The organism is Devosia salina, from assembly GCF_019504385.1.
Taxonomy (GTDB): Bacteria; Pseudomonadota; Alphaproteobacteria; order Rhizobiales; family Devosiaceae; genus Devosia; species Devosia salina.
The window spans coordinates 404426-515565 of record NZ_CP080590.1 but is presented as its reverse complement, the minus strand read 5'-3'; the positions used below and the strand labels follow the sequence as shown (position 1 = coordinate 515565).

At 64.3% G+C, this 111140-nt stretch carries 114 protein-coding genes, 2 tRNA genes, 1 other RNA gene and 3 pseudogenes (2 of these 120 running past the window's edge); 53 read left to right on the top strand and 67 right to left on the bottom strand.

Annotation, left to right across the window (positions count from 1 at the left end):
* Positions 1–169, top strand: the 3' end of a protein-coding gene (locus K1X15_RS02520) for an ABC transporter permease (RefSeq protein ID WP_220305930.1). 680 nt of this gene lie to the left of the window's left edge; 169 of the gene's 849 nt are visible here — the last part of the coding sequence; the start codon falls outside the window, past its left edge; the stop codon is at positions 167–169.
* The gene (locus K1X15_RS02515; protein ID WP_220305929.1) at positions 156–1715 is read left to right on the top strand and encodes a dipeptide ABC transporter ATP-binding protein; all 1560 of its coding nucleotides are present in this window, start codon (positions 156–158) and stop codon (positions 1713–1715) included. Before K1X15_RS02520 ends, K1X15_RS02515 begins: the two co-directional genes overlap by 14 nt.
* Here the strand turns inward: K1X15_RS02515 and K1X15_RS02510 are convergent, their stop codons facing one another.
* The 6 genes from K1X15_RS02510 to K1X15_RS02485 all read right to left on the bottom strand — a co-directional run bounded on the left by K1X15_RS02510 (position 1716) and on the right by K1X15_RS02485 (position 8060).
* Entirely contained in the window at positions 1716–3029 is a 1314-nt protein-coding gene (locus K1X15_RS02510) for a GH1 family beta-glucosidase (protein WP_220305928.1), read from the bottom strand.
* Between the two features lie 124 nt (positions 3030–3153).
* Positions 3154–4212, bottom strand: a complete 1059-nt coding sequence (locus K1X15_RS02505) for an Mrp/NBP35 family ATP-binding protein (RefSeq protein WP_220305927.1) — start codon at positions 4210–4212, stop codon at positions 3154–3156.
* Between the two features lie 113 nt (positions 4213–4325).
* Positions 4326–4979, bottom strand: a complete 654-nt coding sequence (gene fsa / locus K1X15_RS02500) for a fructose-6-phosphate aldolase (RefSeq protein WP_220305926.1) — start codon at positions 4977–4979, stop codon at positions 4326–4328.
* A gap of 80 nt (positions 4980–5059) precedes the next feature.
* Entirely contained in the window at positions 5060–6244 is a 1185-nt protein-coding gene (locus K1X15_RS02495) for an amino acid aminotransferase (RefSeq protein WP_220305925.1), read from the bottom strand.
* A 134-nt stretch (positions 6245–6378) separates the two neighbouring features.
* Positions 6379–7302 (bottom strand): electron transfer flavoprotein subunit alpha/FixB family protein, encoded by a 924-nt coding sequence (locus K1X15_RS02490; protein WP_220305924.1) that lies wholly within the window; start codon positions 7300–7302, stop codon positions 6379–6381.
* Positions 7302–8060 carry an electron transfer flavoprotein subunit beta/FixA family protein gene (locus K1X15_RS02485; protein ID WP_220305923.1) on the bottom strand — a complete coding sequence of 253 codons (759 nt, stop codon included), beginning with the start codon at positions 8058–8060 and terminating at the stop codon, positions 7302–7304. Before K1X15_RS02485 ends, K1X15_RS02490 begins: the two co-directional genes overlap by 1 nt.
* A gap of 296 nt (positions 8061–8356) precedes the next feature.
* On the opposite strand from K1X15_RS02485, the gene K1X15_RS02480 reads away from it, so the two are divergent.
* From K1X15_RS02480 to K1X15_RS02470, 3 genes are all read left to right on the top strand, one after another.
* Positions 8357–9523 carry a M20 aminoacylase family protein gene (locus K1X15_RS02480; RefSeq protein ID WP_220305922.1) on the top strand — a complete coding sequence of 389 codons (1167 nt, stop codon included), beginning with the start codon at positions 8357–8359 and terminating at the stop codon, positions 9521–9523.
* Positions 9524–9658: 135 nt separating this feature from the next.
* Positions 9659–10738 carry an AbrB family transcriptional regulator gene (locus K1X15_RS02475; protein ID WP_220305921.1) on the top strand — a complete coding sequence of 360 codons (1080 nt, stop codon included), beginning with the start codon at positions 9659–9661 and terminating at the stop codon, positions 10736–10738.
* Positions 10739–10760: 22 nt separating this feature from the next.
* Entirely contained in the window at positions 10761–11066 is a 306-nt protein-coding gene (locus tag K1X15_RS02470; RefSeq protein WP_220305920.1) for a hypothetical protein, read from the top strand.
* A gap of 6 nt (positions 11067–11072) precedes the next feature.
* Here the strand turns inward: K1X15_RS02470 and K1X15_RS02465 are convergent, their stop codons facing one another.
* Entirely contained in the window at positions 11073–12707 is a 1635-nt protein-coding gene (locus tag K1X15_RS02465) for an alpha-glucosidase family protein (RefSeq protein ID WP_220305919.1), read from the bottom strand.
* 113 nt (positions 12708–12820) lie between these two features.
* Here K1X15_RS02465 and K1X15_RS02460 point away from each other — a divergent pair, with 113 nt between their 5' ends.
* Entirely contained in the window at positions 12821–13285 is a 465-nt protein-coding gene (locus K1X15_RS02460; protein ID WP_220305918.1) for a GNAT family N-acetyltransferase, read from the top strand.
* A gap of 47 nt (positions 13286–13332) precedes the next feature.
* Entirely contained in the window at positions 13333–13671 is a 339-nt protein-coding gene (locus K1X15_RS02455) for a cupin domain-containing protein (RefSeq protein WP_220305917.1), read from the top strand.
* A 108-nt stretch (positions 13672–13779) separates the two neighbouring features.
* Here K1X15_RS02455 and K1X15_RS02450 read toward each other — a convergent pair whose 3' ends face one another.
* A complete protein-coding gene (locus K1X15_RS02450) occupies positions 13780–14709 on the bottom strand; it encodes a 2-hydroxyacid dehydrogenase (RefSeq protein ID WP_220305916.1) in 930 nt (309 codons plus the stop codon).
* 300 nt (positions 14710–15009) lie between these two features.
* On the opposite strand from K1X15_RS02450, the gene K1X15_RS02445 reads away from it, so the two are divergent.
* The 3 genes from K1X15_RS02445 to K1X15_RS02435 all read left to right on the top strand — a co-directional run bounded on the left by K1X15_RS02445 (position 15010) and on the right by K1X15_RS02435 (position 18438).
* Positions 15010–16434, top strand: a complete 1425-nt coding sequence (locus K1X15_RS02445) for a circularly permuted type 2 ATP-grasp protein (RefSeq protein ID WP_220305915.1) — start codon at positions 15010–15012, stop codon at positions 16432–16434.
* A 241-nt stretch (positions 16435–16675) separates the two neighbouring features.
* Entirely contained in the window at positions 16676–17626 is a 951-nt protein-coding gene (locus K1X15_RS02440; protein ID WP_240549632.1) for an alpha-E domain-containing protein, read from the top strand.
* Between the two features lie 5 nt (positions 17627–17631).
* Positions 17632–18438, top strand: a complete 807-nt coding sequence (locus K1X15_RS02435; RefSeq protein WP_220305914.1) for a transglutaminase family protein — start codon at positions 17632–17634, stop codon at positions 18436–18438.
* A 61-nt stretch (positions 18439–18499) separates the two neighbouring features.
* On the opposite strand, the gene K1X15_RS02430 is transcribed toward K1X15_RS02435, so the two are convergent.
* Positions 18500–19435, bottom strand: a complete 936-nt coding sequence (locus tag K1X15_RS02430; RefSeq protein ID WP_220305913.1) for an AEC family transporter — start codon at positions 19433–19435, stop codon at positions 18500–18502.
* 162 nt (positions 19436–19597) lie between these two features.
* On the opposite strand from K1X15_RS02430, the gene glpD reads away from it, so the two are divergent.
* From glpD to K1X15_RS02415, 3 genes are all read left to right on the top strand, one after another.
* Entirely contained in the window at positions 19598–21085 is a 1488-nt protein-coding gene (gene glpD / locus K1X15_RS02425; protein WP_220305912.1) for a glycerol-3-phosphate dehydrogenase, read from the top strand.
* 156 nt (positions 21086–21241) lie between these two features.
* Positions 21242–22732, top strand: a complete 1491-nt coding sequence (gene glpK / locus K1X15_RS02420) for a glycerol kinase GlpK (protein ID WP_220305911.1) — start codon at positions 21242–21244, stop codon at positions 22730–22732.
* A gap of 59 nt (positions 22733–22791) precedes the next feature.
* Positions 22792–23097, top strand: coding sequence for an alkylphosphonate utilization protein (locus tag K1X15_RS02415; protein WP_220305910.1), 306 nt, complete (start codon positions 22792–22794; stop codon positions 23095–23097).
* 6 nt (positions 23098–23103) lie between these two features.
* Here K1X15_RS02415 and K1X15_RS02410 read toward each other — a convergent pair whose 3' ends face one another.
* Positions 23104–23934: a DUF1499 domain-containing protein gene (locus K1X15_RS02410; RefSeq protein WP_220305909.1), complete on the bottom strand. Its 831-nt coding sequence runs from the start codon at positions 23932–23934 to the stop codon at positions 23104–23106.
* Positions 23935–24011: 77 nt separating this feature from the next.
* On the bottom strand, positions 24012–24641 hold the full coding sequence (pdxH, locus tag K1X15_RS02405) for a pyridoxamine 5'-phosphate oxidase (RefSeq protein WP_220305908.1): 630 nt from the start codon (positions 24639–24641) through the stop codon (positions 24012–24014).
* 112 nt (positions 24642–24753) lie between these two features.
* Here pdxH and K1X15_RS02400 point away from each other — a divergent pair, with 112 nt between their 5' ends.
* On the top strand, positions 24754–25704 hold the full coding sequence (locus tag K1X15_RS02400) for a DnaJ C-terminal domain-containing protein (protein ID WP_220305907.1): 951 nt from the start codon (positions 24754–24756) through the stop codon (positions 25702–25704).
* Positions 25705–25741: 37 nt separating this feature from the next.
* On the opposite strand, the gene K1X15_RS02395 is transcribed toward K1X15_RS02400, so the two are convergent.
* Positions 25742–26680, bottom strand: a complete 939-nt coding sequence (locus K1X15_RS02395) for an L-threonylcarbamoyladenylate synthase (RefSeq protein ID WP_220305906.1) — start codon at positions 26678–26680, stop codon at positions 25742–25744.
* Between the two features lie 63 nt (positions 26681–26743).
* Between K1X15_RS02395 and K1X15_RS02390 the strand changes: the two genes are divergently transcribed.
* The 4 genes from K1X15_RS02390 (at position 26744) to K1X15_RS02375 (ending at position 29415) form a co-directional block, all read left to right on the top strand.
* Positions 26744–27670, top strand: coding sequence for a histone deacetylase family protein (locus K1X15_RS02390; RefSeq protein WP_220305905.1), 927 nt, complete (start codon positions 26744–26746; stop codon positions 27668–27670).
* 31 nt (positions 27671–27701) lie between these two features.
* The gene (locus K1X15_RS02385; protein WP_220305904.1) at positions 27702–27953 is read left to right on the top strand and encodes an exodeoxyribonuclease VII small subunit; all 252 of its coding nucleotides are present in this window, start codon (positions 27702–27704) and stop codon (positions 27951–27953) included.
* 131 nt (positions 27954–28084) lie between these two features.
* Positions 28085–28684 (top strand): SCO family protein, encoded by a 600-nt coding sequence (locus tag K1X15_RS02380; protein WP_220305903.1) that lies wholly within the window; start codon positions 28085–28087, stop codon positions 28682–28684.
* The gene (locus K1X15_RS02375) at positions 28681–29415 is read left to right on the top strand and encodes a TlyA family RNA methyltransferase (protein WP_220305902.1); all 735 of its coding nucleotides are present in this window, start codon (positions 28681–28683) and stop codon (positions 29413–29415) included. The genes K1X15_RS02380 and K1X15_RS02375 overlap by 4 nt, the downstream gene beginning before the upstream one ends.
* A gap of 123 nt (positions 29416–29538) precedes the next feature.
* On the opposite strand, the gene K1X15_RS02370 is transcribed toward K1X15_RS02375, so the two are convergent.
* From K1X15_RS02370 to uxaC, 4 genes are all read right to left on the bottom strand, one after another.
* Positions 29539–30060, bottom strand: a complete 522-nt coding sequence (locus K1X15_RS02370; protein ID WP_220305901.1) for a CAP domain-containing protein — start codon at positions 30058–30060, stop codon at positions 29539–29541.
* A gap of 5 nt (positions 30061–30065) precedes the next feature.
* On the bottom strand, positions 30066–30917 hold the full coding sequence (locus K1X15_RS02365) for an aminoglycoside phosphotransferase family protein (protein ID WP_220305900.1): 852 nt from the start codon (positions 30915–30917) through the stop codon (positions 30066–30068).
* A gap of 80 nt (positions 30918–30997) precedes the next feature.
* The gene (locus K1X15_RS02360) at positions 30998–31495 is read right to left on the bottom strand and encodes a hypothetical protein (protein WP_220305899.1); all 498 of its coding nucleotides are present in this window, start codon (positions 31493–31495) and stop codon (positions 30998–31000) included.
* 64 nt (positions 31496–31559) lie between these two features.
* A complete protein-coding gene (uxaC, locus tag K1X15_RS02355) occupies positions 31560–32978 on the bottom strand; it encodes a glucuronate isomerase (protein WP_220305898.1) in 1419 nt (472 codons plus the stop codon).
* Positions 32979–33198: 220 nt separating this feature from the next.
* On the opposite strand from uxaC, the gene K1X15_RS02350 reads away from it, so the two are divergent.
* Entirely contained in the window at positions 33199–33363 is a 165-nt protein-coding gene (locus tag K1X15_RS02350; protein ID WP_220305897.1) for a hypothetical protein, read from the top strand.
* 198 nt (positions 33364–33561) lie between these two features.
* On the opposite strand, the gene K1X15_RS02345 is transcribed toward K1X15_RS02350, so the two are convergent.
* The 9 genes and pseudogenes from K1X15_RS02345 to K1X15_RS02310 all read right to left on the bottom strand — a co-directional run bounded on the left by K1X15_RS02345 (position 33562) and on the right by K1X15_RS02310 (position 40078).
* Positions 33562–35373 (bottom strand): bifunctional diguanylate cyclase/phosphodiesterase, encoded by a 1812-nt coding sequence (locus K1X15_RS02345; RefSeq protein WP_220305896.1) that lies wholly within the window; start codon positions 35371–35373, stop codon positions 33562–33564.
* Between the two features lie 227 nt (positions 35374–35600).
* Positions 35601–35676 (bottom strand) — tRNA-Phe (locus K1X15_RS02340).
* Positions 35677–36054: 378 nt separating this feature from the next.
* Positions 36055–36234 (bottom strand): DNA gyrase inhibitor YacG, encoded by a 180-nt coding sequence (gene yacG, locus K1X15_RS02335; protein ID WP_220305895.1) that lies wholly within the window; start codon positions 36232–36234, stop codon positions 36055–36057.
* Positions 36234–36872: a Maf-like protein gene (locus K1X15_RS02330; RefSeq protein ID WP_220305894.1), complete on the bottom strand. Its 639-nt coding sequence runs from the start codon at positions 36870–36872 to the stop codon at positions 36234–36236. Before K1X15_RS02330 ends, yacG begins: the two co-directional genes overlap by 1 nt.
* A gap of 15 nt (positions 36873–36887) precedes the next feature.
* Positions 36888–37106: a translation initiation factor IF-1 gene (infA, locus tag K1X15_RS02325; RefSeq protein WP_046103343.1), complete on the bottom strand. Its 219-nt coding sequence runs from the start codon at positions 37104–37106 to the stop codon at positions 36888–36890.
* 152 nt (positions 37107–37258) lie between these two features.
* Complete coding sequence (locus tag K1X15_RS21195) at positions 37259–37660, bottom strand: arsenate reductase/protein-tyrosine-phosphatase family protein (RefSeq protein ID WP_276315321.1); 402 nt, start codon at positions 37658–37660, stop codon at positions 37259–37261.
* 66 nt (positions 37661–37726) lie between these two features.
* Positions 37727–38200 (bottom strand): annotated as a pseudogene (locus K1X15_RS21190) (UPF0262 family protein); the annotation flags it as partial.
* A gap of 8 nt (positions 38201–38208) precedes the next feature.
* On the bottom strand, positions 38209–39501 hold the full coding sequence (gene hisD, locus K1X15_RS02315; protein ID WP_220305892.1) for a histidinol dehydrogenase: 1293 nt from the start codon (positions 39499–39501) through the stop codon (positions 38209–38211).
* A gap of 145 nt (positions 39502–39646) precedes the next feature.
* On the bottom strand, positions 39647–40078 hold the full coding sequence (locus K1X15_RS02310; protein WP_220305891.1) for a DUF2948 family protein: 432 nt from the start codon (positions 40076–40078) through the stop codon (positions 39647–39649).
* Between the two features lie 147 nt (positions 40079–40225).
* Between K1X15_RS02310 and K1X15_RS02305 the strand changes: the two genes are divergently transcribed.
* Genes K1X15_RS02305 through K1X15_RS02290 form a run of 4 tightly spaced genes read left to right on the top strand, consistent with a single transcriptional unit; the run spans position 40226 to position 43870 of the window.
* A complete protein-coding gene (locus K1X15_RS02305) occupies positions 40226–40867 on the top strand; it encodes a TetR/AcrR family transcriptional regulator (protein ID WP_220305890.1) in 642 nt (213 codons plus the stop codon).
* Positions 40864–41802 (top strand): HlyD family secretion protein, encoded by a 939-nt coding sequence (locus K1X15_RS02300; RefSeq protein WP_220305889.1) that lies wholly within the window; start codon positions 40864–40866, stop codon positions 41800–41802. Before K1X15_RS02305 ends, K1X15_RS02300 begins: the two co-directional genes overlap by 4 nt.
* Positions 41799–42737, top strand: coding sequence for an ABC transporter ATP-binding protein (locus K1X15_RS02295; protein WP_220305888.1), 939 nt, complete (start codon positions 41799–41801; stop codon positions 42735–42737). The genes K1X15_RS02300 and K1X15_RS02295 overlap by 4 nt, the downstream gene beginning before the upstream one ends.
* A complete protein-coding gene (locus tag K1X15_RS02290) occupies positions 42734–43870 on the top strand; it encodes an ABC transporter permease (protein WP_220305887.1) in 1137 nt (378 codons plus the stop codon). Before K1X15_RS02295 ends, K1X15_RS02290 begins: the two co-directional genes overlap by 4 nt.
* A 217-nt stretch (positions 43871–44087) precedes the next feature.
* Here K1X15_RS02290 and murA read toward each other — a convergent pair whose 3' ends face one another.
* Complete coding sequence (gene murA, locus K1X15_RS02285; protein WP_220305886.1) at positions 44088–45380, bottom strand: UDP-N-acetylglucosamine 1-carboxyvinyltransferase; 1293 nt, start codon at positions 45378–45380, stop codon at positions 44088–44090.
* A 471-nt stretch (positions 45381–45851) separates the two neighbouring features.
* Between murA and K1X15_RS02280 the strand changes: the two genes are divergently transcribed.
* Together K1X15_RS02280 and K1X15_RS02275 are read left to right on the top strand one after the other, a co-directional pair.
* A tRNA-Thr gene (locus K1X15_RS02280) sits at positions 45852–45926 on the top strand.
* 107 nt (positions 45927–46033) lie between these two features.
* Positions 46034–46954 (top strand): SMP-30/gluconolactonase/LRE family protein, encoded by a 921-nt coding sequence (locus K1X15_RS02275; RefSeq protein ID WP_220305885.1) that lies wholly within the window; start codon positions 46034–46036, stop codon positions 46952–46954.
* Here the strand turns inward: K1X15_RS02275 and K1X15_RS02270 are convergent.
* The 6 genes from K1X15_RS02270 to K1X15_RS02245 all read right to left on the bottom strand — a co-directional run bounded on the left by K1X15_RS02270 (position 46926) and on the right by K1X15_RS02245 (position 51663).
* Positions 46926–47432: a DoxX family protein gene (locus K1X15_RS02270; RefSeq protein WP_220305884.1), complete on the bottom strand. Its 507-nt coding sequence runs from the start codon at positions 47430–47432 to the stop codon at positions 46926–46928. The two genes, K1X15_RS02275 and K1X15_RS02270, sit on opposite strands and share 29 nt — an antisense overlap.
* Positions 47429–48187 (bottom strand): HvfC/BufC N-terminal domain-containing protein, encoded by a 759-nt coding sequence (locus tag K1X15_RS02265; RefSeq protein WP_220305883.1) that lies wholly within the window; start codon positions 48185–48187, stop codon positions 47429–47431. Before K1X15_RS02265 ends, K1X15_RS02270 begins: the two co-directional genes overlap by 4 nt.
* A complete protein-coding gene (bufB, locus tag K1X15_RS02260; RefSeq protein WP_220305882.1) occupies positions 48184–49041 on the bottom strand; it encodes an MNIO family bufferin maturase in 858 nt (285 codons plus the stop codon). Before bufB ends, K1X15_RS02265 begins: the two co-directional genes overlap by 4 nt.
* A 56-nt stretch (positions 49042–49097) precedes the next feature.
* Positions 49098–49406: a BufA1 family periplasmic bufferin-type metallophore gene (locus K1X15_RS02255; RefSeq protein ID WP_220305881.1), complete on the bottom strand. Its 309-nt coding sequence runs from the start codon at positions 49404–49406 to the stop codon at positions 49098–49100.
* Between the two features lie 181 nt (positions 49407–49587).
* Positions 49588–49977 carry a PRC-barrel domain-containing protein gene (locus K1X15_RS02250; RefSeq protein WP_220305880.1) on the bottom strand — a complete coding sequence of 130 codons (390 nt, stop codon included), beginning with the start codon at positions 49975–49977 and terminating at the stop codon, positions 49588–49590.
* Between the two features lie 75 nt (positions 49978–50052).
* A complete protein-coding gene (locus K1X15_RS02245) occupies positions 50053–51663 on the bottom strand; it encodes an EAL domain-containing protein (RefSeq protein ID WP_220305879.1) in 1611 nt (536 codons plus the stop codon).
* Between the two features lie 158 nt (positions 51664–51821).
* Here K1X15_RS02245 and K1X15_RS02240 point away from each other — a divergent pair, with 158 nt between their 5' ends.
* Both K1X15_RS02240 and K1X15_RS02235 read left to right on the top strand, forming a co-directional pair.
* The gene (locus K1X15_RS02240; RefSeq protein ID WP_220305878.1) at positions 51822–52079 is read left to right on the top strand and encodes a hypothetical protein; all 258 of its coding nucleotides are present in this window, start codon (positions 51822–51824) and stop codon (positions 52077–52079) included.
* On the top strand, positions 52079–52372 hold the full coding sequence (locus K1X15_RS02235) for a hypothetical protein (RefSeq protein WP_220305877.1): 294 nt from the start codon (positions 52079–52081) through the stop codon (positions 52370–52372). Before K1X15_RS02240 ends, K1X15_RS02235 begins: the two co-directional genes overlap by 1 nt.
* A gap of 60 nt (positions 52373–52432) precedes the next feature.
* Here the strand turns inward: K1X15_RS02235 and K1X15_RS02230 are convergent, their stop codons facing one another.
* Positions 52433–53098, bottom strand: coding sequence for a YiaD family glycine zipper/OmpA-like lipoprotein (locus K1X15_RS02230; protein WP_220305876.1), 666 nt, complete (start codon positions 53096–53098; stop codon positions 52433–52435).
* A gap of 220 nt (positions 53099–53318) precedes the next feature.
* Between K1X15_RS02230 and K1X15_RS02225 the strand changes: the two genes are divergently transcribed.
* Positions 53319–54008 (top strand): methyl-accepting chemotaxis protein, encoded by a 690-nt coding sequence (locus K1X15_RS02225; RefSeq protein WP_220305875.1) that lies wholly within the window; start codon positions 53319–53321, stop codon positions 54006–54008.
* Here the strand turns inward: K1X15_RS02225 and K1X15_RS02220 are convergent, their stop codons facing one another.
* The gene (locus tag K1X15_RS02220; protein ID WP_220305874.1) at positions 54009–54782 is read right to left on the bottom strand and encodes an SDR family NAD(P)-dependent oxidoreductase; all 774 of its coding nucleotides are present in this window, start codon (positions 54780–54782) and stop codon (positions 54009–54011) included.
* A gap of 132 nt (positions 54783–54914) precedes the next feature.
* Positions 54915–56240: a hypothetical protein gene (locus K1X15_RS02215; RefSeq protein ID WP_220305873.1), complete on the bottom strand. Its 1326-nt coding sequence runs from the start codon at positions 56238–56240 to the stop codon at positions 54915–54917.
* A 347-nt stretch (positions 56241–56587) separates the two neighbouring features.
* Between K1X15_RS02215 and hemA the strand changes: the two genes are divergently transcribed.
* From hemA to K1X15_RS02195, 4 genes are all read left to right on the top strand, one after another.
* The gene (hemA, locus tag K1X15_RS02210) at positions 56588–57868 is read left to right on the top strand and encodes a 5-aminolevulinate synthase (protein WP_220305872.1); all 1281 of its coding nucleotides are present in this window, start codon (positions 56588–56590) and stop codon (positions 57866–57868) included.
* 169 nt (positions 57869–58037) lie between these two features.
* On the top strand, positions 58038–58523 hold the full coding sequence (locus K1X15_RS02205) for a flavodoxin family protein (protein ID WP_220305871.1): 486 nt from the start codon (positions 58038–58040) through the stop codon (positions 58521–58523).
* Positions 58520–58834: a DUF4342 domain-containing protein gene (locus K1X15_RS02200; RefSeq protein WP_220305870.1), complete on the top strand. Its 315-nt coding sequence runs from the start codon at positions 58520–58522 to the stop codon at positions 58832–58834. Before K1X15_RS02205 ends, K1X15_RS02200 begins: the two co-directional genes overlap by 4 nt.
* Before the next feature lie 13 nt (positions 58835–58847).
* Positions 58848–59651, top strand: a complete 804-nt coding sequence (locus tag K1X15_RS02195; protein WP_220305869.1) for a DUF6544 family protein — start codon at positions 58848–58850, stop codon at positions 59649–59651.
* Between the two features lie 374 nt (positions 59652–60025).
* Here K1X15_RS02195 and K1X15_RS02190 read toward each other — a convergent pair whose 3' ends face one another.
* Both K1X15_RS02190 and mscL read right to left on the bottom strand, forming a co-directional pair.
* Positions 60026–60661 carry a response regulator transcription factor gene (locus K1X15_RS02190; protein WP_220305868.1) on the bottom strand — a complete coding sequence of 212 codons (636 nt, stop codon included), beginning with the start codon at positions 60659–60661 and terminating at the stop codon, positions 60026–60028.
* Between the two features lie 282 nt (positions 60662–60943).
* Positions 60944–61387 carry a large conductance mechanosensitive channel protein MscL gene (gene mscL, locus K1X15_RS02185; protein WP_220305867.1) on the bottom strand — a complete coding sequence of 148 codons (444 nt, stop codon included), beginning with the start codon at positions 61385–61387 and terminating at the stop codon, positions 60944–60946.
* A gap of 174 nt (positions 61388–61561) precedes the next feature.
* On the opposite strand from mscL, the gene K1X15_RS02180 reads away from it, so the two are divergent.
* Together K1X15_RS02180 and K1X15_RS02175 are read left to right on the top strand one after the other, a co-directional pair.
* Entirely contained in the window at positions 61562–63178 is a 1617-nt protein-coding gene (locus tag K1X15_RS02180) for an ATP-binding response regulator (protein ID WP_220305866.1), read from the top strand.
* Positions 63179–63261: 83 nt separating this feature from the next.
* A complete protein-coding gene (locus K1X15_RS02175) occupies positions 63262–64188 on the top strand; it encodes a pirin family protein (RefSeq protein ID WP_220305865.1) in 927 nt (308 codons plus the stop codon).
* Here the strand turns inward: K1X15_RS02175 and K1X15_RS02170 are convergent.
* Positions 64185–65024 (bottom strand): LOG family protein, encoded by an 840-nt coding sequence (locus K1X15_RS02170; RefSeq protein WP_220307399.1) that lies wholly within the window; start codon positions 65022–65024, stop codon positions 64185–64187. The two genes, K1X15_RS02175 and K1X15_RS02170, sit on opposite strands and share 4 nt — an antisense overlap.
* A gap of 113 nt (positions 65025–65137) precedes the next feature.
* On the opposite strand from K1X15_RS02170, the gene K1X15_RS02165 reads away from it, so the two are divergent.
* From K1X15_RS02165 to recR, 6 genes and pseudogenes are all read left to right on the top strand, one after another.
* Positions 65138–66019, top strand: a complete 882-nt coding sequence (locus K1X15_RS02165) for a DUF817 domain-containing protein (RefSeq protein WP_220305864.1) — start codon at positions 65138–65140, stop codon at positions 66017–66019.
* A gap of 98 nt (positions 66020–66117) precedes the next feature.
* Positions 66118–67743 carry an EAL domain-containing protein gene (locus K1X15_RS02160; RefSeq protein WP_220305863.1) on the top strand — a complete coding sequence of 542 codons (1626 nt, stop codon included), beginning with the start codon at positions 66118–66120 and terminating at the stop codon, positions 67741–67743.
* A 17-nt stretch (positions 67744–67760) separates the two neighbouring features.
* An RNA gene (gene ffs, locus K1X15_RS02155) (signal recognition particle sRNA small type) lies at positions 67761–67856 on the top strand.
* Between the two features lie 129 nt (positions 67857–67985).
* Positions 67986–69743 (top strand): annotated as a pseudogene (locus K1X15_RS02150) (DNA polymerase III subunit gamma/tau); the annotation flags it as partial.
* Positions 69740–70063 carry a YbaB/EbfC family nucleoid-associated protein gene (locus K1X15_RS02145; RefSeq protein WP_220305861.1) on the top strand — a complete coding sequence of 108 codons (324 nt, stop codon included), beginning with the start codon at positions 69740–69742 and terminating at the stop codon, positions 70061–70063. The pseudogene K1X15_RS02150 and the gene K1X15_RS02145, both read left to right, overlap by 4 nt.
* 12 nt (positions 70064–70075) lie before the next feature.
* The gene (gene recR, locus K1X15_RS02140; RefSeq protein WP_220305860.1) at positions 70076–70672 is read left to right on the top strand and encodes a recombination mediator RecR; all 597 of its coding nucleotides are present in this window, start codon (positions 70076–70078) and stop codon (positions 70670–70672) included.
* A gap of 256 nt (positions 70673–70928) precedes the next feature.
* Here recR and K1X15_RS02135 read toward each other — a convergent pair whose 3' ends face one another.
* Both K1X15_RS02135 and K1X15_RS02130 read right to left on the bottom strand, forming a co-directional pair.
* Positions 70929–71405 (bottom strand): hypothetical protein, encoded by a 477-nt coding sequence (locus K1X15_RS02135; protein ID WP_220305859.1) that lies wholly within the window; start codon positions 71403–71405, stop codon positions 70929–70931.
* Positions 71406–71479: 74 nt separating this feature from the next.
* Positions 71480–72907 carry a DNA recombination protein RmuC gene (locus tag K1X15_RS02130; protein ID WP_220305858.1) on the bottom strand — a complete coding sequence of 476 codons (1428 nt, stop codon included), beginning with the start codon at positions 72905–72907 and terminating at the stop codon, positions 71480–71482.
* A 133-nt stretch (positions 72908–73040) separates the two neighbouring features.
* Between K1X15_RS02130 and def the strand changes: the two genes are divergently transcribed.
* The 3 genes from def to truA are packed head-to-tail and all read left to right on the top strand — an operon-like array spanning position 73041 to position 75259.
* Entirely contained in the window at positions 73041–73556 is a 516-nt protein-coding gene (gene def / locus K1X15_RS02125; protein WP_220305857.1) for a peptide deformylase, read from the top strand.
* Positions 73557–73595: 39 nt separating this feature from the next.
* Complete coding sequence (gene fmt / locus K1X15_RS02120; RefSeq protein ID WP_220305856.1) at positions 73596–74519, top strand: methionyl-tRNA formyltransferase; 924 nt, start codon at positions 73596–73598, stop codon at positions 74517–74519.
* The gene (truA, locus tag K1X15_RS02115; RefSeq protein WP_220305855.1) at positions 74519–75259 is read left to right on the top strand and encodes a tRNA pseudouridine(38-40) synthase TruA; all 741 of its coding nucleotides are present in this window, start codon (positions 74519–74521) and stop codon (positions 75257–75259) included. Before fmt ends, truA begins: the two co-directional genes overlap by 1 nt.
* On the opposite strand, the gene K1X15_RS02110 is transcribed toward truA, so the two are convergent.
* From K1X15_RS02110 to K1X15_RS02085, 6 genes are all read right to left on the bottom strand, one after another.
* Complete coding sequence (locus K1X15_RS02110; RefSeq protein ID WP_220305854.1) at positions 75256–75825, bottom strand: hypothetical protein; 570 nt, start codon at positions 75823–75825, stop codon at positions 75256–75258. The two genes, truA and K1X15_RS02110, sit on opposite strands and share 4 nt — an antisense overlap.
* 12 nt (positions 75826–75837) lie before the next feature.
* On the bottom strand, positions 75838–76377 hold the full coding sequence (locus K1X15_RS02105) for a hypothetical protein (RefSeq protein ID WP_220305853.1): 540 nt from the start codon (positions 76375–76377) through the stop codon (positions 75838–75840).
* Complete coding sequence (gene dapE / locus K1X15_RS02100) at positions 76374–77525, bottom strand: succinyl-diaminopimelate desuccinylase (protein ID WP_240549631.1); 1152 nt, start codon at positions 77523–77525, stop codon at positions 76374–76376. Before dapE ends, K1X15_RS02105 begins: the two co-directional genes overlap by 4 nt.
* A 15-nt stretch (positions 77526–77540) precedes the next feature.
* Positions 77541–78017 (bottom strand): DUF805 domain-containing protein, encoded by a 477-nt coding sequence (locus K1X15_RS02095; protein WP_220305852.1) that lies wholly within the window; start codon positions 78015–78017, stop codon positions 77541–77543.
* A 90-nt stretch (positions 78018–78107) separates the two neighbouring features.
* Positions 78108–78950, bottom strand: a complete 843-nt coding sequence (gene dapD, locus K1X15_RS02090) for a 2,3,4,5-tetrahydropyridine-2,6-dicarboxylate N-succinyltransferase (protein ID WP_220305851.1) — start codon at positions 78948–78950, stop codon at positions 78108–78110.
* 103 nt (positions 78951–79053) lie between these two features.
* Positions 79054–79875, bottom strand: coding sequence for a prephenate dehydratase (locus tag K1X15_RS02085; RefSeq protein ID WP_220305850.1), 822 nt, complete (start codon positions 79873–79875; stop codon positions 79054–79056).
* A 314-nt stretch (positions 79876–80189) separates the two neighbouring features.
* On the opposite strand from K1X15_RS02085, the gene K1X15_RS02080 reads away from it, so the two are divergent.
* The 3 genes from K1X15_RS02080 (at position 80190) to K1X15_RS02070 (ending at position 82770) form a co-directional block, all read left to right on the top strand.
* Entirely contained in the window at positions 80190–80978 is a 789-nt protein-coding gene (locus tag K1X15_RS02080; RefSeq protein ID WP_220305849.1) for a c-type cytochrome, read from the top strand.
* A 72-nt stretch (positions 80979–81050) separates the two neighbouring features.
* On the top strand, positions 81051–81989 hold the full coding sequence (locus K1X15_RS02075) for a 2-hydroxyacid dehydrogenase (protein WP_220305848.1): 939 nt from the start codon (positions 81051–81053) through the stop codon (positions 81987–81989).
* A gap of 100 nt (positions 81990–82089) precedes the next feature.
* Positions 82090–82770, top strand: a complete 681-nt coding sequence (locus K1X15_RS02070) for a YqaA family protein (protein ID WP_220305847.1) — start codon at positions 82090–82092, stop codon at positions 82768–82770.
* 31 nt (positions 82771–82801) lie between these two features.
* On the opposite strand, the gene K1X15_RS02065 is transcribed toward K1X15_RS02070, so the two are convergent.
* Both K1X15_RS02065 and K1X15_RS02060 read right to left on the bottom strand, forming a co-directional pair.
* The gene (locus tag K1X15_RS02065) at positions 82802–83728 is read right to left on the bottom strand and encodes a bifunctional helix-turn-helix transcriptional regulator/GNAT family N-acetyltransferase (RefSeq protein WP_220305846.1); all 927 of its coding nucleotides are present in this window, start codon (positions 83726–83728) and stop codon (positions 82802–82804) included.
* A 63-nt stretch (positions 83729–83791) separates the two neighbouring features.
* On the bottom strand, positions 83792–85141 hold the full coding sequence (locus K1X15_RS02060) for a leucyl aminopeptidase family protein (RefSeq protein WP_220305845.1): 1350 nt from the start codon (positions 85139–85141) through the stop codon (positions 83792–83794).
* 150 nt (positions 85142–85291) lie between these two features.
* On the opposite strand from K1X15_RS02060, the gene K1X15_RS02055 reads away from it, so the two are divergent.
* Positions 85292–86062 carry a tetratricopeptide repeat protein gene (locus tag K1X15_RS02055; protein ID WP_220305844.1) on the top strand — a complete coding sequence of 257 codons (771 nt, stop codon included), beginning with the start codon at positions 85292–85294 and terminating at the stop codon, positions 86060–86062.
* 800 nt (positions 86063–86862) lie between these two features.
* Here the strand turns inward: K1X15_RS02055 and K1X15_RS02050 are convergent.
* Positions 86863–87462: a cation efflux transmembrane domain-containing protein gene (locus K1X15_RS02050; protein WP_240549630.1), complete on the bottom strand. Its 600-nt coding sequence runs from the start codon at positions 87460–87462 to the stop codon at positions 86863–86865.
* A 61-nt stretch (positions 87463–87523) separates the two neighbouring features.
* On the opposite strand from K1X15_RS02050, the gene K1X15_RS02045 reads away from it, so the two are divergent.
* Positions 87524–87802, top strand: a complete 279-nt coding sequence (locus tag K1X15_RS02045; RefSeq protein ID WP_220305843.1) for a metal/formaldehyde-sensitive transcriptional repressor — start codon at positions 87524–87526, stop codon at positions 87800–87802.
* Positions 87799–88797 (top strand): CDF family Co(II)/Ni(II) efflux transporter DmeF, encoded by a 999-nt coding sequence (gene dmeF, locus K1X15_RS02040; RefSeq protein ID WP_220305842.1) that lies wholly within the window; start codon positions 87799–87801, stop codon positions 88795–88797. The genes K1X15_RS02045 and dmeF overlap by 4 nt, the downstream gene beginning before the upstream one ends.
* A 176-nt stretch (positions 88798–88973) precedes the next feature.
* On the opposite strand, the gene K1X15_RS02035 is transcribed toward dmeF, so the two are convergent.
* The 8 genes from K1X15_RS02035 to K1X15_RS02000 all read right to left on the bottom strand — a co-directional run bounded on the left by K1X15_RS02035 (position 88974) and on the right by K1X15_RS02000 (position 97257).
* Complete coding sequence (locus K1X15_RS02035) at positions 88974–89987, bottom strand: type II secretion system F family protein (protein WP_220305841.1); 1014 nt, start codon at positions 89985–89987, stop codon at positions 88974–88976.
* Between the two features lie 22 nt (positions 89988–90009).
* On the bottom strand, positions 90010–90987 hold the full coding sequence (locus tag K1X15_RS02030) for a type II secretion system F family protein (protein ID WP_220305840.1): 978 nt from the start codon (positions 90985–90987) through the stop codon (positions 90010–90012).
* 2 nt (positions 90988–90989) lie between these two features.
* Positions 90990–92483 (bottom strand): TadA family conjugal transfer-associated ATPase, encoded by a 1494-nt coding sequence (locus K1X15_RS02025; RefSeq protein ID WP_240549629.1) that lies wholly within the window; start codon positions 92481–92483, stop codon positions 90990–90992.
* Positions 92484–92522: 39 nt separating this feature from the next.
* Positions 92523–93797 carry a CpaE/TadZ family protein gene (locus K1X15_RS02020; RefSeq protein ID WP_220305839.1) on the bottom strand — a complete coding sequence of 425 codons (1275 nt, stop codon included), beginning with the start codon at positions 93795–93797 and terminating at the stop codon, positions 92523–92525.
* Between the two features lie 25 nt (positions 93798–93822).
* Complete coding sequence (locus K1X15_RS02015; protein ID WP_220305838.1) at positions 93823–95223, bottom strand: type II and III secretion system protein family protein; 1401 nt, start codon at positions 95221–95223, stop codon at positions 93823–93825.
* A 13-nt stretch (positions 95224–95236) separates the two neighbouring features.
* Positions 95237–96151, bottom strand: coding sequence for a Flp pilus assembly protein CpaB (cpaB, locus tag K1X15_RS02010; protein WP_220305837.1), 915 nt, complete (start codon positions 96149–96151; stop codon positions 95237–95239).
* A gap of 311 nt (positions 96152–96462) precedes the next feature.
* The gene (locus K1X15_RS02005; RefSeq protein WP_220305836.1) at positions 96463–96963 is read right to left on the bottom strand and encodes an A24 family peptidase; all 501 of its coding nucleotides are present in this window, start codon (positions 96961–96963) and stop codon (positions 96463–96465) included.
* 120 nt (positions 96964–97083) lie between these two features.
* A complete protein-coding gene (locus K1X15_RS02000; protein WP_220305835.1) occupies positions 97084–97257 on the bottom strand; it encodes a Flp family type IVb pilin in 174 nt (57 codons plus the stop codon).
* 379 nt (positions 97258–97636) lie between these two features.
* On the opposite strand from K1X15_RS02000, the gene K1X15_RS01995 reads away from it, so the two are divergent.
* From K1X15_RS01995 to K1X15_RS01980, 4 genes are all read left to right on the top strand, one after another.
* Entirely contained in the window at positions 97637–98083 is a 447-nt protein-coding gene (locus K1X15_RS01995; protein ID WP_220305834.1) for a pilus assembly protein N-terminal domain-containing protein, read from the top strand.
* Between the two features lie 145 nt (positions 98084–98228).
* Positions 98229–98780, top strand: a complete 552-nt coding sequence (locus K1X15_RS01990; protein WP_220305833.1) for a TadE/TadG family type IV pilus assembly protein — start codon at positions 98229–98231, stop codon at positions 98778–98780.
* Positions 98777–99355: a TadE/TadG family type IV pilus assembly protein gene (locus tag K1X15_RS01985; RefSeq protein WP_220305832.1), complete on the top strand. Its 579-nt coding sequence runs from the start codon at positions 98777–98779 to the stop codon at positions 99353–99355. The genes K1X15_RS01990 and K1X15_RS01985 overlap by 4 nt, the downstream gene beginning before the upstream one ends.
* A gap of 71 nt (positions 99356–99426) precedes the next feature.
* Complete coding sequence (locus K1X15_RS01980; protein ID WP_220305831.1) at positions 99427–100053, top strand: HAD family hydrolase; 627 nt, start codon at positions 99427–99429, stop codon at positions 100051–100053.
* A 153-nt stretch (positions 100054–100206) separates the two neighbouring features.
* Here the strand turns inward: K1X15_RS01980 and upp are convergent, their stop codons facing one another.
* From upp to K1X15_RS01930, 10 genes and pseudogenes are all read right to left on the bottom strand, one after another.
* Positions 100207–100848 carry a uracil phosphoribosyltransferase gene (upp, locus tag K1X15_RS01975; RefSeq protein WP_220305830.1) on the bottom strand — a complete coding sequence of 214 codons (642 nt, stop codon included), beginning with the start codon at positions 100846–100848 and terminating at the stop codon, positions 100207–100209.
* A gap of 23 nt (positions 100849–100871) precedes the next feature.
* Positions 100872–102089: a phosphopentomutase gene (locus K1X15_RS01970; RefSeq protein ID WP_220305829.1), complete on the bottom strand. Its 1218-nt coding sequence runs from the start codon at positions 102087–102089 to the stop codon at positions 100872–100874.
* Between the two features lie 146 nt (positions 102090–102235).
* Positions 102236–103558 (bottom strand): thymidine phosphorylase, encoded by a 1323-nt coding sequence (deoA, locus tag K1X15_RS01965; RefSeq protein ID WP_220305828.1) that lies wholly within the window; start codon positions 103556–103558, stop codon positions 102236–102238.
* A gap of 148 nt (positions 103559–103706) precedes the next feature.
* Positions 103707–106097, bottom strand: a complete 2391-nt coding sequence (locus tag K1X15_RS01960; RefSeq protein WP_220305827.1) for an aldehyde dehydrogenase family protein — start codon at positions 106095–106097, stop codon at positions 103707–103709.
* Positions 106098–106292: 195 nt separating this feature from the next.
* Complete coding sequence (gene deoC / locus K1X15_RS01955; RefSeq protein WP_220305826.1) at positions 106293–107282, bottom strand: deoxyribose-phosphate aldolase; 990 nt, start codon at positions 107280–107282, stop codon at positions 106293–106295.
* On the bottom strand, positions 107279–108073 hold the full coding sequence (locus tag K1X15_RS01950) for a purine-nucleoside phosphorylase (RefSeq protein WP_220305825.1): 795 nt from the start codon (positions 108071–108073) through the stop codon (positions 107279–107281). Before K1X15_RS01950 ends, deoC begins: the two co-directional genes overlap by 4 nt.
* Positions 108070–108480, bottom strand: a complete 411-nt coding sequence (locus tag K1X15_RS01945) for a cytidine deaminase (protein ID WP_220305824.1) — start codon at positions 108478–108480, stop codon at positions 108070–108072. The genes K1X15_RS01950 and K1X15_RS01945 overlap by 4 nt, the downstream gene beginning before the upstream one ends.
* Before the next feature lie 27 nt (positions 108481–108507).
* The gene (locus tag K1X15_RS01940; RefSeq protein WP_220305823.1) at positions 108508–109482 is read right to left on the bottom strand and encodes an ABC transporter permease; all 975 of its coding nucleotides are present in this window, start codon (positions 109480–109482) and stop codon (positions 108508–108510) included.
* Entirely contained in the window at positions 109482–110570 is a 1089-nt protein-coding gene (locus tag K1X15_RS01935; protein WP_220305822.1) for an ABC transporter permease, read from the bottom strand. The genes K1X15_RS01940 and K1X15_RS01935 overlap by 1 nt, the downstream gene beginning before the upstream one ends.
* A 116-nt stretch (positions 110571–110686) precedes the next feature.
* Positions 110687–111140: pseudogene (locus K1X15_RS01930) on the bottom strand (ABC transporter ATP-binding protein); its annotated part runs 1097 nt beyond the window's last position; the annotation flags it as partial.

Sequence of the window (111140 nt, the reverse complement as noted above, 5' to 3'; positions counted from 1 at the left end):
GATGCTGCGGGATGCACAGAGCCTGTTTCTCATCCATCCCTGGCTAAGCGTGATGCCGGGACTGACGATCGTGCTGATCGTCATCGCGCTCAATGTGGCCGGAGACGGCCTGCGCGACGCCATGGACCCGCGCCTGCGCCATGAGGGGCTGAGCCATGGCGCTGGTTGATATCGACACTCTCAGCATCAGCTTTGCCGGGCGCCCGGCCGTATCGGGCCTGTCGCTCCAGATCGAGAAGGGCGAACGGTTCGGCATTATCGGAGAAAGCGGCTCGGGAAAGTCGCTGACGGCGCTGGCCATTGCGGGCTTGCTGCCGGAAGCGGCGGCAGTTTCGGGGGCGATTGCGTTCGATGGCGCCCCCCTGCCCGCCGATGAGCACGCCATGGCTCGATTGCGTGGCCGGCATATCGGCATGGTGTTCCAGGAGCCGATGAGTGCGCTCAACCCGCTGATGCGCATTGGCGAGCAGGTGGGCGAGGCCATCACGCTTTCCGACACCGGCGAACCCGTGGATAGCACTGTCGTCGCGCTGCTGCAGGAAGTGGGGCTGGAGCCGCACCATGCGCAGCGGTTCCCACACCAGCTTTCGGGCGGACAAAGACAGCGGGCCATGATTGCGATGGCGCTGGCAAGCCAGCCCGAACTGATGATTGCCGACGAGCCGACATCGGCTCTCGACGCCATTACCCAGCGCGTGGTGCTGGACCTGATCGCCGAGATCTGTACGCGACGACAGATGACCCTGCTGTTTATCAGCCATGACATCCGCGCGGTGGCGGCCCTGTGCTCGCGCATCGGGGTGATGCATGACGGGCAATTGGTGGAGGAAGGCGCGACCCAGAACCTGCTGAGTTCGCCCCGCGCCGCCTATACCCGCAAGCTGTTGGCCGCCAGCCAAATGGAGCGCCGACCAAGCCCGCCACACAAGGTCGGCGCCCCCCTGCTCAGAGTCGAGGGCGTCAGCCGTGACTATTCCCATGGCGGGTTCTGGCTGTGGCGGGGAGCCCCCCTGCGCGCCGTGGACAGGGTAAGCTTCGAGATCGATGCAGGCGAATGCGTGGCCCTGGTTGGCCCGTCCGGCTGCGGCAAGACCACGCTGGCGCGCATGATCGTGGGGCTCGACAGCGCCAGCGACGGGCGCATGGTGCTCGATGGCCAGCCCTATCGCGGGCGCGACCTGCCGCCCTTGCTGCGCGCCGGCCTGTCGCTGGTGTTCCAGGACCCGTTCAGCAGCTTCGACCCGCGCATGACCATCGGGGATTCACTGGGCGAGCCGCTGCATCTGCTAGGGGCGGATGCACGAGAGGGACGTGAGGCCAGGCTGCATGAGGCCATCAATTCGGTCGGGCTTGAGCCGGCAATGCTGCGGCGCCATCCGCACGAATTTTCCGGCGGACAGCGCCAGCGCCTGGCCATCGCCCGGGCGCTGGTGACCCGGCCGCAGCTATTGGTTCTCGACGAGCCGGTCTCGGCGCTGGATGTGTCGCTGCGCGGGGAAGTGCTGGCGCTGCTATCGGGCCTGCGCGCAGAGCATGGGCTGAGCTACCTCATCATCAGCCACGACCTCGACATGGTGGGGGCCATGGCCGACCGGGTGCTGGTGATGGAGCGCGGCCGGATCGTCGAGGAGGGCGCGCCCGAGCAGCTGTTCGCGCACCCGCAGCATCAACTGACAAAGGCTTTGATGGCCGCGCGGCTGCCCGACGTGGCCTAGTCAGCGGGAGTTGTGCAGCAGGCCCTGGAAGGCGCGGAAGCTGGACTTGGGCGTGCGCTGCTGGGTCTGGTAGTCGACATGCACGAGACCAAAGCGCTTGTTGTAGCCTTCGGCCCATTCGTAATTGTCGAGCAGCGACCAGGCGAAATAGCCCCGCATATCTGCACCGGCCTCGCGGGCCGCGAGCACGGCCTTGAGGTGATCCTCGTAATACTTCACGCGCCGCGGATCATTGTCGCCCTCGACCTCGGCCATGCCGTTCTCGGTGACGTAGATGGGCAGCTTCGTATAGTCGTTGGAGACGCGGACCAGGAGATCGGTGAGGCCCTGGGGATAGATTTCCCAGCCGATATCGGTCTTTTCGAGCGGCCCCTTGACCTGCTCGGCCTTCTGGCCGGGCCGGGAGGAGGCCTTGTAGAGGCCGCGGGTGTAGTAGTTGATCCCCAGCCAGTCGAGCGGGCGGGACACGACCGCCATGTCGTCCTGGTAGTTCGCCGGCAGATAGGGCGCGAGCCACTCGGTCATCTCGCGGGGATACTGGCCCTTGAAGACGCCATCGAGATACCAGCGGTTGAACACCGCATCGCCAAAATTACAGGCGTCCCGATCCGCCTGGCTGTCGCTGGCCGGCTCGGCCTTTTCGAGGTTGAGCACGATGCCGAGATTCTTCGCGCCATTGGCACGCAGAGCATCGATAGCGGTGCCATGGGCAAACAGCACGTGGTGCATGGCCCGGGCGGCAGCGCGCAGGTCGCGATAGCCGGGCGCATGAATGCCCAGATAGTGGCTGAGAAAGGCAACGCACCAGGGCTCGTTGATGGTGGCAGTGGCCTCAAGCCGATCGCCAAACCGGCTGGCGACGAGCGTCGCATAATCGGCGAACCAGCTGGCGATGTCGCGGTTCATCCAGCCGCCGCGATCCTGAAGGGTCGAGGGCAGGTCCCAGTGATAGAGGGTGGCATAGGGCTTGATGCCACGCTCGAGCATGCCGTCGATCAGGCGATCATAGAAGTCGATGCCGGCCTGGTTGATGGCACCGGTGCCCTCGGGGATGAGGCGGGGCCAGGCGAAGGAAAAGCGATAGGCGTCAAAGCCGCCATCGCGGATCAGGTCGAGATCCTGGGGCCAGAGCTCATAGTGATTGCAGGCATCGCGGCCCGTGTCACCATTGTGCACATTGCCGGGCGTGGCGGAAAACGTATCCCAGATGCATGAGCCGCGACCATCGCCCTGCCCGCCCTCGATCTGATAGGCGGCGGTGGCGACGCCAAAGGTGAAGTCGGACCCGAAGTCGCGGCGATCAAACGAGAACATATCCCCTCCAGACAGGCGTTCCGCCCTTGTGGGGAAGGCGGATAACATTGGCCCGGCAGTTTATGCAATCGATTTCAGCAATCGATATAAATGGTGTACGTGCCTCAGATCGATATGGGTGGCGTCAGGGAACGCGGGCGAGCAAGCGGCGCGCAATGGAACGGTAGGCTGCCGTTTCGGGTCCATTCGGCTCCACGGCGACCGGCGGCGCCCCTGCATCCGACCCTTCCCGGATCGACATGACCAGCGGGATCGGGCCAAGGAAGGGAATGTCGAGGCGTTCCGCCGCCTGTTCGGCGCCCCCGGTGCCGAAAATGTCGTAGCGGTGACCAGTATCGGGGGCGATGAAATAGCTCATGTTCTCGACAAGGCCGATAACCGGTACGGACATGCGGCGGAGCATGTCGATGGCCTTTTGCGCGTCGATCAGGGCCAGGTCCTGTGGGGTCGAGACGATGACGACGCCGTCGACCACGGTCTGCTGGAACAGGGCGATATGGATGTCACCGGTGCCGGGCGGCAGGTCGATGACGAGGACGTCGAGCCCACCCCAGTCGGTTTCGCGCAGCAGCTGACGCAGTCCAGAGGTGGCCATGGGGCCGCGCCAGACCACGGCTTGGCCGGGCACCAGCATAGAGCCTATGGACATGACCTTGAGGCCGAAGGCCTCGTGTGGCGTGAAAATGCCGTCGTCGCGAATGGCCGGCTTGCCTTCGATGCCGAGGAGCTTGGGCACCGAGGGGCCGTAGAGATCGGCGTCGAGCACACCGACCTTGAGACCTTCCGCGGCCAAAGCAAGGGCGATGTTGACGGCGGTGGTGGACTTGCCGACACCACCCTTGCCCGAGCCGACAGCGATAATGCGCTTGACGCCATCGACCCGCGTCTTGCCCTGCGGCTGGGGTGCACCATGGCCGAATTTGGGGGCATTGGACTTTTCCGCGGTCAGCGACACCATGACCTTGCGCGCGCCCCCCAGGGCCTGGGCGCGCTGCTGCGCCTGTTCGCGGGCCGGGCCGAAGGCGGCCTCCATGCCGGGGGCCACGGCAATGGCGAACGCGATGGCGCCGGGCGTGACGATGATGTCGGAGAGGCCGCCATAGCTGGCCAGGTCACCGCCGCCCGGGATTTCGACGTCGGCAAGGGCGTTCTTGATCTGGGCGGAAAGGTCGGTATCGGCCATGGCAAAGTCTCGAAAAAGCAAGACCTCACCCATGCGCTTGTCGATGGGCGAGGTCTTTGTTCCGCCTCAAGGTTCGACAAGCGCACCTTGAGGATTGCTGATAGGGGCGGACCCTAGAGGATCGACTGGCCGGTGGCCTTCCAGTCCTTGAGGAAGCCTTCGATGCCCTTGTCGGTCAGCGGGTGCAGGGCCAGCTTCTTGATGACGTCGGGCGGGATGGTGGCCACATCGGCACCGGCCAGCGCGGCCTGGGTGACGTGGTTGGCAGAGCGGATCGAAGCGGCCAGAATCTGGGTTTCGAACTGGTAGTTGTCGTAGATCTGGCGAATGTTCTCGATCAGCTCCATGCCATCGAGATTGATGTCATCGAGGCGGCCGATGAAGGGCGAGATATAGGTCGCGCCGGCCTTGGCCGCGAGCAGCGCCTGATTGGCCGAGAAGCAGAGCGTGACGTTGGTCTTGACGCCCTTGTCCTTGAAGTACTTGGTGGCCTTCAGGCCCGCCAGGGTCAGCGGCAGCTTGATCACCACGTTGGACGCAATCTTGGCAAGGGTCTCGCCCTCGGCCACCATGCCATCATATTCCAGGCTCGCCACTTCGGCGGAAACCGGGCCGGGCACGATGCCGCAGATTTCCTTGATGACTTCCTTGAAATCGCGACCGGACTTGGCAATCAGCGACGGGTTGGTGGTCACGCCATCGAGCAAACCGGTGTCGTGAAGCTCCTTGATGGCGGCGGTATCTGCAGTGTCGACGAAGAACTTCATCGTTCCCTCCTAAAACTCTAATTCTGTCTGGCGCTTACACCAGATGTAGACATGCCGGCGGGTCGCCGCAAGCCACGGGCTCAGCGAATGGCGGCCAAAACGGCATCAGCCAGATCGCCGACGCGATCTTCGGGAATGCCGGCGACATTGATGCGACTGTCCGAGGTCATATAGACCCCGTTTTTGGCCTTGAGATGATCCACCGCTTCGACGGGAAGGCCCAGCAGCGAGAACATGCCGCGGTGATCGGCGACGAAGTCAAAATCGCTTGAATTGGAGCGCTCGCGGATCGCGGCGGCCAGCTTCTGGCGCAGGGTGATCATGCGCTCGCGCATTCCGGAGAGTTCGCTTTCCCACTCGGCGCGCAATTCAGCATCCTCGAGAATGGTGCGGATGATCTCGGCGCCATGATCGGGCGGCTGCGAATAGGCCCCGCGGATGATGTTGAGGAGCTGGGAATTGGTGATTTCGGCTTCCTCAGCGTTGCGGGCGACGAGGATCGCAGCGCCTACGCGCTCGCGATAGAGGCCGAAATTCTTCGAGCCCGAGAAAGCGATCAGCGCTTCGGGGGCGGTGGCGAGGACCTTGCGGGTGCCGTAGGCATCAGCCGCGATGCCGTCGCCAAAGCCGAGATAGGCCAGGTCGATGAAGGGCAGCGCGCCGGTGCGCTTGAGGCTGGCGGCCACCTGGTCCCACTGGTCGTTGGTGAGGTTGGCGCCGGTGGGGTTGTGGCAGCAGCCATGCAGCAGCACGACATCCCCTGCCCCCAGCGTATCGAGCTTTGCCAGCATCTCGGCGAACCTCACGCCGCGGGTGGCCGGATCGAAATAGGGGTAGGTTGCGACCTTGAGGCCGGAATTGAGGGCGATCGGATTGTGGTTGGCCCAGGTCGGGTTCGACACATGGATCGTGGCACCGGGACGGGCGCGATTGATCAGCTGCATCAGCACCCAGAGCGAACCGGTGCCGCCCGGTGCCTGTGCGATGCGGACACGGGCGCGATCGACGCTGTCGCCCAGCACGAGATCCAGCACGGCCGCGCCAAAGCCCTTGTTGCCGGCAATGCCGAGATAGGTCTTGGTCTTTTCGTTCGAAAGGATGCGCTCCTCGGCCTTGCGGACCGAGCTCATGACCGGGGTCACGCCCTTCTCGTCCTTGTAGACCCCGACGCCGAGATCGATCTTGGTGGAGCGGGAGTCGGCGGCATACTCGCCCATCAGCGCCAGGATCTTGTCGCCGGGGGCCTTGGTGAGGGTTTCGAACATTTTGGACGGGTCCGTTGGAAAGGCGCGGCCTTTATAGGGCGGCAGGGGATTTTTGCAATTGAAAGTGAAGAGTGAGAGCCCTTCACCCGGCGCCAGGTGCCGACCCCCGGGTCAGGCCCGAGGGTCGGTCACGGTCAGCGTTTCAGGCCTGCTTTTTCCAGTTCGGCGGTCAATTGCGGCACGATTTCAAACAGGTCGCCAATCAGGGCGACGTCGGCGATCTTGACGATGGGGGCTTCGGCATCGGTGTTGATGGCGACGATCTTCTTGGCGCCCTGAATGCCGGCCAGGTGTTGCAACGCGCCGGAAATGCCGATGGCAATGTAGAGATCGGGGGCGATGATCTTGCCGGTCTGGCCGACCTGCCAGTCGTTCGGAGCGTAGCCGGCATCGACCGCCGCGCGGGTGGCACCGATGGCAGCGCCGAGGGACTTGCCGAGGGCTTCGATGAGCCGAAAACCTTCGGCCGAGCCGACCGAGACACCACCGCCGACAACGATCTGTGCCGTGGCGAGGTCGGGAATATCACTTTCGGTGCGGTGGGCGGCAATGAAGCGAGCGGCCGAGGCAATGGTCGCTTCGCGCGTTTCGATGGGTGCCGCATTGCCGCCGGCCGCCGGTCGGAAGGCCGAGGCGCGGAAGGTCAGCACGTGCCTGGCCTGGCCGTCGGTGACCGTTTCGAGCGCATTGCCGGCATAGATGGGCCGGGTGAAGCGGTTGGGGCCCTCGATGGCGACAATGTCGGTGACCGGCTGGATGTCGAGCCTGGCCGCGAGGCGCGGCATGACATCCTTGCCGGTGGTGGAGGCGGAAGCCACGAGGTAGTCATAGCCTGGGGCCAGACTTGCCAGCAGGTCCACCATTCCTTCAGCCAGGGCGGTCGCAGGGGCGAGGATCACCCGGGCAACGCCGGAAAGGCCGGAGGCGGACTCGGCGACAGCCTGGGGCCCAGAGACCAGCAGGTCGACGGGACCAAGCTGGGTGGCGGCTGCCACGATCCGCGCCGTGGCCGGCGAGAGAACCTCGCCATCGAGTTCGGCGAGCACCAGAACGCTCATCAGATCGCCTCCATCTCGTTGACGTCGGCGACGATGATGGCAGCCAGTTCCGAGACCGAGGCAACTGTCCTGCCGGCGACGCGCTCGGGGGGCGGCGAGACGTTTTCGACGACCAGGCGCGGGGCAAGGTCGATGCCGAGTTCGGCCGCGGGGCGCACCGCAAGCGGCTTGGACCGCGCCTTCATGACCATGGGCAGGGCGGCGTTGCGCGGGGTGTTGAGGCGAAGATCGGCGGTGATGATGGCGGGCAGCGGCAGGCCGATGGTTTCGCGGCCATAGTCGACTTCGCGGGTCACTTCGAGCTCGCTACCATTGAGCTTGATTTCGGAGGCGAAAGTGGCCTGCGGGCGATCGGTCAGGGCCGCCAGCATCTGGCCGACATGGTTGCTGTCGTCATCGACCGCCTGCTTGCCGAGCAGCACGAGGTCCGGCTGCTCTTCGTCCACGACCTTGGCCAGGAGCTTGGCGATGGCGAGGGTTTCGAGCGCCGCGTCGGTCTCGATCAGAATGCCACGATGCGCACCCATGGCAAGCGCGGTGAGGATGACATCGTTGCTGGCCTTGGGCCCGATGGACACGACCACGATTTCGTCGGCCTTGCCGGCTTCGGCCAGTTGCACGGCCGCCTCAACGGCATGCTTGCAGAACGGGTTCATGGACATGCGCACGCCATTGGTCTCGACGCCCGAGCCATCGGGACGCACCCGGATGCGGACATTGTGATCGACCACGCGCTTGACCGCGACGAGGATTTTCATAGCCAACCTTTTGGGCAAGACCCGGAACTTGCCGGCTTTCTGACAAAAAGCCCCCATGCGGGCAAGGCGCGGATGGGGAAATTCGGTTCGGTCTCGGGCGAAAGATTGGAAAGGGGTGCCCGCGCGCTGCCCAGCCGGGGGCGAGAGGCCCCCTGCCAGCCTGGTCTTTGCGCGCTCCCGCCGGCAGAGACCGCAGGGGCGCGGTTGCGGCCACATGCCGCCTGATCGCGCTGCGGTGTTGACGCCAAGTCCGCGGGCAGTGACATTGCCCCGTCCCAGTCTGCTTCGGAATTCTTATGCCTGTCCTTAACCGCATTGCCGAGTTTCAACCCGAGATTGCCGCCTGGCGCCGCGATCTTCATGCCCATCCGGAGGTGCTGTTCGACGTGCATCGGACGGCCGGGATCGTGGCGGACAAGCTCAGGGAATTCGGTTGCGACGAGGTGGTGACCGGGCTGGGCCGGACGGGGGTAGTGGCGATCATCAAGGGGCGCGGCGCCGGCAACAGGACCATTGGCCTGCGCGCCGACATGGACGCCCTGCCCATGACCGAAAAGACCGGCTTGCCGCATGCCTCGACCATGCCGGGCAAGATGCATGCCTGCGGCCATGACGGACACACCGCAATGCTGCTGGGGGCAGCGAAATACCTGGCCGAAACGCGCAATTTCGACGGGCGGGTGGCGCTGATCTTCCAGCCGGCCGAAGAGGGCGGCGGCGGCGGCAAGGTGATGATCGAGGACGGGCTGATCGAGAAATTCGACATTGCCGAGGTCTATGGCATGCATAATTGGCCCGGCATGCCGGTGGGCACGTTCGGCATTCGCGCCGGGGGCATCATGGCGGCCACGGACCGGTTCTATATCGACATTGTCGGCAAGGGCGGCCATGCGGCGCGGCCGCAGGTGACGATCGACCCGATCATCGTCGCCGCGCAGATGGTCACGGCACTGCAGACCATCGTGTCGCGCAATCTCGACCCGCTGGACAGCGCGGTGCTCAGCGTCACCATGGTGGAAGCGGGCGAGGCGGACAATGTCATTTCGCGCACTGCCAAGATCACGGGCACGGTGCGCACGCTCGATGGCGGGGTACAGGACTTCATCGAGGCGCGCCTCGATGAATTCGTGCCGCAATTTGCCCAGAGCTTCGGCGCCGAGGCCAGTGTACGCTATGCGCGTGGCTATCCGGTGACGGTCAATGCGCCCGAGCAGACAGAGTTCGCGGCCTCGGTGGCGCGGGACATCGTTGGGGCGGCCCAGGTCGATGACGACGCCGCCCCATCCATGGGGGGCGAGGATTTTTCCTTCATGCTCAATGAGCGGCCCGGGGCCTATATATTCCTCGGCAATGGCGACTCGACGGAGCTGCATACCGACACCTATGATTTCAATGACGAGGCCATTCCGGTGGGGGTGAGCTATTGGGTCAGGCTGGTGGAGAAGGCTTTGCCCCTCAGCTGAGACTCGTTCGCTGCCAAGGCCCCCTCACCCGGCCTTCGTCCGACCTCTCCCCCAAAGGGAGAGGTGCACCTGCGATGTTGATCCATCCGATCAACCTTTTGCCCCGGCGCCGGATCGGCTAAGGCTCAGGACATAATGCCTGCCTCGTTCATCTCTCGGTCCGACATAATTCCGGTCGTTCTCACCCTCGCCATCGCCGCTGCCGGTGGCGGCGCGGCCATGCTGCTCGGGCTACCGGCCGGATGGCTGATGGGCGGGGCGCTTGCGGTGACAATCGCGGCCATGCTGGGTGCGCCGATCCGGATGCCGGACGGGTTGCGCAATGTGGCCTTTGTGCTGATCGGCATGTCGATGGGCGCAACCGTGGCGCCCGACAGCCTGCAATTGCTGGGCAGCTGGCCGATTTCGCTGGCCGCCCTGGCGCTCGAACTGGTGATCATCGTTGCCTCGACCGGCTGGATGCTCACCCGTGTTTTCAAGCTCGACCCGGGGACGGCCTATCTCAGCTCGTTTCCTGGGCATCTCAGCTTCGTCATGGGTATTGCCGCAACCGGGGTGGGCAATGCGCGGCAGATCGTCATCATCCAGGTGATCCGCATCCTGATGCTGACCATCGCGGTGCCGATCGGTGCGGTATTCCTGCCCATCGACCACTTTGCGCCGCCGGTGCGGAGCGATTTCCTCGATCCAATGCAACTGGTGCTGCTGGCGGCAGGATGCGTCGCTGTCGGGCTGGCGTTCAATCGGCTCAAGGTGCCGGCGGGCATGGTGCTGGGCGCCATGGCCGCGGCAACCGCAGCCAAGCTGGGCGGGCTCTATACCGAGGCCATGCCCATCCCGCTGGTCGTCGGCACCTTCATCCTCACGGGCGCCCTGATCGGCTCGCGTTTCGTGGGCATCACGCGAACCGAATTCCTGTCGGCGGCCAAGGGCGGACTGATCGCCACGGCGATGACCGTCAGCATTGTTACGCTCGTGGCGCTGGGCGTGGCGCAACTGGTCGACATGCCCTTCGGCCAGATCTGGCTGGGCCTGTCGCCGGGAGCGCTCGAAGGCATGGGGGCACTGGGCATTGCGCTCGGCTATGACACGGCCTTCATCGCCGCGCACCACGTCATCCGCCTGTTGATGCTCAGTTTTGCCATTCCCGCCGTGGTGATGCTGGTGCGCTGGCAGGAGGCCAAGGCACAGCTCCGCCACAATCGCACGGCATGAAAAGGGACGAAGGAGAGCAGAAATGATGATCCGTGTGGCGACTTCCCTTTTGCTGACTTTGCTGCTGGCCGGGGCAGCCCAGGCATCGACGGCGGAATGCCTCGTGTCCAGGCCCAGCGTCAGCTTCTCGTTCGGAGTGACCGTCGGTGAGCCCTATACCGAGAGCGAGCAGAACGATTTCAACCTCATGCAACTACAGCGGCTGGGCGTGAACGCCACCCGCGCGGAAATGTGGGGCGGCTGTATCCGCGCCTTTGTGCGCAAGCCCGGCGGCGGGGAGGAAATGCAGTTCTTCCACCCCGACACTTTCGAGCGGGTTTTTCCGTAACCCAGATCAGGGCGATCTGAAGCTCACCTTGCCCTCACCGGCCGGGGCCGGAAGGATGGCGAAACCATTGGGCCCCAATTCGAGTGAAGACCCCGCGAGCGCCGCATTGTGGCTGACCGGTTCGAGTGCCAGTTCGACCTTGGAAAGCTTTACCACGCGCGGTTCAGGCGAGAGGTTGAAGACGCAGATGAGGTCCTTGTTGCCGGCAGAGCGACGATAGGCCAGGACCGGTTCGGCGCAGTTGAAGAAGGCAATGTCACCGGTAACCAGCGCCGGGTGGGTTTTGCGCCAGGCGAGAAACTTGCGGTAGAAATTGAGCGAGGAGTCCGGATCGGCGTTCTGCACATCGACGCTTAGGGCTGATTGCGCCGGCTTGACCGGAAGCCAGGGCTTGCCGGTGGTGAAGCCGGCATGGGGCAGGTCGTGCTGCCAGGGCATGGGGGTGCGGCAGCCATCGCGCCCCTTGTCGCCGGGCCAGAAGCGGATGCCGCGCGGATCGGTCAATTCCTCATAGAGGATATCGGCTTCGGGCAGGCCCAGCTCCTCCCCCTGGTAGAGCCCCGCCGAACCCTTGAGCGTGAGCACCAGGGCGGCGGCCTGCCGCGCCAGATCCGCCGGCGAGACGCTGTGCGGTGCCCAGCGGGTCACATGGCGGATAACGTCATGATTGGAAAAACTCCAGCAGGGCCAGCCGGTTTCGCCATCGGCAAAGAAGGCCTCGACCTTGGAGCGAAAGTGTTTCGCGGTGAACTTGGGCCCGAGGAAATCAAAGGAATAGCATTGGTGCAGCAGGTCCGTTCCGGAGGTGTATTGCCGCATCAGTTCGAGGCCGCGTTCGTCGTCGCCGACTTCGCCCACCGTGGTTGCACCAGGATATTTGTCGAGGAGCTTGCGGACCTTTTTCAGCCACGCGACATTCTCCGGCTGGCTCTTGGAGAATTTGTGGCTCTGCATGTCATAGGGGTTGGTCGCCGGCAGGCCCTTGAGCGATTTGAGCGGCGGATTGGAGCGCAGTTTCGCGTCGTGGAAGTAGTAATTGACCGTGTCGAGACGGAAGCCGTCCAACCCGCGATCGAGCCAGAAGCGCATGACATCAAGCACCGCCTCCTGCACGGCGGGATTATGGAAATTGAGGTCGGGCTGCGAGGTCAAAAAGTTGTGCAGGTAATATTGCTTGCGCGCCGTATGCCATTCCCAGGCCGAGCCACCGAAAACCGAGAGCCAGTTGTTCGGGGGCGACCCGTCGGGCTTCGCGTCGGCCCAGACATACCAGTCGGCCTTGGCATTATCGCGGGAGAAACAGGATTCGCGGAACCAGGGATGCTGGTCCGAAGTGTGGCTGACCACCTGATCCATGATGACCTTGAGACCGAGGGCATGGGCCCGCTCGATCAGGAGATCGAAATCCTGCAGCGAGCCGAAGAGCGGATCGACGGCCATGTAGTCCGAGACGTCGTAACCCATGTCGGCCTGGGGGGACTTGGTGAGCGGGGACAGCCAGATGCAGTCGACGCCGAGGCTGGCGATATGATCGAGCCGGTCGATGATGCCGGGCAGATCGCCCACGCCGTCTCCGGTGCTGTCCTGAAACGAGCGGGGATAGACCTGATAGATCACTCCGCCGCGCCACCACTCAGTCATCTATCTTGCTCCCCTGGGCCGAACTGCCCGGACTTGAATCGCAGCAAAGGCTATAGGGTTCCGAGCGCGCTGTTAATCGGGCAGCATGCAGGTCCGCCGTGCGTGGTGAGAGTATGACGATTTCGACCGGATTGCTGGCAGATCATGAACACATGGTCGACGCGTTGAGCGGGCTGATGGAACGCGAATGGCCCGGGTGGTACCGGGCCGGCGGGGCCTCGGCCCGGATGGACCTTCGCGAACGACTGAGGCGCGATTGCCTGCCGCTGGGCATTGTGGCCGTGCTCGATGGACAGGTGGCCGGCTGTTGCGCCCTGACCGCGACCAGTGGCGGGCTGCCCAATTTGCGCATGCCCTGGGTCGGGGGACTGCTTGTCGACCCGGCCTATCGGCGGCGTGGCGTGGGAGCGGCGCTGCTCGAACGCGCAAGAACAGAAGCGCGCCGCTTGGGGCATGACCAATTGTACGCACTGACAGCCACGGCCGATGCATTGTTTTCGCATGGGGGATGGCGACGGGATGAGACCATCAGTCTCGATGACACGCCGCATGCGATCTACACTATCGTCACTTCGTGATGTCGAACGGTCTGCCCTTTGCTCGTCACCGTGAAAAGGAGACCCACATGGCCCATATCCTGCGCGCTGCCGACCGGCCGCCATCAAGTAGCCGGACAATCCGTTTCGAGGGCGAGGCCTATGGCACGCCGATCTCGTTCTTTGCCGTGGACAATGAACCTGGACAGGGGCCGGTGCTGCACACCCACCCCTATGCCGAAACCTGGGTGGTGCGGCGCGGCCGGGCCGAGGTGGTGATCGGGGATGAGCGTTTCGAGGTGGGACCGGGCGACATCGCCGTGGCGCCGGCCAATACCCCGCACAAGTTCACCAATCTCGGGCCGGATCGGCTGGACATCGTGTGCATCCATGCGGCGGGGGTGATGGAACAGGTCGATCTGGAGTGAGGGGCGCCGTGCTCGTCACTCCCCCACCCTGCTCGACTTTACGGACTTGGCAAACGCCAAGTCCTATCTCGCTTCCCTCCCCGCAAGGGGGAGGGTGCCGCTGCGCGGTCACACCACTGCCGAGATCAGCGGCTCGCCGGCAAAGTGCTTTTCGAGATTGGCCACCAGCAGTGCGCCCATGGCGTCGCGGGTCTGGTGCGTGGCGCTGCCCTGGTGGGGGGAGAGGACGACATTGTCGAGGGTGAGGAGTTCGGCGGGAACCTGGGGCTCCTTCTCGAAGACGTCGAGCGCGGCGCCGCCGAGGCCGCCATTGACGAGGAGTTCGACCATGGCGGGCTCATCGATCAGGGTGCCGCGGGCGACGTTGACGATGCGGCCTTCGGGGCCAAGGGCTTCGAGCACCTGCCGTGACACGATCTTCTCCGTGCCCTTGCCGCCCGGCGCTATGACGACGAGCCAATCGCTGTCGCGGGCCATGTCTTCCAGATTGTCATAATAGATGTAGGGCACGGAGGGCTGATGGTGGCGTCCGAAATAGACGACGCGCATCTTCATGGCCTGGGCGCGGGCGGCGATTTCCTTGCCGATGCGCCCCAGGCCCAGAATGCCGACGGTCTTGCCCGTCAGTTCGGAGAAGAGGCCGAAATTGGCACCGGGCCATTTGCCCTGGCGCACGAACTGGTCGGATTGCGGGATGCGACGGGCCAGGGAAATCATGAGGCCAATGGTCAGCTCGGCAACGGCGTCATTGAGCACGTCGGGGGTGTTGGTGACGCGGATATTGCGGGCCCTGGCGGCGGCGGTGTCGATATTGTCGTAGCCGACGCCGAAGCTGGCGATGATTTCGAGATTGGGCAGCTGGTCCATGAGATCGGCCTGAACGCCGGAACCGGCATGGGCGCGAATGCGAGCGCCGTTGGCGGCCAACCAGCCGGCCTTGTCGGCCTGCTCGTGCAGCTTGTGCACGGTGTAGCGGGCGGCGAGCGCCGCTTCGCAGGAGGCGAGGAGCGGATGGGTCTGGAGGATTTCGATGGTCATTAAATGGGTCCGAAACTAGTCGCTCTGGTGCGACACCGACACCCTACCCTGCGCGATTCAACGGACTTGGCAAACGCCAAGTCCTATCTCGCTTCCCTCCAGACAAGGGGGAGGGTGGGGCAGGAGCCGAGGCAATAAGGGAAGCAAACTCCGGGGCGAAGCTTAGCGAACGAGACGCGATGCGCAAGACTGACCTGCACGAAAAAGCGGCATGTCCGCACCTTGGGTGTCTGGACGGCAGGTTTCAAACGTGTAGCAATGGCAGGGCGATGGGAACGCCGTATCAGCTTGCGGAGTAGAATGGGCGAGAAAACGCCGTTTGACGAAATGTACAATCCGGACGGGTCGGTCCGCGAACCCTACCGCGCGCTTGCCGGATGGCTGGCCGAGCAGCCGGACAAGGCCCTGGCGCTGATGCAGACCGATGCGGAGGCGATCTTCCGCAAGCTGGGCATCACCTTTGCCGTCTATGGATCGGAAGAAGGCACCGAGAAGGTCATTCCCTTCGACGTCATTCCCCGCATCATCGCCGCCAATGAGTGGCGGCGGCTCTCCAAGGGGATCGAGCAGCGGGTCAAGGCGCTCAATGCCTTCCTCTATGACATCTACCACCGCCAGGAGATCCTCAAGGCCGGACGGGTGCCGGAAAAGCTCATTCTCAACAATGAAGCTTTCTGCCCGCAGATGATGGGACTGGACCCCGCCAAGGGCGTCTATGCCCATATCATCGGCGTCGACATCGTGCGGGTCGGCCCCGACGACTTCTATGTGCTGGAAGACAATCTGCGCACGCCATCGGGGGTCAGCTATATGCTGGAGGACCGCGAGGCGATGATGATCCTGGCGCCGGACCTGTTCCACCGCTCCAAGGTCGCGCCGGTCGAGACCTATCCGGAGAATTTGCGACGGACGCTGGAAAGCGTGGCGCCCGACGGGTTCAAGGGCAGTAGTCCAAATATCGCCGTGCTGACGCCGGGCATCTACAATTCGGCCTATTTCGAGCATTCATTCCTGGCCGACCAGATGGGCGCCCAGCTCTGCGAGGGCCCGGACCTGTTTGTCGATGGCGGCAAGGTCTATATGCGCACCACCACCGGCCCCGAGCAGGTGGACGTGATCTATCGGCGCATCGACGACGATTATCTCGACCCCCTGACCTTCCGGCCCGATTCCATGCTGGGCGTGCCGGGGCTGTTCGATGCCTATCGCGCGGGCAATGTGACCCTGGTCAACGCGCCGGGGACCGGCATTGCCGACGACAAGGCGGTCTATACCTATGTGCCGGACATCATCGAGTTCTATCTTGGGGAAAAGGCACTGCTGCAGAACGTGCCCACCTATAATTGCACCGATGAGGACCAGCGGGCCTGGGTGCTGGAAAACATCGCCGACCTGGTGGTCAAGGAGGTTCACGGCTCGGGCGGCTACGGCATGATGGTGGGGCCGACGGCCACCAAGGCCATGCATGCAGAATTCCGAAAGAAGATCGAGGCGCGGCCGGACAATTATATCGTGCAGCCAACGCTCGACCTGTCGACATGCCCCACGCATATCAGTGGCGATGTGGCGCCACGCCATGTGGACCTCAGGCCCTATGTGCTGGTGGGCGACGAGGTGCGGATCACCCCCGGAGGCCTTACGCGCGTGGCGCTGAAGAAGGGTTCGCTGGTGGTGAACTCGTCCCAGGGCGGCGGGACAAAAGATACGTGGGTGCTGGAAGATTGAAGATGGATTTTCTTGCCACCCCCCCGCAATCCACACACGCTTCAACTGGCAAGATCCCGTCACGAGCCCCGGCCGCCCCCCTCCCCCTTGAGGGGAGGGCTGGGGTGAGGGTTCTGCAGGTGCAGCGCACCCACTCTTTCGGACGGATGCGCGGTGGGGCCCGAACCCCCACCCTCAATCCCTCCCCTCAAGGGGGAGGGAGGCGATGGCACCGATGCGCCGCCCTTCGTGAGGTGCGCCCATGAGAATGCTCGGACGCACCGCTGCCAATCTCTTCTGGCTTTCACGCTATGTGGAGCGCGCCGAGAACATGGCGCGCCTGCTCGAGGTGGGCTACCGCATGTCGCTCACCAGCCGCCGCGAGGGCGGGGCAAGCGAACATCTGGTTTCGATGATGCAGGCCGCCGAAGTCGACGAGGGCTTCGATGCCAAGCACGAAGTGGCCGATGTCGATACTGTCGCCCATTACATGATGTTCGACCCGGACAATCCCAGCTCGGTATTCTCCTGCCTGATGGCGGCACGCACCAATGCCCGATCTGTACGGACGGCGATCACCACCGACATGTGGGAAAGCATGAACGGGGCCTGGCTCGAATTTTCGCAGATCAAGCCGCGCGATGTGCGAGGGGCCAAGCTCCTGGGCTTGCTGCAATGGGTCAAGCAACGCAGCCACGAATTCCGCGGGGCGCTGCTCGGCACAATCCTCAGGGATGACGGGTTCAACTTCCTGCAGGCAGGCAATTTCGTCGAGCGGGCGGACAATACCGCGCGCATCCTCGACATGAAATATTACGTGCTCCTGCCGCGCGCCACGCAGGTGGGCGGCGATCTCGACATCCAGCAATGGACGCTGATCCTGCGCGCGGCCTCGGCGCATCGGGCCTATCGGCATGTCTATCATGACCGCTACAAGTCCCATAACATTGCCGACTTCCTGATCCTGAGGCCGGAAATGCCGCGCAGCCTTGTCTATTGCGCCAATTACGTGCAGCAGAATCTGGACAATCTGGCCAGGATCTATGGGCGCAGGGAGGAATGCCACGACGCGGCCGCCAGGCTGCTTTCCATGGTGGAAGAGACCAATATGGACGTCATCTTCAATGATGGACTGCACGAGTTTCTCAACGAGTTCATCGCCCGCAACAATCGGGTAACCGACGCCCTCTCCACCTCCTACAACTTCTACTGATCCGCATGCGTATAGAGATCGAGCACAAGCTGACCCTGTCTCTGCCCCCGGGCCCGTCGCCGCTGGTGCTGCATCTGCTGCTCACGCCCGCGAGCGGACCGACGCAGGCGGTCGAGAGCTGGAGCGTCGAAGTTGGGGGCATCGGCAATGCCGGACGCTTCCGCGACGGTTATGGCAATGCCGTGCACCTGGTAAACCAGAGCCGCCACGAAGACGAGGTGAGCCTGGCCGCCCGTGGCGTGGTGACGACCCGCGACACCAATGGCGTATTGGGCCGCCCCGCGGGCGAGCCGGTGCCTGCGCTCTACAAGCGCATGACACCGCTGACCAGGGCGCCGGTCACGGTGTGGGGCAAGTTCCGCAACGCCAAGGACAACCGGCTCGACGTGCTGCATGGCTTGATGGCGCGAGTGGGCGAAACGCTGGGGCTGCCCGAAGACGCGGAGCCGCAAACGCAGATGCAGGCAAATGGCGAACAGGCCCAGGTCCAAAGCCAGTCCGCTGGTGCGGAGCGACCGGCGGCCCTCGATTATGTCCATCTGTTCGTCGGTGCGGCGCGGGCCCTCGACATTCCGGCGCGCCATGTGACCGGCTATGTAGCGGCGGGCGATGGCGAGGCGGGCGGGTTGCACGCCTGGGCAGAGGCCTTCGACGACAGACTGGGCTGGATCGGGTTCGACGCCTATCACCAGCTCTGCCCGACCGAACGATATGTGCGCCTGGCAGTGGGGCTGGACGCGGAAAGTGCGCAACCCCTGCGCACCGTGCCGGTGGGCGAGATCAGCCAGACGGCGGCGGTCAAGGCGAGCTAGTTCAGGCCGTTCAATTGCGCCCTGCCTGACCTTCCCAGCAGGGAAATGGCAGCAGAACGCATCAATGGCTCAGCACAAACAACCATCCCGTGATCGTCAAGGCGGAGAGTACCGTGCTGATCAGGATTGTATTGGCGGCGACGCTGACGCCACGATCATAGAAGGTGGCAAAGACATAGATGTTGATGCCTGCGGGCATGGACGAGAGCAGAATGCCATAGCGCGCGATGTCCATGGGCACATGGAACACAAAGATCATCAGCACATAGGCAATGGCCGGGTGGATGATGAGCTTGATGAGCGAGGCGACCAGCGCCTGCTTCCAATTGTCCGAGAGCTTGAACTCGTTGAGCGCCCCGCCAATGCCGAACAGGGCCGCCGGCACCACCGCCTGCCCGATCATACGGAAGAAGGCGGCGACGGGCTCGATGAGTTCAATGCCGAGCAGGGACATGGCAATGCCCCCGAGAATGCCCCAGATCAGCGGATTTGAGCCGACACGGCGGACGGCGAGCACCAAGGTGGGTCCCAGCGGCTGCCCGTCGCGGCGCGTGAGTTCCATGGTTACCATGCCCAGGGTGAGCAGGATGGCCCCATGAAGGCCGATGATGGAGAGGGTGACCGGCAGCGCCCCCTCGCCATAGGCGCGCGTCATCAGCGGCAGACCGACAAGCACCGTATTGGTGAAGGTGCCGGAAAAGCCGACCGACACGGATTCGCCGGGGCGGTTCCTGAACACGCGCCGCGCCAGGAGTATGCCGAGGACGAAACAGACAAAGGCGCCGAGATAATATGGGCCGATGATGCCGATATTGAAGGCGGCGCGGAAGTCGCTGGTGCCGATGGAATAGAACAGAAGGCACGGGGTGGCGAAATTGTTCACGAAGGCGATGAGCGCCTTGACCCCATCGGCCGGATAGAGGTGCTGACGCACCGCCACATAGCCCAGCGCGATGAGCGCGAAGATGGGCGCGATAACAGCAAGAATGGATAGCATCGGCCGACGACCCGGGCCCGGAAGGAGACACACCCTGCCCTATCCCCCGGGCGGAACAAGGTCAATCTCCATCTTGTATGGAAGAATGATACGAAATATTTCTGCTACCAAAACGAAAGCACATGCGTTAAAAACGAACCAACCTGAAAGCGGACGGAAGCTATGCTGGACATTTTCGTGATTGGCGGCGGCATCAATGGCGCCAGCGTGGCACGCGACGCAGTCGGACGCGGTTTCACGGTGGGGCTGGCCGAGATGAACGATCTGGCCTCGGGCACGAGTTCGGCGGCGACCAAGCTCATTCATGGCGGGCTGCGCTATCTCGAGCACTATGAATTCCGTCTGGTGCATGAAGCGCTGGCGGAGCGGGAAGTGCTGTGGGCGGCGGCGCCCCATATCATCTGGCCGCTCCGGTTTGTGCTGCCGCATCACAAGGGTCTGCGCCCCGCCGCAGTGCTGCGCGCCGGCCTGGCGCTCTATGACTATATGGGCGGGCGGCGGCTCCTGCCGCCGACCAAGACGCTCGATCTGACCCGCGACGCGGCCGGCAAGCCGCTCAAGCCCGGCTACAAGCTGGCCTTCGAATATTCCGACTGCTGGGTGAACGATGCGCGCTTCGTGGTGCTCAATGCGCGCGACGCTGCAGACCGGGGCGCGGACGTGCATGTGCGCACCAAGGTGGTTTCAGCCCGCCGCGAGAAGGGCGCCTGGACGATCGAGCTTGATGGCGAGGCGGGGCGGCAGACGGTTCAGGCCCGCATGCTGGTCAACGCCGCCGGGCCCTGGGTGGACGAGGTGATCAATGGCGTGATGGGCAAGAACGGCGCCCACAATGTGCGCCTGGTCCAGGGCAGCCATATCGTGGTGAAAAAGCTCTACGACCACGACCGCTGCTATTTCTTCCAGAACAGCGACGGGCGCATCTTCTTTGCCATTCCCTATGAGGACGACTTCACCCTGATCGGCACGACCGACCGGGACTACAAGGGCGATCCCAAGGATGTGGCCATTACGCCCGAAGAAACGGACTACCTGCTCAAGGCGGCCAGCGAATATTTCGCCAAGCCGGTCACGCCGGATCAGATCGTGTGGAGCTATTCGGGCGTGCGGCCGCTCTATGACGATGGCGCCAGCGCTGCGCAGGAAGCCACGCGGGATTATGTGCTCAAGATCGACGGTGATGCAGCGAGCGGCGCGGTGGTCAATGTGTTCGGCGGCAAGCTGACCACATCGCGGCGGCTGGCCGAGTCGGTCATGGAAAAGATCGAGGACGTTCTGGGCAAGAAGGGGCCGGCCTGGACCGCCAAGAGCACCTTGCCGGGCGGTGATTTCGGGCCCAAGAGCTTTGACGCCGAAGTGCGGCGGCTGGGACTGGACTATCCGGGCATGCCCGCCGGGCTGTTGCGGCGCCTGATGCGTCTCTATGGCACGCGGGCGCGCTCGGTGCTCGGAGAGGCGAAGTCCGAGGCGGATCTGGGAACGCATTTTGGCGCCGATCTCTATCAGCGCGAAGTCGATTATCTGGTTGCACAGGAATGGGCCCGGACGGCACAAGATGTGCTGTGGCGGCGCACCAAGCTGGGGCTCAAGGTCGGGCCCGAGGATGTGGCGCGGCTGGAGGCTTATCTGGGCGAAAGCGTCACCGCGTAGCGATGCCCAGCACAGAGGTGGGGTCCGTATGGCTGTGCGCAGCACGTCTCCCCACCCTGCTCGATCAAACCGACTTGGCAGGCCAAGTCCTATCTCGCTTCCCTCCCCACTTCGGGGGAGGATGAAGAAAGAGCCGAACGGCCGGGGGAGGCAATCATGACAAAATACATCCTGGCGATCGACCAGGGCACCACGTCGAGCCGGGCGATCGTGTTCGATGGCGAGCGCAAGATTGCCGGGACCGGCCACAGGGAATTTACCCAGCACTTTCCGCAGGACGGCTGGGTCGAGCATGATCCGGAGGAAATCTGGGACAGTGTCGTCTGGTCAATCAAGACGGCGATGGACGCTGCCAAGGTCACGGCCGGCGACATTGCGGCCATTGGCATCACCAATCAGCGCGAGACGGTTGTGATCTGGGACCGGGCGACCGGCCAGCCCATCCACAATGCCATTGTCTGGCAGGACCGGCGGACCGCGGCTTACTGCGCAGAGCTCAAGGCGGGCGGGCATGAAGCCACGGTCACTGCCAGAACCGGGCTACTGCTCGATCCCTATTTCTCCGGCACCAAGGTCAAGTGGCTGCTCGACCATGTCGAGGGCGCCCGCGCGCGGGCCGAAAAGGGCGAGCTGGCGTTCGGCACCGTGGACAGTTTCCTGATCTGGCGCCTGACCGGGGGCAAGGTGCACGCCACCGACGCGACCAATGCCGGGCGGACGCTGCTGTTCGATATCGGTACCAATGGCTGGGACGAGGAGCTGTGTGCCCTGTTGGAGGTGCCCATGGCCATCCTGCCAGAGGTGAAGGACTGCGCCGACGATTTCGGCACGACCGAAACCGACCTGTTCGGCGCCGCCATCCCCATTCTCGGCGTCGCCGGTGACCAGCATGCCGCCACGATCGGCCAGGCCTGTTTCGAGCCGGGCATGGTCAAGTCGACCTATGGCACCGGGTGCTTCGCCCTGCTCAATACCGGCGCCGACATGGTGCCCTCGCAGAACCGGCTGCTCACGACCATTGCCTACCGGATCGATGGCAAGACCACCTACGCTTTGGAAGGCTCGATCTTTATTGCCGGTGCTGCCGTGCAATGGATTCGCGATGGGCTCAAACTGGTGAGCCATGCCAGCGAAACCGGGCCACTGGCCCGTTCCGCCGACCCCAGCCAGAATGTCTATATGGTGCCTGCCTTCGTGGGCCTGGGCGCCCCCTGGTGGGACGCCGAAGCCCGTGGCGCCATCTATGGCATCACCCGCAATACCGGCCCGGCCGAGATCGCCAAGGCGGCCCTCGAGGCGGTGTGCTACCAGACGCGCGACCTGCTGCAGGCCATGCGCAAGGACTGGACCGGTGGTGGCAGCGAAACCGTGTTGCGCGTCGATGGCGGTATGGTGGCTTCGGACTGGACCATGCAGTTCCTCGCCGACATCCTGGATGCGCCGGTGGACCGGCCGACCATTCTGGAGACCACGGCGCTGGGCGCGGCCTGGCTCGCGGGGATGAAGGCCGGGGTGTGGCCCGGCATGGCAGAGTTTGCCCGCGGCTGGGCCCGCGACCGTCGCTTCGAGCCGGTGATGGACCAAGCGACCCGCGACACCAAGGTCAAGGGCTGGGACGACGCGGTGCGCCGCACGCTGAGCCGCTAACAGGTCGGCCATGGTGGCGGCGCTTGGCAAAGCAACGCGCAACTGCGATAGAGCCGCCCATGAGCCAAGATGATGAAGACTACGTCTATGACGAAGCAAGCGGCGAGTGGCGCCCGGCTTCCGAGATGACAGCTGCCGCGCAACCACAGGCCGTCGTCGTGCGCGATGCCTCGGGCACCGAACTGGCCGACGGGGATTCAGTGGTGCTGATCAAGGATCTCAAGGTCAAAGGCGCGGGGCAGACGCTCAAGCAGGGCACGGTGATCCGCTCCATCCGGCTGACCGACAACCCCGAAGAGATCGATTGCCGGCACGAGGCCATCAAGGGACTGGTGCTCCGCACCGAGTTCGTGCGCAAGCGCTGACCCTGGCTAGCCGCCATTGCCGGTTTCGACCTCGGGGGCCGGGACATCCGGCTCGGCGGGGACGGGCTGGTTGATGTTGGGATTGTCGCGCAGGAAAGCGGTCACCTCATCATCCAGCGCCACCAGGAACGCGCTGATGCGCAGGCCGTTCGACCCCAGATCGTGCAGGGCGCCGATCGAGGCCGATCGCATGTCGACCGCCGCGCCACCGGCCGCGGGTGCCACGCGGAACACCGCCTCCTCCCGCCAGCCGAGCAGGGTCATGATCCGCGCATTGAGGCGCCCCGGCTCGCCGCCGGGGCCGGGCTCACGGCGCTGGCGAATATCCCAGCCCTGCGCCTCGACCATGTGCTCGACAATGGCAAAGAGCTGCAAGGCATCGAGCGGATAGGTGCGGGTCGTGGCATTGGGGAAGAAGCGCTGCTGTTCCTCAGGCGTCAGCAGGCGCGGCGGCGCCATGGTGGCAGTGTCGGGCTCGAACACCAGGGGCAGGTCGGTCCGCGGGGCAGTGGCGATGTCGGTGACGATGGGGTAGCGCAGGGCCAGGGACCCGTAATAGGCGAAAGGCGAGAGGCAGAGGAGGCCGAGCACAAGTCCGGCCAGCGCCCTGCCCCAACCCTGGTCTCCGGTCTGCCACAGGCGCGCCAGGGCGATGAGTGCCGAAACGACCGCCAATGCGGCCACCGCGCAGGCAAAGAGGGCAACGACGAGGAAAACTCCGGAGTCCAGATAGCGCTCGCGATGCATGATCACTGGCACGATGGCGAGCGGAACCGCCAGTCCGCCCAGCCGCCGCGCCAGGACCGCCCATTTCGAGGTTCTGATCAATATCCGCACGAAGTCTCAATCCCCTGACCGGGGCCGACAATAACGGCAAGGTCTTTCGCTTGTTTGAATAATAGCGCCGGAAGGCCTCAAGGATAGAGCCTGACGCTGGCCCAGACGTCGACGGGGCTGGTGCGGGTGAAGCGAACCCGATCATGCAGGCGGAACTCGCCATCCTTCCAGAACTCGATGGACGTCGGCACCAGCCGGAAGCCTGACCAGTGCGGGGGGCGGACCACATCGCCCTCGCGCACCCGGCCGCCCATTTCGTCAACCTCCGCAATCAACTGCGCGCGGGAGGCGAGCGGGCGCGACTGCAGGGACACCGAAGAGGCCACCTGGCTGCCCCGGGGGCGGGAGGCAAAATAGGCGTCCGCGTCCTCGGGCGTCACCACCTCAACACTGCCCCGCATCCGCACCTGGCGCCGAAGGCTCTTCCAGTGCATGACCATGGCCGCCTGGGGGTTGGCCAGGAGCTGCTGGCCCTTGGCGCTTTCGAAATTGGTGAAGAAACAGAAGCCCCGGGCGTCACGCCGGTTGAGCAGCACCATGCGCACATCGGGCAGGCCAGTCTCGTCGGCGGTCGCCAACGCCATGGCATGCGGATCGTTTGGCTCGCTCTCCTGAGCCAGCGCATACCATTCCTCGAAGATGGCAAAGGGATCGAGATCGGAGCGGTCGCTATCGTCAAAGAGCCGTTCGGTGAGGGTCTGCAGCATATCGATATTTCCTGCGCGTTGCCCGCGCCATAACTGGACAAGGGCCGGGGGCGTGGCCATATAGGACTTCAAGTACGGGGCGAACAATGCCCCAGATCAAAGATTGGACCCTATGCGCGATCCTTACACCGTACTTGGGGTGACGCGGTCCGCAAGCGAGAAGGACATCAAGTCCGCCTATCGCAAGCTGGCCAAGAAGTACCACCCTGACCAGAATCCTGACGACCCTACGGCGCACGGCAAGTTCGCCGAGGCAACCCACGCCTATGACCTGCTCAGCGACAAGGACAAGCGCGGACAGTTCGACCGCGGCGAGATCGACGCGGAGGGCAATCCGCGCTTTGCCGGTTTCGGCAATGGCTTTGGCGGCGGCCGTGCTGGCGCGCGCCCGGGTGCCGGCCCCGGTGCAGGTGGCTTTTCAGCCGAAGACATCCTCAAGGAGTTCATGAGCGGTTTTGGCGGTCAGCCGCGCGGCGGAGCACGGACGTCGGCCGGCGGCGCCCAATGGGACCCGTTTGCCGGTGCTACCGCAGGCGGGGCGGGAGCCCGCATGGGCAAGGGCGACGACATCGTCGTCAATGTTGCCGTTTCGCTGGAGGACGCGCACAAGGCCGCCTCAGTGCCGGTGCGCATGCCCTCGGGCAAGGTGCTGTCGGTCAAGCTTCCCGACAAGGTCGAGGAAGGCCAGCAGATCCGCCTCAAGGGCCAGGGCTCGCCCAGTCCCTATGGCGAGCCGGGCGATGCTCTGGTGACCGTGCGCTTTGAGAAGTCGAAGACCTTCCGTAAGGACGGCCATGACATTCGCACCGATGTGCCGGTGACGCTTTACGAAGCGGTGCTGGGTGCCAAGGTGAGGGTGCCGACGCTGGACGGTTCGGTGGAACTGACCCTGCCCCCGGGCGTGGATACCGCAAAGGCCCTGCGCCTCAAGGGCAAGGGCCTTTATGGCGATGGCGACCTCTATGTGAATATCCGCGTGGTGCTGCCACCCGGCGGGGATGCCGACCTCGAGGCCCTGGCACGTTTCATGCGCGACCAGAAGCCCTACAAGGTGCGCGACTAGGCGGGGCCCGGAGCGGCGTTGACGCGTCCTGCTCCCCTCAGTTCCTGGGGGCCGCCGCTCGCCGCAACCGATCATTGATGGCTTCGCCCAGGCCCGTTTCGGGGATCGGGGCGACGGCAATCATTGGCGCTCCCGTGGCGTCGAGCTCATGCAACATGGAAAAGAGATTGCGGGCGGCCTCGTGCAGGTCGCCGGTTTCGGACAGGTTGCGCACGAGGCTGTTGTGCGGCGCCGGGGCGCCAAAGGCCAGATAGGCCTCGCCGGGCATGGGCGCGGTGTTGAGCCGCATATTGGCGTTGGGCGCGTAGTGGCTGAGCAACATGCCGGGAGCCGAAATCGCGGCCCCTTCTGCCGCCTGCTCGACCGGCAGGCCCAACCGCGTCTCGATCTCGCTCCGCGCCAGGGCGCCGGCGCGCAGCTGGACGATCCGATCCCCATCGATGGCCAGAATGGTAGATTCCACACCGGACTTGCAGGGGCCGCCATCGAGCACCGGCACGGCCCCGCCAAATCCCTTGCGGACCTGTTCGGCCGTGGTGGGCGACAGCTTGCCGGATGGGTTGGCCGACGGCGCCGCCAGAGGGCGATCGGCCGCACGCAGCAGGGCCAGCGCCACGGGGTGGTCCGGCACGCGCAGCGCCACCGTGTCGAGGCCCGCAGTGGCGACATCGGCCAGCCCATGGCCCGGCCGCAGCGGGAGGACGAGGCTCAACGGGCCGGGCCAGAAGGCCTCCGCCAGGCGACGGGCCAGCGGCGAGAAGTTCGCCAGGCGCTCGGCCATGGCCAGATCGGCGCAATGCACGATCAGCGGATTGAAGCGCGGCCGGCCCTTGGTCTCATAGATCGAGAGGACCGCATCGGGATCGGTGGCATCGGCACCCAGACCATAGACCGTCTCGGTGGGAAAGGCGCAAAGCTGCCCCGCGCGCAGCAGCGCGGCGGCGTCCTCGATGGCTTGATGGTCTATCACGGTCATGAGCCGGTGTTTGACAACAGGCCCGGCCCGCGTCAAGACGGGCAACGCAACCTGGAGAGCCCCTTGACGACGCTATTGGTCAGCCAGCCCAATTTCGCCGACCACCAGACCCCGCAAGGCCATCCCGAATGCGCCGACCGCATTCGCGCCGTCGAGGCCGCACTGGCCGGGTCGCGTTTCGCAGCGCTCAAGCGCCGCAATGCGCCCTATGGCGACCTGATGCTGGCCGAACTGGTGCATGACAGCCGCTATCTGGGACGCCTGCGCGACGCGCGGCCGGCAGAGGGCATCGGCCAGCTCGACGCCGATACTTTCGTTTCCGATGGCTCGCTGGACGTCGTCGCGACGGCGCTGGGCGGGGCATTGGCGGGTCTCGACGCTGTGCTGCTGGGCGAGGTCGACAACGCCTTCTGCGCCATTCGCCCGCCCGGTCACCACGCGGAAATCTCAACGCCCATGGGGTTTTGCCTCATCAACACCATTGCCGTCGTGGCGCGGGAGGCGCAGCGGAAATATGGGGCCGAGCGGGTGGCGATCGTCGATTTCGACGTGCATCACGGCAATGGAACACAGGACATCTTCAAGGATGATCCAAGCGTTCTTTACGCCTCGAGCCACCAGATGCCGCTTTATCCAGGCACCGGGAAGCCGAGCGAGACCGGGGTGGGCAATATCGTCAATGCGGCGCTGGCGCCCCATTCGGGGGGCGCTGAAATGCGGGCAGCCTATGACGATATCCTGTTGCCGGCGCTGGACAATTTCGCGCCGGACCTGCTGCTGATCTCGGCGGGATTTGACGCGCATATCCGCGATCCACTGGCGCAGCTGGAATGGGTGGACGAGGATTTTGCCTGGGTCACGGGGAAGTTGATGGAGGTGGCGGGGCGGCGGTGCGGCAACCGGATTGTGTCGCTGCTCGAAGGTGGCTATGACCTCAAGGGGCTCGCCGGGGGTGTGCGCCAACACGTGGCGACCCTCCAGGGGTACTGAAATGAACGCATTCTGAACGAGCGGGACGACAATGGCCGAGACAGCACATGACGACGTCAAGACACTGAGCTTCGAGGCGGCGCTGGAACAGCTCGAACAGATCGTTGCCAAGCTCGAAAGCGGCAAGGCGCCGCTGGCCGAATCCATCGCCATCTATGAGCGCGGCGAAGCGCTGAAGGCGCATTGCGAGACCCTGCTCAAGACGGCCGAGGCGCGGATCGAGAAAATCACGCTCAATCGCGAGGGTCGCGCCACCGGTACCGAGCCGCTGGACGCTGGCTGAGGCAGCTCGGCAAGGACGACACCCCCTCCTAGCTGCGCTATGGCCTTGCGGCCAAGCTTTGCTACCTCCCCCATCAAGGGGGAGGTGTTCGTCCGGTGGAAGTTGAACGATCGAGGCAGTACGGACCGCTCATGACGACGAACACGACCCTTCGCAATTTCCGCATCGTGTTGTGGGTGCTGGTGGTGGTGGCGGCCATCGCGGCGACGGCGCTCTACATGTTCCGGCCGCCGCAGCGCCCGCTGGGGATCAACGGACAGGAATTCGCCCTGACCTCGACCAAGGGTGGCAGCTTCACCCAGGCCGATCTGGTGGGCACGCCGAGCCTCATCTTTTTCGGCTATACGTTCTGTCCCGATGTGTGCCCGACCACGCTGGCCGAAACCACGGCCTGGCGCGCGCAACTGGGGCTGAGCGCGGATGATTTGCGCATCATCTTCGTGACGGTGGACCCGGAGCGCGACACGACCGAAATGGTCAAGGCCTATGTCGAGGGGTTCGACCCGAGCGTGATCGGGCTTGTCGGCACGCCCGAGGAGACGGAGAAGGCCAAGGCGGCCTTCGGGGTGTTCTCGGAAAAGGCCGGCGACGTGGAGAGCGAATTCTACCTCGTCAACCACACGGCCCTGACCTTCCTGATCGACAAAGACGGCTCGTTCGAAGGCACGATTGCCTATGAGGAGGCGAGCGACACGGCGCTGGCCAAGATCGACAGGCTGGTCAAGGGGTGAGCCGTATCCGGCTCGACCTGGCCCTCGAACAGCGCGGGCTGCTGCCCAGCCGGGCGCGGGCCCGCGATGCCATCCTGCGCGGCACGGTGTCGGTCAATGGCGCGCCTGCGAAAAAGCCCAACCAGATGGTGGGCGAGGACGACGTGCTCGTGCTCGAGGACCCGGCCTCGAGCTATGTCTCGCGGGCGGCGCTGAAGCTGATTGCCGGGCTTGAGGCCGGCGCCATCAGCGTTGTGGGCAAGACCTGCCTCGATGTCGGCTCATCGACGGGCGGGTTCACCCAGGTGCTGCTGGAGCGCGGCGCGGCAAAGGTGTTCGCCGTGGATGTGGGGCATGACCAGTTGCATGAAAGCGTGCGGCACGCCCCGCGCGTGGTGAGCCTGGAAGGCACCAATGCACGCGATCTCGACCCGGAGCTCATCCCGGAGCCGATCGACCTCCTGGTCTCGGATGTGAGCTTTGTGTCGCTAACCAAGGTGCTGGCGGCGCCGCTGGCGCTGTGCGGCCCCGGGGCCGAGGCGGTGATCCTCTATAAACCGCAGTTCGAAGTGGGCCGGGAATTTGTCGGCAAGGGCGGGATCGTGTCGGACGCCGCGGCGAGCGAGCGAGCGCTGGGCGCGGTGGTGGCGTTTGTCGAGGACGCGGGGTTTGCGCTGCGTCAGACCGTCATTTCGCCGATCGCGGGGGGCGACGGGAATGTCGAGACGGTGCTGGTGTTTAGGCGGGTGTGAGGCGCTTCCGGCCCGGCTTCCAGTGCGTTGAGAGAACCCCTCACCCTGATTTTCTGCTGAACGCAGAAAATCTGTCCCTCTCACAAGGGGCGAGGGGGAGACGATGAGCATGAACCTACGGCCCTAAGCCTGCGCCCAGGCCTCGAAGGGGCCGCCGGCGATGAGGGCCCAGTAGAGCTTGCCCGAGCCGGTGCGGGCGAAGGCGAGGCCGAATTCGGTGAAGCGGTTGGAGAGCAGGGTATTGCGGTGGCCCTGCGAGGCCAGCCAGCCCTCGATGGTGGCCGGGAGGGTCTTGTAGCCCTTGGCGACGTTCTCGCCCACGGCGAGCTGGTAGCCCGCCTCGGTGACGCGCTGGCGCAGGGTGACGCCCAGATTGTGGCTGAGGGTATCCTTGCTGGCCATGAGCCGGGCCTGGGAGCGGGCGGCCGCCTCGAGCTGGCCATTGTAGACCCAGGGGCCGGCGCCATTGGCGCGGCGCACCGCATTGATGGTCGAGATGATCTGGTCGCGCGTCAGATCCTCGGGCCGGTCGGAGACCTTGGCCGGGAGCGGGGGAATGGTGGAGGCGCAAGCCGAGAGCACGGCGCCGCCCGCGAGAACGAGGACGGCACGACGCGAAAGGCGGGACGTGGCGGAATTGGACAATTGGGTCAGGCCTGATCGTATGCGCTGAGAAGGTTGGGCAGACAGGCCAGAAGGCCGGTGATGGGCTGGCCCTCTGCCAGGTCCCAGCAGGCGGAAAGGGCGGCATGCGCGGCGGCCCAGCCCAGAATGCGCTTGCGCGGATAGCCCAGACGCTGGGACAGGATATCGGCCCGCGCGGCGATGCGCTGCGGATCGGCCGCGATGTTGTTGGCCTGCTTGGGATTGATGAAGACATTGGCCAGATCATAGGCCGGGTCGCCCAGGACGCCCTTGGGGTCGATGGCCAGCCAGCCGCGATCGGAGGACAGGATATTGTCGTGATGCAGGTCGCCATGCAGCGGCAGCTGCGCGGTGGGTCGGTCGAACAGGCGCAGGGCTATGCCGCTGGCGCGCGCATAGAGGTCGCGCGCCGTCTGCGGCCAGGCCCGGACATCGGTCTTGAAGAGGGGCTGGAAGCGCTCCCGCAGCGGTTGCAGATCGGGCAATTCGCCATCGCGCGGGCGATGAAGGCTGGCCACGACCGTGGCAATGGCGATGGTCGCTTCGTCGTCGCGGCCGGCGCGGACGGGATCGCCCAGCGTGCCGCCGTCGAGCCATTCCATGAAAATGGTATCGCCATGGATATCGAAGACGGTGGCCGCACCATCGCCAGCATACCATTGCAGGAGGCGAGCCCCCCTGCCCTCCTCCTCGGCGACGACGGGCTTGAGGATTTTCAGGGCCGCGAAGTTGCGGCCATTCTGCTCGACGCGGAAAATCCAGCTGCGCGGCGTTTCGGCCACGGGCGAGGACTTGGTCAGCGACCAGCGGATCATGGCGCGACTGAGCGCCGTTTCGACGGGAGACTGATTCACCATGACGCCATTAGAGCAGAAGCGGAGAAACGATTCGATGGGTCTCACGCAGGTGGCGGGTAAAGATGGTGGGAGTGGGGCGGCTACTGTGCGAGCACACCCCAAGCGAGGACGCCCCCCCAAATTATGAAGCCAAAGCTCGCTACGGCTGCGGCAACGGCCAGTACGTGGGCTATCCCGCCAACAACTCTTCGCCAACCCGCGCCAGTCGTTGAATCAACGTATGGGTGGTCCCACTTGTGCAGCTTGCGCATGGATGCCTGTGCGTAGAAGTACTGAGCGACGTAAGCAAGTGCAGCACAAATAGCCCCAGAAACCGCACTGGCCGCCAACAGAAACACGGGAGCAACAAGCGCCTTGGCCAAAATTGGCTCGGAGCCATAAATGCTACCCACAAAGGCAAGGCCAACCACAACGGCGCCACCCGTGGTAAGCGTTATGGCCTTAATCGCGCCTTCAGCGAACTTCAACGCGCTTTCCAGCATAACCTTTTGCCAGTCAGAATCCCGGGCATGCGCCCGCAATGCAGCATCATGATTCAGCTGCCACGCGATTTGACGGGCGCCGTTCTCACTGTCCATTTCAGTTGGGCCCCCAACACATCTCTAATAGAAGTAGTGCAGTCTCCCCGAAATTCAACTGAGGTTACTTGATCCTGTAAGCGTCTTTCGCCGCCTGGTAGCTCAGGTGCACGGCGATCTCTTCGGCGCTGGCCTTGCTGAGGCGGTGTTCGGCGACCCAGCCGGCGAGGAAGCCGCAGACCTCGCGGCGCCAGACATCGTGGCGGGCGGGAATGGAGAGCAGAGCGCGGGTGTCGTCGTTGAAGCCGGCGAGATTGTAGAAGCCGGCGGTTTCCACAACCTGGTCGAGATAGCGGCGAATGCCCTGCGGGCTATCATGGAACCACCAGGGCGGGCCGATCATCAGTGAGGGCCAGTAGCCCGCCATGGGGGCCAGTTCGCGGGCATAGGTGGTTTCGTCGAGCACGAACATGATGAGCCTGAGGTTCGGCTCGTTGCCGCAGCGGCTGAGCAGCGCCTTCATGCCGCCGACATAATCGGTGGGGCCGGGAATATCGGCGCCCAAATCGGCCCCGCGCGTGGCGAACAGCAGCGGATCGGTGTTGCGGCGCGAGCCGGCATGGATCTGCATGACCATGCCGTCCTCGACCGAAAGCAGCGCCATTTCGGTCAGCATCTGGGCACGAAACAGCTCGGCATCATTGGCGTCGTGACGACCGGCCAAGACCTTGTCGAGCAGGGCCTGCTTTTCGGCAAGGGGCAGATCGGCGGTGTTGGCGGTGGGGACGCCATGATCGGTGGCGACGGCGCCGAAACGGCGGAAATATTCGCGCCGCTTGCGATGGGCGTTGATCAGCCCATCCCATTTGCTGATGTCCTCGCCGGTCAATTCGCCGAACCTGTGGAGGTTCTCGACAATGGCGGCGCGGCTGGGATCGGTCACGTCATCGGGGCGATAGGTGGTGCGCACCTGGCCGATGAGGCCCTGATCGAGCATGGACTGGTGATGGGTGAGCGGATCGAGCGCGAATTCGGTGGTGGCGATGACTTCCACCTTGAAGCGCTCGATAATGGCGCGGGGGCGCAGGTCCGGCGCGCCCAGCTGGGCATCGATGGCGTCATAGATGCTGTCGGCGGTGGCGCCGGACAGTTCCTCGGTGATGCCGAAGACGGCATGGAAGGAATGATCGATCCAGGTCTTGGATGGGGTGCCGGCGAACAGGAAGTAGTTCTCGGCAAACAGGCGCCACGCCTTGCGCCCATCGGTTTCGACGGGCTGGCCATCCTTGCGCGCAATGCCGAGCGCATCATAGGAAATGCCCCGGCTCTTGAGCATGCGCAGCACATAGTGATCGGGCGTCAGGAACAGGGCCGTGGGACTGGCAAAGCGCTCATTGGCGGCAAACCAGGACGGGTCGGTATGGCCATGCGGGCTAACAAGCGGCAGGTCCCGGACGGCCGGATAGAGGTCACGCGCGATGGCGCGCGCCGGCTCGGACGCGGGAAAGAGGCGATCGGGGTGGAGATGGCTGGGCTGGGTCATGGCGGTGGTTGTGCCATGTTCGACCGGCGGTTTCAATATCTTCCATACAAGATGCAACTGGATCGCGTTTGAAACAAATTAACTGCGTTGCAAGGCTTGGCTACGCGGCCGGTGGCGCCGGGTCTATCGTGGACGCATCAGGGTGAGAACAGCCCAGCAAGGCGGCTGCCCGGCAGGACAACATGGCGTTCAGACAACGCCAGGTGCGGCGGGGTGGAGCATGGCTAATCTTTCAGAGCATTTCGGAAGCGAACTCGCCTCGGTGCGGCGGGCCGTGCGGCGCAGCGCCCATGCGCAGCATGCCCGACTGATGCTGGTGGCAGCGGGACTGAGCGCCTTTGGCATGGTGGCCGTGGCGGCAACACTGCTGATCCATGTCACCTGACCCTTGAACGGGCGATAGCTGCACTTATCTAGATAGGCAAGGAAGCGCGGTTCCCCCCAAGCGCGCTTCTCCAGAGCTCGGCATTTCGTGGACGGGGCGCGGTCCCTCCCCCGGCGACCCGTGACCATGCCGCCAGAGCCCAAGGCCCGGCCCTCCCCCGAGGTGCCGGGCCTTTTTCATGCCCGGCGCGATGACCGATCAGGCATTGGCGCGGGCGCGCGGGCGCAAAGGCAGCTTCTGGCCGAACAGGCGCAACATCTGAGTGGCGTCGCTGGCCGGCACCGGCCGGGAGAACAGATAGCCCTGCCCGATCAGGCAGCCGAACTGGCGCAGCACAGCGACCTGCTGGGTGGTCTCGATACCCTCGGCGATGACCTTCATGTCGAGCCGCCGGGCGATGTCGAGAATGGCGCGGACGACCACGCCGCTGGACGGATCGCTGCCCAGCTTTTCAACGAAGGAGCGGTCGATCTTGATGACGTCGACGGGGAAGCTCAAGAGGTGAGTGAGCGAGGCAAAGCCGGTGCCGAAATCGTCGAGCGCAACCAGGATGCCCTGTTCGCGCAGCGCTTCGACGGCACGCGGCACGGCCTGATCGCTGCCGCCCATGAACACCGATTCATTGACCTCCAGCACCACATGGCTCAGCGGCACCTGATGGGCACCGAACAGCGTCGTGACGCGCTCGGCCAGGTCGCCGCGCATGAAATCGCCGGTGGTGACATTGACCCCGACATGCTGGAACGGAATGCCGGCATCGAGCCAACCGCGAATGTCGCGCGCCACCTGTTCGAGCATCTGCCCGGTGAGGTGGTAGGCGATGCGCGGATCGGCGAGGGCGGCATGGAAGGCGCCGGCCGACACCACGCTGCCATCGGGCATGACCAGGCGGGCCAGCGCCTCGAGCCCGACGATCTCGGCGGTTTCGAGCCGCACGATGGGCTGATAGTGCGGGATGACCCGGCCCTGGGCCATGGCCGCATCGAGCTGGCGCACCATGGAGATGCGCTCTACCATGGCGGTGCGCAGATCGGGACGGAAGCCGACATAATTGCCGCGATGGGTCTGCTTGGCCTGGTAGAGCGCGAAATCGGCGTTCTGGCAGATGGTGTCGGCATCTTGCCCGTCCACGCCATAGAGCGCGCCGCCAAGCGTCACATGCGCGTCGATGCTCTGCTCGCCCACCAGGACCATGCCGGAGACGGAGGCCAGGACGCTCCTGGCCGCGATTTCGAGCGCCGCGTGATCGGCGCAGCCGATGACCAGCATGGCCATTTCGTCGCCGCCCAGCCGGAAGGGCAGGATGTCGGGGCCGCAGGCCGCCAGACGCCGGGCAATGGTGCGGATGAGCGCATCGCCGGCCGCATGGCCGATGCTGTCATTGACCAGCTTGAGATGATCGATATCGAGCAGCAGCAGGCCAAAGGGATCCCCGACCAGGGTGCGCTCGGCCAGCTGGGCGTTGAAATGGGCGCGATTGGGCAGTTCGGTCAGGACGTCGAAATAGGCCAGGTGGTGGTTCCGGGCGCGCACGCGTTCGTGCTCGATGGCCAGGGCGCACAGATGTACGCAGGTGTCGACCAGCTGATGCTCGAACGCGGTCGGGCCGCGCCTTGTGTCGTAATAGAAGGCGAAGGTGGCGATGACCTTGCCGTCGGCATCGAAGATGGGACTGGACCAGCAGGCGAGGAGCCCCAGTGGCAGGGCCAGGGCCTTGTAGTCCGCCCAGAGCGGGTCGGTCTCGATATCGGTGACGATGACCGGTTCCTTGCGCCAGGCGGCCGTGCCGCAGGAGCCGGCACAGGGCCCGATGGCCACGCCATTGATCGCCGCCGAATAGGCAGGCGGCAGGCTCGGCCCCGCCAGCGGCCGGACAATGCCGGCCTCGTCGATCAGCAGGATGGAGCAGATGACGCCGGCGGCAACGCCTTCGACCCGCCGGCACAGCATGGCGCCCACTTCACCCAGATCGACCCCGCGCGCGACGGCTTCCAGGACTTCCGTCTGCACGCGAAGCAATAGTTCCGTACTGCCCGACACCATCATCCGCCCTCAAAGGTACAGAAACAGCAATCTAGACTGCGCCGCGTAAAGGGAGCGTTTGCACTCGCATAAAAGTTTATTGATTTATACTTGGGAGGGATGGGGATAAGTCCCAAGACCGGCCAACCCGACAGGAGGCGACGCACGCCATGGAGGGGCGAGCATTCACATCGGTGGCACGTGTTGGGAAAAAGTGGTGCCCAGAGCCGGAATCGAACCAGCGACACGCGGATTTTCAATCCGCTGCTCTACCAACTGAGCTATCTGGGCATCGGGCCGTTGCGGCGGTGCCGCGAGCCACCGGCCTTATAGGGGAACGGATTTTGCCGCGCAAGCGCGAAAACGCGGTGTGGATAAAGGGATTTGGAGAGGTGGGTGATGGGCCTGCACTATCCGGCGGACGGCGCGCCACCCCCACCTAGCTCCGCTATGGCCCTATGGGCCGAGCTGCGCTACCTCCCCCATCGAGGGGGAGGTGTGAAGGGCCGCTGGAGCTAGTCCTGGCCCTTGCCTTCTTCAATCGGCTCGCCGTCGCGGAGCCACCCCCACCTAGCTCCGCTAAGGCCCTATGGGCCCAGCTGCGCTACCTCCCCCATCAAGGGGGAGGTGAGCAGCAACCGACAGATCGGGGTGAAGACGAGCGAAAGGCTAGTTCTCCTCGCCGTCCGCATCAGGCAGCGGCTCGTCATCCCTGGCGGGGATGACGTAATTGCCGGTGAGCCAGCGGTTGAGGTCGATATCGGCGCAGCGTTTCGAGCAGAAGGGCTTGAACTCGTCCACGGCCGGCTTGCCGCAGATGGGGCATTTTTTGTGCGGCGTTTCCGGCATCACACGCCCGACAGGCTCGACTGGTTGAGCCAGTTGAAATGCACGGGATAGCCTTCGCCGGCGAGGAGCTGGGCGGTTTCGTGCAGCGGCAGGCCGACGACGGCGGAATAGGAGCCGACCAGCTTGACCACGAAGGCGCCGGCAATGCCCTGGATGGCGTAGCCGCCGGCCTTGTCGCGCCATTCGGCACTGGCAAGATAGGCTTCCATTTCCTTGCCCGAGAGGCGCTTGAAGCGGATGCGGGTTTCGACAAGGCGATGGCGGCGCGCGCCCGAGGGGGTGATCAGCGTCACCCCGGTATAGACGCGGTGGGCCCGACCCGAGAGCAGGCGAAGGCAATCGGCTGCCTCCTCCATGGTCTCGGCCTTGGGCAGGATGCGGCGCCCCACGGCGACCACGGTATCGGCAGCCAGCACCATGGTATTGCCACCAAAGCCGGCGACGCTGGCCTTGTGCTGGGCGGTGAGTGCCTTGAGGTCGGCCAGACGTTGCGCCAGCTTGCGCGGCAATTCGCCCTTTTCGGGAGTTTCATCGACATGGGCCGGCACCAGATGCTCGGGCTCGATGCCGATCTGGTTGAGAAGGGCGAGCCGGCGCGGCGAGGCGGAGGCCAGAATCAGGTCGGGACGTCCGGCCATGGCGCGGGATGCCCCTTATTTGAAGCGATAGGTAATGCGACCCTTGGTGAGGTCATAGGGGGTCATTTCGCACAGCACCTTGTCGCCGGCGAGAACGCGAATGCGGTTCTTGCGCATGCGCCCGGCGGTGTGGGCGATGATTTCATGGTCGTTTTCCAGCTTCACGCGAAAGGTCGCGTTGGGAAGCAATTCGGTGACCACGCCCGGAAATTCGAGCACTTCTTCCTTGGCCATACTTTCTCCTGAGAAGGCCCCCATGCGCCATTGTTGGCTGGCCGGGGCCGCAAAATCGGGCGGAACCTACTTCAATTCATCGGTTTTGTGAACCACCCGCCCGAGGGTCCACCTTGCGGGCCGCCAAGCGGTGCAGAACCTGGCCCCGGCCGTCAGCCAACCAGCGGCTCCAGACGGGCCCGCACCCGCTTGCGCAGATCGTCCCTGAGGGCCCGATAGGCGTTGAGCACCACCTCGCGACTGCCCTCGACCAGGGAAGGATCGTCGACCTTCCACTCCTCGAGCGCACCCATTTCGAGACCCTTGCGGCGGACCGCGTCGGGGGCGTCGTCGGAGAGGGTGATGACGAGATCGAAATGGTTGGCGACCAGTTCATCCAGGATATGTGGCGTGTGCACGCTCATATCAATGCCGATCTCTTCCATGACCTCGTAAACGAACTGGTCGGCCTTGCCGCCATTGACGCCCACAGAGCGGGCAATGAGGCGCCCGGGAAAGGCCTGGCGGGCGAGGGCCGCGGCGATGGGCGAGCGCACCGAATTCATCGAGCACACGAAGAGCACGGTGGGCAGTTCGCTGGTCGCCTCGTCGATGCGACTGGCATAGGGCTGGACCGCGCAGATGAGGGTGAAGAGGCGCCGGGCGGTGTTGAGATCGATGATGATCTTGTTGGTGAGGCGGGCGCGCAGCAATTCTGCGGCCTCGTTGTGCATGCCGCGCCGGGCCATGTCGACGGTTTCGATCTGGAAAGGCTGGGCCGAACGGATGGCCTCGTAATAGGCATCGCGGATGCGGAAATAGTCGCGGATCAGCCGGCGGAACGGGGTCAGCGAGAGGTAGTGCGCGGCGATGGGCTGGAAGGTCTCGGGGTTGCGCACGTCGAGCAGGATGTAATTGCCGATGATCGACATGTGGAGCGCATAGGGCCCTTCGGCGGTGACGCGGGCGGGCTTGAAGGAATTGTCCTCGAGCAGGTCATAGATGGCGATGCGCCATTCATGCACCTCGTCGGGATTGATCGAGGTGATGGTGTTGGGGTCGAGTGTGACGGTGACCAGCCTGTTCCGGTCGGTCGCCGCCTGCTCTGTGCCCATGGAAATGCTCACCGATTAAGCCTGATCGAGATGGACCGGCCATGGCCGTCGAGATCTTCCACGCCGGCAATGGTGACGGCGGGCTCGGCCAGGGCGGCCAGCGACGATGGCGTGCAACCGAGGAGCGATGTGCGCTTCATGAAATCGAGCACGCCCAGCCCCGAGGCAAAGCGCGCCGAGCGGGCGGTGGGCAGGACGTGGTTGGAGCCGCCGACATAGTCGCCAATGGCCTCGGGCGTGTGGTGGCCGAGGAAGATCGCCCCGGCGTGGCGAATGGCGGGGAGCAGCGATTGCGGATCGTCGATGGCCAGTTCGACATGTTCGGAGGCGATGCGGTTGGCCAGCTCGGCAGCCTGGTCGAGCGTAGCGACGGTGATGATGGCGCCGAACTCGTCCCAGCCTTCTCGGGCAATCGCCTGTTTGGGCAGCAGGGACAGCTGGCGGTCGACCTCGGCCTCCACCGCGCCGGCAAGCGCGGCATCGGTGGTGACGAGAATGGACTGGGCCCCTGCCCCATGTTCGGCCTGGGCGATGAGATCGGCGGCCACCCAGGCGGGGTTGGCGGAGCTATCGGCGATGACCAGCACTTCGGAGGGACCGGCGATCATGTCGATGCCGACCTGGCCGAAGACCTGGCGCTTGGCGGTGGCGACATAGGCATTGCCGGGGCCGGTGACCTTGTCGACCCGGGGAATGGTCTCGGTCCCGTAGGCGAGTGCGGCCACGGCCTGGGCGCCGCCGATGCGGTAGATCTCGGTGATGCCGGCGATCTGGGCGGCGGCGAGGATGGCCGGGTTGATCTCGCCATTGGGGGTGGGCACGACCATGGCGATGCGGGAAACGCCGGCAACGCGGGCGGGCACGGCATTCATCAGCACCGAGGACGGGTAGGAGGCGAGGCCGCCCGGCACATAGATGCCGACGGCATCGACCGGCGTCCAGCGGGAACCGAGGGTGACGCCGAGCGCGTCGGTATAGACGTGGTCCTGAGGCTTCTGCTTTTCGTGATGGGACTTGATGCGGTCATGGGCGGTCTGCAGGGCGGTGCGCACATGGTCGGGCACGCCGGCAGCGGCCGCGGCGATCTCATCTGCGGTGAAGGCCAGGGTGTCGCGGGTGACGCCGGCGCGATCGAACTTGTTGGTGAGTTCGACGACGGCTTCATCGCCGCGCGCCCGCACATCGGCGATGATGCCTGCGACCGTGTCGTTGACGTCCTTGCTGGACTCGCGCTTGCCGGCAAGCAGATCGGAAAAGCGCTGTTCGAAATCGGCTTCGGCGCTGTCGAGGCGAAGGGGCATGGGGAGCTTTCTATCGGGTAGTCGGCAGCAGGGCAAACTGCAGGCATTGTGCCCGCGGGCACCCCCTCCCGGCCTCCCCCATCAAGGGGGAGGTGAGGGTTCGGCTATTGGGGCTGTGCTGTGCCTGAAGCATGGAACCTGACGCCTAGTCCAGCGCGTGATTGGGCCGGGCCGAGGCGGCCCAGGCCGCACCAAGATCGGCGAGGCGCGCCTCGAGATAGTCGACACTGAGGCGAACCGTTCCGCCGCCGGCAAAGCGCAGTTCGACAATGCCGGAGGGGGCTTCACCGGGTTCGAAGGTGATGGCGAGGAGTTCGACGACGCCATCGGGGGCCGTGGGGTCGAAACCGGCAAAGGCGGCATGGGTGACACCGCTGAAATGGAGGGCGGCGCGCTTGCGCACGCCTCTCGACCGCGGCTTGTCGGCCGCCCAGTCGAACCGGTTCATCAGCAGGGCGAAACGCCGGTCGCGACGGGCAAAGCCCATGTCGGCGACGCGGATGACGGCGTCCTGCAGATGGGCGGAGATGACTTCGAGGTCTTCGGTATCAAGCGCAATCAGCTTGAGATCGGTCATGAGCAAGGCCCTGTTGGGTGGCGATGACCCTATCTGGTCACGACGTCACCGATCTACAAGTTTGCGCGCGGCGGGGCAATGCGCCTGTAGGGGTGCGACAAAGACTCTTCTTGCTAACTGACCGGTCAGTTAGTTATAGTGCGTGACATGAAGAGCGAAAAGAAATTCAGCAGACGGGCCGAAGCGCGGCCGGACGAATTGCTCGACGCCGCCATGGCGGTGTTCGCCGAGCAGGGCTTTGCTGGCGCCAAGATGGAAGACATCGCCCGGCGCGCCGGGGTGTCCAAAGGCACGGTCTATCTCTATTTCGCCTCCAAGGAGGCGTTGATCGAGGGCATCATCCAGCGCGCGGTGGCGCCGATCGCCAGTGGGGCCCTGCCCCAGCTCGCCGCCTTCGAGGGCGATCCGCGCCTGCCCATCACCATGCTGCTCAAGACCATTGCGGGCCTGTTGAGCGACCCGGCCAAGCTGGCGATCCCGCGCCTGTTCCTGCGCGAGGGCATGAATATTCCCGGCATGGCCGACATCTATCGCCGCGACGTGCTCGACAAGGCCATGCCGGTGCTGACGGGCCTGGTGGAGCGCGGCGTGGCATCGGGGCATTTGCGCGCGGTCGACCCTGACCTCACCGTGCGCTCGATCGTCGGGCCGCTGATCGCCCATGTGGCGCTGAGCGAGATTTTCGGTATCCGCCCCGAGGACGGATTGGCGCTCGACCGGCTCATCGACAACCATATCGACATCCTGTTCGGCGGGCTCGCGGCCGAAAGATCGGACGGCACGCCATGAACGAATTTCTTGCAGGGCTGATGGCGGCGGTGCTGTCGGTGTTTTCGCCGGGGGCCGATCCGGCGGGCTATAGCGGCTATCTCGAGGCCGACTATGTCTATGTCGCGCCGGTGAGCGCGGGGCGGATCGTGTCGCTCGACGCCGAGGAAGGGCAGATCGTGGCCGCGGGCGATACGCTCTTTACCCTCGATGCCACGCAGCAGAAGAACCTGCTCGATGCGGCCATGGCGCGGGTTTCGGCGGCCAGGGCAACGCTGGAAAATCTCGAGACCGGCAGCCGCAGCGAGGAACTGGATGTGATCCGGGCGTCGCTGGCCAAGGCCGAAGCGGACCTGGCGCAGGCGCAATCCAATCTCAGCCGCAGCGAACGGCTGGTGGAAGCCGGCACCGTCCCCAGCGTAAGACTGGAGCAGGACCGCACGGCGCTGGCCTCGGCCCAAGCGCAGGTGAACCAGTTGCGGGCGCAATTGGCGGTGGCCGAGCTGCCGGCCCGCAATGCCCAGCAGGTGGCGGCGGAGGCCAATCTCAGCGCCGCCGAGGCCGATGCCGAGCGCGCCCGCCAGGACATGGACGACCGGACCATCGAGGCCCCGGTGGCGGGCATTGTGGACCGGGTGTTCTTCCGGGTCGGCGAGGTGGCCGGGGTCGGCGCGCCGGTGATCTCCATGCTGCCCCAGGGGCCGCTCGAAGTGTGGTTCTTCGTGCCCGAGGTCGAGCGCGCCGCCCTGGCGGTGGGGGCCGAGGTGACGGTGACCTGCGACGGCTGCGCCAGCGGCCAGGCGGCGCGGGTAACCCAAATCGCCAGCGAGCCGCAGACGACGCCGCCGGTGATCTATTCGCGCGAGGAACGCAGCCGGCTGGTCTATCTGGTCAAGGCGCGGCTGGAGACGGCCAATGCCCTCAAGCCCGGACAGCCGGTAACGGTGCTGCCATGAGCGCGCCGCTGGTCATCGACGTGCGGGGGCTGACCAAGCGGTTTGGCGACAAGACCGTGGTCGATCATTTCGATATCGCGGTGCCGCGCGGCGCCATCTATGGCTTTCTCGGTCCCAATGGCTCGGGCAAGACCACGACGATCCGCATGCTGTGCGGGCTTTTGACGCCCGACCAGGGCGATGGGCAGTGCCTGGGATTTGATGTGCGGCACCAGGCCGGGCGCATCAAGACCCAGGTCGGGTATATGACGCAGAAATTCAGCCTCTACGAGGACCTGACGATCCGCGAGAATCTCGATTTCGTGGCGCGCATGTATGGCGTGGCCGGCCGGCGCAAGCGGGTCAGCAAGGCGCTGGAGGAGCTGGGGCTGGCAGACCGGTCGGGGCAATTGGCCGGCACGCTGTCGGGCGGCTGGAAGCAGCGCCTGGCGCTGGCCGCCTGCCTGATCCATGACCCCAAGCTGCTGCTGCTCGATGAACCGACGGCGGGCGTCGATCCCAAGGCGCGGCGCGATTTCTGGGACGAGATTCGGCGCCTCTCCAAGGCCGGGGTGACCGTGCTGGTGTCGACGCACTACATGGACGAAGCCATCCAGTGCGATTTCATCACCTATATCGCCTATGGCAAAAAGCTGATCGACGGCCCGGCGACACAAATTCCCACCATGGTGGGCCTCAGCACCTGGCGCGCCGAAGGCACGAACCTAGTGGCGCTGGAAACGGCACTGCATGGCCAGCCCGGCGTCGACCAGGTGGCGCGCTTCGGCTCGGCGCTGCATGTGTCGGGCACAGATGCGGACCTCCTCGAAACCACGGTGCGCCGGTTCGAGGCGGAAGGCGACCAGCACTGGAGCAAGGTGCCGGCGGGGCTGGAGGAGGCCTTCATCTATCTCATGGCGGGGGCGCGGGACAATTTCTCGCGCGATGCCGCATGAGCATGGGATTTTCCATCAGCCGGTTCCTGGCGGTGCTGCTCAAGGAATTCATCCAGATGCGGCGCGACCGGGTGACCTTTGCCATGATGATCGGGCTGCCCATCATCCAGCTCATGCTGTTCGGCTTCGCCATCAATGCCGATCCGCGGCATCTGCCGACACTGGTGGAGGTCAATGACGAAGGGCCACTGACCCGGGCGCTGCTGGCCGGCATGGAAACCTCGGGCTATTTCGACTTCATCGGCCAGGTGCGCGGGCCGGAAGCCGGCGAGGAGGCGCTGCGGCGGGGCGAGGCCAATTTCGTCATCGTCATTCCCGATGATTTCGCCCGCGACGTGGTGCGCGGCCTCAACCCGGTCGTGCTGGTGGCCGCCGACGCATCCGATCCTTCCGCCGTCGCGGGCGCGGCGGCCGCGATGAGCGGCATTGTCAGCAATGCCATGGCGCAGACGCTGACCGGCCCGCTGGCGCAGGCCGCCGGCTCCCCTGCCCCGTTCAGCGTGACCGTGCATCGCGAATACAATCCGGAAGGCCGCACATCGACCAATATCGTGCCGGGGCTATTGGCCATCATCCTCTCGATGACCATGGTGATGATCACCGCCGTCGCCATCGTCAAGGAGCGAGAACGCGGCACCATGGAGATGCTGATTTCCACCCCCGTGCGCCCGGCCGAGGTGATGCTGGGCAAGATATTGCCTTATGTGGTGGTGGGCTATGTGCAGACGGCGGTGTTCATGCTGGCGGCCTTTGCCGTCTTCAATGTGCCGTTCACCGGCACGTTCATGGCGTTCTTCTACGGGTTCAATCTGTTCGTGCTGGGCAATCTGGCGCTGGGCTTCTTGATCTCCACCGTGGCGCATAACCAGATGCAGGCCATGCAGCTGAGCTTTTTCACCATCCTGCCCTCCATCCTGCTTTCGGGCTTCATGTTCCCCTTTGCCGGCATGCCGGGCTGGGCGCAGACGATCGGCACGGCCGTGCCCGCCACCCATTTCATCCGGCTGATCCGCAAGGTGATGCTCAAGGGCGCCGGCACGATCGACGTGTCACCCGAACTTGCAGCGCTGGGGGTGATCGTGCTGGTGATCAGCTTTGTGGCCATGCTGCGCTATCGGCAGACGCTGGACTGAGGGCAAAAGAAAAAGCCCGGCCGTAGCCGGGCTTTTCGATATTTGTGTCCTTTGGGACGATGCCCGCCTGCGAGCATAGCTCTCCGGGCCTGCTCGCCTCAAATCGCGCCACTGGCGCGATTTTGCCTTCGGGACATACCCGCCCTACGAGCATAGCTCTCCGGGCCTAGCACGCTAAAATCGCTCCACAGGAGCGATTTTGCCGACGGCACGCGTGCTAGCCAGCCAATCTCTCGATTTCCGCACCGCAGCGAGAGAGCTTGTCTTCCAGGCGCTCGAAGCCGCGATCGAGATGATAGATGCGGTTGACCACCGTTTCGCCCTTGGCGGCGAGGCCGGCAATGACGAGCGACACCGAGGCCCGGAGATCGGTGGCCATGACCTGGGCACCCTTCAATTGCGGTTTGCCGGTCACCGTCGCCAACTGGCCGTTGACCGCGATATCGGCGCCGAAGCGGGCGAGCTCGGCCACATGCATGTAGCGGTTCTCGAAAATGGTCTCGCGAATGTGGCTGACGCCCGAACTCATGGTCATCAGCGCCATGAACTGGGCCTGCAGATCGGTGGGGAAGCCGGGGAACGGATCGGTCTCGACATCCACGGGCTGGATCCCATTGCCATTGCGGCGGACGCGCAGGCCATTGGCTTCGCTCGACAATTCGGCGCCGGTCTGGGCCAGGATGTCGAGGGCCGCCTGCAGATGCTCGGGGCGGGCGCCTTTGAGGAGCACGTCGCCACCAGTCATGGCGGCCGCCATTGCAAAGGTGCCGGTTTCGATGCGGTCGGGGATAACCTCGACGGTGGCCCCGTGCAGCTTTTCGACGCCCTCGACCGTCAGGGTCCGGGTGCCGATGCCGGAAATCTTCGCGCCCATGGCCACGAGGCATTCGGCGACATTGGTGATTTCCGGTTCCTGTGCGGCGTTTTCGATAATGGTCGTGCCGCGGGCCAGCGTGGCCGCCATCAGGATCGTATGGGTTGCGCCCACCGAGACCTTGGGGAAGCTGACGGTGGCGCCGATCAGGCCGCCCTTGGGCGCGCGCGCGACCACATAGCCCTCGTCGATATCGATCTCGGCGCCCAATTGCTTGAGGCCATAAAGGAAAAGATCGACCGGTCGGGTGCCGATGGCGCAGCCGCCGGGCAACGAGACGCGCGCTTCATGACAGCGGGCCAGCAGCGGACCGATGACCCAGAAGCTGGCGCGCATCTTGGAGACGAGGTCATAGGGGGCCGTCGTGTCGACAATATCGGCCGCATGGAAGGTCATGCGCTGGCCCACGCCCTCTTCCTCGCCACGGCGGCGGCCGTGCACGGCGATGTTGACGCCGTGGTTTTCCAGAATGCGTTCGAGCTGCTTGACGTCGGCCAGGCGCGGCACATTGTGCAGCACCAGCGGCTCATCGGTCAGCAGAGCAGAAATCATCAGCGGCAATGCGGCATTCTTGGCGCCCGAAATCGGGATCTCGCCCCGAAGTTCATTGCCGCCGACCAAACGAATACGATCCATTAGAAGTCCTCAGAAAAGGCCCCTTGGGCCTGCTACCTGGTGGGAGGTAGGCGAGGTCTTCTTTGCCACGTGAGCCAGACCAGCCGTTCTCGAGAAAGGGTGACGATTAGAATCGCCTGAAAATGGTTTACGGTTTCTTGTCCGCGTCCGCTTCAGGGGCCGTGGGAACCTGCTCCGGCGCGCCAGTGACCGCGCGCGCCCTCGCCTGTTCCTTCCGACGCTTGAGGTTCTCCCGCAGCTTTGCGGCCAATCTTTGCTCGCGCTGTGCGGTTTGTTCCGATTTGCCCATGGCCCTTCGGCCCTTCGATTCCATTGCGGTGGTTGATAGGCTGTTTTTGGTCTTGCGTCGAGGGAGGCACTATGGCAAAGGAGCCCCCGTCGCCGCGCCGGTCTGCCGCGCAGTGGCGAACAGAGTGGTCGCGCTCTCGACCCGAAAATGTGGATGCCACGTTTTCCGAGATCGCTCCAGATGCTGCCGTAGCTCAGTGGTAGAGCACTCCCTTGGTAAGGGAGAGGCCGACAGTTCAATCCTGTCCGGCAGCACCATTCAAAGTCTTTCCTGCGCTCCTGTTACCCAAGCTGCTGCAACTGCGCGCGATATTGCGCTGCGGGCGGGCGGGCACTATGCCTTGCTTGGTGCTTGGGAGGACGACATGGCTGCGGACACGCTTTACGAGATCATTGATCCCCGCTTTTCCGGCAAGATCGTGGGGAGCGCGCGGCTGGAAGAGTTGTGCACCGGGTTCCGCTGGACCGAGGGACCGGTCTGGTTTTCCGACCATGACTGCCTCTATTTCTCCGACATCCCCAATCAGCGGGTGATGCGGTATCTGCCGGCCGACAATTCGGTCTCGACCTATCTGGCGGCCTCCAACTTTGCCAATGGCCATACGCGGGACCGCCAGGGGCGGCTGGTCTCGTGCGAGCATGGCACAAGGCGGGTGACGCGAACCGAACTGGATGGGTCCATCACGGTGCTGGCCGACCGTTTCGAGGGCAGACGGCTCAATTCGCCCAATGACGTGGTGGTCAAGTCGGACGGCTCGATCTGGTTCACCGATCCCACCTATGGGATCATTTCGGACTATGAGGGCTTTACCGCCCCGCCCGAGCAACCGGTCCACGGCGTTTACCGCATTGACGGCGACAGCGGTGCCGTGACGTTGGTCGCCAACGATTTCGTGCAGCCCAATGGCCTCGCCTTCTCACCGGACGAGCAGTTGCTCTACGTGGCCGATTCGGGCGGCAGCCGCGAAACAGGCGGGCCGCGCCATGTGCGGGTCTTCGCCGTTTCCGAAGATGGCCGGACGCTGAGCGGCGGCAAGGTGTTCTGCGAGATCGAAAATGGCGTGCCCGACGGGTTTCGCATCGACAGCGATGGCTGGATGTGGTGCTCGTCGGCCGATGGCGTCGACGTCTTCGATACCGATGGCACGCTGTGCGGCAGAATTCGGGTGCCGCAGCGCGCGGCAAACCTGACCTTTGGCGGGCCGCGGCGGAACCGGCTGTTCATCACCGCCACGACCTCGCTTTACGCCATCTATGTCAATGCACGGGGCGTGCAGACGTCTTGAGGCGATCGGTGAACAAAGCCGAGAGCAGCCGGTCGGCCGACAGCGTGCCGCCGCCATAGACGAGCAGGGCCAGGGCCATGGCGAACCAGGGCAGATGAAAGTTGACCAACCCGTCGGGGACGGTGAGCTGGATGATGACGGTCATGGCGAGAATGCCCAGCGCGGCAAAGCGCGTGCCCAGACCGAGCACCAGGAAGACCGGCAGGAGCACTTCGCCCAGGCCGGCGAGGAACGCCATGGTCAGCGGCGCCGGATAGGGGAAGGCCTGGCCCAGAATGTGCAGGCGGAACTCCTCCTGGAAGAGATAGCGGGCACCCGAAGAAAGGTTGAGAAACCCGTCCCACTTGGTCAGGCCCGAGCGCCAGAAGGGAATGGCCAGGGCCAGGCGCAGGCAGAGTAGCGGCAGGGCCGCGGGAATGGATGCCAACAGGCGGTCGGCGCGGCCCACAATGTCGGTCAGGCGCGTGATGATCATCATGAAATCTCCTGTTGCAGCGCGGCAAAGACGCCCAATCCGGCGAGACCGACCAGGGCCGCTCCGGGATCAAAATCGGGAAATTGCGCAAGCGCGATCTCTGCCGCTGCGCCCAGCGCGTGCCCGTCCTCGAGGGCCCGCAGCAACGTCGCGGCGGCAGGTGGAATGATTGTCAGGCGCACCTCGGCGGCCGGACGGGTCAGGACGATGTGCTCACTGCCGGCCTGGTCGGGCGGCACGAAGGGCGTCTGCTGGTGGGCCGACCAGATCGACCCTACCGGCCAGGCGGAGGCCACAAGACGCGTCGCGGGCGCCAGCACCAGGCGCAGGCCGGCAAGGGCTTGGGCCGGTACCGCCGCCAGATCGGCAGGCACTGCAATCAATCCTTCGGCCGCGTTGTAGGCATCGGACCAGGCCAGTTCCAGCCGTGCCAGATCGGCGAGATAGGGGACGGTGGCAGCGGGCGGGAAATCGGCGATGAAGTCGGGAAAGCTGTCGCCATAATGCAGAAGCACCGGCGAGGCCGGCTTGTGTTCGCCGACATAGAGCCGGGCCATGCCGGCGAAAAACGTCTCGCCCACGACCTGTCTCGTGACTGCGAAGCGCGCGGCGAGCGCTGCCACCAGACTCACATGCACATTGTTGCGGTAGACCGCGAAACGGCTCCTGTCGGGCGTGCCGCGCGGGGACACCAGGCCCGCCGGAACCGGCAGGGCCGGGTCGGTCAGCGCGGCGGCGAAGGCGCGCTGGTCGGTCATGATGCAAGCCTTTGTGCCACAGGGCCGGCGAGCACCGCATCGACCAGGCGCACCTCGTCCATGAGCACGTCGAAGGCGGGCACGTCATTGTCCCATTCGATCAAAGTCGGCAGCGGCCCGGTGCGGGAAATGGTGTGGCGGAACAGCTCGAACACGTCGGGACGGACGCGGCTGCCATGGGCGTCGATGAGCAGGCGCTCGCCGGCGTCGTCCGTAGTCTCGTCATAGCCGGCAAGGTGGATTTCGCCCACATGGCGGATGGGAAAGCGATCAATATAGGCGACGGGGTCGAGCCGGTGATTGACCGCCGAGACCATCACATTGTTGACGTCGAGCAGCAGGCCGCAGCCGGTCCGCTCGGCAATGGCATCGAGAAAATCGACTTCGTCGATCGTGCTCTCGGCGAAGAGCACATAGGTGGAGGGATTTTCAAGCAGCATGCGGCGACCCAGGGCCTGCTGGACCTGATCGACATGGGCGACGACGCGATCGAGCGTGTGCCTGGTATAGGGCACGGGCAGCAGATCGTTGAGATAGCCCTCGTCATGGCTGGACCAGGCCAGATGCTCGGAAAAGGAGGCGGGGCGATAGCGGTCGTTGAGCGCCCTCAAACGCTGGAGGTGATCCCGGTCGAGCGGGGCTTCGCCGCCGATGGAGAGGCCTACGCCGTGCAGGGAGAGTGGATAATGCTCGCAGATGGCGCCGAGATAGCGGTGGGGCGGGCCACCGGCGCCCATGTAATTTTCCGCGTGCACCTCAAAGAACCCCAGGTCGGGGCAATCGGCAATGATCTGGGCGTAGTGCTGCGGCTTGAGACCGAGGCCCGGCCGGACCGGCAATGCGTCGAAGGGCATGGAATCCTCCCCTGGTGCAAGAAGCGGGAGGCCGCTGGAGCCTCCCGTTGGGGCGATCAGCTGGCCATGGGCAGGTCGCGGTCGAGCGGCTCGAGCGAACCCATGCGGTCGCCTTCAAGCATCATGGTCTCGCAGGTGCCGGCCGGGACGGCCTTCCAGGCATTGCCCTGATAGTCGATGGTGGAGGTGCCAGCGCAGGTGGTGCCAGGGCCGGCGGCACAGTCATTGGCACCGGCAAGGGCGACACCGTAGCATTTCTCGGTGGCGGCCATGGCATCGCCCCCCATGGTGTCCTGGGCAAGGGCAGCGCCACCCAAAGCGGCGGTGAGCGAGGCGGCAAGGGCGAGAGTGGACAGGCGGTTCATTGAAGTCTCCTCGTGTTGGGAACGCTCCGGGTTCCGACACGAGGTCATTCGGCGGGCGGCAGCCAAGGTTACCGCGCGCCATGCGGATCACGACTTCGTGATCGGCCAGGCACAAAAGGACCGGCGCTCCGCGGAGCGCCGGCCGGCAATGATCAGGTTATCAAAAAAGGGTGGAAGGCGATCAGATCCAATAGGGGGTCACGCCATAATAGTCGTAGACGCGACGGCCGTTTTCGGCGGTCCAGAAATTGTCGTCGTTCTCGCCATAGCGTGGCGCGCCTTCGAGCTGATCCTTGGTGATATCGACGCGATAGCCGCCGAGGTTTTCGTCATAGTCGAGCTTGGACCAGGGCAGCGGATAGTGATCGTGGCCGATGCCCATGAAGCCGCCAAAGCTCAGGACGGCATAGGAGACCTTGCCGCCACGCTTTTCCACCAGGAAGCGCTCGATGGAGCCGATATGCTCGCCATTGGGGTCATAGACCTTGGTGCCTTCGACCTTGTCAGAGGCGATCAGGTCATGGGTTTCCTTGACGTCGGCAGTGGCGACACGCTTGTCATCATAGGCCATTTGGACCTCCTTGATTGGGGTGTGGGAGGGGAACGCGGCGCTGCGGGCGAGGTTTCGCCAGGGGAGAAATCGTGATCAGGCGACCAGACGGGGCCGGGAGCGCGGACGCGGACCGCGCTCGGCGAGGAAGGCCATGAAGGCGTCGATCAGCAGCGGCCGGGAGATGCCGTAGCCCTGGACGAAATCCACCAGACCGGTGGCCTTGAGGTATTCGAGGCGCTCGCTGGCCTCCACCCCCTCGACCACCAATGAGCGACCTGAGGCCTGCACCAGCTCGATAGCGTGATCGAGCATGCGCGCCATGACCGAGTGATCGGGCGCCATGGCAAAGGAACGATCGAGCTTGACCCCGTCGATCGAGAGCGCCGCCAGGCTGTGCATGGAAGAATAGCCGGCGCCGAAATCGTCGATATAGATCCTGAGCCCGGCGGCGCGCAGCCGCTCGATCTCGACCTGCGCGGTTTCCGGACTGATCTCGGCGGTTTCAACGATCTCGATCACCACGTCAAAGGGTGAACCGGCGGCAAGGAATGGCGCGAAGATCGGCAGCAGGCGGCCGGCATCAAGGTCCTGCGGGAAAATGTTGAAATTGACCTGCAGCCGCAGCCCGGACGGCAGGCGGGCGGTCAGGTCGGCATAGGCACAGGCGACCACCATGGTGGTGAAGCGCTCGGTCAGGCCGTGCCGCTCGATGATGGGCAGGAAGCGATCGGGTGGGACGATGGTGCCGTCCACATCCCGCCAGCGCGCCAGGACTTCGCAGCCGGTAACCAGATTGGTCTTGAGGCACAGCAGGGGTTGATAGGCGCAGACCACCGAACCCTTTTCGAGGCGGCGCAGGAAGCGTGCCTCGAAGGACCAGTAGCGCTCGATCAGGCCATGCAACTGCTGGGCCACCCAGGCCGCTAGCACCGCCGCAACCAAAAGGATGACGCCCACAGTCGCCCAGCCAAGGCCGAACAATTGCGAGAGATAGCTGCGCCCGGCAATACAGTGGATGCCGCCGGTGTCGCAGGCGAGCTGATAGAAGACGCCGTTGAACACCGAAGCAATGGCGGGCCCCTGGGCGGCCAGCGCTTCGACATAGATGCCGGCTTCACCCTGGCGGTGCATCCAGGTGTCGCCGAAGTGGAACACCAGCTCCTGGTCCATCCAGCGCGGAGCGTTAGCCGGCAATTCCGAGGCAGGCACAATCATGGCCAGGGCGCCACGCTGCGCCAGCGTACCGGTCAAGCCGTCGAGGCCCAGAAAGCCCAGATCGATATCGACCCAGAAGGCTATGGCAAACGGGTTGTCGGGCATGATATCGGGCGCGCCGAGAATTTCGGGCCGGGCCAGGCGGCCCGAATTGACCGAGCACTGCACAACCCCATTCGGGGCATAGAGCAATTCGTTGATGCCGTCGGGCAGAAAGGCGATGCGCCGCAACTCATCGAGAAATGCGGGGGAACAGGGCGGCTGGGTGAGGCGCCTGTCCATCTCGTCGAAGGTGGAGAGCACGTTGGAGCGCAGCCGCTCGAAGCCGGCCAGGCTCCTGTGGGTCTCGACCCGCATGTTGACCGCAACCTGCTCGGCCACCACCCATGTGGCCAAGGCGAGCAAGGTTCCAAACGCCACCACCCACAATGCCAGCCTGAGACCGCGTCCATGTGTTTCGGCGATCATGAAGCCGAAAAAACGGCTCATCGGAAGTTCCTCCACAGACCTCCTATGCCCCAACACTCCTCAAGGGTGGGTTAAATCCAGCGGCTTATTGCGCCGTATCGGCCGGAACTCCTTCCCCTGTGTCGCATTGATCCAGATGAACGGCCCTTGTGGCCTCCCTCCAATTTGGAGAGACGGAAATGGTCTTTGACAGTCTCAAGCAACGCATGGGTGGCCACGACCAGCTCAATCCCATGCAGATTGCCCATCACACCCTGTTCACCGCGCGCGAAAAGATCGAATTGCTCAACCAGCTCAAGGCGGAGGCGACGGGCGCGCAGGCAGAGGGCGACCCGGTGGCCTTCGAGCCCGAGGAAATCGACCGGGCCATCGCAGAAGTGCGCGAGGGCGTGGAAAGCGGCGTCGGCACCGAAACCGTGCTCAAGGGGGATTTCTGATGGCTGAACCCAAGGAAGTGCATTCCCCACAGGTGGCCAAGGTCGACTACATGGTCGACGAGAACGCCTCACCGGTGGACGTTCCGGATGGTTCGGGCCTGAAGGTGGCCGGTGAACACGACCCCACAGTGGGGGCGACCGGCCCCACTAACTGGTGGCTCTACGGGCTGGGCGCGCTGGCGATCATCATCGCCATATTGCTGATCATGCAGATGTTCTCGGGCGCGCCGGGCACCGACATGCAGCCAGGGACACCGACATCTGAACCGGTGGTCGAAACTCCGGCCGAATAGAGCCAGAACAAAAAAGGCGCGATCCGGGGATCGCGCCTTTTGTCATGCCTGCGCTCGCGATCAGCCGCGGATGGGCGAAAGCTGGATTTCGACGCGGCGGTTCTGCGCGCGGCCGGCTTCCGTCGCGTTCGAGGCGATCGGCGAGGTCTCGCCCTTGCCCTCGATGTAGAAACGGCGCTGGTCGATGCCCTGATTGGCCAGGATGGTGGCGACCGAAACGGCGCGGCGCTGGCTGAGCGACAGATTATAGGCATCGTCGCCCTGGCTGTCGGTGTGGCCATAGACGTCGACAATGGTCTTGTCGAACTTCTTGAGCACCAGCGCCACCGAGACCAGGGTCTGGTTGAATTGCGGCTGCACCGTCGACTGATCGGTGGCGAAGGTGATGTTGGAGGGCATGTTGAGGATGATCTGGTCGCCCACGCGGGTGACCGAGACGCCGGTGCCCTGCAGCTGGGCGCGGAGTTCGGCTTCCTGCTGATCCATGTAATTGCCGATGGCCGCGCCGGTGAGACCACCCACACCGGCGCCGATCAGCGCACCGACGCGCGGGTCACCACCCACGGCAGCGCCCACAATGGCACCGGCAACCGCGCCGCCACCGGCGCCGAGCAGCGTGCCGCCGGCGGTGTTGGAGAGCTGGGACTGGCCCGTATAGGGATTGGTGGTGGTACAGGCGCTGAGCGCCAGGGTCGCGGCAAGGGCGACGAGAACCTTCGACTTCATATGCTTCCCCCAAAAGGATTCGCGGTTGGTGGCCTTGTGTTGCCCCTGAATAAGGCAGGAGCGTGATGAGGGGAAGAGCCTGAACCGGGGATGAATGGCCGTCTATCGGCGGATACTGAGCCTACGTTTTAAGCATTCCTGCCATGTGTACAAATTCTAGGCTGAATTTACCTTTGCTTATCCAGCGGCGGATGAGATTGGGGCAGCCAGGGAGACCAGGATGCCGCCCTCCGACGATTCCGCCCATATCGATGCCGGCCTTGGCCTGCTGATCAACCTGACCGGCAAGATGCGCATGCTGTCGCATCGGACAGCGATGTTCGCGATGCTGATTGCCGGGCAAGATCGCCCGGACCCGGGCCATCTGGAACGGTTCGATGGCGCCGCAAGCGAGTTCGGCAGCATCTATCGCGCCTTGTGCGAAGGCGATGAAGGCCTGGGGGTCACCGCCACAGTGGCCGGGGCACTGGCCGATACGGGCGCCTTCGGGCAGGACACCAAGGCGCCGATAGAGCGCTTCCTCGACCTCGTGCACAGCCTGCGCCAGGGTTTTGAGGCCGGTTCGGCGGCCGAGGCGCCAATGGCGCGACTGGTCGACCTGGTTGCCGGAGACCTGTTGACCACGCTGAATGCCCTGATGGCTGCGGTCAGCACCACACTCAATGCCCGCATAGGCGCACGCCGGGCCCAGAACGAGCAATCGCGCGCCGCCATGCTCAGGGCGATCGGCTCGATCAACGATGTCAGCCTCAAGGTGAAACTGATCTCGCTCAATGCCAGTATCGAGGCAGCGCGTGCCGGCCCCTATGGCAAGAGTTTTGGCGTCATTGCCGCCGAAATCCGGACCCTCAGCGAGGATGCGGCCCGATCGGCCAAGGGCCTGCTCGAACAGATGGACCGCCCGGCCTGATTACCCATTGGCCCAGCCCGCATCGACCAGGAAATGCTGGGCGGTGATCATGGCGCTGTCCTCTGCTGCGAGAAACAGGGCCAGGCGCGCGCAGTCCTCGGGCGTGAGGGCTTCGGGGATGGCCTGGCTCTGCTTGATATCGGCCAGGGTTTCGGCGTCGATCCAGAGTTCGAGCTGGCGTTTTGTCATCACCGCGCCGGGCACCAGGGAATTGACCCGGATGCCCGACTGGCCCAGTTCGCGGGCCATCGACCGGGTGAGCCCGTGAATGGCGGCCTTGGCCGTCTCGTAGATCGGCAGGCCGGGAGTCATGATCATCCAGCTGATCGAGCCGTAATTGATGATCGAGCCCCTGCCCGCCTTTGCCATGCCGGGCGCCACGGCCTGGATGGCGAAGAAGGCGTGCTTGAGATTGACCGCCATGCGCTGGTCCCATTCCTCGGGCGTGACTTCACCCCATTGGTGGCGCTGATCGTGCGCGGCGTTGTTGACCAGCACCAGCGCATCGCCGTGCAGGCGGGCGAATTCGGCGATGGCGCCTTGATAGGCCGGAATATCGGTGACGTCACAGCGGATGAAATGGACATGGGCGCCGCCATGCCTGAGTTCGGTCGCCAGCGCCTCCCCGGCCTCGGCGGCAATATCGACAAAGCCGACCCTGGCGCCCTGCCCCGCGAAAGCGCGGACCATGGCTTCGCCAATGCCGGACGCCCCGCCGGAGATGACGACGGGACAGTCCTTGAGGCTGGGATAGCTGGCGAAAGGGGTCGTCATGGCGGCATCCGGGTCTGAGAAACGTCCCCAGATAACCCCGCCCGGCGCGATCGGGCAAGAGCATTCTGATGTACGTACGTCAGAACGCTCCCACGCCACAGTCCGTGGGCGAATGCCCGGCTGTCGCGGCCGTCAGCGCAGGCGTTCGACCGAGGGGGCCATAGTGTGCGGCGTGACTTCGCGCCGTTCGATTTCCTCGAGCAGGGCGGACACCTTGTCGACATGGGCGATGTGACGCTGCTCCATGGAGAAGTTGAAGGTCACATAGTCGCGGCTGGGACAGAAGGTGCAGATGTTCACCTCGGAATGCCAGGCGCCGCAATAGAGCGGCTCGACCAGGCCATGGGTCATGGGGCCATAGGTGCGGTGCGGCGGCACCAAAGTGAGCACGATATGGTTGCCGCCATTGAAGCGCCAGAACCGCTTGTTGGGCAGGAAGGGGAGGATGCGATTGACCGCCCGCATCGCCTTGAACATGGAATTGATGACCACCTGGAACGAGGTGATGTCCTTCTGCTCGATCCCCGCAACGGTGTTGTCGACGGCGCGGACATAGTCGACGAAATCGTCCATGACCTTGAACTTGGCTTCGAGCGCGCGGACGCGGAAGAAGTCGTCGTCCGTGTCGTTCCGCTTGGTGTCGAGCATGGTGTAGTTGGCGCCGATCACCTTCTTGCTCATGTGCTTCTCATCGCCCTCGCCGTTGAGGGCGTGGGTGACGAGGGCAAACATGAGCGAGCGCTGGCGGACGCCGAGCTTGTTGGCGAGGAGGCGCAGGCGGTGGCGCTCGATGGCCAGGGTCCTGAAGCCCCAGGGCTGCTCCTTGGGGGCCAGGATATTGGCCAGGACCAGGTAGATGAACGTGGTCAGGCCACCGCGCAGGGCGCTCTTGAGGCGATCGCCGAAAGGCAGCTTGTTGGACTTGTCCGACTGCACGCCGTGACTGGCGGAGGCGGAGCGGGTCAGAAGCGCGGAGTCCGAACCTTCGAGCAGAGCGTGGCTGGAGCGGACCTGGAGCACCGCCGCCCGACCCTGCGCATCGGGGCCGCCGCGCCGGACCGCCGCCATGACGCGGAACAGGGGCAGGTCCTTGCGCTCGAAAATATCGGCAGACTTGCTCAGCCACTTGTCCGGGTAGCCATCGAACTCGTCGACCATTTCCACCGAAGTGATGGCATCAAGCAGATGCTTGGGAAAGGGCTGGCCCGGCTGGGCGCCGACAAAGCCATGCGTAAGCTGCGGCGCCAGCGCGATCATCTCAGCCACCATATTGGCCAGGCCGTCCTGATCGTAACTCTGGGTGGAGAAGGCGGTAAAGAACACCGTGTCGCGTCCCTCATAGAGGAACCACTGGAAATCGGTGAACAGGGCCTGTGGGTTCCGCTCTACTGCGGCACGGGCCAGGGCCAGCGCATCGGTTTGCTGGCCGGCAAAACTCGAAGACGAAAAACTCTTCACGCGAATAACTCCCCTCAAGTCCCTCCCAGGACGATTGATCTAAGCGCGTTCGAGACAATCTATCAACAAAGAGTGAAAGGTCCGGTTAACCAGGGGGATGGCCGCTCTACTTCGCGACACCAGACCAGGCCGATGCAGAAGGGCGTGGACCGATGGTTGGCAGCGCCAGCGGCTTACTCTAGAATGGTTCTCATGTTTTCTGGCCACCCCCAATGCGCACAAGGGGTTAGCTGTGCCAGCGCGTCGAATTGACCTATGTCAAAGCGAGGCGGCGGGGAATAGGTAGAGCATATCAGAGCAAGGTTCGGCTGCCCCGTCGTTCCGGTGCTCGCAAAGGAACGGCTCCCATGGATTATCGTGGCATTTTCGAGGATGCAGTGGATTCACTGCGGGCAGAGAAGCGCTATCGCGTCTTCGCAGACCTCGAAAGGATCGCCGGGCGCTTCCCCCGCGCCGTCTATCGCGACGATGCCGACAATGCCCGCGAGATCACCATCTGGTGCTCCAATGACTATCTGGGCATGGGCCAGCACGCCAAGGTCGTGGCCGCCATGCAGCAGACTGCCGGAACGATGGGCGTTGGTGCCGGCGGCACCCGCAATATCTCGGGCACCAACCGGCCACTGGTCGAGCTGGAGCGCTCGCTCGCCGACCTGCACCGCAAGGAAGCCGCGCTCGTGTTTACGTCGGGCTTCGTGTCCAACGAGGCGGCAATCTCCACCATTGCCCGACTCCTGCCCGACTGCATCATCTTCTCGGACCAGCTCAACCATGCCTCGATGATCCAGGGCGTGCGCCAGAGCGGCATGGAAAAGAAGATTTTCCGGCACAATGACGTGGCGCATCTGCGCGAGCTTTTGAGCCAGGTCGACCGCAAGCGCCCCAAGCTGATCGCCTTCGAGAGCGTTTATTCCATGGATGGCGACGTCGCGCCCATCAAGGAAATCTGTGATCTGGCCGAGGAATTCGGGGCGCTGACCTATATCGACGAAGTCCATGCGGTGGGCATGTATGGTCCGCGCGGCGGCGGCATTGCCGAGCGCGAAGGCCTGATGGATCGCATCGACGTCATCGAGGGCACGCTGGCCAAGGGCTTTGGCGTCATGGGCGGCTATATTGCCGCCAATCGCGCGGTGATCGATGCCGTGCGCTCCTATGCGCCCGAATTCATCTTCACCACCGCCCTGCCCCCGGCGCTGTGCGCCGCTGCCCGCGCTTCGATCGAGCATCTGAAGGGCAATGGCGAAGAGCGCCAGATGCACCAGCGCCAGGCGCGGCTGACCAAGGCGATCCTGGCCGATGCCGGCCTGCCAGTGATGGACACGCCGACCCATATCGTACCGCTGATCGTGGGCGACGCCCGCGCCGTCAAGGCGGCGAGCGACATGCTGCTCGACAAGCACAATATCTATATCCAGCCGATCAATTATCCCACCGTGCCCAAGGGGACGGAGCGGCTGCGCATCACCCCGACGCCGCTGCATACCGACGAGATGATCTTCGAGTTGCGGCACGCGCTGGTGAGCGTGTGGACGAGCCTGGAACTGCCACGCGAGGCCGCCGATGCGGCCATCACCGCGAGTAAGCTCACCTCCGGCGACCTGACCCTGCCCAGCCTGGGCGGCTGAGGGCAGCCGGGCCCCAAACGATCCGTATCGGGACATTGCGCCAGCCAGAGCCGTGATGACGGCCGCTGGCAGGCGCTGTGACGGCTCCAATCGGCACCCAGTTTGACCGGTATCAAGGCGTGGCCGCATTTGCGTGCCATGGTGCCCCGCAGATCGGCGGGAGCACGACATGTCCATCCTCATCGTCTATGACAGCATTTTCGGGAATACCGGCCAGATCGCCAAGGCCATGGCCGAGGAACTGTCCCGCACGCACCAGACCCGGCTTGCCTCGGTCCAGGAGGCCCGCGATCTTGACCTTTCCGATGTCGAACTGCTGATCGTGGGATCGCCGACGCGCGGTTTCCGACCCACTCCGGCCATCCAGGAATTTGCCTGCCGCCCCGACCTGTCCGGCCGCGCAGCGGCTTTCGACACGCGCCTCGATCTTGAAACCATCGAGCCGGCGCCGCTGCGCTGGGTGATCGGTGCGGGCGGTTATGCGGCAGAACGCCTGCATCGCGAGCTGTCCGAGCATGGCTGCACCATGGTGGGCGACACGGCGGGCTTTGTCGTGCTGGGGCAGGAAGGACCGCTCAAGGACAATGAAATCGAACGGGCGGCAAGCTGGGCACGGGGCCTGGTGGACGCACCGACAATGGAGGGACGCGCATGAGCGAGGACCAGAGGGACCGCAGCTTTTCCGAAGAGATCGAAATTGCCGGGCACCAGTTGATCGAACGGATCAAGGAACTGGTGGCCGAGGGCAATATCAGGCTGCTGCGCATTCGTGCCGAGAACGGCCAGATCTTTCTTGAAATCCCGCTCACCACTGGCGCCATCGCCGGCGGGGTGGTGGTGCTCACCGCTCCCTGGCTCGCCGCCATCGGCGCCATTGCCGGCCTGGCGGCCCGCGTGAGCATCGAGATCGTTCGCACCAAGGATGACTCCAGCGAAGGGGGCAATGGGCCCTCCCAGGGGGACTGATATCAGGCCTTTCATGCTGATCGTCGGCGTTGTTGTTGTGGGCCTGGTTCTCGTTGCCGTCTTCAGGTCGGTGCAGTTCGCACAGGGGATCGAGGCGCAACGCCGGCAATTGCTGGCCGTCCAGGCAAGCGGCCCGGTCGACATTGCCGCCCTGCCGGACCTGGTGCGCGCCTTTGCCGAACGCAATGGCGGCCGGCGTGGCGGTCCAGAAACGATGGTGATGCAGCAGCAGGCAGAAATGCGGCTGGCACCGGATCAGGCCTATTTCGAGCTTGCTGCCGAGCAGGTCTTCGCTACCCGGCGGCCGGGCTTCGTCTGGCAGGCTCGGGGCAAGATGGCATCAGTGGTTCCGGTGTCGGTCGTGGACAGCTATGTGGACGGGATCGGCACCCTGGAGGCGCGTGTGGGCGGGGTGCTCACCGTTGCCCAAAGCGTCGGGCCGGAAACCGCCAGGGGCGAGGCCATGCGCTATCTGGCCGAACTGCCATTCAATCCCGACGCCATCCTCAACGCACCGGACCTGCATTGGGAGCAGGTGGATGCGGACACCGTCGCGGTTTCGCTCGAGACCATTGGCGGGTTGGCGCGTGTGCTGCTGCATTTCGATGCGGCCGGCGATGTCATCGCCGCCAGTGCGGCGGACCGACCCCGCGATGTCGATGGCACGACTGTGCCCACGCCATGGCTGGGCCACTTCTCCAGTTACGACGTGATCGGCGGATACCGCCTTCCCCTGACCGCCGAAGTGGCCTGGCAACTGCCCGCCGGAGAGTTCGTCTATTGGCGGGGCCACATTACTGCGTTCGGCGCCGAATAGGAGGCGCTGGAGCGGCTCTTTTCCGCTCGCGCCGCTTTCGTGGCGCCACTCGCCATTCGGGCACGCTACCTCGCCACTCGAGCCGCCACTCGACCATAGGTCTCGTGGCCTCCTCGCCTCCGGTCACGCCACCGGCGTGCCCGGCCCTGCGGGACGGGTCGGAGTCTCATGGCCTTCTCCGCTTTCGTGGCGCCACTGGCGCCACTCGCCCTTCGGGCACGCTACCTCGCCATTCGAGCGTAGCTCTCATGGCCTTCTTGCCTTCAATCGCTCCACTGGAGCGATTGATCCTGCGGACCGGCTACCTCGCCATTCGAGCGTAGCTCTCATGGCCTTCTCCGCTAAAATCGCTTCACTGGAGCGATTTCTTCACGCTACGAAGTCAGGACGATGCGGAGGAGGTCGGCGGTGTTGCGGGCGCCGAGCTTTTCCATGACCCGGGCGCGATGCACCTCGATGGTGCGCGGGGAGATGCCCAGTTCGCGCCCGGCCTCCTTGTTGGACTGGCCATTGGTGATCAATTGCAGCACTTCGCGCTCGCGCGGAGCGAGCTGGGAGAAGCCCCGCACTTCGACTGCGCGACTGCCCGCCTGCATGGCGCCCAGATGCACATCCTTGCGCAAGGCATCGCGGATGACAGTGAGCAGCATTTCGCTGTCGATGGGCTTGGCCAGGACATCGGTCGCCCCGAGCTTCATGGCCGTCACGGCGGCGTCCACCCGTGGCGTATTGGCGAGCATCACCACCGGCGCGCCGGTGCGCAGCGCCTTGACGCGGCGCAGCACGCCCAGGCCGCTTTCCTCGCCAAGATCAAGATTGGCGACCACCACATCGGGCCGGCGCCGTTCGACGGCGACGGCGAAATGGGCTGGTTCAAGGGAGAACACGGTCTGGAAACCTTCGAGCCGGAACAGCACGCTCAGCGCCTCGCAGGTCCCGGCATCCGGGTCAACGATATGGACCAGACGGTCCCGATTGAGAAATGCGTGGTAATAGGTATGCGTGTTCATGCCATAGCCCCTTCCGGCAGGTTCATTTCCAGAACCGGACAAGCCCGGACACGCAACGTTCCGCCTGGCAGAGCGCACACTCTGCCAGCGCTGCACCTCTGCCCCGGTGTCCCGCAAGTGTAGTTTGCTCTAAGTGGTCGCGCCGTCCGATACGAACAAATACGCGGAATGCGTAGGATGTACTACCTAGAGTCTAGGGATATATTCGCCTACCGCGACTGTCAACGACAATATTCCTATACCTTAACCCAAACAAAGCCGGCATCGCTGCCGGCTTCAGGCTCAGCTCTTGCTGCCGGCGCGGATCGCGTCGCGAATTTCGGTAAGCAGGACTTCCTCCTTGGAGGGGGCCGGCGTGGTTTCGACCGGTTCCTTGGCGGCCTCGCGCTTCATGGAATTGATGCCCTTGACCACCATGAACAGCACGAAGGCGATGATGGTGAACTTGACCACCGCATTGATGAAGAGGCCGATATTAAGGGTGGCGACGCCCGCCTCCTTGGCCGCGGCGATCGAGGGGACCGCGACATCATTGGGGTTGGAGAGGACGATGAACAGGTTGGAAAAGTCGATGCCACCAATGATAAGGCCAATGAGCGGCATGAAGATGTCGTCCACGATCGAGGAGACGATGGCTCCGAAAGCCGCACCGATGATCACACCGATCGCCAGATCGATCATGTTGCCCTTGATGGCAAAATCCCGAAATTCCTTGAAGACGCTCATCTCAACCCTCGCGCTTGGTCCCTGTTGTCCCACTCAGCCGGCCGGAACGGTTAACCGGACTTAACGATTGCCGGGCTTTGCGTGCAAAATCAATGGGTCCAATGGTGGTCTTGCGCCGCTTGGGTGGCGGGCCGATAAGACAGTCACGACTGTCCAGCCCGGGTTCACTGCGCCATGACGCTGCTCGACCACGATCCCGTCCGGGCCATCACGCTGGCCATGGACCATATTCCGCAAGGCGTCGCCGTGTTCGATGCCGGGCTGCGGCTGGTCGCGTCCAACCAACGCTACAACACGCTGCTGGCCCTGCCGGCCGATCTCGTGCGCGCTGGCTCGGCGCTGTTCGACATCGCCCTGTTCATGGCCGAGCGTGGCGATCTGGGGGCCGGTGATCCAGCGCAGCTGGCGATCGAGCGCATCAAGGTGCTGACGGGCGCACCCACTTCGGTCACCCAAAGGCAGGGCAAGACCGGCCAGGCGCTGGAGTTCTATTCGAGCCGCCTGCCCAATGGCGGCCTCGTGATCAGCTTTTCGGACGTGACCGCCCGGGTGCGGGCCGAACAGCAGCTCGAGCAGATCAACCAGACCCTGGAGCATCGCGTGGAGGAGCGCACATCGGCGCTCAAGCAGGTCAATTCCGAACTGGAAGTGGCCCGCGCCAAGGCCGATGCTTCCAACCATGACAAGACGCGGTTCCTGGCGGCGGCCAGCCACGACCTGCTGCAACCACTCAATGCGGCGCGACTCTATACTTCGACGCTTATCGAACGCGCCAAGTCGACCGCCTTTGCCGAGCTGGCCAATTCCATCGAGGCCTCGCTGACCGCCGTCGAGGACATCATGTCGGCGCTGCTCGACATCTCCCGCATCGACAGCGGGGCGCTGAAGCCTGCCCCAATGCCCATCCGGGCGCAGGACCTGCTCAAGAAGACCGAGGTGGAATTCGGCCCCATGGCGCGTGAGCGCTCGATTTCACTGCGCATCGTGGCCACAAAAGCCAATGTGCTTGCCGACCGGTCGCTGGTCGGACGGATTGTGCAGAACCTGGTGTCGAACGCCATCAAGTACACGCCGGTGGGTGGCAAGGTGCTGGTGGGGCTGCGCAAGCGTGGCAATCGCTGGCGGCTGGACGTTGTCGATACCGGCATTGGGTTCAACCGCGACCAGCATCGCCTCGTGTTCGCCGAGTTCTCGCGGCTTGAACGCGGCGCGCGCATGGCCCAGGGGCTGGGGCTGGGGCTTTCCATCGTGCAGCGCCTGGTGTCGGCGCTCGACCTGACGCTCGAACTCGACAGCCGCGAGGGTCATGGATCGCGGTTCTCGCTCTACCTGCCGGCGGTGCGCAATGTCCGGCCGGTCAGCGAAGCGGAAACACCCATGGGCGAGCCCGGCTTCGGCACGCTGAGCCTCAAAGTGCTCTGCGTGGACAATGAGCGCGCGATCCTGGAAGCGATGGAGGGGTTGCTGACCCATTGGGGCTGCGATGTGCGCACGGCCCTCTCGCTCAAGCAGATCGACCGCGAACGCCTATTGGAAGGCTGGTATCCCGACCTGGTGCTGATGGATTATCACCTCGACCAAACCTCGGGGCTCGATGCGATCGAATGGTTGCGGCACAATCTGGGCGGGCACCTGCCTGCGGCCCTGGTGACCGCGGACCGCAGCCCCGCGGTGCGGGCACTGGCCGAGGATCGCGGCATTGCCGTCATCACCAAGCCGGTCAAGCCGGCCGCCCTGCGCGCCACCATCAGCGGGCTGGCCAACCAGAGCAGCAGCAAGCGCGGCGGCTGAGGCGGTTACACGATTGTGCCGCCTCGACAGGGCCGCGGGTGAGGGCGTTTGATTGGCCCGCATCAATCCAGTGGAGTGCGGCGATGACTTGGCTGCCAGACTATGACCCCATTGCCGGCGATACCCAGAGCTGCGATGCGCTGGACCTTGTCGTGGTGCCGCGCACCCGCGACCTGGGGGGCGGCTTTCCGGTGCGGCGCGCCCTGCCCCATGGCAAGAGGCAGATGGTAGGGCCGTTCATCTTCTTTGATCATTTCGGGCCGGTGCAATTCCTGGCCGGGCAGGGCATGGATGTGAAGCCGCACCCCCATATCGGGCTCTCCACCGTCACCTATCTCTTCGATGGCAAGATCACCCATCGCGACAGCGAGGGCCATGTGCAGGACATCCGCCCCGGCGCCATGAACCTGATGACCGCCGGGCGCGGCATTGCCCATTCGGAGCGCACGCCGGAGGTGGAGCGGGCGCAGGGCCAGACCATGCTGGGCCTGCAGAGCTGGATCGCCCTGCCAGAGGGCCAGGAGGAAATCGATCCCAGCTTCCAGCATTTCGCGGCCGAAGACCTGCCCATGGTGCGTGATACCGGCCTTTCGGCCCGGGTGATTGCGGGCTCGGCCTTCGGCAAGACCGCCCCGGTGGCGATGGTCTCGGACTGGTTCTATGTCGAGGTGGCACTGGGGGCCGGCATGAGTGCGCCGCTCGACACGCAATACGAAGAGCGTGCTATCTATGTGGTGGATGGCACGGTGGCGATTGCCGGGGACGAATTTGAAGGGCCGCGCCTGCTGGTGTTCCGGCCGGGCGACGCCATCACCGTCAGGGCAGTGACACCGGCGCGGATGATGTTCCTGGGTGGCACGGCGCTTGAGGGGCCGCGCTATATCTGGTGGAACTTCGTGTCCTCGAGCCAGGAGCGGATCGAAGAGGCCAAGGAGGACTGGAAGCAGGCCCGCTTCGCCCCCGTTCCCGACGAGACCGAGTTCATCCCATTGCCGGAAAAGAGCTATTAGCCACCGCGCCAGACCGGCTCGCCCATCTGGGGGAGATTGTAGAACTGGCGCACCACGTCCCAGCCCTCCTTGGCCGTGTCCACGAGGGTGAAGAGGTCCGGGTCCTCAGGCGAAATCGTGCCGGCTTCCGCCAGCGCCTCGAGATTGATCACACGGGTCCAGAAATCCTTGCCGAAGAGCAGCATGGGGATGCGTTCCATCCGGCCGGTCTGGATCAGGGTGAGCGATTCGAAAAATTCGTCCAGCGTGCCGAAGCCGCCCGGAAACACCGCCACCGCCTTGGCGCGCATGAGGAAGTGGATCTTGCGGGTGGCGAAATAGTGGAAGTTGAAGCTCAGATCGGGCGTCACATAGAGATTGGGCGCCTGCTCATGTGGGAGCACGATGTTGAGGCCGATAGAGGGCGCGCCCATATCGGCCGCGCCGCGATTGCCTGCCTCCATGACGCCCGGACCGCCCCCGGTGGTCACCACGAATTCCTTGAAATCGAGCGAGGCCGCGGTCTGCGAGGCGAGCTGGGCGAACTTGCGGGCCTCGTCATAATAGCGTGACGCGGCCTCGAGATTGCGGCGCTGGGTCTCGTTCTTGGCGGCCCAGGCCGGCTTGCCCGGCTCGGGAATGCGCGCGCCGCCGAACAGGACCACTGTGGAATTGATGCCGTGTTCGCGCAGGCGGAATTCGGGCTTGAGATATTCGAGCTGGAAGCGGACGCCGCGCGTGTCTTCCGAGGTCATGAATTCATCGTCGGCAAAGGCCAGCCGATAGGCCGCGCTACGCGTCTGGGGCGTATCGGGGGCCTTGCGCGATACGGCGATATCCTCGCCCGATGTGCGCATGGAGGTGGGATGGCGGCGTTTGGCCAAGGCGAACTCCCTGTTTGCCGGACGCCACAATTCGGCGTACTTCCCATGGGCATAACCAGCCGGGATGGTTCGGGCAAGGGCGGGGCATGGCCAATCGGTTCACGAGTGTGGAAGCGGCGATCGACCGCGGCGCCCATGCTGTGCTGGCCCGGACGCCGCGCGGACCGCTTGCGGACGGGCTGATCGAGTTCCTGGTGTTCGGACTGAAACAGGCCTGGGCCTGCCTGTTCGGCGGGCTGATGCTGGGGATGATCCTGGCCACCCGGCTGTGGTGGCCGGAGATCGGGCTTCACCGCTATGACTTCTGGTTTCTGACGGCGCTGACGATCCAGCTCGGCATGATCGTGTTTCGCCTGGAGACGCTTGACGAGGCGCGGGTCATCCTGATCTTTCACCTGGTGGGAACCGGGATGGAATTGTTCAAGACCGCGGCCGGTTCATGGATCTACCCCGAACCGGCGCTGATCCGGATTGCCGGCGTACCGCTGTTTTCCGGCTTCATGTATGCCTGCGTTGGCAGCTATATGGCGCGTATCCAGCGCATCTTCGACATCCGCTTCACGCGCTACCCGCCGATCTGGATGACCGCGGTGCTGGCGCTTGCGATCTATGTGAACTTCTTCACGCACCACTACATGTTTGATTTCCGCTGGCTGCTGTTCGCGGCGATTGCGCTGCTCTACTGGCGCAGCTGGATGCATTACCGGGTGTTTCGCTTTGCCCACCGCATGCCCATGCTGCTGGCCTTCCTGCTGGTGGCGCTGTTCATCTGGGTGGCCGAGAATATCGGCACCTGGTCGCGGGCCTGGATCTATCCCGAGCAGGCAGATGGCTGGTCTGTGGTGAGCTGGAGCAAGCTCGGCTCGTGGTATCTGCTGATGCTGATTTCGGTGGTGCTGGTGACCCTGGTCCACCCGCCGCGGCCGCATCGGGAAGGCGGCGAGCCGGCGCAACGCACCGCTCCCTGACTTGCCCATCAAGGCACGGCCCGGGCAGGCTCTAGGAAGTTGTCAACACAGTTGCGCTAGCTTTTGCCGGAACTGAGTGCAGGGTGTGGACCCAGAACTTGTCGGCTATCCGGAAGCATATTGCCCTGATCGCCACGCTGGTGGCCGCGCTCCTGGCCATTCTCGTGCCTGTGGCGCTCTCGATCTATTTCGCCGACCGCGAGGCCACCAATGCGGAGTTCGGCCGCGCCATGGGCTATGCCCAGGATGTGCTGCGCCGGTCCGAGGGGACCTCCGAGCAAATCCTTGACGGCATCAACCGGCTCGCCGCGCTCAATGACCCCGAGGGCTGCAGCGACCAGAGCGTGGCGCTGATGCGCCATATCGACCTGGCGTCGAGCTATATCCAGGCCATCGGGCGGATTGAGGGCGACCGGCTGGTCTGCTCGTCGCTAGGCCTGGGGGGCACCAAGCTCAACCTGGGTCCGGTCGACGTGGTGCAGAGCTCGGGCGTCAAGATCCGCACCAATGTCACCCTGCCCTTTGCCGAAGGCTCGAGCTTCCTGGTGGTCGAGGCGGCCGGCTATGCCACGATCATCCACAAGGACCTGCCGATCGACACGGCACTGGACGTCCCCGATGTCTCGCTGGCCACTTATTCCCAACAAAGTGGGCAAATCCTGACGCAACGCGGCTTTATCGATCCGGCCTGGCTGCAAACAGCCAACGGCGGCACCACGCGACAGTTCATAGAGAACGGCAATCTGGTGGTGGTGGCACCCTCGGGTCGTTTCCAGATCGGGGCGGTTGTCGCGCTGCCCATTGCCCAGCTCAATAGCCGCATCCAGAGCGTGGCGCTGGTCGCGCTGCCGGTGGGAATAGCGGCCGGGGCGATCCTGGCGATTGCCATTGTCTATCTGGCGCGGCAACAGCGTTCGATGCCCAATCTCATCCGCGCAGGGCTGCGGCGCAACGAATTCTACCTGGAATACCAGCCCGTGGTCGATCTGGTGACCGGCAAATGGGCTGGCGCGGAGGCGCTGCTGCGCTTCAGGCACGGGACGGAACTGATCCGACCGGACATCTTCATTCCCTCTGCCGAGGAGGCCGGGCTGATCCAGCAGATTTCCCGGCGGGTGGTGGGCCTGGCCTGCCTGGACGCAGCCGGGCTGTTCAGGGAATTCCCGTCGCTGCATCTGGGCATCAACCTGTCGGCGGCGGACCTGGCCGACCACCAGACCCTGTCGCTGATCGACACCCTGACCGAAGCGACCGGGGCGCGATCGGGCAATCTGATGGTGGAGGCCACCGAGCGCAGCTTCACGGACCCCGAGACCGCGGGCCCCATTATCCGCAAGCTGCGTATGAGCGGCGTCCTGGTGGCCGTCGATGATTTCGGCACCGGCTATTCCAGCCTTTCGACCCTGCAGGCGCTGGAGCTGGACTATCTCAAGATCGACAAGGCCTTCGTGGATTCGCTGGGCACCGGCGCCGCGACCAGCAGCGTGGTGGCCCATATCATCGATATGGCCAAATCGCTCAACCTCAAGATGATTGCCGAGGGCGTGGAGACTGCCGAACAGGCGCAGATGCTGCGCGAGCTGGGCGTGCAATATGCCCAGGGGTGGCTGTTTGGCCGGCCCATGATCTATCGGCAGTTCATCGACATGGTGCGCCGGCAGCATGGCGGCCACGGCCATTTGATGCGTCCCGGTTCGGACACACCCTTGCATCCGGCCCAATAAATTCGCATATAGGCCCCGGGAGGTTGGCGCGGACGTGTTCCTCGCCAACCGGGTCAGGTCCGGAAGGAAGCAGCCCCAACGAGATCCTCACGGGTCGATGCCAGCCTCCTACTGCAATTCCCTGTTCAAGACCGGGCTTTGGGCCCCGCAACATGGCGTCGAGCTTTTGCGGTCGGCGCGCCATTGCCCTATGGTCGGGACCATGATGCAAGGCAGATTCCCGATGCGCGACAAGGCAGGACGGCATGGCTGAAACCCAGACCACGCCCTATCTGGTGCTGGCGCGCAAATACCGCCCGCGCGATTTCTCGACCCTGGTGGGCCAGGATGCCATGGTGCAGACGCTGGGCAATGCCTTTGCGCAGAACCGGATCCACCATGCCTTCATCCTCACCGGCGTGCGCGGCGTGGGCAAGACGACCACCGCCCGCATCCTGGCCCGCGCCTTCAACTACGAGGACGAGACCGGGCGCCACCCCACGCTCGACCTGGAGACAGAAGGCACGCATTGCCGCGCCATCATCGAGGGCCGGCATGTGGACGTGGTGGAGATGGACGCCGCCTCCAATACCGGCATCAACGACATCCGCGAGATCATCGACTCGGTCAAATACGGGCCGGTATCGGCGCCCTACAAGGTCTATGTGATCGACGAGGTGCACATGCTCTCGACGGCCGCCTTCAACGGGCTGCTGAAAACGCTCGAAGAGCCGCCGCCTTATGTGAAGTTCATCTTCGCGACGACGGAAATCCGCAAGGTTCCGATCACCATCCTGTCGCGCTGCCAGCGCTTTGACCTGCGGCGCATCCCCGCCGAGGTGATGTCGGCCTATCTGGAAAAAATCCTCGGGCAGGAGGGCATCGGCTTCGAACCGGACGCGCTGGCCATGATCGTGCGCGCCGGCGAGGGATCGGCCCGCGACTCCCTCTCGCTGCTCGACCAGGCCATTGCCCATGGCAATGGATCGGTCACGGCGGCGACCGTGAAGGCGATGCTGGGACTGGGCGACCGGGCGCGGATCATCGACCTGTTCGAAGACCTGATGGGTGGCCGCATCGCCGAAGCGCTGACAGCGCTGCGCGAACTCTATGACCTGGGTGCCGACCCACAGACCCTGCTGGCGGACCTGGCCGAATTCACCCATCTGGTGACCCGCATCAAGGTGGTGCCGGCCGCGGCCGACGATGCCTCATTGACGCCCGATGAGCGGACGCGCGGTGCGGACCTCGCACAGCGCCTGCCCATGCGGGCGCTGACCCGCGCCTGGCAGATCCTGTTCAAGGGCAATGAGGAAACGGCGCGGGCCGGCAATGCGCTGCAGGCGGCGGAAATGACGCTGATCCGGCTGGCCTTTGCCGCGGACCTGCCCAGCCCGGACGAGGTGATTTCGAAGCTGACCCAGCAGGGCAACCTGCCCAGCGGATCGAGCGCCCCGCAACTGCCGCCACGCGGCCCCTCGGGCGGCGCTTCGGCCATGCGCATGGAAGCCGTGCAATCGGCGCCTGCGCCTGCGGCCGTCGCACCGCCCTCGCCCGCGATTCCGGCGACGCGGCCACAAGCGGTTGCCCAGCCGGCTCTGGCAAGTGTGGCCAGCTACAAGGACCTGATCGCGCTGGCGGCGGCGAAGCGCGACGTGCTGGTGAAGCTGGCGCTGGAAAGCCAGATGCGGCCGGTCAGTTTCGAGCAGGGCCGCATCGAGGTGGCGCTGAGCGATGGTGCCGATCCGGGTATCATCGCCACGCTTTCGGCCAGGCTGCAGACCTGGACCGGGCAGCGCTGGCTGGTGATGGTCTCGACCAAGGCGCCGGAGGGTCTGACCATCCGGCAGGAGAAGGAACAGCGCAAGGAGGCGGCCACCGCCGCCGCGCATGACGATCCGCTGGTCAAGGCCATATTGGAGACATTTCCCGGGGCCAAGCTGGTGAACGTGTCGGTGCGCGACGAGGAAGCCGCACCAGCCGAACTGGCGCCACCCCCACTTGAAGAGGACGACGAATGAAAGACATCATGGGCATGATGAAGGCCGCCGGCGAGATGAAGGCCAAGATGGAGGCCATGCAGGCCGAGCTGGCCGAGCTTGTGGTTGAAGGGCGCTCGGGCGGCGGCATGGTGAGCGTGTCGCTGAGCGGCAAGGGCGACATGCGCGGGCTCAAGATCGATCCGTCGCTGCTCAAGCCCGAGGATGCCGAAGTGGTCGAGGACCTGATCGTGGCCGCCTATAACGACGCCAAGGGCAAGAGCGAGGCCGAAGCGCAGCGCAAGATGGCCGAAGTGACCGCGGGCCTGCCCATTCCGCCGGGCATGAAGCTGCCGTTCTAGGCTGGTGCCAGATTGGCCACCTGCGGACCTGAAATCGAACAGCTGATCCAGCTCCTGGCGCGCCTGCCGGGGCTTGGCCCGCGCTCGGCGCGGCGGGCGGTGCTGCACCTGATCAAGAAGAAGGAGCAGCTGATGCTGCCCCTGTCAGCGGCGCTGGACCGCGCGGTCGTGGCCGTGAAAAGCTGCGAAGTCTGCGGCAATGTGGATACGACAAGTCCCTGCTCGATCTGCGCTGATCCGCAGCGTGGGGAAAGCGGCATCCTGATCGTGGTGGAGGACGTGGCCGACCTCTGGGCGCTGGAGCGCGCCGGGGTGGGCCAGGTGCGCTATCATGTGCTGGGCGGGGTGCTGTCGCCGCTCGACGGGGTGGGGCCGGATGACCTCAACCTCGAAGGGCTGATCGCGCGAGCGCATGATTATTCGGAAATCGTGCTGGCGATGAACGCCACCGTGGAAGGCCAGACCACCGCCCATTACATCACCGACCGGCTCGCGGGCACGAATATCAAGGTGACCCGCCTGGCCCATGGCGTGCCGGTGGGCGGGGAGCTGGACTATCTCGACGAGGGCACGCTGAGCCAGGCGCTCAAGGCGCGGACGGTGATTTAGCCGGGCTGATTGCGCTAGCGGTTTCGATCCACACAAAGATACCCCCACCCTAGTTTCGCTACGCCCCACTGGGGCTAGCTGCACTACCCTCCCCACATGGGGGGAGGGAGTGGATGAACACCAGCATTGCGGCCTGCGCCTCCCTCCCCTTGATGGGCTTCGACTTGTCCCGAAGGGCAAATCTCTCCGGTGGAGAGATTTGAGAGGAGAAGGAATGAGGGTGGGGTGACAGCCGGCCTCTCAGCGCGTTGCAACCCTAGTGCAGATGCGGGTCGAATTCTTCGCTGCCATGCCAGACGTGGTCGTCGTCGACAGGGCCGTCCTCATCTTCTTCATAGAACTCGTCCTCGCCGATAAGGGCTTCGCGGGCCTCGGTATCGTCCGGTGCAAGGGCATCGAGATGGTCGGCCGGATCGGATGCCATGGCCGCATCGACATTGCCGGTGTCATCGGTATTGTCGAGATCACGCTGCAATTCGGCGATGGCGCGATCAAGTTCCTCGAGCAGGGGCACGGGGTCCTGTCCGCCGAAATCGCCACTTTCGCGCGCCGCCGCCTCGGCCCTCATTTCGCGCAGGCGCTCGAGCCGATCCCGCGCGGGGCGGTCATCACCGTAAAGCAGGTCCTCGATTTCGCTCTGGCTGTAGGGCTGGGCGATACCGGGCGTATCGGCGTTGTCGAAACTGGTTTCCTGGGGCACCAGACTGCCCGGATGATCGTGGTTCTGCACCATGTCGGCCTCCCTTATGCAGTTTCACAGGGAAGGAACGCATCACCACCGCGCGGGTTCGATCACATGCCGCTTTTTCAGTTGAGGTCGCCTGGCTCGTCCTTGACCAGCCGCAGGGCCGGCTGGGGCTCGTCGGCCCCACCTTCCCAACCCTGGGGGAGGGGTTTGCTGGACTTGGCGCCCAGTTCGCGCAGCATTTCGACCTGACGCACCACATTGCCGCGCCCGGAGGTCAATTGGTCCCGGGCCTTGGCATAGGCCCGCTGGCTCTTGTCGATGGCATCGCCCACCTGGTCCATGGTGCCAAGGAAGCCCGCCACCTTGTCGAAGAGCTGGCCGGCGCGCTCGGCGATCTCCTCGGCATTCTGATGGCGCTTTTCGATGTCCCAGACATTGCGCACGGTGCGCAGCACGGTCATCAGCGTGGTCGGCGTCGTCAGCATGACGCCCTTGCCCATGCCGAACTCGACCAGCTTGGCGTCGTGCTGGATGGCGGTGGCCAGCGCGGATTCGATGGGCACGAACATCATCACATAGTCGAGGCTGGACTTGGCGGCGCGATGATAGGTCTTGTCGCCCAGCGTGGTGATATGGCCGCGCACCGAGGTGATATGGGCGCGCAGATGCTGCTCGCGGTCATCCTCGGGACTGTTCACAAAGGCCTCGAACGCCGTCAGCGAGACCTTGGAATCGATGACCAGCCGGTCGCCATTGGGCATGAGGATTTCGACATCGGTGCGGACCCGCTGGCCGTCCTCGCCGGCATGGCTCTGCTGGGTGAAATATTGCTCGCCCTCGCGCAAGCCGGATTGTTCGAGAATGGTGGAGAGGATCATTTCGCCCCAGGCGCCCTGGGTCTGCGAATTGCCCTTCAGCGCCCGCGTCAGGTTCTGCGCCTCGGTGGTGATCTGCAGATTGCTTTCGGCCAGCGCGCGGATGCGCTCACCCATGGCCGAGCGGTCTTCCACGAGGTTCTTGTGGAACTCGGTGATCTTGTCCTGCAGGGGCTTCAGAAGCGTGTCGACCTGCTCGCGGTTCTGCTTGGTGAAGGTCTCGCTATGGGTTTGCAGCACCTCGCCGGCAATGGCCTTGAACTCGTCGGTCATCTGCTGGCGGGCTTCCATGAAGCGCTTCAAATTTGCTTCGTTCTGGCGGGCCTGTTCGTCGAGCCGCGTGCGCATGGCCGCCAGCTCGGACTGAAGCCCGCTCGATTTCTCGCGCTCGGCATCGAGCAGGTCACTGGCCCGTTCGCGCTCTCGCTCCACCTGCACTTCAAGGTCGCGGATGCGGCCGTCGCGGGTGGCGACCTGTTCGAGGAAACTGGCCTTGAGGCCTTCCGCCGCCTCGCGCGCAGCCTGCTCGGCCCGGGCAGCATTGGCGCGGGCGGACAGCACCAGCCAGACGACAAGGGCGACAAGCAGCACGACGCCACCGGCGAAGAGCGCCATGGCGGCGGTGACGGGAAAATCACCCAGGGTGAAGACGATGGTATCGAGATCGCGCATTGGCCCACTCTAGTGCGATTCTGCTGTTCGCAAAATGTTCCGCATGCGCGGGTGATTGAAGGCCCGCACAGTTGACCCCGAAGCCGGAAATCGCCATATCGGGGGCAATCCACTCTTCGCCGGACTTTTCGACATGGCCATTCGCCCCATTCTGATCATTCCCGATGCGCGCCTGCGCGCCGTTGCCGACCCGATCATCGAGGTCGATGACGAGATCAAGGCGCTGGCCAAGGACATGCTGGACACCATGTATGACGCGCCGGGTATAGGCCTGGCTGCGCCGCAGATCGGTGTGATGAAGCGCATCGTGGTGATGGACCTGGCGGGCGAGGGCGAGCCCCCTGCCCCGCTCGTGATGATCAACCCTGAAATCACCCATTTCGGCGAGCAGATGCAGGTGACCGAGGAAGGATGCCTGTCCATCCCCGAACTCTATTACGAGGTCGAGCGGCCCAATGACGTGACGGTGAAATATACCGATCTCGAGGGCAAGGAAGTGGTCAAGGAAGCCGAGGGCAAGCTGGCCGTCTGCATCCAGCACGAACTCGATCACCTCGATGGCGTGCTCTATATCGACTATCTCAGCCGCTTGAAGCGCGATCGCGTGATCAAGAAGTTCGACAAGGCCGCCAAGCGCGCGGCCGGCTGATCTGCCACCATCGATCTGCGGACACAGGGAGCCTGCCCCATGCGCGTCATCTTCATGGGCACGCCCGATTTTTCCGTTCCGACACTGACCGAAATCGTCTCGGCCGGGCATGAAGTGGTGGCCGTCTATACGCGGGCGCCCAAGCCCGCCGGCCGCGGCCAGGCCGAGCGCAAGAGCCCGGTGCACGAGACCGCCGAGGCCTTCGGCATACCCGTCTTCACCCCCCGCTCGCTCAAGGGCGAAGCCGAGCAGGCGCAATTTGCATCGCTCGGCGCAGACGTTGCCGTTGTGGTCGCCTATGGCCTGATACTGCCCAAACCCATCCTCGAAGCGCCCGAACATGGCTGCTTGAACCTGCACGGTTCGCTCCTGCCGCGCTGGCGCGGCGCGGCGCCGATCCAGCGCGCCATCATGGCGGGGGACAGGCAGACCGGCATCGTGGTGATGCAGATGGACGAGGGTCTCGACACCGGTGCCATGGGCCCGACCGAAATCATCCCGATCGGGCCGGACATGACAGCCGGCGAGTTGCACGACCAGATGATGCGGCTGGGCGCCGACCTGATGGGGCGTGCGCTGGCGGCACTGGAGCGCGGCAGCCTCGATTTTACGCCGCAGCCGGCAAGCGGGGAGACCTACGCCGCCAAGATCGACAAGGCCGAGGCGCGGATCGATTTTTCCAAATCTGCAGAAGAGGTGCACAACCTCATCCGCGGTCTCTCGCCCTTCCCGGGAGCCTGGTTCGAGCTGGAACTGGGCGGCAAGCCGGTGCGCATCAAGGCGCTGCGATCGACTGTGGCTGATGCCTCCGGTGCGCCTGGCACGCTGATCGGCGATGACCTGACCATTGCCTGCGGCTCGGGTGCGGTACGCCTGACCCAGGTGCAGCGCGAGGGCAAGGGCGCCATGGATGCGGCGACTTTCCTACGTGGGGCCGGTGCGCTGCCCGACGCTGTCAGCTGATGGCCCGCTTCAAGCTCACCATCGAATATGACGGAACCCCGTTCTGCGGCTGGCAGCGGCAGGCGGACCGGATGAGCGTGCAGCAGGCGCTGGAAGAGGCGATCGCCCGGTTTTCAGGCGAGACGGTGACCACGCAGGCGGCGGGCCGCACCGATGCGGGCGTGCATGCCCTGGGACAGGTGGCGCATTTCGATCTTGCCAAGGACTGGGACCCGTTCCGGGTGCGCGAGGCGCTCAATTATCACCTCAAGGCCTATCCGGTGGTGGTGGTCGAGGCCGAAGCAGTGCCGGAGACATTCGAGGCGCGGTTTTCGGCGACGGCGCGGCATTATGAATATCGCATCCTCAATCGCCGGGCGCCGGCCGCCATCGAGCGCAACCAGGTGTGGCATGTGCCGGTGTCGCTGGACGCCCAAAGAATGCATGAGGCGGCCCAGCTCATCCTGGGCAAGCATGATTTCTCCACCTTCCGCTCCTCGGAATGCCAGGCCAATTCGCCCATCCGCACGCTTGACGTATTCGAGGTGGCCGGGGATGACGAAGTGATCGCCATTACCGCATCGGCCCGCAGCTTCCTGCATCACCAGGTGCGCTCGATGGTGGGATCGCTGAAACTGGTTGGCGAGGGAAAATGGAGCCCCGCCGATTTCCGGGCGGCGCTGGATGCAGCCGACCGCAAGCGCTGCGGCGCCATGGCGCCGGCCGCCGGGCTTTTCCTGACCGGGGTGGACTACCCCTAGGCCGGCGGGCCCATCGCGCCCAGAAGAGCGCCGCCGATGACCAGCAGCCCCACGAAGCTCGCGGCCATCTGGGCAATGATAAAGATCGCAATCTGCATCGGGGCCAGGGTGACGATACGACGGGCGATATTCACCTCGATGATGATGGCCGCCACGCCGACGATGATCATGACGAAGCCGCTGCCGCCCAGGAGGACGACACTCACCGCCCCGACTGCTGAAACGAAGAAATTCACCCAATTGTCGGCGACCAGATAGGGCACAAAACCGTCGAGCCGCCCCATCGTCTGCAGGACCAGATAGGCCGCGCCGATTTGCAGCGCGAATACCAATACCGACAGCAGCATTGCGCCAGTGGAAGCACCCGGGACAGTCGGCGCGCCAAACAGCATCGGCCCGTAAACACTGATCGTTATGGCGAGGACCAGGGCAATGAACGAGCCGATCAACCCGCGCTGCGAAAAATCGAAATAACGCGCCGCGTCCGGGCGACCCAACACCAGGGCCCAGGTGCCGCGGGCGGCGTCGAGCGCTTCTTCAAAGAATGTCGAATTGGACTGGGGCAAGAAAATGTCTCGTCAGGCGGCGGGCATGGGCGCCGGCATGATGTAGAGCGCGATGGGCGTGCCGACAAGAAGCAGAACGGTCAATACCGCAAATGCGACCGACACACCAATGGTCCAGCCTGAAGCCGCGCGCCCCAGGCGGTAGAACATATAGAGCAGTCCGAGCCAGAGCAGTGGCAGTACCATGCCCACTGTCAAATTCAGCAGGGCCCCCAAAATGAGGTAATAGATCAGTGCATAAATGCCAGGAACTAGAACTGGCAGGACGGGCTTCTGGTCGCGGATGGCAAATCGTGTCGCAAACAGGCCGATGACCAAAGCCACCAAAAACAGCGACTGCAGCGCCATGGAAGCCACAAAATCGAAAAGCTGCGGTACACCGTAGCTGAGCGAACCGAGCACCATGGCTAGAAAAGCGCAAAGATAGAACAGCACAAGGGCCGCGATCAGCCCTGCCGAAGTGAATCGAAACCGGGCCTGCCAGTTCGTCTCGCCCCTGAGGATCATGATCCAGCCATAGATCGACTGGCGGAGGGCCTTGATGATGTTCATGACGCGCTCCCGAAGAAGCGGCGCATGAAGGCAGTATAGATTTCGGCAAGGCCAGTGAGATCGGAAAGCGCGATATGCTCATCGGCCTTGTGCATGGAGGGGCCGACCAGTCCGCATTCGACCACGGGGCCATATTCGGCAATGAAGCGGGCATCGGAGGTGCCGCCGCCGGTGGAATATTCCGGTGGCCGTCCATTGCGCTCGGCAATGACAGCGGAGAGCGTTTCGACGTCACTGCCGAGGGGCGAGAGGAAGGCGCGGGAGGGGGCACCCGCCAGCGCGAAATCGATCCTTGTGCCACGGGCATCGACAGAATCGATGCGGGCACGGACCCAATCGGCGAGCGTCTCGGGCGTCCAAATGTCGTTGTAGCGAATGTTGAAGCGCAGCGTGCCGCTCATCGGAATGACGTTGGAGACGGGATTGCCGACGTCGATGGTTGTCAGTTCGAGATTACTGGCCGGGAAGTGCTCGGTGCCGGCGTCGAGACGTTCGGACGACAGCGCCGTGGCGACGGCGGCGAGCACCGGCAAGGGATTATTGGCCTTGTGCGGATAGGCAACGTGACCTTGCGTGCCGGTGACGGTGACCTTGCCCGAGAAGGAACCGCGGCGACCGATCTTGATGCTGTCGCCCAAGGTCTCGGTGGAACTGGGCTCGCCGACAATGGCGAAGTCGAAAGCATGGCCGTTCTCGTTCATCCAGGCGACCAACTTTTCGGTGCCGTTGATGGCGTCGGCTTCCTCGTCATTGGTGATGGCGAGACAGATGGTGCCGGCCTCCGGCGGGATGGCGGCGCAGGCGGCCACGAAGGCGGCGATGCCGGATTTCATATCGGCGGCGCCGCGCCCGAACATCTTGCCATCGGCGATGCGCGGCTCAAACGGATCGGACGTCCAGTGCGCCGTGTCGCCGGGCGGCACGACATCGGTGTGGCCGGCAAAGAGCAGGCGGCGGCCGCCCTGCCCTCTCGTGGCGAAGAGATTGTCGACCGGATAGGAGCCGTCGCCCTCGAACCGCAGGCGCGTGACCGCAAAGCCGATGGCTTCAAGCTCGGCCTGCAACAGGTCGAGCGCGCCAGCCTCTTCGGGGGTGACCGAGGGGCAGGCGATGAGGCGGGCGAGCAGGTCAGCAGGGTCGATGGTCACGACGGCTCCAATGGTTCAGGCGGCAGCGTCCAGCGGATCGGCGCCATAGCTGTTGGAACCGGTGGTGCCCTTGAGGAAGCCGAGCTGGACCAGCATGTAGATGGCGAACACGGCAAAGATGAAGTTGATGACGCCGAGCCATATGGCCGGGACGGGCACCATGACACCACCCATGTCGGTCATGGTGACGCCGATCCCGGTGGCCTGGAGCAGGTTGAGAATGAGAGAACCGGCGATGAGGATCTTGAGATCGGTACCGTCATTGTCGCGGTCGTGGCGACGCTTGATGCCGATGCAATAGCTGGGCCAGATCAGCGCGATATTGAGCAACACGGCCAGCCAGGCCATGACCGTGGCATTGCCCAGGCTGATGATGCCCAGGATGATGCTGGCGACGATCGAGATGACGATCAGCACCACGATGCCGATCCACCATTGCTGGCGGCCGATGCGCCCTTCGGTGGTGGTCAGCAGTGAAACGATATTGTCCATTTGTGTCCCCCTCAATGAACCGGAATCAGTTCCGGCCGGCCCCAGAGTAGGACGCCGGGCTGGCGGGGGCCAGCACCGGCGAAGCAGGGATCAATCGCGCAGCAGGTCGTTGATGCCGGTCTTGGAGCGAGTCTGGGCGTCGACGGTCTTGACGATGACGGCGCAGTAGAGGTTCGGGCCGGGGGTGCCATCGGGGAAGGGTTTTCCCGGGAGCGAGCCGGAGACGACAACCGAATAGGGCGGGACCTTGCCCATGTGGATTTCGCCGGTGGCGCGGTTCACCACCTTGGTCGAGGCGCCGATGAAGACGCCCATGGAAATGACCGAGCCTTCGCCCACGACCACGCCCTCGACGATTTCCGAGCGCGCACCGATGAAGCAATTGTCCTCGATGATGGTGGGACCGGCCTGCAGCGGCTCGAGCACGCCGCCAATGCCGACGCCACCGGACAGATGCACATTCTTGCCAATCTGGGCGCAGGAGCCGACCGTGACCCAGGTGTCGACCATGGTGCCTTCATCGACATAGGCGCCGAGATTGACGAAGCTGGGCATCAGGATGGCGCCCTTGCCGATATGGGCCGAGCGGCGGACGATGGCGCCGGGCACGGCACGGAAGCCTGCCTCGCGCCAGGTATTGTCGGACCAACCCTCGAACTTGGTGGGCACCTTGTCCCACCAGGTCGAGCCCTGCGGTCCACCGGTCATGGGCTCGTTGTCGTTGAGGCGGAAGGACAGCAGCACGGCGCGCTTGAGCCATTGATTGACCTGCCAGGTGCCATCGACCTTTTCGGCGACACGGGCCTTGCCGGTATCGAGCAGGTTCAGCGCCTCGTTCACCGCGTCGCGAATTTCGCCCGTGGTGTTGAAATTGATCTCGGCGCGATTGTCGAAGGCGGTGTCGATGATCTGGGCAAGCTGGTCGTGCGACATGGAAGGTCCTGGCAGCGGATTTTTGTTGGCGCGGACCATAGCCGGGGCGGTCGGGGAGTCAACGGATAAGCACGTCACCCAGCCCGTGAGTAAAGCTCGACCCTCAGTCCGCGGCGGGGTACACGCCCAGAATGCGGAAATAGTCGGTGAAGAAGCCCAGTTCCTCGAAGGCGTGCTGGACACCGATGTCGTCGGGGTGGCCCTCGATGTCGGCGTAGAACTGGGTCGCCGTGAAGGCGCCGCCGACCATGTAGCTTTCGAGCTTGGTCATGTTGACGCCATTGGTGGCAAAGCCGCCCATGGCCTTGTAGAGCGCCGCCGGCACGTTGCGCACGCGGAAGACGAAGGTGGTTTTCACCTTGCCCTGATTGGGTGCGCGCTTCTCGGTGGGCGACAGCACAAGGAAGCGGGTGGTGTTGTGGTCGGCGTCCTCGATGTTCTCGGCCAGGACATTGAGGCCATAGATCTCGCCGGCAAAACGCGAGGCAATGGCAGCCACGGATTTGTCGGCCTTCTCGGCCACTTCGCGGGCTGAACCAGCCGTGTCGACGGCATTGATGGTGCGCAGGCCTTTCGAGGAGATGAACTTGCGGCACTGGCCCAGGGCTACCGAGAGCGACTGCACCGCCTTGATGTCGTCAAGCGTTGCGCCGGGCACGCCGAGCAGGGTCATCTCCACCCGCAGATAGGTCTCGCCGATGATGTGCAAGCCGCTTTCGGGCAACAGGTGGTGAATGTCGGTGATGCGGCCATAGAGCGAATTTTCGACCGGCACGACGGCGAAATCGGCCCGGCCGGTCTGCACGGCATTGAGCGTTTCCTCGAAGGTGACGCAGCCGAGAAATTCCTCGCCAGGGAAGAAATTGGCGGACGCCGCATGGCTGAAGGCGCCGGGTTCACCCTGGAAAGCGATTTTCTTGGTCATGGAGGTCATCCGTGGAAACAAAGGCTGGCGGGTTTTGGCGCGGGGCCGGAGGAGAGTCAATGTGGACAAAGCACAGGAACAATACCCAGAACCGCCTGTCGCGTGACGTGCCCGGGCGCTGGCGGCAGCATGTTGCCGGTGCACCGCGACGATTTGACGGCGCGCAGTGGGCTTTGGACGGTTGCGCCACAAAGGGCTTGATACTATCTTCCGCGCGCGTCGCACCGGCCGGTTGAGGCGGATTCCCTATTGGGGGTCTAAAGTTGGGCCGGTCCGGATAAATGTCCACGGGGATGGACCGGCAGAGAGACCAAATGGATTCGTTTGAGCTAAACAAGATCATCGGCGCCGTGCTCGGCACCCTGTTGTTCGTCATGGGCGTGGGGTTCCTCGCCGAAGCCATCTACCACCCGATCCAGGATCGTGGCCCCGGCTATGCCCTGCCCGAACCGGAAGTGACCGAAGGTGGCGCTGTTGCCGAGGCCGAGCCGGAAGTGCCGCTTGGGGTGCTGCTGGCCAGCGCCAGCGCCGAACGCGGCGCCTCGGCCGTGCGCAAGTGTCAGTCCTGCCATACCTTCGGCGAAGGCGAGGCCAACAAGCAGGGTCCGAACCTCTATGGCATCGTGGGCAATAATCAGGCGCATCTGGAAGGCTTTGCCTATTCCGACATCCTGATGCAGCACCACAATGAGGGGCTGACCTGGACCTATGAGAATCTCAACACCTTCCTGACCAACCCCAAGGGCTATGCCCCGGGCACAAAGATGGGCTTTGCCGGCGTCCGTTCGCCTGAAGAGCGCGCCGACATCCTGGCCTATCTGCAGACGCTGTCGGCCAGCCCGGTGCCGTTCCCCGCCGCCGAGGAAGCTGCCGCCCCCGCGGAAGACGCAGCGCCTGCCGCCGAGGGCGAGGCCGCGACCACCGAACCGACCGCTCCGGCCGGCGCCGTGGAGACAGCCACCGAGACGCAGGATGAAACGCCTGTGGTTGGCACCCCGGTGCAGGAAACCACTCCGGCCGCCCCTGCGTCAGGCGGCGAGACCACGGCCACCCCGGCAACCGAGACCAGCGGCGCCGAGCCTGCCACCACGCCGGCCCAGTAAGGCGACGCGAAGAGTTCATACAAATGCAGCGAGCCGCGCCCCAAGCGCGGCTCTTTTCTTGAGGATCAATCCATGCTGCTGCTGCACCTTTCCGATGTCGACGAGGCCAGCTGGGCCAAGGCTTTTTCCGCGGCGCTGGCGCCCTACCCCGTGGTGCGGCAGAACGAGGCGTATGATCCCAAGGCCATCCGCTACATCTTCGTATGGAAGCCCAAGGAAAATGCCTTTGACGGGCTCGACAACCTCAAGGCCGTGCTGTCGCTGGGCGCCGGGGTCGACGCGTTGCTCAAGCATCCCAAGCTGCCCGACGTACCGATCGTGCGCTTTGTGGACGAAGACCTCAGCCAGCGCATGAGCGATTATGTGGTGGCACAGGTGACCATGCACCACCGCCAGTTCACACGCTTCCAGGCCGACCAGAAGGCGCGGCGCTGGAGCCAGTATTATCCACCGGCTGCCGGCGAAACCAGCGTGGGCATCATGGGCATGGGCGTTTTGGGGCAGGACGCGGTGAAACGGCTGCGGCCGCTGGGCTTTGACCTCAGAAGCTGGAGCCGGACGCCCAAGGCCATGGAGGGGGTGGAGGGTTTTGCCGGCGAGGCCCAATTCGACGCCTTTCTTTCCGGCACCGATATCCTGGTCAATCTCCTGCCGCTGACCCCGGAGACCACCGGCATCCTGAACATGGCCACGTTCCGCAAGCTGCGCCGCGAGCGGCTGGCCGGCGGACCGGTGATCGTCAACGCGGCGCGCGGCGGGCACCAGCGCGAGGCCGACATCGTCGCCGCCCTGGGCGATGGCACGCTGGGCGCGGCAAGCCTGGACGTGTTCGAGACCGAGCCCCTGCCCCTCGACAGTCCGCTCTGGGACATCCAGAACTGCTACATCACGCCCCATATCGCCGCCATCTCCAATGAAGAGAGCGGTGTGCGCTACTTCTCACGGCTGCTGCTGGCACATGAGGCGGGCGAAGAGTTGCCCAATGTCGTGGATCGGGCGCGCGGCTATTGAGGTGCGTTGCGGGCCTTGCGTTGACACGCAAAATTCACTGGTCACGGGCCAAGCTAGCGTCCATGCATGAACAGCGTCACAGACGAGCAGGCCGAGGGGCATGACGGACAATACAGCACAGACGGGAAAACCGGGACTCTATGAACGGCTCAAGGCCGCCACAGCTCACCCGCTCGCAGAGCCCATTCTGGCGCTGATCTGCTTTCTTGAAGCCATGATCGTGCCGGTTTTTCCGGAAGTAATGCTGGCGCCGATGATCCTGGCGGACCGGCGTCGCGCCTGGCGGCTGGCGACGATCTGCACGGTGTTCTCGGTGCTTGGCGGTATCTTCGGCTATGCCATCGGGCATTTCCTGTTCGACACGATCGGCAAGGGCATCGTGGAATTCTATGGCGCCGGGGCCGGCTTCGAGCAGCTGCGCGAGAGCTTTGTGGCCAATGGGCCGTTCATGATCATGATCGGCGCGGTCACGCCTATTCCGTTCAAGATCATCACCATTACCAGCGGCGTGGCGGGGGTGAACATCTGGACGTTCATCCTGTTCAGCCTGATCGGGCGGGGCCTGCGGTTCTTCTTCCCCTGTGGCCTCTTCTATTTCTTCGGGCCGCTGGCGAGCGAGTTCATCGAAAAGCACAAGAAATGGGCCGGCTGGGTGATGCTGGCGGCGGTGATCGGCGGGTTTGCGGCCGCGCCGATGCTGTTTCCCAAGCATGGCACCACGGTGACCGACACGGTGATCGAGCAGGCGACGGGCACTGACGTCATTCCCGGCAAGCTCTGAGGGCTGATCGACGCCAGCGGCCGCGCCGGTGCTAGAGTTCGAGCGTCCAGTACTGACCGTTGAGATCGGCGCCGAAGGAGCGATGCCGCTCCTCGCGGGTGAGATCAAAGCCGGCTGCCTGATAGATGCGTCGTGCAGAGACGAGGCAATCCTGCGTCCAGAGGATGACGCGGCGATAGCCGGAGGCCCTAGCAAAGCGCACGGCTTCGTCGACCAACCTTCCGCCGATGCCCTGACCGCGGAACATGGGCTCGACATAGAGCATGCGCAATTGCGCCGTCTCGACGGGGTTGCCGGCGGCAGGCTGGATGAACACCGAGCCCGCGATCTCGCCACCCCGCTCGGCCACCCACAGGGCCTTGGGCGGACGACTTTCGGCGGCTTCGTAGTCTGCGTAGATGCGGGCGATCAGGGCTTCGAATTCGCCATTCCAGCCCTGTTCGAGATGGTAGAGCACGGCCTGGCGGTGGATGAGCCAGCCCAGTTCCCCGACCCGGTGCGGACGGATGACCAGGGGCGCGTCATCGGGTTCGGCGAGGATCGCCTGAATGCGGCGCATGGCGCCGACAAGGTCCCGCTGCTCGAACGGGCTGAACGGGTCGAGCAGGGTGCGGGCCGCAGTCTCGTCGCTCATGGCATTGAGACGCTCCGCCACCGCCCGGCCATCGGCGGTCAGCGCCATGGGAGCAGCGCGCCCGTCGCCGGTGCGGGGCAGCAGCGCGACCAGTCCCTGGTCGACCAGCCTGCTCACGATGCGGCTCATCTGTCCGCGATCCATGTTGAGGGTCGCGGCGATCTGGGCCGAGGTGGTGACGCCATCCTTGCCCAGCTCATAGATGACGCGCGCTTCGGCCAGGGTGTGGATGGTCTTGTGCATGCCCTCGTCGAGCAGGCCGATGACGCGGGTGTAGAAGCGGTTGAAACTGCGGATCTGGGCGATATCGGCGGGATCGGCCATGACAAGCTCCTGAATAGTTGATAAAGTCAACCATTCAGGAGGCAGAGTCAATCAAAATGACCGTCAGGCTTTGTAGCGCTGGCGCACCAGGCCATAGACGGCGCGGATGCCCTGGTCGGTGGCGCCGACCGGGCGCCCGGGCCGGGCTTCGGGCGCCCAGCCGAAAATGTCCAGATGCACCCAGGCCGCGGCATTCTTGACGAAACGCCTGAGGAACAGCGCCGCGGTGACCGAGCCGGCATAGCCGCCGGCGCCGGCATTGTTGACGTCGGCGATCTTGGAAGCCATCTGCGCGTCGTAATTGGACCAGAGCGGCATGGGCCAGAGCGGGTCTTCGGCGGCGAGGCCCGCGGCAGCGAGGGCCGCGGCGACCTTGTCGTCGGTCGAATAGAGCGCCGGCAGATCCGGGCCCAGCGCCACGCGCGCGGCGCCGGTGAGCGTCGCCATGTCGACCAGCAGGTCGGGCGCCTCTTCGTCGGCCAGGGCCAGGGCATCGGCCAGGATCAGCCGACCCTCGGCATCGGTATTGCCGATCTCCACCGTGAGGCCGGCACGCGAGCGCAGCACGTCGCCCGGGCGGAAGGCATTGGCCGAGATAGAATTTTCCACGACCGGCAGCAGCACGCGCAGGCGCACCAGCAGCCTGGCGGACATGATGGCATGGGCCAGACCCAGGATATTGGCCGCGCCGCCCATGTCCTTCTTCATCATCAGCATGCCCGCGGCCGACTTGATGTCGAGCCCGCCGGTATCAAAGGTGACGCCCTTGCCCACCAGCGTGACCTTGGGGTGACCGGCTTCGCCCCAGCCCAGATCGATCAGGCGCGGGGCCTGGGCGCTGGCGCGGCCCACGGCGTGGATCATGGGGAAATTGGCACTGAGCAGGTCGTCGCCCTGGGTGACGGAGATGCTCATGCCGTGGCGGCGCGCGAAGTCGCGGACCATGGTCTCCAGCGCATCGGGACCAAGGTCATTGGCCGGGGTGTTGATGAGGTCGCGCGCCAGGGTCGCCGCCTCCACCTGCCGGTCGACTTCGGCGGCGTCGGCGCCTTGGGGCAGGTTGAGGGCCGGCGTGGGCTGACCTTCGCGATAGCGATCGAAGCGATAGGCGCCCAGGCGGAAGCCGATGGCGGCCAGGGTCGGGTCGGCAATATCGCCGGCCAGAGCATAGGTGGCCGCGGGCAGCGCCGCTGCGGCAAGACCCGCCACAAAGGGTGAGCGGCCCGCGGGCTTGCCGGTGCCGAACAGCACTGCAGCGATCTCGCCGGCTTCATCGGGCAGGGACAGGAGTTTTCCGCGCTGGCCGGTAAAGCCATTGGCGGTGGCCCAGGCCTTGTGCAGTGCGGAAATCGACACATCATCGAGCCCGCCTTCGGGGACCAGGTAGAGCGGTTTGACGGACGAACTGGGCATGGCGCAACTCCATTGAAGACGCCCCTCTTCTAGCGAGCCGGACTGGCGCGGGCAACGCCCCGGCCCCACCGTTTAACCCGGTGTTAGGGTTAATGATCTATTGCTCGGGGAGTTGATTTTGACGGCTCTGCAGGGGCCGGGAGTGCCACAGTGTTCAACCCGAAACGCATCGCCAGATCCCTGCGCCCGCTGCTGCTGGCCGGCGTGGCGGCGCTGACCCTTTCGGCCTGCGCCTCCAATCGCGGACAGATGGGCGCCACGGATTATTCGGGCATGAGCGCGGCGCAAGGCCAGACGGCCCTGGCGGACCTCACGGCCCGCTATCGCGCCAATCCGCGCGACCGGGGCGTCGTCATCCGCTATGCCGCGGCCCTGCGCGCTGCCGGCCAGTCCCAGCAGGCCGCAGCAGCGCTGGAACAGGCCATGTCGGCCTATCCGGGCGACGTGGAAATCTCCATTGCCTATGCCAAGGCGCTGACGGCCTCGGGCCGGTTCGACCAGTCCCTGTCGGTGCTGCAAAATGTCATCCGGCCCGACGCGCCGGACTGGAATGCCCTGCTCGTCATGGGCGCGACGCTGGACCAGATGGCCCGCCATGACGAGGCGCGGCGCATCTATGTGCAGGCGGCGGTGATGGCGCCCGGCGAAGCCTCGATCGAGACCAATCTGGGCCTCTCCTATGCCATGACCAACGAGTTGGCGACCGCCGAGCAGCATTTGCGGCGGGCGGTGCAGATGCGCGGCGCCAATAGCCAGACGCGGCAGAACCTGGCGCTGGTGGTGGGGCTGCAGGGCCGCTTCGACGAGTGCCGGGCGCTCTACGCGGCCGAGCTGCCGCCCGACCAGGTCGAGACCAATATGGCCTATGTGCGGGCGCTGCTGACCCAGCAGAACCGCTGGGACATGATCGAGCAGGGCTGACATCCTGTTTGCTCCCGTCCGGTCAGGCCCGTTCACGCATGGCTGGACGCCGGCCGGCTTTCGCCTCCGGTTCTCCTGGTGTGGACGTATCCCGAGGCGCGTGCGTCTCAGTAAAATAGTAAAATAGAGACGTCGCCGCCTCGGGACGCCGGTTTTTCGTAGAGGTCTCGGTCCCCATTGAACGCTCGTCGCAGGGTGACCGCTTCCTGGACGCGCAACTGGAGCGACCCAGCTACGCCCGGCTCCCCCCGCAAAAGTTCGCTGCAGTCCGTCCGCGCGGGAGTGATGGGGGGATTATGAGTGAGGTTCTGGACCCGGGGATAAAATGTTTCGCGCCTCGCGCTCAACCGATCCCGGTCCGTCCTCGGGCCTGACCCGAGGACCTCTGTCAACGCGCGCGCCGGCCTGGCGTCGACCGGCCCTCGGGTCAGGCCCGAGGGCGGCGCGGTGGGTGGGGCAGGATCGGTGCAAATGGCGAGGATGGCAGGTTCGGACCTCAAATCTGTCGTTCGAGCCCATACGATGAGACGATCAAAACCTGCCGACTTGCCACCCACCGCGCGTCACCCTCGGGCTTGACCCGAGGGCTCTTCACCTGGCGATGTCATCCCAGAGATCGCGCCCATTCAGACTTGTGTCGCTTCACAGCGCCCCTGCCAAACCCCCAAAGTACAGGGCCCTCGGCTCGAGGCCGAGGGTGACGGCCGGTGGGGTGGAAACAAAGAGACAAAACCGGAAGACCGATTTCGACCCCATTGTGGTCGTTCCAGGCTGACAACGCCGACCCCGAAAGCGGCCGCTCAGGCCCTGGCAATTGCGTGCTCCTCATGGGCTGCCTCCCAGACTTCGCGAGCAGCATCAATATTCATCGCGGCGATGGCCAACCCAACCACGACGTCGGGCCATACAGAGTTCCAGAGATAGGCGGTCACCAGCCCGGCGCCGATGATGCAGACATTGGCAACGGCGTCATTACGGGCTGAAAGGAAGGCAGCACGGGTCAGGCTACCGCTATGACGACGAAATCGGGCCAGGATAAAAGCGCAGCTGAGGTTGACTGCAAGTGCCCCAAGTCCGGTTAGCGACAGCGCAATGGGTTCCGGCGGCACCGGATTGGTGAACTTGCCCCAAAGCGACCAAATCAGCGCCAGCGCGGGCAGGAGCAGGACGCCTGCCAGCAGCATGCCGACCCTAGCGCGCTTCCTGGCGGTCCAGACCAGGGCGAAGAAGATGAGCAGATTGACAGAGGTGTCCTCAAGAAAATCAACGCTGTCGGCAAAGAGGGATACCGAGCCTATGGACAGGGCGACGGCAAATTCCACGCCAAAATAGGCGAGGTTGAGCAAGGCGACGATGAGCACCGTGCGCCGCAGGTCCGCATCCATTGTTTCCATCGCCATCAAGTTCTCTATTTCGATTGCGGGTTGTTCAAGGGCTCCTCATAGGGTATCCCCCTATGTTATGTCACACACTTCTAAGCATAAAGACAAGCTCCTGGCGAGGGTTCGACGCCTGAAGGGACAGATCGAAGCCGTCGAGCGGTCGCTTGAGGCAGAAGCCCCCTGTGGCGAGGTTCTCAACCTCGTTGCCTCTATCCGTGGCGCCGTAACCGGCCTAACTGGCGAGTTGATCGAAGATCACATCCGCGAACACGTATCCAATCCCGACACCGATTCTGATCGTGACCGCGCCCAAGGCGCCGCGGAGCTCATCGATGTCGTCAGGACCTATCTGAAATGACCCAGGAAACCCGCCTCTCCAGCCCCCATGACCATGTCTTTCTGGGCGACAATCATGCCCGCAATGAGCGCCGCACCTGGCTGGTCATCGCGATCACGGCGATCATGATGGTGGTGGAAATCGCCGCCGGGTCCATTTACGGGTCAATGGCTCTGGTGGCGGATGGCTGGCACATGTCCACCCATGCTGCGGCGATGCTCATCGCCGCGCTGGCTTACATGTTCGCCCGCAAGAACGCCCGCAACCCGCGGTTCACGTTCGGAACCGGTAAGCTGGGCGACCTGGCGGCCTTCGGCAGTGCCGTGGTGCTCGCCCTGATCGCGCTGCTGATCGGCTGGGAGAGCATTCTGCGACTGTACAGTCCGGTGGCAATCAACTTCTCGCAGGCCATCACCGTTGCCGTGATTGGTCTAGGGGTAAACCTGCTGTGTGCTTGGCTGTTGCGCGACGACCATTCGCATCACCACCACGGGCATGACCATCATCACGATCATGGTCACGCCCATGTTGACCACGGCCATGACCACCATGGCCATGATCATCATGAACATCTGCCCGCGACAGACAACAATCTGCGCGCCGCCTACCTCCACGTGCTCGCAGATGCCCTGACCTCGGTGCTGGCCATCGCGGCTCTTGTCTTTGGAAGCCTCTATGGGTGGAACTGGCTGGACCCGGCCATGGGGATCGTCGGTGGGCTTGTCATTGCCCGTTGGTCTTGGGGACTGATCCGCGACGCCGGCGCCGTTTTGCTCGACTACTTGCCGGAGAACGAAGACCTTCCCAGTGAGATCCGTGAGGTAATCGAAGGTAACGGCGGCGAGATCACCGATCTGCATGTTTGGCGGCTTGGACCTGGCCATCACGGCGCCATCATCGCCTTACGCTCGCCTCACCTGCAAACGGTCGAGTTCTATAAAAGCAAGCTGGCAATCATCCATGAGCTTTCGCACGTTACAATCGAAGTGCAACCGGCGCAGGTCAGCGTCAGTTAATTAAGGAACCAGACTAAAAGCCGCCGTTCCGCTCCCCACCCCATTCCTGCCATTCAAGTACAGAGCGCTCGGCTCAAAGCCGAGGGTGACGGGTGGTGGATTTTATGGGGGGCAAAAGCAATGCGGCCCACTGTTCCCATAGTGACCGGGCAGCGAGTGCTGCGCGAGGGCTACCCTCAGCCGCCGCCCATCGTGCGGGAGACCGAGCCGGTGAACACCTGGATCATGGCGGGCGAGAGGATGACGATGAAGAGCACGGGCAGGAAGAAGACAATCAGCGGCACGGTGAGCTTGGGCGGCAGGGCCGCGGCCTTCTTTTCGGCATCCATCATGCGGCTTTCGCGGCCTTCCTCGGCCATGACGCGCAGCGCCTGGCCCACGGAGGTGCCGTAGCGATCGGCCTGGATGAGAGCGGTCATCACCGACTTGACGTTGTCGAGCCCGGTGCGCTTGCCCAGATTGTCATAGGCGCGGGTACGGTCCTCGAGGAAGGACAGTTCGGCGGTGGTCAGGGTCAGCTCTTCGGCCAGCTCGACCGACTGGGCGCCGATCTCCTTGGCCACGCGCTTGAAGGCGTGTTCCATGGACATGCCGGCCTCGACGCAGAGCAGCAGCAGATCGAGACAATCGGGCCAGGAGCGGCGGATGGAGGCCTGGCGCTTCTGTGTCTTGTTGCGCAGGAGAAGGACCGGCAGGTAGGCGCCGAGGAGGCCGGCGCCAATGGCATAGACCAGGTTGAGATAGACCGGGCGATCGCCGGGGGCCAGGATCAGCAGATAGACCGCGGCGACGGCGAAGATGGCCACCGGATAGGCGAGGCGCTGGAACAGGAACTTGGTCAGCTCCCCCTGCCCGCGCAGGCCGGCCATGGCCAGCTTGTCGACGGTGGAATCGTCCTGGAACGCCTTCTTGAGGTCGAAACGCTCGACCGCCCGCTTCATGTAGGACTTGGCTTCGGTGCCGCGGCGAATGGAGACGCGGCCATCGGGATTGCCATTGCTGCCGCGCAAGCGGGCCATTTCCTCGGCCCGCATCTTGTCGCGTTCGATGGCGACGCGCTTGATGCGGGCCTTCATCTCCTGCTTGACGATGAGCGAGGAGCCGAAGGTAAAGACCACGGCGGCCGCGGACACGGCCGCGAGCACGGCAATGAGGAAATCCCGCTGGGTGAGCAGTTCGACGATGTTCATGACGACAGCCCCATGACGGAGATCAGACCTCGAACTGCACCATGCGGTTCATGACGAAGATGCCGGCGGCCAGCATGACGACGCCGACGCCCAGACACACATTGCCGATGGGCGTGGTGAACAGGGGCAGCAGATATTTCGGCGACACCAGCGAGACCAGGATGGCCACCACGATCGGCAGCGAACCGATGATGCCGGCCGACGCCTTGGCCTCGGAGGACATGGCCTTGACCTTCTGCTTCATTTTCTTGCGGTTGCGCAGCACGCGCGCCAGATTGCCCAGGGCTTCCGAGAGATTGCCGCCGGCCTGTTGCTGGACGGAAATGACGACGACGAAGAAATTGACTTCCGGCAGGGGCACGCGCTCGAGCAGGATCTGCACCGCCTCGGTCATGGAGAAGCCGAAGCTCTGCTGGTCGAGCACGCGGGCGAACTCGGACTTGACCGGCTCCTTGGTGTCCTTGGCAACAACGCGCATGGAATCGTTGAGCGGCAGGCCGGTCTTGACGCCGCGCACGATGGCCTCGATGGCGTTGGGCAATTCGTCGAGGAACTGGTTCTGGTAGCGCTTGCGCTTGTGCGACACATACATGCGCGGCAGGAGATAGGCCCCGGCGACGGCGAAGATGGCGGCGAAATAGAACGGGACCTGGGCCAGGAACAGCACGATGAACAGGCCGACACCGAAGATCACGCTGTTGCGGATGAAGGTGGCAGGCTTGATGGTCATGCCGGCCTGGAAAATCATGTCGGCCAGGCTCACGCGCTTTTTGGCGTTGAGCTCATCGGTCTGCGACTTGAGCGCCTGCTGCACGGTCTTGCGGCGATTTTCGCGGACGCGGCTGGCATCGGCGGTCTGCCGATTGGCCCGGATATCGCCCTGGAACGCCTTCATGCGCGCTTCGGCCCGCTTGTTGCCCAGCGCCGAGGGGACCAGGGCAAAGCCGGCGGCCCCGATAGTGACTGCGAAGAGGACGAGGAGCAGGAGCGTGGTGGTCATGGTCAGCGTCCCATGATTTCGTGCTGTTCGGTATTGGCCTTTTCCAGCGCCTCGACCAGATTGGCTTCCTCGTTGAAATAGCGGGCGCGCTCGGTGAATTGCGGCTTGGTGATGCCGGTGGAGCGGTGGCGGCCGACCAGCATGCCATTGGCGTCCTCGCCCAGGATGTCGTAGACGAACACGTCCTGGGTGACGATGACGTCGCCTTCCATGCCCAGCACTTCGGAAATGTGGGTAATGCGGCGCGAACCATCGCGCAGGCGCGCGGCCTGGACGATGACGTCGATGGACGAGACAACCATTTCGCGGATGGTGCGGCTGGGCAGGGCATAGCCGCCCATGGTGATCATGGATTCAAGACGGCTGAGGGCTTCGCGCGGGCTATTGGCGTGCAGCGTGCCCATGGAGCCGTCATGGCCGGTATTCATGGCCTGCAGCAGGTCGAAGGCCTCGGGTCCGCGCACTTCGCCCACGATGATGCGTTCGGGGCGCATACGCAGGCAGTTCTTGATGAGATCGCGCATGGTGATCTCGCCCTCGCCCTCGAGATTGGGCGGGCGGGTTTCGAGACGCACCACATGGGGCTGCTGGAGCTGGAGTTCGGCCGAGTCCTCGCAGGTGATGACGCGCTCATCCTTCTCGATGAAGGCGGTGAGGCAGTTGAGGAGCGTGGTCTTGCCCGAACCGGTACCACCCGAGATCAGCACATTGGCGCGGACGCGGCCCAGGATGCGCAGCACCTCGGCGCCTTCGGGCGAGATGGAATTGTATTTGACCAGCTGTTGGAGGGTCAGCTTGTCCTTCTTGAACTTACGAATGGTGAGCGCAGCACCATCGATGGCCAGAGGCGGGGCGATGACGTTGACGCGGGAGCCATCGGGCAGGCGCGCGTCGCAGATGGGCGAGCCTTCATCGACGCGGCGGCCGACCTGGGAGACGATGCGCTGGCACACATTCATCAGATGCGCGTCGTCGCGGAAGCGCACATTGGTCAGGCGCACCTTGCCACCCACTTCGATGTAGCAGCGCTGGGAACCATTGACCATGATGTCGGCGATGTCGTCGCGGGCCAGCAGCGGCTCGAGCGGGCCATAGCCGAGCACGTCGTTGCAGATGTCCTCGAGCAGGTCTTCCTGCTCGGAAATGGACATGACGATGGATTTGAGGGCGATGATCTCGGCGACAATGTCGCGGATTTCCTCGCGGGCGGCCTGGCTCTCCATGGTGGCGAGCTGGCTGAGATCGATGGAGTCGATCAGCGCGTTGAAGATGGCGGACTTGGTCTGGAAATATTCCTTGGCGCGCTGGGCATCGGCGGGGGCGCGGACATCGAGCACCTCGTCGGTGGTGCGCATGCGCGCGGCCATGGCGTCACTGTCGCTGGACCGGCGCTGCGGCGGGGCTGGCGTGGCAGCGGGGGCTGGGCTGGCCACCGGACGCGGTGCCTCGCTCAGTCCCGGCGTATTGCCGCCAAATGTGGTGCGCTTGCCAAACATATGATCCCTACTGTTCCTGGTCCCCTGCCCGGTTCATGCTCACGCCCGCTTCTTGAACAGCGAAGGCAGCTTGAGCAGGCTCGCGGACTTGCTGGTGCCATAGCTGGCCTGCCGGCCGGTGACCTGCATGCCGATGGCGGAGAACACTTCGTTGATCTTGTTGTTGGCCGAGACCTCGGCAATCATCTGGCCATTATTGGCGGCCGTGCCGAACAGGGCCGCATCAAAGCCGATCTGGCCGATCAGGCTGCATTCCACCGAGGAGGCGAACTCGCCGGCGCCGATTTCGGGCCGCCGGGGAATGCCCTGCTTGTTGATGACCAGCTTGGGCGCGCTGTCGGTGGGGCGCAGCACCTTGATGGCATCGGCCAGGTTCCTGGCATTGCGCAGATTGGCCAGGTCCGGCTCGGCGACGATGACGACATCATCGATCGAGGCCAGGGTCTGGCGGGTCCAGGCGTTCCAGGCGTGCGGGATGTCGAGCACGATGACCGGCACGCTTTTCTGGCAGATCTCGATGATGCCCTCGAATTCACGCTCCTCGAAATCCCAAGTCTGGTCGAGCGTGGCCGGGGCAGTCAGCAGGTTGATGTGGTTGGCCGCCTTGCTCATCAGGCGGTCGAGCATGGTCTGGTCGACCTTCTGGTTGGCCAGCACAGCATCGGCCAGGCCATGGGGCGGGTCCTGATTGAAATTGAGGCCGGCCGTGCCGAAGGGCAGGTCCATGTCGACGATCAGGCAATCCTGCCGGAGACCGGTCGCAATGCCCCAGGCGACATTGTGGGCGATGGTGGAGCTGCCCGCGCCGCCCTTGGCGGAGATGAAGCCGACGGTACGCCCGATCGGGGCGGCGCCTTCGGCGGCGTAGAGCTCGGTGATCGAGGTCACGATCTCGGCGGAGGTGGCCGGCAGCACCACATATTCGGAAATGCCCGAGCGGATCAGCTCGCGATAGAGCAGCACGTCGTTGACATGGCCCAGCACGATGACGCGGGTGGAGGCATCGCAGACTTCGGCGAGGCGCCCGAGCGCGGCAGGGATTTCCTGGGGCGACAGCGTCGTTTCGACGATGATCAGATTGGGCGTGGGGTTGGACTTGTAGGTCTCGACCGCGCCTTCAATGCCGCCATTGTGGGTGGTCAGCGCCACCTTGGACATGCGCCGGTCATGCATGGCGCTTTCGACCAGCTGGGCGGTCTGGGAGTTCTCGCAGAAGGCCTGGATGGTGATGCGCGGCACCAGGCGCGCACCCGAGGCGATCTCGGCTGCGGGCTCTTCGAGCTGCGGGGGTTGCTCAGGGGTGAGGAAACTCATGGAAGAAGCTGCTCCTGATCCGCAATCAATCCAGGACGAACCCGACCGAGCCGGCATAACCGCCCCGGAATTCGCCCGTGGCGCCGACGCCGTATTGTTTCTCGATCGTTCCGAGGAAGAAGGCCTCGGCATCATTGGTGAGGGTCACGCTGTCAGTGGGCACGGCCACCGTATTGGCCTGCGAGGGCGAGACCAGATAGGGGGTGACGAGGATGACCAGCTCGGTCTGCTGGCTCTGGTATTCGGTGGAGCGGAACAGCGCACCCAGAATGGGGATGTCGCCCAGGCCCGGGAGCTGGCTGATGCTGCGGCTCTGGCGTTCCTGCAGCAGGCCGCCAATGGCCAGGGTCGAGCCGGCGGGCAGTTCCACCGAGGTCTTCACGTCACGCCGCGACAGGGCGCCGCCGGTCTGGACCTCGGACACGCTGGTATCGACGGCAAGGCCGATTGCGCCGTTCGAGCGCACCACCGGCGAGAAGTTCAGCTCCACGCCATAGGGCTTGTAGGTGATGGTGGTGCCGTTGATGTTGGAGGTGGTGATGGGGAATTCGCCACCGGCCAGGAATTCGGCGCTCTGGCCGGACATGGCGGTCAGCACCGGCTGGGCCAGCACGCGCAGCGCGCCGCGATCCTGCAGCGCCCGGATGGCGGCATTGATCTGCAGGTCGGCATTGGACCAGCCCAGATCGACGCCGTGACCGGCATTGGCCGAGGGGCCGTTGAACGACATGGAGAGATTGCCGATGGTGGCGGTGCCCGAGAGGTTGATGCCGAGCTGGTTGGCGACGTCGCGGCGGATTTCGGACACGGTGACCTGCAGCATGACCTGCTGCGGCCCGATGACCTGGATCAGGCTGCCCTCGCCCTCGGTATCGGCAATGGCATTGGCCATGGCCTCGGCATTGGCCTTGTCCTCGGCAGTGCGCACCGTGCCGGTCAGCACGAAATGGATCTTGTCATTGACCGAATTGTTGGTGAGCGTTTCCACGCGGATGTTCGAACCGGGGATGACGCGCGCCAGGGTGGCCTCGAGCGCCCGCCCGGCCTGCAGCGGTGGCAGCACGATATTGACGTCGAGCACGCTGATGGTGCGGCCCGCATCGTCGATGAAGATGATGTTGGTGGCGCCTTCCTCGATGCCCTGCACGATGGCCCTTGTGCGGCTGCGCATGATGGCGGCAGCGATATTGGGCTGGGAGACGACGACTTCGGCGACGCCGGCGGGCAGGTCGACGATCATCGACTTGTTCAGCTCCACCTCGATCTTGCGGACCGCGCCATAGGCGTTGCTGGCAATGGCGATCTGGGCCTGCGCTTGCGCCTGGGCGGGGACGATGGGCGCCGCCGCAACCAGCAGGACCGCAAGACCGGCGGCAAGGGCGGTGCGGAACATTGGGCGGACTGTGCGTTGGCTGGACATGTTCATCGTCATCTCGCCCCTATTGCGGCAGGACCTGGGGCGCATCGGGCGCCGCCTGGATCTGGGTGTTGTCGGGCAGGCCCATTGCCTCGGTGGAACCGTTCTGGGCCAGGTCCGCGGAGGAGGAGCCCGCCATGACGCTCTGCTCCTTGCCGTATCGAATGAGCCGCACGGCCTGGTTGGCCGTGGCCGGGCCGGCATCGGCGCGGTTGAAATCGACGACCGAGCGCAGGGTCAGGCTCAGCTGACCGCGCGTCGAGGCATTGACCAGCGTTTCGGCCTGGGCGGGATCGAGTTCGAGGGTAGCGATGGTGGCATTGTCGAAGGTGACGGGGGTGGGGCTGGCATCGGTGCCCTCCTCGTCGCCGCCGCTGACGCCCATTTCCCCGAGGCGCTTGCCGATGGCCAGCACGCGCACATTGGAGAGAATGACCTCGGAGCGCTGGCCGACCGCCGAAGAGGTGGTGAGCAGCACATCGACGTGATCATTGGGCACCACGAAACCGCCGGCGCTGGAGGCCGCGGTGACGGTCACCGAGACGCCGCGCTTGCCGGACGCCAGGACGGCCGAGAGATAGCCCTGGTCGGCACGGACCAGCTTGGCCTCGCGGATCGGCTCGCCGGGGAAGAATTCGAAACGCGCGACGGCACCGGTCAGCTGGGCCGGCGCATCGGGCATGGCGGAGACCGTGACATATTCGGGGCGCAGCGCGCCTTGCGGCCAGTCCTGCCATTCGACGCGCTCGGCGTTGAGGCGTTCGCCGACGCCGATCGGCGCCTTGGCGACCAGGATCTGGGTCTTGGCCTCCTCGACGACCTGGGTGACCGCCGGACTGGCCGGTGCGGGCGCCCGGCCCCCTCGGGTGACCAGAAAAGCGGCCAGCGACCCGGCCACCAGGGCTACCAACAACAGGACAATACGCGCCGGTCTCATGACCTACTCCGGTTGTGCCAGAGCGGCGGGCATTCCTTGCAGACTGCCGGCCACTCGATCCATTCGCTCTCGCATCGCTGGCACGGACAACCGGCTCCCGGCATTCCGCACGATGCGGGGAAAGGGCAGGAAGTGCCCATTTCCACCGGCTGAACTATGGAACCAAAGGGTCAAGGTTTAGTTAATCAGGACTTTGCAAAAGGCGTTAACGAGTTATGAATGCTTGCGTTTTGCAAATGCACCGGCCGAAAAACAACAAAGGCACCCGCGATATTTCACGAGTGCCTTGAACGACTGGACGGAAAAAGGGATCAGGCGACGAGGCGCTCGAAGATGGCGGTGTTGGAATAGGTCAGGAGACCCGCCACCGCCATGGCCACGCCATAGGGTATGCCCTGTTTGCGATCGAGCAGGCGCGTCAGCCAGGGCATGGTGGCGACGATGCCCGGCATGGGCATGCGGCGCAGGAACAGGATGGCCAGGGTCAGCACCCCGCCCAGCAGCGCGGTATAGGCCAGGTAGGGCAGAGTGAGCCCGAAGCCCAGCCAGAGCGTGGTGGCTGCCGCAAGCTTGGCATCGCCGCCGCCGATCCAGCGCAGTGCGAACATGGCAAAGGCCACCACCAGGACGATGAAGGCGCACAGAAGATGCATGGCGAATTGCTGCAGCGGCATTTCGATCGCGAGCGCCATGACCACGAAGCCGGCCGCCAGGAGCAGCACCAGCTTGTTGGAAATGCGCATGGTCAACAGATCGGACGATGCCGCGAAGGCCATGGCCAGCGGAAAGTATAGAAGGGCAATGGTGGACATGCTGATATTCCCCCCAGTCACCAGGCGTGGGGAACAGTCTGACAGACGGGGCTTAAAAAAGCGGAAAGGGAAGGCCCGAAGACCTTCCCTTTCCTGTCGTTGTTTCTCTCGTGGAGAAAATCACGGCATATTGTTGGTCAGCGTACCGGCGATACCGTTGAACAGGTTTCCAAGGCTGTCACCAAGGGCGGTGGCAGCAAGGATGATACCAACAGAGATCAGTGCGGCGATCAGGCCGTACTCGATAGCAGTCGCGCCCGACTCGTCCTGCGCGAAACGTGCGAAAATGTTCATTCCCAGGCTCCTTTTACACGTCCTCAGTGACTGCAGCGTCGGACCACGTCACACTTCGAACATGAGCAAACGCTAGCGGTCACAGGTTGAAATAGCGTTAATCGGTCGCCGGCCCGCTCAACTGGGCCAAGACGTATTTTTGTTGATGATCAACATGTTACCGAAATAGATAAAGGTCTAACTAACGCATTTTCCGCACGGACCGCCCCCAATGCCCGTAAGGGACTGCACCAGGACTACCCGCTGGACCATGTTTTCCATGCTTTATAGTCTTGATGCGGAAAATGATCCGCCAAGGTGGCCAGAGACCGGGCGTTTGCCAAGTATTTACCATTCCGGTGGATCGTAGGGGCATAGTACCAGTACCCGGATTTCCGCCATGTCCCGTCTTGCCGCCACTGCCCTGTTGCTCGCCGCAACCCTTGCCGGGCCCATGCCTGCGCAGGCTCAGGACGGCGCGCCGATCAATGTCAATGTCAACATGGCCCGCGTGCTGCGCATCAGCGCTCCCGCCGCCACGGTGATCGTGGGCAATCCGGGCATTGCCGATGTGACCATCCAGGACCCGCAGACGCTGATCCTGACCGGCAAGAGCTATGGCCAGACCAATCTGATCGTTCTCGACAGCCGTGGCGAGCCGGTGGCCGACACGCTGGTGGAAGTGGTGCAGATGACGGCCGGGGTGATGACCGTCTACCAGGGGCTGAGCCGCACGACCCTGTCCTGTGCGCCGGTGTGCCAGCCGGTGGTGATGATGGGCGACGATACCGGTTTCTCGGGCCAGACGCTTGCCTCCTCGCAGCTGGTGCAATCGGCCGCCAACTAAGGCCGGTCTCGCGCTACGCGGCCGATTAACCCGCCATTTACCAAATCTGCGCCGAGTTCGGCCCGCGCCCGCCCATCCTAACCATTGGGTTAGGGTCTCCCCCTAGTCTGGCCTGCAAACAGAGGCAGGGGTCAGACGGACGGTGTTGGGTACGGTCAGGCAGAAGCTGCACAGACAGCTCACGCGACTGGGGCGCGATGAGCGCGCGGTCACGGCCGTGGAATTCGGCATGCTGGCGCTCCCCTTCTTTGCCGTGATCGGCGCCATATTGCAGACCTCGGTGGTGTTTCTTGCCTCGCAGGTGCTGGAGAGCGCCGTGCATGACGCTTCGCGCGCCATCCGCACCGGACAGGCGCAGGGCGCGGGCATGACCCTCGAACAGTTTCGCAGCTCGATCTGCGACCGCCTCTATGGGCTGTTTCCCGATTGCGCGGGGCTGCATGTGCGGGTCAACGTGGTCACCAATTTCCAGTCCGCCTCCGTCGAGCCGCCCCTGCCCAGCCCGTGTTTTGCGCCCTGCGACTGGGACAATGCGGAGAGCTGGTCGGCAGGCGTGGGCAAGTCGGTGGTGCTGGTGCAGGTCTATTATCGCTATCCGATCATGGTGCAGCTTGGCCCCCTGGGCATGTCAAACATGGCCGATGGCCGCCGCCTGATCGGGTCCGCCGCCGTGTTCCAGAACGAGCCCTTCTCGTGAGCGCGCGCCGCGTGAGCCTGAGGCTGCACCTGAAGCGGCTGCTGCGCGCCGATCGCGGCGTGGCGGCGGTCGAATTCGCGCTGGTGCTGCCCATCATGCTCGTGGTCTATCTCGGCACGCTGGAGGCCAGCTCGCTGATCACCATGGACCGCAAGGTGCAGTCGGTGGCTGGCGCCATCGGCGATCTGGTGGCCCGCACCGACGAGGTGATCTCCACCAGCCAGCTGCAGGATTATTTCCGTGCCGCCAGCGGCATCATGACCCCGTTTTCGCCAGATGGCGTGCTGCAGGTGGTCACGGCGGTGCAGGTCAACGCCGATGGCACGACCGAAGTGGTCTGGACGCGGCAATACCAGAACGGCACCTATTCCAGCACGACGCCGCATAATGTTGGCGACAGCTATCCGCTTCCCACGGAAATGACCGACATCGCACGGGGCGACATGGTGATCGCCTCGGAAGCGTCGCTGAACTATACGCCGCTGCTTGGCATCGTGATCCAGACCCCGATCACGCTCTACCGCTCCAGCTTCTTCATGCCCCGTTTCGGGGGCGAGATCGACGAGCCGAGCTGAGGCGCCGCTTGCCGGGCTGGCCGCGCCATGCCACAAGCCGGGCATCCCTCCCCGACTGTCCGGATATGAGCATGAGCGAACACGACACTATCATCCCCGTTTTCGACCTGGGCGGCGTCTTCGTCGACTGGAACCCGATGTATCTGTTCCGCAAGCTGTTCGAGAGCGAGGAAGATGCACTGTGGTTCCACCAGCATATCTGCACGGGTGACTGGAACCTCGAGTTCGATGCGGGTGAGATCTATGCCGAGGGCGTGGCCAAGCTGGTCACCCGCTTCCCCAAATACTGGCGCGAAATCCAGGCCTTCGACGCACGCTGGACCGAAACCTTCGGCCCCTTCATCCAGGGCACGATCGACATCCACAATGAATTGGTGGACCAGGACATCCCCACCTTCGCCATCACCAATTTCTCCTGGGAAAAATGGATGACGCGGCTGGGCGAATGGCCGTTCCTGGAAAAGTTCGACGGGGTGATCGTGTCGGGGCTGGAGCGACTGGTGAAGCCCGATCCGCGGCTCTATCGCGTGTTCTGCGAGCGCTACGGCCTGGCGCCGGACAGCTGCGTGTTCATCGATGACAGCGAGCCCAATATCGTGGCGGCCCGCAAGTTCGGCATGCATGGCATCCACTTCAAGGACCCGGTGCACCTGCGCGCCGACCTGATCGCGCTAGGCCTGCCGCTCAAGGCGAAGTAACCCCGTCGTCCGCTTCCTGGAAAGGCCCCCTCACCCGCCGCTGCGCGGCGACCTCTCCCCCAAAGGGAGAGCTGTAGGGGCAGCATTTGGACGAGCGCAGCGAGGACCCCGCGCGTCGCGCGCCCCGTGCGGAGCGCTACGCGCGTGAGCACACTATTTCGTCCCGTACATGCGGTCGCCGGCATCGCCGAGGCCGGGGACGATATAGCCCTTCTCGTTGAGGTGGCTGTCGATGGAGGCGGTAAAGACCGGCACGTCGGGATGGGCGGCGGAGAAATTGCGGATGCCTTCGGGCGCCGCCAGCAGGCACAGGAAGCGGATATTGTTGGCGCCGCGCTCCTTGAGTTTCTCGATGGCCGCCGTCGCCGAATTGCCGGTGGCCAGCATGGGATCGACCACGATGATCAGCCGGTCATCCAGGCTCGAGGGCGCCTTGAAATAGTATTCGACCGGTTCGAGCGTTTCGTGGTCGCGATAGATGCCGATATGGGCGACGCGGGCCGCGGGCACCAGGTCGAGCATGCCATCGAGCAGGCCGTTGCCGGCGCGCAGGATCGAGGCGAAGACCAGTTTCTTGCCCTTGATGGCAGGGCTTTGCATCTCGGCCATCGGTGTTTCGATGGTGATCATCTCCAATGCAAGGTCGCGGGTGACCTCGTAGCACATCAGATGCGCGATCTCACGCAGGAGCCGCCGGAACCCGGCGATGGAGGTCTCCTTGTTGCGCATGATGGTCAGCTTGTGCTGGATCAGCGGGTGATCGATGACCGTCACATTGCCTTCGGATCTGCTCATCGACACACCTCTTCGTTTTTCGGTCACAGGAACGATTTGCCATGGCGGCCGGGGGCCAGGCCCAGCCATGCGGCAATTGTCTCACCTATATCAGCGAAGGTCGGGCGAATGCCAATCTCTGCTGGCGGCAGGGCTGGGGAAAAAGCCAGTATCGGCACCTGTTCGCGGGTATGATCGGTGCCCGGCCAGGTGGGGTCATTGCCGTGGTCGGCCGTCAGGATCAGCAGATCGTCGTGGCGGAGCTTGGCGATGATTTCTGGCAGGCGGGCGTCGAAGAGTTCGAGAGCAGCGGCATAGCCGGGCACATCGCGCCGATGGCCATACTCACTGTCGAAATCGACGAAATTGGTCATGATAAAGGCGCCGTCCGCGGCCATTTCCATGGCCTCGAGCGTGCGATCGAAGAGCTGGGGGATGCCGGTGCCCTTGAGTTTGTGGGTAACGCCGGAGCCGGCATAGATGTCCGAGATCTTGCCGATGGCAAAGACCTGGTTGCCCGCTTCCGCATTGCGGTCGAGCAGGGTCGGTTCGGGCGGTGAAATGGCGAAATCGCGGCGATTGCCGGTGCGCTTGAAGGTTTCGGGCGTCTCGCCGATGAAGGGCCGGGCGATGACGCGGCCGATCTTGAGCGGCTCGGTCAGTTCAAAGGCGACCTTGCAGATCTCGTAGAGGCGATCGAGACCGAAATGGGTTTCGTGGGCCGCAATCTGGAAGACGCTGTCGATCGAGGTATAGCAGATCGGCATGCCGGTGCGGATATGCTCCTCGCCCAGCTCGGCGATGATGGTGGTGCCCGAGGCGTGCTTGTCGCCAAGAATGCCGGGCAGGCCGGTGCGCTTCAAGAATTCGGCAATCAGCTCGGGTGGGAAAGCCGGCTCGGTCTGCGGGAAATAGCCCCATTCGAAGGGCACCGGGACGCCGGCGATTTCCCAATGACCCGACGGCGTGTCCTTGCCCTTGGAAACCTCGCGCCCAACGCCGAAGCGACCGCCTTTCGGGGCGTCGGAGAGGTTTGGCGGCAGGATGCCGGTGGAAAGCTTGATGGCCGCGCCCAGGCCCATGGCATCCATATTCGGCACAATGAGTGGGCCAGAACGCAGGCCGTCCCGATCCGCCTTGCCGGCGGCGGCCCATTCGGCGATGTGGCCGACGGTATTGGCGCCTTCGTCACCATAGGCGGCGGCATCGGGGGCACCGCCGATACCGACGCTGTCGAGCAGGCAGACAATGGCGCGGGGCATGGGCGTTACTCCTTCTTTTTCCCCTCCCCCTTGAGGGGAGGGGTTGGGGGTGGGGGTGTCGAGACCTCCCAGAACTCTATTCTCGCGGGGGCGCCGACACCCCCACCCTCGGTCCCTCCCCTCAAGGGGGAGGGAGGCGATGAACGTTAGGCCGGTTGACCAATCCGACCAGCAATCAACGGATTGCTCGGCACAGCCTCACCGAGATGATAGGCCCGCTTCAGCCGGGCTTCGGCATCGGCGGCACTGGCTTCGTCGGCGGCGTGGATGCGGGCAATGGGCATGCCGGGGCCCACTTCCGCCCCCAGCCCGGCCAGGCGATCAAAGCCGACGCGGTGATCGATGACATCGGTGGGCGTGGCACGGCCGCCCCCGAGGGCAACCACCGCCATGCCGACGCCGCGGGTATCGATGGTGCTGACCCTGCCCTGCCCGATGGCAAAGACGTCGCGGATGATGGGGGCGGGTTCGAGATGCGTGTCCATGGCATCGACAAAGCCGGCGGGGCCGCCCAGGGCCATGACCATCTTGCCGAAATGTTCGGCGGCGGTGCCGCTGTCGAGGGCGGTTTCAACCTGGACCTGAGCATCGGCCAGCGAGCTGGCCTTGCCGGTCATCAGCGCAATCTCGGCGCAGAGGGCCAGCGTCACCTCGCGCAGGCGCGCGTCCTGATGGGTGCCGGTCAGGAAATCGACGGCGTTGCGCACTTCGAGCCCGTTGCCGGCGGCACTGGCCAGCGGCTCGTTCATGTCGGTGATCAGCGCCCCGGTCTTGAGGCCTGCCCCATTGGCGACGGTGACCAGGCTCTGGGCCAGATCGCGCGACTTTTCCAGCGTGGGCATGAAGGCGCCCGAGCCGGTCTTGACGTCGAGGATCAAGGCGCCGAGACCCGCGGCCAGCTTCTTGGAGAGGATCGAGGCGGTGATCAGGGCAATGGATTCCACCGTGCCGGTGACGTCGCGGATGGCGTAGAGCGTCTTGTCGGCGGGGGCGAGGTCGGCCGTCTGGCCGATAATGGCGCAGCCGGCTTCCTTCACCACCTTGCGGAAGAGGGCATTGTCGGGCTGGGTCTGGTAGCCAGGGATGGCATCGAACTTGTCGAGCGTGCCGCCGGTATGGCCGAGGCCACGCCCCGAAATCATCGGCACATAGATGCCGATGGCCGCCAGGATCGGCGCCAGCATCAGGCTGACATTGTCGCCCACCCCGCCGGTCGAATGCTTGTCGGCGACCGGGCCATCGAGGTCGGACCAGTCGAGCACGCTGCCACTGTCCCGCATGGCCAGGGTCAGCGCCACGCGCTCGTCCATGGTCATGTCCTGGAAATAGACCGCCATGGCGAAGGCCGCCGCCTGGGCATGGGACACCGTGCCATTGGCAAAACCGGCGATGAACTGGGCGATATCGTCCTTGGCGAGGATTTCGCCATTGCGTTTCTTGAGGATGACTTCTTGCGGGAGGAAGACCATTTTGACGTGCTCGCGTGCCTCGCCCTCGTGGTTCGAGGGTCGCTGCGCTCCCGCCTCACCATGAGGGCTTACGAAAGCGCGGAGTTATCGGAGCCCTCATGGTGAGGTGCGAGCGGTTTCGCGAGCCTCGAACCACGAGGGCGGTTGCTCACGCCCCGTAGGGGATCCAGACGTTCTTGACCTGCGTCGCCTTGGCCAGGAAATAGTCGCCGGCAAAGCGCGGATCGGCCAGATCGTATGCGAGGCCGCGGCTGGTCCAGGTCTGCTTGAGATTGCCCACCGAGGCCTTTTCGACCATGGCGGAGCCTTCCGCAGAGCCCATGAACCACATGCCGTCGATGCCATCATGCTCGGCCAGGGTCTTGGCCAGGGTGACGCTTTCGCCGGTGACGATGTTGACCACGCCATTGGGCATGTCGGAGGTTTCGAGCACCTGGTAGAAATCGGTCATTGAGAGCGGACTGCGCTCCGAAGGAACCAGCACGACCGCATTGCCCATGGCGATGGCCGGCGCCAGCAGGGCGATGGACCCCAGCAGGGGGCGCGCCTGCGGCGCGACAATGCCGAGCACGCCGAGCGGTTCGATCATGGCCGTGGCCACCATGCGCTGGGGCGGATTGTGGACGGCGCCGTCATATTTGTCGGCCCAGCCGGCAAAGGCGAAGAGCCGCTCGACGGAAAGGGCGACTTCCTCGGCCCCGTCCTCGCCGGTCTGCGCCTTGATGCGGGCGGCAAACTCGTCGCGGCGATAGTCGAGATTTTCAGCCAGGAAATAGAGGATCTGCGCGCGGGTATGGGCGGCGGTGCTGCCCCAGCCAAGCGCGGCGCGGGCGGCTTCGACGGCGTTGCGGATATCCTTGCGATTGCCTTCACCAACTTCGCCGACCAGCTCGCCCTTGGGGCCGATGACCTGCCGGTCATAGCCGCTATCGGGACGCGCCTGCTTGCCGCCGATATACATTTTGGCGGTCTGGTCGAGATGGCCGGTGTCCAGGGGATTCTGCGATGGCCGCCCCTCGCCCTTCGAGGCGCCCTGCGGGCGCACCTCATGATGAGGGGCTTGCTTAAGACCCTTCTCCCAGGCGGGCTTCAAATAGACGCCCATGCCCTCGCGACCGCCCTCGCGGCCGAAGCCGCTTTCCTTGTAACCGCCGAAGCCCACGGCCGCGTCGAAATTATTGGTGCCGTTGATCCAGACCACGCCGGCCTTGAGCCTGGGCGCAATGTCGAGGGCGAGATTGATGTTCTCGCTCCAGAGCGTGGCGGCAAGGCCATATTTGGTGTTGTTGGCCAGCGCCACCGCCTCTTCGGGCGTGCGGAAGCTCATGGCGACCAGCACGGGCCCGAAGATTTCCTCGGAGACCAGGGTATTGGCGGGCGAGACATTGGTGACGAGGGCGGGCTTGAGGAAGCAGCCATTCGCCGGAAGCTGCCCATCGGGCTCATAGACCTCGGCGCCTTCGGCGACGCCCTTCTTCATAAGGTCGCGGATGCGTTCGACCTGCACCGGGGTAACCAGCGCGCCGATATCCACGGACTTGTCGAGCGGGTCGCCCACGCGCAGCTTTTCCATGCGCGCCTTGACCTTGGCAATGAAGCGCTCCTCGATGCTTTCCTGCACGAGGAGACGCGAACCGGCGCAGCAGACCTGGCCCTGGTTGAACCAGATGGCATCGACCAGACCCTCGACGGCAGAATCGAGATCGGCATCCTCGAAGACGATATAGGGGGACTTGCCGCCCAGCTCGAGCGAAAGACCCTTGCCCGAGCCGGCCGTGGCGGCACGGATGATCTTGCCCACTTCGGTCGAGCCGGTGAAGGCGACCTTGTCGATATCGGGGTGGTTGACGATGGTGGCGCCGGTGTCGCCCTCGCCCGTCACGATATTGACCACGCCCTTGGGCAGGCCGACGCGCTCGCAGATTTCGGCGAAGAGCAGCGCGGTCAGCGAGGTGAACTCGGCGGGCTTGAGCACCACTGTATTGCCCGCCGCCAAAGCCGGGGCGATCTTCCAGGCCAGCATCAACAGCGGGAAATTCCATGGGATGATCTGGCCGCAAACGCCATAGGGCACGTGATCGGGGAACTCGCGGGCAATGTGGGTGGCCCAGCCGGCATGGTGGTAGAAATGGCGGGCGACCAGCGGAATATCGGCGTCGCGCGTCTCGCGAATGGGCTTGCCATTATCCATGCTTTCGAGCACCGCGAAGAGCCGCGAATGCTTCTGGATCATGCGGGCGATGGCATAGAGATACTTGCCGCGCTCATAGCCACTGAGGGCCGACCAGGACTTGAAGGCGGCCCGAGCGGCCTTCACCGCCGCATCGACATCGGCCGCTGTGCCGTCGGTGATCTCGGCCAAAGAGGCGCCGGTGGCCGGATTGTCGGCCGTGAAGGTCTTGCCCGGCTTGGTCCATTTGCCATCGATGAAATGGCCGAACTTGCGGCCCTTGCTGTCGAGCCAGGCGATGGCCTGATCGGGCGCTTCGGGCGCCGGGCCATAATCGAGGCTATCGAAGATTTGCGCGATCTTGTTCATTTCGGGTCCTCCCGAGGCGCGGTTTCACCCGGCCCCCGTCCTTCGAGGCTCGCTTCGCTCACACCTCAGGATGAGGGCCTGCGGAGCATTCGTTCGCTTCGCTCTCGCCTCAAGATGAGGGTCTGCGGAGCATTTGGGAGCTCTCATGGTGAGGTGCGCGGCGCGCCGCGCCTCGAACCACGAGGGCGGATTGCATCACACCATCGGCTGGCGATAGTCGGCCGCATAATGGCCGGTGAGGCCGTGTTCGAGCTGCCGTTCGATATCGGTCAAAAGCGAGGATGCGCCGAAGCGGAAGAGGTGCGGCTGCAGCCAGTGGGTGCCCAGCTCTTCCTTCATCAGCGCCATGTATTTGAGCGCGTCGCCGGCCGTGGCGATGCCGCCAGCGGGCTTGTAGCCGATCTCGATGCCGGTCTCCTCGGCGAACCAGCGGATCATGCGGATCATGGTCAGCGAGGTGACGAGATTGGCATTGACCTTTTCCTTGCCGGTCGAGGTCTTGATGAAATCGGCGCCGGCCAGCATGCAGACCAGCGAGGCCTTGGCGATATTGGTCTGGGTGGCCAATTCGCCGGTGCCGAGGATGGTCTTGATGTGAGCGTCGCCGCAGGCCTTGCGGAAGGCCTTGACCTGGTCGTAGAGCGCCTGCCAGTCGCCGCGCAGCACCATGCCGCGCTCGATGACGATGTCGATCTCCTTCGCCCCGTCCTTCACCGAAGCCTCGATCTCGGCGATCTTGGTTTCGACTGGCGCGAGGCCATGCGGGAAGGCGGTGGACACGGCGGCGACCGGAATGCCGGAGCCTTCGAGCGCGTCCACTGCCGTCTTGACGAAGCTGTGGTAGACGCAGACCGCGCCGGGGAGAATCCGGCGATTGCCCATGCCCAATTGGTCGAGGATGTCGCGGCGGATCGGGTTGCGGGCCTTGGCACAGAGGCGCTCGACACGGCCCGGCGTATCGTCGGCATTGAGCGTGGTCAGGTCGATCATGGTGATCGCCTTCAGGAGCCAGGCGAGCTGATAGTCCTTCTTGACGGTGCGGCGCGCGCCAATGGTGCCGGCGCGGCGCTCCAGGGCCGAGCGGTTCATGCGCACGCGTTCGACCCAGTCGAGATCGAGCGGATAACCGGGATTGCGCTTGTGCGCCGGTTCGGCGGTGGTGTTGTCGACGACTTTGAGACTCATAGTTCCTCCACCAGTGCGGGGATCAGTCTTTTGAGTTTTTCGGCCCCGTGTGCCGCCATGAGCTTGGTATGCTCGTGGCTGATGTTTTCGCTCGACAGGCCAGCGCCCATATTGGTGATGGACGAGCAGGCCCAGACCTTCATCCCCAGGAAGCGCCCGAGAATGACTTCGGGTGCCGTGGACATGCCTACGGCATTGGCGCCGAGGCGCATGGCCATCTGGATTTCGGCGACGGTTTCAAAGCTCGGGCCAGAATACCACAGATAGACCCCTTCCCCGAGCGCGTAGTCGAAGCGCTGGGCCAGAGTCGTCGCCTTGGCGCGCAGGTCGAGATCGTAGCAATTGACCATGTTCACAAAGCGGCGGTCGGTCGGCTCGCCGATCAGCGGGTTCATGCCGGCATAGTTGATGTGATCAGCAATCAGCATAAGGTCGCCGGGCGCGAAGCGCTGGTCGACCGAGCCGGCCGAATTGGTCAGCAGCAATGTTTCAGCGCCGAGATCGGCCAGGGCTTCGAGCGCCGGCCGCATGGCGCTGGCATTGCCGTGTTCATAATAGTGCTCGCGGCCGGTGAGCACGGCGATGCGCTTGCCGCCCATATGGCCGATCAGCAGGTCGCGGCCATGGCCCGACACGCCGCCGCCGGGAAAGCCCTTGAGCTCGGAATAGGGAATGGCGATCCGGTCTTCCATCAGCTCGCCAATGGCCGACAGGCCGGAGCCCAGCACGAGGGCGGCCGCGATCGGCTCGGAACCGGCAATCTTGCGGATGGTCTTTGCGGCTTTGGTCATTTTTTCAGGTGATCCGGACCGAAAGAATGGGGCAGCAATTGCTCGAGCGTTTGCACCAGCGGTTCTCCGTCGACGCCATGGGAGATGATCTCGACATCGGGATCGGCAAATTCGCGGATGCGCTGGCGGCAACCGCCGCAGGGGGTGACCGGCGCCGTGCCCGGGCCGGTGACATAGACGCGCCTGATGCGCTTGCCGCCCCCGGCCAGCATGGCCGCGATGGCGCTGGGCTCGGCGCAATTGCCCACCGGATAGGCGGCGTTCTCGACATTGCAGCCGGCATAGATCTGGCCGTCATCGGCGAGGATGGCCGCGCCCACCTGGAATTTCGAATAGGGCGCGTAGGCCTTGGCGCGAACGGCTTCGGCGGCCGCAAAAAGGGCCTTGTCGATCTCTTGCATGGTCATCAAGTCTCCGGCGCCAGGCCCGCGGGCCTAGCGCTCCTTGGTATAGGGCACGCCGGCCGCCTTGGGGGCAACGGCGCGGCCGATGAAGCCGGCCAGCAGCACCACGGTCAGGATATAGGGCAGCGCCTGGATCGCCTGCACCGGCACTTCGCCGATAATGGGGAAGACCTGGCCCTGGACGCGGAACTGCACCGCATCGAGGAAGCCGAACATCAGGCAGACCAGGAGCGCCGGACCCGGCCGCCACTTGGCAAAGATCAGCGCCGCCAGCGCGATATAGCCGCGGCCGGCCGACATATTGTTGTTGAACCCGGCCGACTGGGCGATCGAGAGATAGGCGCCGCCAATGCCCACCAGCACGGCGGTGATGATCAGGGCCTGATAACGCAGGCGCGTCACCGATATGCCGGCCGTGTCGATGGCCTTGGGGTTCTCGCCCACGGCGCGCAGGCGGAGGCCGAAGCGGGTGCGGAACAGCACCCAGGCGGTCACCGGCACAGCGAGGAAGGCGAAATAGGTGATGATGTTGTGCCCCGAGATCAGCTCCCAATAGATCTGGCCGATGACGGGCACATCCCTGATCTGGTCGGCAAATGGCAGGGTAATGGGATTGAAGCGCTGATCGCCGGACAGCTGGGGCGTGTAGCCGCCGCGCTTGAACCAGGACTGGCCCAGGAAAGTGGTGAGACCGGCAGCCAGGAAATTGAGGGCCACGCCCGAAATGGTCTGGTTGCCCTTGAAATTGATCGAGGCCAGGCCGTGAATACCCGAGAACATCAGGGCTGCGCCGATGCCGGCCAGCAGGCCAAGCCAGGCCGAACCGGTGACGGCGGACATGGATGCCGCCGCGAAGGCGCCCGCGAGCAGCTTGCCCTCGAGGCCGATATCGATAATACCGGACCGCTCGGAATAGAGGCCGGCCAGCGACGCCAGGATCAGCGGCACGGCAAGGCGCACGGTGGAGTCCAGAATGAGGGTCAGATCGACCAGGAACTGCTCCATCACTTGCCTCCCGCTGCTGGTTCAGGCTGGGCGAAGAGCCGCGAAAGCGGTCCACGCAGCATGTCGCCCATGGCGCCGGTGAACAGGATCACCAGGGCCTGGATGGTGACGATCATTTCGCGGGTGATGCCGGGCATCTGGAAGGCCAGTTCCTGACCGCCCTGATAGAGCATGCCGAACAAGAGCGCCGACAGGCCCACCCCGATGGGATGTCCCTTGCCCATGAAGGCCACGGCAATGCCCACGAAGCCGGCGCCATTGACGAAATTGAGGATCAACCGGCCCTGGACGCCGCCGACATTGTTGACGGCCACCATGGCAGCGAAGGCGCCGGCCATGGCCATGACGATCATGATCATCTTCTGGTTGGAAATGCCGGCATAATTGGCCGCGACCGGGTTGTTGCCCAGGGCACGCACGGCATAGCCGAACTTGGTGCGCCAGATCAGCCAATAGACGAAGAACAGCGCGGCAATGGCCAGGAAAAAGGTCAGGTTGACCGGCGAGTTCTTGAACAGTTCGATGAAGCTGCGCAGCTGCGGCACGCGGGTAATGGCCTCGAGCGGCGCGCTTTCATCGGAATTGACGCCTTCGGGCTTCAAAATGCGGCTGATGATATAGCCCATCATCGAGACGGCGATGAAGTTGAACAGGATGGTGGTGATCACCACGTGGCTGCCGCGCTTGGCCTGGAGATAGCCGGGAATGAAGGCCCAGGCCGCACCGAACAGCGCGCCGCAGACGATCATCAGCGGGAAGACCAGCGCCCAGTGCATGCCATTGAGCGCCAGTCCAATCAGGATGACCCCAAGACCGGCGACATAGGCCTGGCCCTCGGGACCAATATTGAACAGGCCCGCGTGATAGGCCAGCGACACCGCCAGGCCCGCAAAGACGAAGTCGGTCGTGTAATAGAGCGTGTAGCCGAAGCCCGAGCCATAGCCGAAGGCGCCATAGAGCATGATGCCGACGGCCTGAAGGGGGTTCTGACCAACGGCGAGAACGATGAGGCCGCCCACCAGAAAGGCCAGGACGACATTGAGCAGGGGCAAGAGAACGACGTCGGCCCAGCGTGGCAATGGGGTCATCAGTTGGTATCCCTGGCGGAATTGTCTTTGGGGCTCATTTCCACCAGCGTCTGCTGCACCGGGGTCTCGTGCTCGGGCAAGGTGCCCGGCTCGGTGACCACATTATCCGCATGCGAGCCCGTCATGCGCAGGCCCAGTTCGGTTTCATCGGCTGTCGCCGGATCGGCCTCGCCGACGATCTGCCCGTCGAAGATCACGAGGATGCGGTCCGACAGTGAGCGGATTTCGTCCAGTTCCACCGAGACGAGCAGGATGGCCTTGCCGGCATCGCGCATCTTGATGATCTGGTTGTGGATGAACTCGATGGCGCCGATATCGACGCCGCGCGTCGGCTGGCCGACGATCAGCACGTCTGGATCGCGCTCCATCTCGCGGGCCAGAACCAGCTTCTGCTGGTTGCCGCCGGAGAAATTGGCGGTCTTGAGGTCGAGGCTCGCCGGACGCACGTCGAACTTTTTCATATAGTCTTCGGCGGTCGTCCGGGCCTTGGCGATGTCGAGGCCGGGGCCGTCGCCATATTTGTCCTGGTAGCCGAGAATGGCGTTTTCCCAGGCGGCAAAATTGGTCACC

Bases quoted from the DNA above. Each gene is read 5' to 3' on its own strand.
- K1X15_RS02085 (WP_220305850.1), bottom strand. From the start codon at position 79,875: ATGACCAAGAAAATCGCTTTCCAGGGTGAACCCGGCGCCTTCAGCCAT.
- uxaC (WP_220305898.1), bottom strand. From the start codon at position 32,978: ATGACCCAGCCCAGCCATCTCCACCCCGATCGCCTCTTTCCCGCGTCC.
- glpK (WP_220305911.1), top strand. From the start codon at position 21,242: ATGACAAAATACATCCTGGCGATCGACCAGGGCACCACGTCGAGCCGG.
- K1X15_RS02485 (WP_220305923.1), bottom strand. From the start codon at position 8,060: ATGAAAATCCTCGTCGCGGTCAAGCGCGTGGTCGATCACAATGTCCGC.
- K1X15_RS02270 (WP_220305884.1), bottom strand. From the start codon at position 47,432: ATGATGATCATCACGCGCCTGACCGACATTGTGGGCCGCGCCGACCGC.
- K1X15_RS02350 (WP_220305897.1), top strand. From the start codon at position 33,199: ATGGCTAATCTTTCAGAGCATTTCGGAAGCGAACTCGCCTCGGTGCGG.
- K1X15_RS01945 (WP_220305824.1), bottom strand. From the start codon at position 108,480: ATGACCATGCAAGAGATCGACAAGGCCCTTTTTGCGGCCGCCGAAGCC.
- K1X15_RS02145 (WP_220305861.1), top strand. From the start codon at position 69,740: ATGAAAGACATCATGGGCATGATGAAGGCCGCCGGCGAGATGAAGGCC.
- fsa (WP_220305926.1), bottom strand. From the start codon at position 4,979: ATGAAGTTCTTCGTCGACACTGCAGATACCGCCGCCATCAAGGAGCTT.
- K1X15_RS02395 (WP_220305906.1), bottom strand. From the start codon at position 26,680: ATGACCGTGATAGACCATCAAGCCATCGAGGACGCCGCCGCGCTGCTG.
- truA (WP_220305855.1), top strand. From the start codon at position 74,519: ATGGCCCGCTTCAAGCTCACCATCGAATATGACGGAACCCCGTTCTGC.
- K1X15_RS02235 (WP_220305877.1), top strand. From the start codon at position 52,079: ATGGCTGAACCCAAGGAAGTGCATTCCCCACAGGTGGCCAAGGTCGAC.
- K1X15_RS02450 (WP_220305916.1), bottom strand. From the start codon at position 14,709: ATGACCATCGAAATCCTCCAGACCCATCCGCTCCTCGCCTCCTGCGAA.
- K1X15_RS02050 (WP_240549630.1), bottom strand. From the start codon at position 87,462: ATGGCGATGGAAACAATGGATGCGGACCTGCGGCGCACGGTGCTCATC.
- K1X15_RS02275 (WP_220305885.1), top strand. From the start codon at position 46,034: ATGGCTGCGGACACGCTTTACGAGATCATTGATCCCCGCTTTTCCGGC.
- K1X15_RS02265 (WP_220305883.1), bottom strand. From the start codon at position 48,187: ATGACCGACCAGCGCGCCTTCGCCGCCGCGCTGACCGACCCGGCCCTG.
- K1X15_RS02180 (WP_220305866.1), top strand. From the start codon at position 61,562: ATGACGCTGCTCGACCACGATCCCGTCCGGGCCATCACGCTGGCCATG.
- K1X15_RS02365 (WP_220305900.1), bottom strand. From the start codon at position 30,917: ATGGTGAATCAGTCTCCCGTCGAAACGGCGCTCAGTCGCGCCATGATC.
- cpaB (WP_220305837.1), bottom strand. From the start codon at position 96,151: ATGAGACCGGCGCGTATTGTCCTGTTGTTGGTAGCCCTGGTGGCCGGG.
- K1X15_RS02510 (WP_220305928.1), bottom strand. From the start codon at position 3,029: ATGTTCTCGTTTGATCGCCGCGACTTCGGGTCCGACTTCACCTTTGGC.
- yacG (WP_220305895.1), bottom strand. From the start codon at position 36,234: ATGCCGGAAACGCCGCACAAAAAATGCCCCATCTGCGGCAAGCCGGCC.
- fmt (WP_220305856.1), top strand. From the start codon at position 73,596: ATGCGCGTCATCTTCATGGGCACGCCCGATTTTTCCGTTCCGACACTG.
- K1X15_RS02060 (WP_220305845.1), bottom strand. From the start codon at position 85,141: ATGCCCAGTTCGTCCGTCAAACCGCTCTACCTGGTCCCCGAAGGCGGG.
- def (WP_220305857.1), top strand. From the start codon at position 73,041: ATGGCCATTCGCCCCATTCTGATCATTCCCGATGCGCGCCTGCGCGCC.
- K1X15_RS02095 (WP_220305852.1), bottom strand. From the start codon at position 78,017: ATGGACAATATCGTTTCACTGCTGACCACCACCGAAGGGCGCATCGGC.
- K1X15_RS02130 (WP_220305858.1), bottom strand. From the start codon at position 72,907: ATGCGCGATCTCGATACCATCGTCTTCACCCTGGGTGATTTTCCCGTC.
- K1X15_RS02190 (WP_220305868.1), bottom strand. From the start codon at position 60,661: ATGAACACGCATACCTATTACCACGCATTTCTCAATCGGGACCGTCTG.
- K1X15_RS02015 (WP_220305838.1), bottom strand. From the start codon at position 95,223: ATGAACATGTCCAGCCAACGCACAGTCCGCCCAATGTTCCGCACCGCC.
- K1X15_RS02460 (WP_220305918.1), top strand. From the start codon at position 12,821: ATGACGATTTCGACCGGATTGCTGGCAGATCATGAACACATGGTCGAC.
- K1X15_RS02065 (WP_220305846.1), bottom strand. From the start codon at position 83,728: ATGGCCGATCCCGCCGATATCGCCCAGATCCGCAGTTTCAACCGCTTC.
- K1X15_RS02455 (WP_220305917.1), top strand. From the start codon at position 13,333: ATGGCCCATATCCTGCGCGCTGCCGACCGGCCGCCATCAAGTAGCCGG.
- dapD (WP_220305851.1), bottom strand. From the start codon at position 78,950: ATGTCGCACGACCAGCTTGCCCAGATCATCGACACCGCCTTCGACAAT.
- K1X15_RS02220 (WP_220305874.1), bottom strand. From the start codon at position 54,782: ATGACGACCCCTTTCGCCAGCTATCCCAGCCTCAAGGACTGTCCCGTC.
- hemA (WP_220305872.1), top strand. From the start codon at position 56,588: ATGGATTATCGTGGCATTTTCGAGGATGCAGTGGATTCACTGCGGGCA.
- K1X15_RS02165 (WP_220305864.1), top strand. From the start codon at position 65,138: ATGGCCAATCGGTTCACGAGTGTGGAAGCGGCGATCGACCGCGGCGCC.
- pdxH (WP_220305908.1), bottom strand. From the start codon at position 24,641: ATGCTGCAGACCCTCACCGAACGGCTCTTTGACGATAGCGACCGCTCC.
- K1X15_RS02005 (WP_220305836.1), bottom strand. From the start codon at position 96,963: ATGTCCACCATTGCCCTTCTATACTTTCCGCTGGCCATGGCCTTCGCG.
- K1X15_RS02245 (WP_220305879.1), bottom strand. From the start codon at position 51,663: ATGAGCCGTTTTTTCGGCTTCATGATCGCCGAAACACATGGACGCGGT.
- K1X15_RS02225 (WP_220305875.1), top strand. From the start codon at position 53,319: ATGCCGCCCTCCGACGATTCCGCCCATATCGATGCCGGCCTTGGCCTG.
- K1X15_RS02435 (WP_220305914.1), top strand. From the start codon at position 17,632: ATGCGTATAGAGATCGAGCACAAGCTGACCCTGTCTCTGCCCCCGGGC.
- mscL (WP_220305867.1), bottom strand. From the start codon at position 61,387: ATGAGCGTCTTCAAGGAATTTCGGGATTTTGCCATCAAGGGCAACATG.
- K1X15_RS01950 (WP_220305825.1), bottom strand. From the start codon at position 108,073: ATGACCAAAGCCGCAAAGACCATCCGCAAGATTGCCGGTTCCGAGCCG.
- K1X15_RS02135 (WP_220305859.1), bottom strand. From the start codon at position 71,405: ATGGTGCAGAACCACGATCATCCGGGCAGTCTGGTGCCCCAGGAAACC.
- upp (WP_220305830.1), bottom strand. From the start codon at position 100,848: ATGAGCAGATCCGAAGGCAATGTGACGGTCATCGATCACCCGCTGATC.
- K1X15_RS01980 (WP_220305831.1), top strand. From the start codon at position 99,427: ATGAGCGAACACGACACTATCATCCCCGTTTTCGACCTGGGCGGCGTC.
- K1X15_RS02490 (WP_220305924.1), bottom strand. From the start codon at position 7,302: ATGAGCGTTCTGGTGCTCGCCGAACTCGATGGCGAGGTTCTCTCGCCG.
- K1X15_RS02205 (WP_220305871.1), top strand. From the start codon at position 58,038: ATGTCCATCCTCATCGTCTATGACAGCATTTTCGGGAATACCGGCCAG.
- K1X15_RS02230 (WP_220305876.1), bottom strand. From the start codon at position 53,098: ATGAAGTCGAAGGTTCTCGTCGCCCTTGCCGCGACCCTGGCGCTCAGC.
- K1X15_RS02305 (WP_220305890.1), top strand. From the start codon at position 40,226: ATGAAGAGCGAAAAGAAATTCAGCAGACGGGCCGAAGCGCGGCCGGAC.
- K1X15_RS02075 (WP_220305848.1), top strand. From the start codon at position 81,051: ATGCTGCTGCTGCACCTTTCCGATGTCGACGAGGCCAGCTGGGCCAAG.
- K1X15_RS02020 (WP_220305839.1), bottom strand. From the start codon at position 93,797: ATGAGTTTCCTCACCCCTGAGCAACCCCCGCAGCTCGAAGAGCCCGCA.
- K1X15_RS02515 (WP_220305929.1), top strand. From the start codon at position 156: ATGGCGCTGGTTGATATCGACACTCTCAGCATCAGCTTTGCCGGGCGC.
- K1X15_RS02300 (WP_220305889.1), top strand. From the start codon at position 40,864: ATGAACGAATTTCTTGCAGGGCTGATGGCGGCGGTGCTGTCGGTGTTT.
- K1X15_RS02170 (WP_220307399.1), bottom strand. From the start codon at position 65,024: ATGCGCACATCGGGCGAGGATATCGCCGTATCGCGCAAGGCCCCCGAT.
- deoA (WP_220305828.1), bottom strand. From the start codon at position 103,558: ATGGTCTTCCTCCCGCAAGAAGTCATCCTCAAGAAACGCAATGGCGAA.
- K1X15_RS02360 (WP_220305899.1), bottom strand. From the start codon at position 31,495: ATGGACAGTGAGAACGGCGCCCGTCAAATCGCGTGGCAGCTGAATCAT.
- K1X15_RS02400 (WP_220305907.1), top strand. From the start codon at position 24,754: ATGCGCGATCCTTACACCGTACTTGGGGTGACGCGGTCCGCAAGCGAG.
- K1X15_RS02175 (WP_220305865.1), top strand. From the start codon at position 63,262: ATGACTTGGCTGCCAGACTATGACCCCATTGCCGGCGATACCCAGAGC.
- deoC (WP_220305826.1), bottom strand. From the start codon at position 107,282: ATGAGTCTCAAAGTCGTCGACAACACCACCGCCGAACCGGCGCACAAG.
- K1X15_RS01970 (WP_220305829.1), bottom strand. From the start codon at position 102,089: ATGCCCCGCGCCATTGTCTGCCTGCTCGACAGCGTCGGTATCGGCGGT.
- dmeF (WP_220305842.1), top strand. From the start codon at position 87,799: ATGACCCAGGAAACCCGCCTCTCCAGCCCCCATGACCATGTCTTTCTG.
- K1X15_RS02445 (WP_220305915.1), top strand. From the start codon at position 15,010: ATGGGCGAGAAAACGCCGTTTGACGAAATGTACAATCCGGACGGGTCG.
- K1X15_RS02290 (WP_220305887.1), top strand. From the start codon at position 42,734: ATGAGCATGGGATTTTCCATCAGCCGGTTCCTGGCGGTGCTGCTCAAG.
- K1X15_RS02000 (WP_220305835.1), bottom strand. From the start codon at position 97,257: ATGAACATTTTCGCACGTTTCGCGCAGGACGAGTCGGGCGCGACTGCT.
- K1X15_RS01940 (WP_220305823.1), bottom strand. From the start codon at position 109,482: ATGGAGCAGTTCCTGGTCGATCTGACCCTCATTCTGGACTCCACCGTG.
- K1X15_RS02080 (WP_220305849.1), top strand. From the start codon at position 80,190: ATGGATTCGTTTGAGCTAAACAAGATCATCGGCGCCGTGCTCGGCACC.
- K1X15_RS02475 (WP_220305921.1), top strand. From the start codon at position 9,659: ATGCCTGCCTCGTTCATCTCTCGGTCCGACATAATTCCGGTCGTTCTC.
- K1X15_RS02200 (WP_220305870.1), top strand. From the start codon at position 58,520: ATGAGCGAGGACCAGAGGGACCGCAGCTTTTCCGAAGAGATCGAAATT.
- K1X15_RS02105 (WP_220305853.1), bottom strand. From the start codon at position 76,377: ATGAACATCATCAAGGCCCTCCGCCAGTCGATCTATGGCTGGATCATG.
- K1X15_RS02195 (WP_220305869.1), top strand. From the start codon at position 58,848: ATGCTGATCGTCGGCGTTGTTGTTGTGGGCCTGGTTCTCGTTGCCGTC.
- K1X15_RS02330 (WP_220305894.1), bottom strand. From the start codon at position 36,872: ATGGCCGGACGTCCCGACCTGATTCTGGCCTCCGCCTCGCCGCGCCGG.
- K1X15_RS02470 (WP_220305920.1), top strand. From the start codon at position 10,761: ATGATGATCCGTGTGGCGACTTCCCTTTTGCTGACTTTGCTGCTGGCC.
- K1X15_RS02430 (WP_220305913.1), bottom strand. From the start codon at position 19,435: ATGCTATCCATTCTTGCTGTTATCGCGCCCATCTTCGCGCTCATCGCG.
- K1X15_RS02295 (WP_220305888.1), top strand. From the start codon at position 41,799: ATGAGCGCGCCGCTGGTCATCGACGTGCGGGGGCTGACCAAGCGGTTT.
- K1X15_RS02505 (WP_220305927.1), bottom strand. From the start codon at position 4,212: ATGGCCGATACCGACCTTTCCGCCCAGATCAAGAACGCCCTTGCCGAC.
- K1X15_RS02250 (WP_220305880.1), bottom strand. From the start codon at position 49,977: ATGGCCTATGATGACAAGCGTGTCGCCACTGCCGACGTCAAGGAAACC.
- K1X15_RS02025 (WP_240549629.1), bottom strand. From the start codon at position 92,483: ATGTTTGGCAAGCGCACCACATTTGGCGGCAATACGCCGGGACTGAGC.
- K1X15_RS02480 (WP_220305922.1), top strand. From the start codon at position 8,357: ATGCCTGTCCTTAACCGCATTGCCGAGTTTCAACCCGAGATTGCCGCC.
- murA (WP_220305886.1), bottom strand. From the start codon at position 45,380: ATGGATCGTATTCGTTTGGTCGGCGGCAATGAACTTCGGGGCGAGATC.
- K1X15_RS02495 (WP_220305925.1), bottom strand. From the start codon at position 6,244: ATGTTCGAAACCCTCACCAAGGCCCCCGGCGACAAGATCCTGGCGCTG.
- K1X15_RS01995 (WP_220305834.1), top strand. From the start codon at position 97,637: ATGTCCCGTCTTGCCGCCACTGCCCTGTTGCTCGCCGCAACCCTTGCC.
- K1X15_RS01935 (WP_220305822.1), bottom strand. From the start codon at position 110,570: ATGACCCCATTGCCACGCTGGGCCGACGTCGTTCTCTTGCCCCTGCTC.
- K1X15_RS02385 (WP_220305904.1), top strand. From the start codon at position 27,702: ATGGCCGAGACAGCACATGACGACGTCAAGACACTGAGCTTCGAGGCG.
- K1X15_RS02380 (WP_220305903.1), top strand. From the start codon at position 28,085: ATGACGACGAACACGACCCTTCGCAATTTCCGCATCGTGTTGTGGGTG.
- K1X15_RS02240 (WP_220305878.1), top strand. From the start codon at position 51,822: ATGGTCTTTGACAGTCTCAAGCAACGCATGGGTGGCCACGACCAGCTC.
- infA (WP_046103343.1), bottom strand. From the start codon at position 37,106: ATGGCCAAGGAAGAAGTGCTCGAATTTCCGGGCGTGGTCACCGAATTG.
- K1X15_RS02045 (WP_220305843.1), top strand. From the start codon at position 87,524: ATGTCACACACTTCTAAGCATAAAGACAAGCTCCTGGCGAGGGTTCGA.
- K1X15_RS02465 (WP_220305919.1), bottom strand. From the start codon at position 12,707: ATGACTGAGTGGTGGCGCGGCGGAGTGATCTATCAGGTCTATCCCCGC.
- K1X15_RS02440 (WP_240549632.1), top strand. From the start codon at position 16,676: ATGAGAATGCTCGGACGCACCGCTGCCAATCTCTTCTGGCTTTCACGC.
- K1X15_RS02030 (WP_220305840.1), bottom strand. From the start codon at position 90,987: ATGACCACCACGCTCCTGCTCCTCGTCCTCTTCGCAGTCACTATCGGG.
- bufB (WP_220305882.1), bottom strand. From the start codon at position 49,041: ATGCCCTTCGACGCATTGCCGGTCCGGCCGGGCCTCGGTCTCAAGCCG.
- K1X15_RS02035 (WP_220305841.1), bottom strand. From the start codon at position 89,987: ATGAACATCGTCGAACTGCTCACCCAGCGGGATTTCCTCATTGCCGTG.
- K1X15_RS02310 (WP_220305891.1), bottom strand. From the start codon at position 40,078: ATGACCGATCTCAAGCTGATTGCGCTTGATACCGAAGACCTCGAAGTC.
- K1X15_RS02415 (WP_220305910.1), top strand. From the start codon at position 22,792: ATGAGCCAAGATGATGAAGACTACGTCTATGACGAAGCAAGCGGCGAG.
- glpD (WP_220305912.1), top strand. From the start codon at position 19,598: ATGCTGGACATTTTCGTGATTGGCGGCGGCATCAATGGCGCCAGCGTG.
- K1X15_RS02070 (WP_220305847.1), top strand. From the start codon at position 82,090: ATGACGGACAATACAGCACAGACGGGAAAACCGGGACTCTATGAACGG.
- K1X15_RS02255 (WP_220305881.1), bottom strand. From the start codon at position 49,406: ATGAACCGCCTGTCCACTCTCGCCCTTGCCGCCTCGCTCACCGCCGCT.
- K1X15_RS01960 (WP_220305827.1), bottom strand. From the start codon at position 106,097: ATGAACAAGATCGCGCAAATCTTCGATAGCCTCGATTATGGCCCGGCG.
- hisD (WP_220305892.1), bottom strand. From the start codon at position 39,501: ATGCCCCTTCGCCTCGACAGCGCCGAAGCCGATTTCGAACAGCGCTTT.